General features: G+C 60.9%; 109 protein-coding genes and 2 pseudogenes (1 of these 111 cut by a window edge). 53 read left to right on the top strand and 58 right to left on the bottom strand.

Going from position 1 to position 110,557, the window contains the following annotated elements:
* The 3 genes from ACJ8OK_RS21215 to ACJ8OK_RS21205 all read left to right on the top strand — a co-directional run.
* Window positions 1-1,119, top strand: the 3' portion of a protein-coding gene (locus ACJ8OK_RS21215; protein WP_235363293.1) for an S-type pyocin domain-containing protein. Its footprint begins 1,023 nt before the window's first position; only the last 1,119 of its 2,142 coding nucleotides appear in the window; the start codon falls outside the window, past its left edge; it ends in the stop codon at window positions 1,117-1,119.
* On the top strand, window positions 1,119-1,376 hold the full coding sequence (locus ACJ8OK_RS21210; RefSeq protein WP_015377593.1) for a hypothetical protein: 258 nt from the start codon (window positions 1,119-1,121) through the stop codon (window positions 1,374-1,376). Before ACJ8OK_RS21215 ends, ACJ8OK_RS21210 begins: the two co-directional genes overlap by 1 nt.
* A 262-nt stretch (window positions 1,377-1,638) precedes the next feature.
* Entirely contained in the window at window positions 1,639-2,727 is a 1,089-nt protein-coding gene (locus tag ACJ8OK_RS21205) for a malate/lactate/ureidoglycolate dehydrogenase (RefSeq protein ID WP_082997083.1), read from the top strand.
* Window positions 2,728-2,768: 41 nt separating this feature from the next.
* Here the strand turns inward: ACJ8OK_RS21205 and ACJ8OK_RS21200 are convergent, their stop codons facing one another.
* The 3 genes from ACJ8OK_RS21200 to phoP form a co-directional block, all read right to left on the bottom strand.
* Complete coding sequence (locus ACJ8OK_RS21200; protein ID WP_004941161.1) at window positions 2,769-3,890, bottom strand: ribosomal protein uL16 3-hydroxylase; 1,122 nt, start codon at window positions 3,888-3,890, stop codon at window positions 2,769-2,771.
* A gap of 84 nt (window positions 3,891-3,974) precedes the next feature.
* A complete protein-coding gene (gene phoQ, locus ACJ8OK_RS21195; RefSeq protein WP_135638802.1) occupies window positions 3,975-5,432 on the bottom strand; it encodes a two-component system sensor histidine kinase PhoQ in 1,458 nt (485 codons plus the stop codon).
* 5 nt (window positions 5,433-5,437) lie between these two features.
* Window positions 5,438-6,109 carry a two-component system response regulator PhoP gene (gene phoP / locus ACJ8OK_RS21190; protein WP_004941169.1) on the bottom strand — a complete coding sequence of 224 codons (672 nt, stop codon included), beginning with the start codon at window positions 6,107-6,109 and terminating at the stop codon, window positions 5,438-5,440.
* A 379-nt stretch (window positions 6,110-6,488) separates the two neighbouring features.
* Between phoP and ACJ8OK_RS21185 the strand changes: the two genes are divergently transcribed.
* Window positions 6,489-7,508: an ADP-ribosylglycohydrolase family protein gene (locus ACJ8OK_RS21185; RefSeq protein ID WP_048323023.1), complete on the top strand. Its 1,020-nt coding sequence runs from the start codon at window positions 6,489-6,491 to the stop codon at window positions 7,506-7,508.
* Window positions 7,509-7,512: 4 nt separating this feature from the next.
* Here ACJ8OK_RS21185 and ACJ8OK_RS21180 read toward each other — a convergent pair whose 3' ends face one another.
* Window positions 7,513-8,277, bottom strand: coding sequence for a GntR family transcriptional regulator (locus tag ACJ8OK_RS21180; protein ID WP_442530991.1), 765 nt, complete (start codon window positions 8,275-8,277; stop codon window positions 7,513-7,515).
* Between the two features lie 138 nt (window positions 8,278-8,415).
* Between ACJ8OK_RS21180 and pdxR the strand changes: the two genes are divergently transcribed.
* The 3 genes from pdxR (at window position 8,416) to ACJ8OK_RS21165 (ending at window position 11,219) form a co-directional block, all read left to right on the top strand.
* Window positions 8,416-9,930: a MocR-like pyridoxine biosynthesis transcription factor PdxR gene (pdxR, locus tag ACJ8OK_RS21175; RefSeq protein WP_442530990.1), complete on the top strand. Its 1,515-nt coding sequence runs from the start codon at window positions 8,416-8,418 to the stop codon at window positions 9,928-9,930.
* A 116-nt stretch (window positions 9,931-10,046) separates the two neighbouring features.
* Window positions 10,047-10,499 carry a GNAT family N-acetyltransferase gene (locus tag ACJ8OK_RS21170; RefSeq protein WP_015377605.1) on the top strand — a complete coding sequence of 151 codons (453 nt, stop codon included), beginning with the start codon at window positions 10,047-10,049 and terminating at the stop codon, window positions 10,497-10,499.
* A 15-nt stretch (window positions 10,500-10,514) separates the two neighbouring features.
* The gene (locus tag ACJ8OK_RS21165) at window positions 10,515-11,219 is read left to right on the top strand and encodes a GNAT family N-acetyltransferase (RefSeq protein ID WP_442530988.1); all 705 of its coding nucleotides are present in this window, start codon (window positions 10,515-10,517) and stop codon (window positions 11,217-11,219) included.
* Between the two features lie 48 nt (window positions 11,220-11,267).
* Here ACJ8OK_RS21165 and purB read toward each other — a convergent pair whose 3' ends face one another.
* A complete protein-coding gene (purB, locus tag ACJ8OK_RS21160; protein WP_004941193.1) occupies window positions 11,268-12,638 on the bottom strand; it encodes an adenylosuccinate lyase in 1,371 nt (456 codons plus the stop codon).
* A gap of 22 nt (window positions 12,639-12,660) precedes the next feature.
* A complete protein-coding gene (hflD, locus tag ACJ8OK_RS21155; RefSeq protein WP_442530987.1) occupies window positions 12,661-13,287 on the bottom strand; it encodes a high frequency lysogenization protein HflD in 627 nt (208 codons plus the stop codon).
* A gap of 331 nt (window positions 13,288-13,618) precedes the next feature.
* Here hflD and kup point away from each other — a divergent pair, with 331 nt between their 5' ends.
* Window positions 13,619-15,487 carry a low affinity potassium transporter Kup gene (gene kup, locus ACJ8OK_RS21150; protein ID WP_015377607.1) on the top strand — a complete coding sequence of 623 codons (1,869 nt, stop codon included), beginning with the start codon at window positions 13,619-13,621 and terminating at the stop codon, window positions 15,485-15,487.
* 50 nt (window positions 15,488-15,537) lie between these two features.
* On the opposite strand, the gene mnmA is transcribed toward kup, so the two are convergent.
* The 4 genes from mnmA to rluE all read right to left on the bottom strand — a co-directional run bounded on the left by mnmA (window position 15,538) and on the right by rluE (window position 18,188).
* Window positions 15,538-16,638: a tRNA 2-thiouridine(34) synthase MnmA gene (gene mnmA / locus ACJ8OK_RS21145; protein ID WP_442530986.1), complete on the bottom strand. Its 1,101-nt coding sequence runs from the start codon at window positions 16,636-16,638 to the stop codon at window positions 15,538-15,540.
* A gap of 106 nt (window positions 16,639-16,744) precedes the next feature.
* Entirely contained in the window at window positions 16,745-17,191 is a 447-nt protein-coding gene (locus tag ACJ8OK_RS21140; RefSeq protein WP_004941205.1) for an NUDIX hydrolase, read from the bottom strand.
* 9 nt (window positions 17,192-17,200) lie between these two features.
* Window positions 17,201-17,539, bottom strand: a complete 339-nt coding sequence (locus ACJ8OK_RS21135) for a lysozyme inhibitor LprI family protein (RefSeq protein WP_442530984.1) — start codon at window positions 17,537-17,539, stop codon at window positions 17,201-17,203.
* Window positions 17,540-17,561: 22 nt separating this feature from the next.
* Entirely contained in the window at window positions 17,562-18,188 is a 627-nt protein-coding gene (gene rluE / locus ACJ8OK_RS21130) for a 23S rRNA pseudouridine(2457) synthase RluE (protein ID WP_033633281.1), read from the bottom strand.
* 131 nt (window positions 18,189-18,319) lie between these two features.
* On the opposite strand from rluE, the gene icd reads away from it, so the two are divergent.
* The 3 genes and pseudogenes from icd (at window position 18,320) to tnpA (ending at window position 21,342) form a co-directional block, all read left to right on the top strand.
* A complete protein-coding gene (gene icd / locus ACJ8OK_RS21125) occupies window positions 18,320-19,573 on the top strand; it encodes an NADP-dependent isocitrate dehydrogenase (protein ID WP_015377612.1) in 1,254 nt (417 codons plus the stop codon).
* A 496-nt stretch (window positions 19,574-20,069) separates the two neighbouring features.
* Window positions 20,070-20,567 carry a zinc ribbon domain-containing protein gene (locus ACJ8OK_RS21120; protein ID WP_442530982.1) on the top strand — a complete coding sequence of 166 codons (498 nt, stop codon included), beginning with the start codon at window positions 20,070-20,072 and terminating at the stop codon, window positions 20,565-20,567.
* 369 nt (window positions 20,568-20,936) lie between these two features.
* A pseudogene (gene tnpA, locus ACJ8OK_RS21115) lies at window positions 20,937-21,342 on the top strand (IS200/IS605 family transposase).
* Between the two features lie 110 nt (window positions 21,343-21,452).
* Here tnpA and uspF read toward each other — a convergent pair.
* On the bottom strand, window positions 21,453-21,908 hold the full coding sequence (gene uspF, locus ACJ8OK_RS21110; protein ID WP_033633280.1) for a universal stress protein UspF: 456 nt from the start codon (window positions 21,906-21,908) through the stop codon (window positions 21,453-21,455).
* Between the two features lie 449 nt (window positions 21,909-22,357).
* On the opposite strand from uspF, the gene tolA reads away from it, so the two are divergent.
* Entirely contained in the window at window positions 22,358-22,858 is a 501-nt protein-coding gene (gene tolA / locus ACJ8OK_RS21105; protein ID WP_232733357.1) for a cell envelope integrity protein TolA, read from the top strand.
* A gap of 148 nt (window positions 22,859-23,006) precedes the next feature.
* Window positions 23,007-23,909, top strand: a complete 903-nt coding sequence (locus ACJ8OK_RS21100; protein WP_442530981.1) for an HNH endonuclease — start codon at window positions 23,007-23,009, stop codon at window positions 23,907-23,909.
* Window positions 23,910-23,938: 29 nt separating this feature from the next.
* Here ACJ8OK_RS21100 and ACJ8OK_RS21095 read toward each other — a convergent pair whose 3' ends face one another.
* Complete coding sequence (locus tag ACJ8OK_RS21095) at window positions 23,939-24,229, bottom strand: hypothetical protein (protein WP_015377616.1); 291 nt, start codon at window positions 24,227-24,229, stop codon at window positions 23,939-23,941.
* A 145-nt stretch (window positions 24,230-24,374) separates the two neighbouring features.
* Here ACJ8OK_RS21095 and ACJ8OK_RS21090 point away from each other — a divergent pair.
* Window positions 24,375-24,785: pseudogene (locus ACJ8OK_RS21090) on the top strand (GNAT family N-acetyltransferase); the annotation flags it as partial.
* Window positions 24,786-25,097: 312 nt separating this feature from the next.
* Here ACJ8OK_RS21090 and ACJ8OK_RS21085 read toward each other — a convergent pair.
* Entirely contained in the window at window positions 25,098-26,213 is a 1,116-nt protein-coding gene (locus ACJ8OK_RS21085; RefSeq protein ID WP_016928057.1) for an AI-2E family transporter, read from the bottom strand.
* A gap of 294 nt (window positions 26,214-26,507) precedes the next feature.
* Here ACJ8OK_RS21085 and ACJ8OK_RS21080 point away from each other — a divergent pair, with 294 nt between their 5' ends.
* Window positions 26,508-26,645 carry a hypothetical protein gene (locus ACJ8OK_RS21080; protein WP_004941229.1) on the top strand — a complete coding sequence of 46 codons (138 nt, stop codon included), beginning with the start codon at window positions 26,508-26,510 and terminating at the stop codon, window positions 26,643-26,645.
* An 85-nt stretch (window positions 26,646-26,730) separates the two neighbouring features.
* Here ACJ8OK_RS21080 and ACJ8OK_RS21075 read toward each other — a convergent pair whose 3' ends face one another.
* Together ACJ8OK_RS21075 and ACJ8OK_RS21070 are read right to left on the bottom strand one after the other, a co-directional pair.
* Complete coding sequence (locus ACJ8OK_RS21075) at window positions 26,731-26,940, bottom strand: tautomerase family protein (RefSeq protein ID WP_033633277.1); 210 nt, start codon at window positions 26,938-26,940, stop codon at window positions 26,731-26,733.
* 17 nt (window positions 26,941-26,957) lie between these two features.
* Window positions 26,958-27,698, bottom strand: a complete 741-nt coding sequence (locus ACJ8OK_RS21070; RefSeq protein WP_089184505.1) for an SDR family NAD(P)-dependent oxidoreductase — start codon at window positions 27,696-27,698, stop codon at window positions 26,958-26,960.
* Between the two features lie 122 nt (window positions 27,699-27,820).
* Here ACJ8OK_RS21070 and ACJ8OK_RS21065 point away from each other — a divergent pair, with 122 nt between their 5' ends.
* Window positions 27,821-28,723 (top strand): LysR family transcriptional regulator, encoded by a 903-nt coding sequence (locus tag ACJ8OK_RS21065; protein ID WP_033633275.1) that lies wholly within the window; start codon window positions 27,821-27,823, stop codon window positions 28,721-28,723.
* On the opposite strand, the gene ACJ8OK_RS21060 is transcribed toward ACJ8OK_RS21065, so the two are convergent.
* Complete coding sequence (locus ACJ8OK_RS21060; protein ID WP_442530979.1) at window positions 28,698-29,906, bottom strand: MFS transporter; 1,209 nt, start codon at window positions 29,904-29,906, stop codon at window positions 28,698-28,700. The two genes, ACJ8OK_RS21065 and ACJ8OK_RS21060, sit on opposite strands and share 26 nt — an antisense overlap.
* Before the next feature lie 227 nt (window positions 29,907-30,133).
* Between ACJ8OK_RS21060 and ACJ8OK_RS21055 the strand changes: the two genes are divergently transcribed.
* The 5 genes from ACJ8OK_RS21055 (at window position 30,134) to ACJ8OK_RS21035 (ending at window position 34,508) form a co-directional block, all read left to right on the top strand.
* On the top strand, window positions 30,134-30,592 hold the full coding sequence (locus ACJ8OK_RS21055) for a hypothetical protein (RefSeq protein WP_015377624.1): 459 nt from the start codon (window positions 30,134-30,136) through the stop codon (window positions 30,590-30,592).
* Between the two features lie 98 nt (window positions 30,593-30,690).
* A complete protein-coding gene (locus ACJ8OK_RS21050; protein ID WP_004941246.1) occupies window positions 30,691-31,107 on the top strand; it encodes a DUF2000 domain-containing protein in 417 nt (138 codons plus the stop codon).
* Between the two features lie 72 nt (window positions 31,108-31,179).
* Complete coding sequence (locus tag ACJ8OK_RS21045; protein WP_442530977.1) at window positions 31,180-32,211, top strand: LacI family DNA-binding transcriptional regulator; 1,032 nt, start codon at window positions 31,180-31,182, stop codon at window positions 32,209-32,211.
* 186 nt (window positions 32,212-32,397) lie between these two features.
* On the top strand, window positions 32,398-33,321 hold the full coding sequence (locus tag ACJ8OK_RS21040) for a TIM barrel protein (protein ID WP_442530976.1): 924 nt from the start codon (window positions 32,398-32,400) through the stop codon (window positions 33,319-33,321).
* 14 nt (window positions 33,322-33,335) lie between these two features.
* Window positions 33,336-34,508, top strand: coding sequence for a Gfo/Idh/MocA family protein (locus ACJ8OK_RS21035; RefSeq protein WP_260953738.1), 1,173 nt, complete (start codon window positions 33,336-33,338; stop codon window positions 34,506-34,508).
* Window positions 34,509-34,521: 13 nt separating this feature from the next.
* On the opposite strand, the gene ACJ8OK_RS21030 is transcribed toward ACJ8OK_RS21035, so the two are convergent.
* On the bottom strand, window positions 34,522-34,872 hold the full coding sequence (locus ACJ8OK_RS21030) for a GFA family protein (protein WP_048323056.1): 351 nt from the start codon (window positions 34,870-34,872) through the stop codon (window positions 34,522-34,524).
* A gap of 141 nt (window positions 34,873-35,013) precedes the next feature.
* On the opposite strand from ACJ8OK_RS21030, the gene ACJ8OK_RS21025 reads away from it, so the two are divergent.
* From ACJ8OK_RS21025 to ACJ8OK_RS21015, 3 genes are all read left to right on the top strand, one after another.
* Window positions 35,014-35,223: a hypothetical protein gene (locus ACJ8OK_RS21025; RefSeq protein ID WP_004941260.1), complete on the top strand. Its 210-nt coding sequence runs from the start codon at window positions 35,014-35,016 to the stop codon at window positions 35,221-35,223.
* Window positions 35,224-35,375: 152 nt separating this feature from the next.
* Window positions 35,376-36,449, top strand: coding sequence for an SMP-30/gluconolactonase/LRE family protein (locus ACJ8OK_RS21020; protein ID WP_235363232.1), 1,074 nt, complete (start codon window positions 35,376-35,378; stop codon window positions 36,447-36,449).
* Between the two features lie 74 nt (window positions 36,450-36,523).
* Entirely contained in the window at window positions 36,524-37,168 is a 645-nt protein-coding gene (locus tag ACJ8OK_RS21015; RefSeq protein ID WP_015377630.1) for a Qnr family pentapeptide repeat protein, read from the top strand.
* Here ACJ8OK_RS21015 and ACJ8OK_RS21010 read toward each other — a convergent pair.
* Entirely contained in the window at window positions 37,158-37,775 is a 618-nt protein-coding gene (locus ACJ8OK_RS21010) for a LysE family translocator (protein WP_033633268.1), read from the bottom strand. The two genes, ACJ8OK_RS21015 and ACJ8OK_RS21010, sit on opposite strands and share 11 nt — an antisense overlap.
* Before the next feature lie 279 nt (window positions 37,776-38,054).
* Here ACJ8OK_RS21010 and ACJ8OK_RS21005 point away from each other — a divergent pair, with 279 nt between their 5' ends.
* Both ACJ8OK_RS21005 and ACJ8OK_RS21000 read left to right on the top strand, forming a co-directional pair.
* On the top strand, window positions 38,055-38,483 hold the full coding sequence (locus ACJ8OK_RS21005; protein ID WP_033633267.1) for a universal stress protein: 429 nt from the start codon (window positions 38,055-38,057) through the stop codon (window positions 38,481-38,483).
* A 315-nt stretch (window positions 38,484-38,798) separates the two neighbouring features.
* Complete coding sequence (locus ACJ8OK_RS21000; protein WP_033633266.1) at window positions 38,799-39,554, top strand: SDR family NAD(P)-dependent oxidoreductase; 756 nt, start codon at window positions 38,799-38,801, stop codon at window positions 39,552-39,554.
* Between the two features lie 43 nt (window positions 39,555-39,597).
* On the opposite strand, the gene ACJ8OK_RS20995 is transcribed toward ACJ8OK_RS21000, so the two are convergent.
* Genes ACJ8OK_RS20995 through puuD form a run of 4 tightly spaced genes read right to left on the bottom strand, consistent with a single transcriptional unit; the run spans window position 39,598 to window position 43,717 of the window.
* A complete protein-coding gene (locus ACJ8OK_RS20995; RefSeq protein WP_033633265.1) occupies window positions 39,598-40,878 on the bottom strand; it encodes an NAD(P)/FAD-dependent oxidoreductase in 1,281 nt (426 codons plus the stop codon).
* An 11-nt stretch (window positions 40,879-40,889) separates the two neighbouring features.
* On the bottom strand, window positions 40,890-42,386 hold the full coding sequence (gene puuC, locus ACJ8OK_RS20990; RefSeq protein ID WP_374930325.1) for an aldehyde dehydrogenase PuuC: 1,497 nt from the start codon (window positions 42,384-42,386) through the stop codon (window positions 40,890-40,892).
* A 15-nt stretch (window positions 42,387-42,401) separates the two neighbouring features.
* Entirely contained in the window at window positions 42,402-42,959 is a 558-nt protein-coding gene (gene puuR / locus ACJ8OK_RS20985) for an HTH-type transcriptional regulator PuuR (RefSeq protein ID WP_033638246.1), read from the bottom strand.
* On the bottom strand, window positions 42,956-43,717 hold the full coding sequence (gene puuD, locus ACJ8OK_RS20980) for a gamma-glutamyl-gamma-aminobutyrate hydrolase (protein ID WP_004941285.1): 762 nt from the start codon (window positions 43,715-43,717) through the stop codon (window positions 42,956-42,958). Before puuD ends, puuR begins: the two co-directional genes overlap by 4 nt.
* A gap of 219 nt (window positions 43,718-43,936) precedes the next feature.
* Between puuD and ACJ8OK_RS20975 the strand changes: the two genes are divergently transcribed.
* The 5 genes from ACJ8OK_RS20975 (at window position 43,937) to ACJ8OK_RS20955 (ending at window position 49,609) form a co-directional block, all read left to right on the top strand.
* The gene (locus tag ACJ8OK_RS20975; RefSeq protein WP_015377637.1) at window positions 43,937-45,355 is read left to right on the top strand and encodes a glutamine synthetase family protein; all 1,419 of its coding nucleotides are present in this window, start codon (window positions 43,937-43,939) and stop codon (window positions 45,353-45,355) included.
* A gap of 308 nt (window positions 45,356-45,663) precedes the next feature.
* Window positions 45,664-47,034 (top strand): APC family permease, encoded by a 1,371-nt coding sequence (locus ACJ8OK_RS20970; protein ID WP_442530972.1) that lies wholly within the window; start codon window positions 45,664-45,666, stop codon window positions 47,032-47,034.
* A 91-nt stretch (window positions 47,035-47,125) separates the two neighbouring features.
* A complete protein-coding gene (yddG, locus tag ACJ8OK_RS20965) occupies window positions 47,126-48,019 on the top strand; it encodes an aromatic amino acid DMT transporter YddG (protein WP_135638108.1) in 894 nt (297 codons plus the stop codon).
* Between the two features lie 73 nt (window positions 48,020-48,092).
* Window positions 48,093-48,365 (top strand): hypothetical protein, encoded by a 273-nt coding sequence (locus ACJ8OK_RS20960; protein WP_004941292.1) that lies wholly within the window; start codon window positions 48,093-48,095, stop codon window positions 48,363-48,365.
* A gap of 362 nt (window positions 48,366-48,727) precedes the next feature.
* On the top strand, window positions 48,728-49,609 hold the full coding sequence (locus tag ACJ8OK_RS20955) for a nucleoside-specific channel-forming protein Tsx (protein ID WP_004941293.1): 882 nt from the start codon (window positions 48,728-48,730) through the stop codon (window positions 49,607-49,609).
* A gap of 54 nt (window positions 49,610-49,663) precedes the next feature.
* Here the strand turns inward: ACJ8OK_RS20955 and ACJ8OK_RS20950 are convergent, their stop codons facing one another.
* Window positions 49,664-49,843, bottom strand: coding sequence for a hypothetical protein (locus ACJ8OK_RS20950; RefSeq protein ID WP_031300509.1), 180 nt, complete (start codon window positions 49,841-49,843; stop codon window positions 49,664-49,666).
* A 442-nt stretch (window positions 49,844-50,285) separates the two neighbouring features.
* Between ACJ8OK_RS20950 and ACJ8OK_RS20945 the strand changes: the two genes are divergently transcribed.
* Both ACJ8OK_RS20945 and ACJ8OK_RS20940 read left to right on the top strand, forming a co-directional pair.
* The gene (locus ACJ8OK_RS20945) at window positions 50,286-50,789 is read left to right on the top strand and encodes an anti-virulence regulator CigR family protein (protein ID WP_004941297.1); all 504 of its coding nucleotides are present in this window, start codon (window positions 50,286-50,288) and stop codon (window positions 50,787-50,789) included.
* Window positions 50,790-50,903: 114 nt separating this feature from the next.
* Window positions 50,904-51,434 (top strand): chorismate mutase, encoded by a 531-nt coding sequence (locus ACJ8OK_RS20940; protein WP_442530970.1) that lies wholly within the window; start codon window positions 50,904-50,906, stop codon window positions 51,432-51,434.
* 3 nt (window positions 51,435-51,437) lie between these two features.
* Here the strand turns inward: ACJ8OK_RS20940 and ACJ8OK_RS20935 are convergent, their stop codons facing one another.
* The 4 genes from ACJ8OK_RS20935 to hutC form a co-directional block, all read right to left on the bottom strand.
* Complete coding sequence (locus tag ACJ8OK_RS20935; protein ID WP_103085643.1) at window positions 51,438-52,973, bottom strand: serine hydrolase domain-containing protein; 1,536 nt, start codon at window positions 52,971-52,973, stop codon at window positions 51,438-51,440.
* A 237-nt stretch (window positions 52,974-53,210) separates the two neighbouring features.
* On the bottom strand, window positions 53,211-54,014 hold the full coding sequence (hutG, locus tag ACJ8OK_RS20930) for an N-formylglutamate deformylase (RefSeq protein WP_213929387.1): 804 nt from the start codon (window positions 54,012-54,014) through the stop codon (window positions 53,211-53,213).
* A complete protein-coding gene (hutI, locus tag ACJ8OK_RS20925; protein ID WP_442530968.1) occupies window positions 54,011-55,234 on the bottom strand; it encodes an imidazolonepropionase in 1,224 nt (407 codons plus the stop codon). The genes hutG and hutI overlap by 4 nt, the downstream gene beginning before the upstream one ends.
* A 157-nt stretch (window positions 55,235-55,391) precedes the next feature.
* Window positions 55,392-56,147: a histidine utilization repressor gene (gene hutC, locus ACJ8OK_RS20920; protein WP_033633256.1), complete on the bottom strand. Its 756-nt coding sequence runs from the start codon at window positions 56,145-56,147 to the stop codon at window positions 55,392-55,394.
* Between the two features lie 180 nt (window positions 56,148-56,327).
* Between hutC and ACJ8OK_RS20915 the strand changes: the two genes are divergently transcribed.
* The 3 genes from ACJ8OK_RS20915 to ACJ8OK_RS20905 all read left to right on the top strand — a co-directional run bounded on the left by ACJ8OK_RS20915 (window position 56,328) and on the right by ACJ8OK_RS20905 (window position 59,332).
* Window positions 56,328-57,698, top strand: a complete 1,371-nt coding sequence (locus tag ACJ8OK_RS20915; protein WP_033633255.1) for a formimidoylglutamate deiminase — start codon at window positions 56,328-56,330, stop codon at window positions 57,696-57,698.
* Entirely contained in the window at window positions 57,698-58,261 is a 564-nt protein-coding gene (locus ACJ8OK_RS20910; protein WP_235363230.1) for a HutD/Ves family protein, read from the top strand. Before ACJ8OK_RS20915 ends, ACJ8OK_RS20910 begins: the two co-directional genes overlap by 1 nt.
* A 69-nt stretch (window positions 58,262-58,330) precedes the next feature.
* Window positions 58,331-59,332, top strand: a complete 1,002-nt coding sequence (locus ACJ8OK_RS20905) for a LacI family DNA-binding transcriptional regulator (protein ID WP_033633253.1) — start codon at window positions 58,331-58,333, stop codon at window positions 59,330-59,332.
* Window positions 59,333-59,373: 41 nt separating this feature from the next.
* Here ACJ8OK_RS20905 and ACJ8OK_RS20900 read toward each other — a convergent pair whose 3' ends face one another.
* From ACJ8OK_RS20900 to ACJ8OK_RS20890, 3 genes are all read right to left on the bottom strand, one after another.
* A complete protein-coding gene (locus ACJ8OK_RS20900) occupies window positions 59,374-60,816 on the bottom strand; it encodes a glycoside hydrolase family 32 protein (RefSeq protein ID WP_442530965.1) in 1,443 nt (480 codons plus the stop codon).
* A complete protein-coding gene (locus tag ACJ8OK_RS20895) occupies window positions 60,813-62,072 on the bottom strand; it encodes an MFS transporter (RefSeq protein ID WP_166729898.1) in 1,260 nt (419 codons plus the stop codon). Before ACJ8OK_RS20895 ends, ACJ8OK_RS20900 begins: the two co-directional genes overlap by 4 nt.
* A gap of 161 nt (window positions 62,073-62,233) precedes the next feature.
* On the bottom strand, window positions 62,234-63,175 hold the full coding sequence (locus ACJ8OK_RS20890) for a LysR family transcriptional regulator (RefSeq protein ID WP_261440632.1): 942 nt from the start codon (window positions 63,173-63,175) through the stop codon (window positions 62,234-62,236).
* 107 nt (window positions 63,176-63,282) lie between these two features.
* On the opposite strand from ACJ8OK_RS20890, the gene ACJ8OK_RS20885 reads away from it, so the two are divergent.
* Window positions 63,283-64,494: an MFS transporter gene (locus tag ACJ8OK_RS20885; protein WP_082997697.1), complete on the top strand. Its 1,212-nt coding sequence runs from the start codon at window positions 63,283-63,285 to the stop codon at window positions 64,492-64,494.
* A 28-nt stretch (window positions 64,495-64,522) separates the two neighbouring features.
* Here ACJ8OK_RS20885 and ACJ8OK_RS20880 read toward each other — a convergent pair whose 3' ends face one another.
* The 3 genes from ACJ8OK_RS20880 to ACJ8OK_RS20870 all read right to left on the bottom strand — a co-directional run bounded on the left by ACJ8OK_RS20880 (window position 64,523) and on the right by ACJ8OK_RS20870 (window position 67,086).
* Window positions 64,523-65,827, bottom strand: coding sequence for an MFS transporter (locus ACJ8OK_RS20880; RefSeq protein ID WP_033633248.1), 1,305 nt, complete (start codon window positions 65,825-65,827; stop codon window positions 64,523-64,525).
* Window positions 65,828-65,917: 90 nt separating this feature from the next.
* Window positions 65,918-66,304 (bottom strand): GFA family protein, encoded by a 387-nt coding sequence (locus tag ACJ8OK_RS20875; protein ID WP_082997698.1) that lies wholly within the window; start codon window positions 66,302-66,304, stop codon window positions 65,918-65,920.
* An 83-nt stretch (window positions 66,305-66,387) separates the two neighbouring features.
* The gene (locus tag ACJ8OK_RS20870; protein WP_004941325.1) at window positions 66,388-67,086 is read right to left on the bottom strand and encodes a DAPG hydrolase family protein; all 699 of its coding nucleotides are present in this window, start codon (window positions 67,084-67,086) and stop codon (window positions 66,388-66,390) included.
* A 93-nt stretch (window positions 67,087-67,179) separates the two neighbouring features.
* Here ACJ8OK_RS20870 and ACJ8OK_RS20865 point away from each other — a divergent pair, with 93 nt between their 5' ends.
* The 3 genes from ACJ8OK_RS20865 (at window position 67,180) to ACJ8OK_RS20855 (ending at window position 70,007) form a co-directional block, all read left to right on the top strand.
* Window positions 67,180-67,845, top strand: coding sequence for a TetR/AcrR family transcriptional regulator (locus ACJ8OK_RS20865; protein ID WP_015377653.1), 666 nt, complete (start codon window positions 67,180-67,182; stop codon window positions 67,843-67,845).
* Between the two features lie 60 nt (window positions 67,846-67,905).
* Window positions 67,906-68,817 carry a LysR family transcriptional regulator gene (locus tag ACJ8OK_RS20860; protein WP_004941330.1) on the top strand — a complete coding sequence of 304 codons (912 nt, stop codon included), beginning with the start codon at window positions 67,906-67,908 and terminating at the stop codon, window positions 68,815-68,817.
* A 155-nt stretch (window positions 68,818-68,972) separates the two neighbouring features.
* On the top strand, window positions 68,973-70,007 hold the full coding sequence (locus ACJ8OK_RS20855) for an alcohol dehydrogenase catalytic domain-containing protein (RefSeq protein WP_172575152.1): 1,035 nt from the start codon (window positions 68,973-68,975) through the stop codon (window positions 70,005-70,007).
* Between the two features lie 64 nt (window positions 70,008-70,071).
* Here the strand turns inward: ACJ8OK_RS20855 and pckA are convergent, their stop codons facing one another.
* Window positions 70,072-71,691, bottom strand: coding sequence for a phosphoenolpyruvate carboxykinase (ATP) (gene pckA, locus ACJ8OK_RS20850; protein WP_082997701.1), 1,620 nt, complete (start codon window positions 71,689-71,691; stop codon window positions 70,072-70,074).
* A gap of 432 nt (window positions 71,692-72,123) precedes the next feature.
* Between pckA and ACJ8OK_RS20845 the strand changes: the two genes are divergently transcribed.
* A complete protein-coding gene (locus ACJ8OK_RS20845) occupies window positions 72,124-73,467 on the top strand; it encodes a 2-hydroxycarboxylate transporter family protein (protein WP_442530960.1) in 1,344 nt (447 codons plus the stop codon).
* A gap of 333 nt (window positions 73,468-73,800) precedes the next feature.
* A complete protein-coding gene (locus ACJ8OK_RS20840; protein WP_033633244.1) occupies window positions 73,801-75,219 on the top strand; it encodes a serralysin family metalloprotease in 1,419 nt (472 codons plus the stop codon).
* A gap of 147 nt (window positions 75,220-75,366) precedes the next feature.
* Here ACJ8OK_RS20840 and ACJ8OK_RS20835 read toward each other — a convergent pair whose 3' ends face one another.
* Window positions 75,367-75,576, bottom strand: coding sequence for a hypothetical protein (locus tag ACJ8OK_RS20835; RefSeq protein WP_004931526.1), 210 nt, complete (start codon window positions 75,574-75,576; stop codon window positions 75,367-75,369).
* Between the two features lie 157 nt (window positions 75,577-75,733).
* Here ACJ8OK_RS20835 and ACJ8OK_RS20830 point away from each other — a divergent pair, with 157 nt between their 5' ends.
* Window positions 75,734-75,886 carry a hypothetical protein gene (locus ACJ8OK_RS20830; protein WP_004931524.1) on the top strand — a complete coding sequence of 51 codons (153 nt, stop codon included), beginning with the start codon at window positions 75,734-75,736 and terminating at the stop codon, window positions 75,884-75,886.
* 36 nt (window positions 75,887-75,922) lie between these two features.
* On the opposite strand, the gene yniD is transcribed toward ACJ8OK_RS20830, so the two are convergent.
* Window positions 75,923-76,015, bottom strand: a complete 93-nt coding sequence (yniD, locus tag ACJ8OK_RS20825) for a small membrane protein YniD (RefSeq protein ID WP_021505513.1) — start codon at window positions 76,013-76,015, stop codon at window positions 75,923-75,925.
* 339 nt (window positions 76,016-76,354) lie between these two features.
* Between yniD and ACJ8OK_RS20820 the strand changes: the two genes are divergently transcribed.
* A complete protein-coding gene (locus tag ACJ8OK_RS20820) occupies window positions 76,355-76,747 on the top strand; it encodes an ASCH domain-containing protein (RefSeq protein ID WP_004931522.1) in 393 nt (130 codons plus the stop codon).
* 4 nt (window positions 76,748-76,751) lie between these two features.
* Entirely contained in the window at window positions 76,752-77,351 is a 600-nt protein-coding gene (locus ACJ8OK_RS20815) for a C39 family peptidase (RefSeq protein ID WP_442530958.1), read from the top strand.
* A 55-nt stretch (window positions 77,352-77,406) separates the two neighbouring features.
* Here ACJ8OK_RS20815 and ACJ8OK_RS20810 read toward each other — a convergent pair whose 3' ends face one another.
* From ACJ8OK_RS20810 to yebS, 10 genes are all read right to left on the bottom strand, one after another.
* Complete coding sequence (locus ACJ8OK_RS20810) at window positions 77,407-77,646, bottom strand: DUF1480 family protein (RefSeq protein WP_004931517.1); 240 nt, start codon at window positions 77,644-77,646, stop codon at window positions 77,407-77,409.
* A 135-nt stretch (window positions 77,647-77,781) separates the two neighbouring features.
* Entirely contained in the window at window positions 77,782-78,714 is a 933-nt protein-coding gene (locus ACJ8OK_RS20805; RefSeq protein WP_049300219.1) for a Csu type fimbrial protein, read from the bottom strand.
* Window positions 78,715-78,733: 19 nt separating this feature from the next.
* A complete protein-coding gene (locus ACJ8OK_RS20800; RefSeq protein ID WP_442531017.1) occupies window positions 78,734-81,154 on the bottom strand; it encodes a fimbria/pilus outer membrane usher protein in 2,421 nt (806 codons plus the stop codon).
* Between the two features lie 67 nt (window positions 81,155-81,221).
* Window positions 81,222-81,986: a fimbrial biogenesis chaperone gene (locus ACJ8OK_RS20795; RefSeq protein ID WP_338909989.1), complete on the bottom strand. Its 765-nt coding sequence runs from the start codon at window positions 81,984-81,986 to the stop codon at window positions 81,222-81,224.
* 25 nt (window positions 81,987-82,011) lie between these two features.
* Window positions 82,012-82,560: a Csu type fimbrial protein gene (locus ACJ8OK_RS20790; protein ID WP_166445048.1), complete on the bottom strand. Its 549-nt coding sequence runs from the start codon at window positions 82,558-82,560 to the stop codon at window positions 82,012-82,014.
* 5 nt (window positions 82,561-82,565) lie between these two features.
* A complete protein-coding gene (locus ACJ8OK_RS20785; protein WP_048323104.1) occupies window positions 82,566-83,069 on the bottom strand; it encodes a Csu type fimbrial protein in 504 nt (167 codons plus the stop codon).
* A 2-nt stretch (window positions 83,070-83,071) separates the two neighbouring features.
* Window positions 83,072-83,611, bottom strand: a complete 540-nt coding sequence (locus ACJ8OK_RS20780) for a Csu type fimbrial protein (RefSeq protein WP_015377665.1) — start codon at window positions 83,609-83,611, stop codon at window positions 83,072-83,074.
* Between the two features lie 274 nt (window positions 83,612-83,885).
* Window positions 83,886-85,322 (bottom strand): 16S rRNA (cytosine(1407)-C(5))-methyltransferase RsmF, encoded by a 1,437-nt coding sequence (rsmF, locus tag ACJ8OK_RS20775; RefSeq protein WP_442530954.1) that lies wholly within the window; start codon window positions 85,320-85,322, stop codon window positions 83,886-83,888.
* A 102-nt stretch (window positions 85,323-85,424) separates the two neighbouring features.
* Window positions 85,425-88,055 (bottom strand): PqiB family protein, encoded by a 2,631-nt coding sequence (locus ACJ8OK_RS20770; protein WP_147827430.1) that lies wholly within the window; start codon window positions 88,053-88,055, stop codon window positions 85,425-85,427.
* Entirely contained in the window at window positions 88,024-89,271 is a 1,248-nt protein-coding gene (gene yebS / locus ACJ8OK_RS20765; protein ID WP_033633664.1) for a membrane integrity lipid transport subunit YebS, read from the bottom strand. The genes ACJ8OK_RS20770 and yebS overlap by 32 nt, the downstream gene beginning before the upstream one ends.
* Window positions 89,272-89,526: 255 nt before the next feature.
* On the opposite strand from yebS, the gene ACJ8OK_RS20760 reads away from it, so the two are divergent.
* From ACJ8OK_RS20760 to prc, 3 genes are all read left to right on the top strand, one after another.
* The gene (locus tag ACJ8OK_RS20760) at window positions 89,527-90,024 is read left to right on the top strand and encodes a GAF domain-containing protein (protein ID WP_033633237.1); all 498 of its coding nucleotides are present in this window, start codon (window positions 89,527-89,529) and stop codon (window positions 90,022-90,024) included.
* Between the two features lie 96 nt (window positions 90,025-90,120).
* On the top strand, window positions 90,121-90,831 hold the full coding sequence (proQ, locus tag ACJ8OK_RS20755) for an RNA chaperone ProQ (protein WP_004931497.1): 711 nt from the start codon (window positions 90,121-90,123) through the stop codon (window positions 90,829-90,831).
* Window positions 90,832-90,850: 19 nt separating this feature from the next.
* Window positions 90,851-92,899, top strand: coding sequence for a carboxy terminal-processing peptidase (gene prc / locus ACJ8OK_RS20750; protein ID WP_015377670.1), 2,049 nt, complete (start codon window positions 90,851-90,853; stop codon window positions 92,897-92,899).
* A 70-nt stretch (window positions 92,900-92,969) separates the two neighbouring features.
* Here the strand turns inward: prc and ACJ8OK_RS20745 are convergent, their stop codons facing one another.
* Genes ACJ8OK_RS20745 through ACJ8OK_RS20720 form a run of 6 tightly spaced genes read right to left on the bottom strand, consistent with a single transcriptional unit; the run spans window position 92,970 to window position 98,813 of the window.
* Window positions 92,970-93,815: a DMT family transporter gene (locus ACJ8OK_RS20745; protein ID WP_085058639.1), complete on the bottom strand. Its 846-nt coding sequence runs from the start codon at window positions 93,813-93,815 to the stop codon at window positions 92,970-92,972.
* Window positions 93,812-95,119, bottom strand: coding sequence for an opine metallophore biosynthesis dehydrogenase (locus ACJ8OK_RS20740; RefSeq protein WP_085058640.1), 1,308 nt, complete (start codon window positions 95,117-95,119; stop codon window positions 93,812-93,814). Before ACJ8OK_RS20740 ends, ACJ8OK_RS20745 begins: the two co-directional genes overlap by 4 nt.
* Window positions 95,112-95,909: a nicotianamine synthase family protein gene (locus tag ACJ8OK_RS20735; protein ID WP_033633234.1), complete on the bottom strand. Its 798-nt coding sequence runs from the start codon at window positions 95,907-95,909 to the stop codon at window positions 95,112-95,114. The genes ACJ8OK_RS20740 and ACJ8OK_RS20735 overlap by 8 nt, the downstream gene beginning before the upstream one ends.
* A complete protein-coding gene (locus tag ACJ8OK_RS20730; RefSeq protein WP_060559574.1) occupies window positions 95,897-96,682 on the bottom strand; it encodes an ABC transporter ATP-binding protein in 786 nt (261 codons plus the stop codon). The genes ACJ8OK_RS20735 and ACJ8OK_RS20730 overlap by 13 nt, the downstream gene beginning before the upstream one ends.
* On the bottom strand, window positions 96,679-97,719 hold the full coding sequence (locus ACJ8OK_RS20725) for a FecCD family ABC transporter permease (RefSeq protein WP_085058641.1): 1,041 nt from the start codon (window positions 97,717-97,719) through the stop codon (window positions 96,679-96,681). Before ACJ8OK_RS20725 ends, ACJ8OK_RS20730 begins: the two co-directional genes overlap by 4 nt.
* A 2-nt stretch (window positions 97,720-97,721) precedes the next feature.
* Window positions 97,722-98,813 carry an ABC transporter substrate-binding protein gene (locus ACJ8OK_RS20720; RefSeq protein WP_442530950.1) on the bottom strand — a complete coding sequence of 364 codons (1,092 nt, stop codon included), beginning with the start codon at window positions 98,811-98,813 and terminating at the stop codon, window positions 97,722-97,724.
* Between the two features lie 369 nt (window positions 98,814-99,182).
* Between ACJ8OK_RS20720 and htpX the strand changes: the two genes are divergently transcribed.
* On the top strand, window positions 99,183-100,067 hold the full coding sequence (htpX, locus tag ACJ8OK_RS20715) for a protease HtpX (RefSeq protein WP_004931482.1): 885 nt from the start codon (window positions 99,183-99,185) through the stop codon (window positions 100,065-100,067).
* 284 nt (window positions 100,068-100,351) lie between these two features.
* Window positions 100,352-101,059: a hypothetical protein gene (locus ACJ8OK_RS20710; RefSeq protein WP_442530948.1), complete on the top strand. Its 708-nt coding sequence runs from the start codon at window positions 100,352-100,354 to the stop codon at window positions 101,057-101,059.
* 79 nt (window positions 101,060-101,138) lie between these two features.
* Here the strand turns inward: ACJ8OK_RS20710 and ACJ8OK_RS20705 are convergent, their stop codons facing one another.
* Window positions 101,139-102,533, bottom strand: a complete 1,395-nt coding sequence (locus ACJ8OK_RS20705) for an MFS transporter (RefSeq protein ID WP_442530946.1) — start codon at window positions 102,531-102,533, stop codon at window positions 101,139-101,141.
* Between the two features lie 230 nt (window positions 102,534-102,763).
* Here ACJ8OK_RS20705 and kdgR point away from each other — a divergent pair, with 230 nt between their 5' ends.
* Window positions 102,764-103,555, top strand: coding sequence for a DNA-binding transcriptional regulator KdgR (gene kdgR, locus ACJ8OK_RS20700; RefSeq protein ID WP_261238422.1), 792 nt, complete (start codon window positions 102,764-102,766; stop codon window positions 103,553-103,555).
* A 45-nt stretch (window positions 103,556-103,600) separates the two neighbouring features.
* Here kdgR and ACJ8OK_RS20695 read toward each other — a convergent pair whose 3' ends face one another.
* The 5 genes from ACJ8OK_RS20695 to phnR all read right to left on the bottom strand — a co-directional run bounded on the left by ACJ8OK_RS20695 (window position 103,601) and on the right by phnR (window position 108,312).
* Window positions 103,601-104,404, bottom strand: a complete 804-nt coding sequence (locus ACJ8OK_RS20695) for an ABC transporter permease (RefSeq protein WP_442530944.1) — start codon at window positions 104,402-104,404, stop codon at window positions 103,601-103,603.
* A gap of 2 nt (window positions 104,405-104,406) precedes the next feature.
* Window positions 104,407-105,270 carry a 2-aminoethylphosphonate ABC transporter permease subunit gene (gene phnU, locus ACJ8OK_RS20690; RefSeq protein ID WP_033633226.1) on the bottom strand — a complete coding sequence of 288 codons (864 nt, stop codon included), beginning with the start codon at window positions 105,268-105,270 and terminating at the stop codon, window positions 104,407-104,409.
* 1 nt (window position 105,271) lies between these two features.
* Complete coding sequence (phnT, locus tag ACJ8OK_RS20685) at window positions 105,272-106,402, bottom strand: 2-aminoethylphosphonate ABC transport system ATP-binding subunit PhnT (RefSeq protein WP_442531015.1); 1,131 nt, start codon at window positions 106,400-106,402, stop codon at window positions 105,272-105,274.
* Window positions 106,403-106,404: 2 nt separating this feature from the next.
* On the bottom strand, window positions 106,405-107,415 hold the full coding sequence (locus tag ACJ8OK_RS20680) for a 2-aminoethylphosphonate ABC transporter substrate-binding protein (protein ID WP_033633224.1): 1,011 nt from the start codon (window positions 107,413-107,415) through the stop codon (window positions 106,405-106,407).
* Between the two features lie 177 nt (window positions 107,416-107,592).
* The gene (gene phnR / locus ACJ8OK_RS20675) at window positions 107,593-108,312 is read right to left on the bottom strand and encodes a phosphonate utilization transcriptional regulator PhnR (RefSeq protein WP_261238419.1); all 720 of its coding nucleotides are present in this window, start codon (window positions 108,310-108,312) and stop codon (window positions 107,593-107,595) included.
* 154 nt (window positions 108,313-108,466) lie between these two features.
* Here phnR and phnW point away from each other — a divergent pair, with 154 nt between their 5' ends.
* Both phnW and phnX read left to right on the top strand, forming a co-directional pair.
* Complete coding sequence (gene phnW, locus ACJ8OK_RS20670; protein ID WP_015377681.1) at window positions 108,467-109,570, top strand: 2-aminoethylphosphonate--pyruvate transaminase; 1,104 nt, start codon at window positions 108,467-108,469, stop codon at window positions 109,568-109,570.
* 9 nt (window positions 109,571-109,579) lie between these two features.
* Window positions 109,580-110,389 carry a phosphonoacetaldehyde hydrolase gene (gene phnX / locus ACJ8OK_RS20665; protein WP_442530940.1) on the top strand — a complete coding sequence of 270 codons (810 nt, stop codon included), beginning with the start codon at window positions 109,580-109,582 and terminating at the stop codon, window positions 110,387-110,389.
* Window positions 110,390-110,557: the final 168 nt, after the last annotated feature.

Genomic DNA, 110,557 nt, shown 5'->3' with positions numbered 1-110,557 from the left:
ACGAGCGAACTGGCCGGCTGGGCAGCGAGCGCGTCGTGGCGGGCAGCCTACGAAATTGGCAGTATACGCGCCGGCACTGTGGTCGCTGCCGGATCGGTGCTGGGGGCTTTTGCCCTTGGTTTCTACCCGACGGAGGTCGGTGCAGGGAGCGACCGGGTACCCGGGCGGGATGTCAATTTGTTTGCCCTCCAGGCGAGCCTGGCGGCAGCGGGCCGGGCGACCATCCAGCCCGGCATGACCTCGGTCGATTTGCCGGTGCGCGGGTTTATCACCACCGACGACGACGGGAGACAGAGCGTCAACTTTGTCAGGACGGGCGTGGGCGGCGTATCGCCGAGCGTGCCGGTATTCAGACCCGTTCGCGATGAGCTGACGGGGCTGGACAAAATCACGCTGCCCGCAATGGCGGGGGTACCGGCGAGGACGATACTGATCAACCCGGTGCCGACCGGGCCGGCCGCGCCGGCGCATACCGGCAATGGCTCACCGGGGCCTAAGTCGCCAGTGCATACCGGCACCGGCATCAGGCAGGCGGACAGCATCGTGGTCACCACCTTCCCGGCGGATGTGGTGCAGGATCTGCAAGATTTTATCCTGTGGCAGCCGGATGCGACGGAGATTGGTGTAGAGGCCATCTATGTGATGGTGAGCAAGCCCTATGGTGAAACCAACGCCAGGGGCAAATACAGCGGTCGTGAATACAACACCAATAAAGCTGGGGGCCCCATCCAGAATCTGGATTGGAAAGGGGCCAGCATCGACCGTGCCGGCGTGGATAAGGTGAAGCTGCATACTGGGCGTTTTGAACAGACCCCGGAAAACCAAGTGATGATTGACCGTTTGGATAAAATTTTGAAGGGGGATCTACAACCTACTGACACTGATAGGCGATTTTATACTCATGAAATCAGAGAGTTGGAAAGGTACAGGAATCTTGGTATAAAAGATGGTGAGGTTCCGCACAGTGTTCAAGAACAGAAGGCCGTATGGAATAATACTCATACTGCTACGCTTGAAGACTATAGAATAAATGAAAAGGAACAGGCGCTTTATACAGATGGGGCCCTACAAGCCGCATATGAACAGGAACTGAAAGATGCTATGGGAGGGAAGAAATAATGCCTTTAAAAGATATAGTTAAAAATGAAAGTGTAGAAGATGTGCTAACTTTTTTGGGGCCGACCTCTGATTACCGTAAATTGGATCGTCTATATACCTATAATCGCTTTGATGCAATTTCCAGCGGGGAGCTCTCTTCTACTTACGATGCATTATTCCAAAAAGGGGTGCTTCAAGATCAAAATGGAAAAGTAGTGAAAGGCCCCAACTGGAAAGAGCCGAAATTTGTAACCGAGAAAAAATACGGTATCGAATAGCCATAGTTATGGTCTGATTAGTGCATCTTTAACCCCCAGCAAACGAAATTTTGTTGGGGTTTTCTTTTTTGGCTGGTGGGGGCGCCATAACCTGAGCCTTGTGCCGGGTGGCTAAAGTAGCGGCGCCCGCTCTTTTCGTCGCCTGGGCTAACGTGCGGATACCATAGTTAAAACGGGACGCTTGCGATCGGCATAATCGCTTGCCGTAACAAGGCGTTGCTCATAGTGTGGAAGCCTATTCCCCACGCATAAGGACCGCATGATGAGCACCGAATACCGCATCGCCGGCTCGTATTTGACGCAGTTCGTTCAGGCGATTTGGCGCCAGGCCGGCAGCACGGCGCGCGAAGCCGAGCTGGTGGCCGATCACCTGGTGCAGGCCAATCTGGCCGGGCACGACTCGCACGGCGTCGGCATGATCCCCAGTTACATGGCATCGTTGGCGCAGGGGCAATTGCAGCTCAATCAACATGCCGAGGTGGTGCGCGACGCCGGCGCGGTGCTGACGCTCGACGGCGCGCGCGGCTTCGGCCAGGTGGTGGCCAGCGAAGCGATGGCGCTGGGCATTGAACGCGCCGGCAAGCTGGGCCTGGCGGCGGTGGCGCTGCACAACGCGCACCATATCGGCCGCATCGGCCATTGGGCGGAACAGTGCGCCCGCGCCGGTTTTATCTCGATTCACTTCGTCAACGTGGTGGGCGATCCGATGGTGGCGCCGTTCGGCGGCAGCGATCGCCGCTTCGGCACCAACCCGTTCTGCGCCATTTTCCCGCGGCCGGGCCGCACGCCGCTGCTGTTGGATTTCGCCACCAGCGGCATCGCCTTCGGCAAGACTCGGGTGGCTTATAACAAAGGCTTGTCGGTGGCACCGGGCTATCTGATCGACGAACACGGGCAACCCACCACCGAACCGAAGGTGATGCACGAAGCGCCGTTCGGGTCATTGTTGCCGTTCGGTTTGCACAAAGGCTATGCGCTGGCGGCGATGTGCGAGATCCTCGGCGGCGCGCTCTCCGGCGGCCGCACCACCCACGACGCCACGCTGAAAGCCGACAGCGACGCCATCTTCAACTGCATGACGACCCTGATCCTCGATCCTCAGGCCTTCGACGCCCCGCAAATGCAGGCCGAGGCCGAAGCGTTCATCGGCTGGGTGAAGGCGTCGCCGCCGAGCGGCGAACAGCCGATCGCGGTGCCGGGAGAATGGGAAGAGGCCAACCGCGCGGCGCGGCTGGAGCAGGGCATACCGATAGACGCCAATACCTGGCGGCAGATTTGCGCGGCGGCGGAGCAGGCGGGCATGGCGAATGAAGCGCTGGCCGGTTTTCGCGCGCAGGCGCGGCAAGCATAAAAAAAGCCACCCGATAGGGTGGCTTGTTCGCGTACTCGTAATCAGTCGTTAAAGTACCAATAGCCGCTGTTGACCAGCGCGGTCAGCAGCGCCAGGAACGACGGATCGTCCACCGCGTCGCCGAGCAGGGCGGCGTCAACGCTGAAGTGCTGGCACAGGGCGTCTGCGGCCTGCAGCTGGTCGGTGTCGATCAGCTCACCGTTGACGAAGCAGCGATCGCCGACGCGCAGCACGCGCAATCCGCCCAGGCGCTGCAGCGCTTCACCCTGTTGCAGCAGTTCGTAGATTTCCCCGGCCTGATACGGCGGCTCCGGCGGCGCCAGATCCAGCTCGTGGCGCGACTGGGAGATAAACTCGCCGAACCAGTGCTGGAAGTGTTCCGGCTGTTGCACCAGATCCAGCATCATCTGCCGTAAGGCGTCCACTTCCTGCGGCAGGATCTCCGCCGGGTGTTCGCGCAGTTTAACGTCCGGATCGCCGTAGCGTTTGCTGCCGAGCTCGCGCGCCAGCACGTAATCGGCGAAGCCGCTCACCAGCTCGCGGCCGTTCGGCGCGCGGAAGCCCACCGAGTAGTTGAGCGCGTTTTCCAGCGCGTAGCCTTCATGCGGGAAGCCCGGCGGAATATAGAGAATGTCGCCCGGCTCCATCTCTTCGTCGATGATGGCGTCGAACGGTTCGACCTGCAGCAGATCCGGGTGCGGGCAGTGCTGTTTCAGCGGCGTTTTTTCCCCGACGCGCCAGCGGCGGCGGCCGGTGCCCTGAATGATGAACACGTCGTACTGATCGAGGTGCGGGCCGACGCCGCCGCCCGGCACCGAGAAGGAGATCATCAGGTCATCCATCCGCCAGTCCGGCAGTTGGCGGAACGGGCGCATCAGCGCGGCGGAAGGCTCATGCCAGTGATCTACCGCCTGCACCAGCAGCGACCAGTTGTTTTCGCTCAGGTGGTCGAAGCTCTCGAAGGGGCCGTGCGCAACCTGCCAACGGCCGTCCTGGTGGCTGACCAGACGGCTGTCCACTTCGTTTTCCATCGCCAGCCCGGCCAGCTCATCCGGGGAGATCGGATCGATAAAGTTTTTGAAGCCGCGCTTCAGAATCACCGGACGCTTTTGCCAATAACGTTGCAAAAAATCGTTCCAGTCCAGATCTAATTGATAATCCATGTTCTATTCCAGGATAGGGGAGTGAGCCTGAGTGCGATTATAACGGAAGTTTGGCCCCGTGGATCGGGGCCGCAGCGGCATAATTTACTCGTTGTGGTGGGTGTCGTGCTGGCGGGCGAAGGTGACCTGCATGCGCGCGCCGCCGAGCGGGCTGTCGCTGATGACGATTTCGCCGTCGTATTGCTCGATGATCTCCGCCGCCACCGACAGGCCAAGGCCCTGGCCGGGGCGCAGGGTATCCACCCGCTGGCCGCGCTGGAAAATCAGCTGGCGCTTGCTTTCCGGGATGCCCGGGCCGTCGTCGTCGATAACGATGGTGAGGTTTTTCTCGGAGTGCAGCGAGGTGATCTCCACGAACTCCAGGCAGTATTTGCAGGCGTTTTCCAACACGTTGCCCATCACTTCCATAAAATCGTTCTTCTCGCCCATAAAGGTCACTTCCGGCGAGATGTCCAGCGTGATCGCCACCCCTTTGCGCTGGTAAACCTTGTTCAGCGCCACCACCAGGCTGTCGAGCAGCGCCGGCACCGAGTGGATCTCGCGCGTCAACACCGTCTGGCCGGAGTTGATGCTGGCCCGGTGCAGGTAGTAACCGATCTGCTGCGAGATGCGCCCGATCTGATCCAGCATGATCGGCTCGGCTTCTTCGATGGTGGTTTGCTTGCCGCTGCGCAGCGAGCGCAGGGTGCTTTGCAGCACCGCCAGCGGCGTTTTCAGGCTGTGGGTCAGATCCGACAGGGTGGTGCGATATTTGGTGTAGCGCTGGCGCTCGTTGCGCACCAGAATGTTCAGATTGCGCACCAGCCCGCGCAGCTCGCTGGGCGGATTTTCGTCGAGCTGATCGCGCTCGCCGTTCTCCAGCTCGCCCACCTGATTGACCAGCGCCTTGATCGGCCGCAGGCTCCAGTAGGCCGCCAGCCACAGCAGTGGCACCACCAGCAGCAGGTTGGCCAACAGCACGTAGCTGAACCACTCCCACACCACGTCGGATCGCTGCAGCTCCTGCGGAATGCTGTCGACCACCACGATGGTCAGCGCCGGCAGGCGAGGCGTGGCGGCATAGGTGTTGACCGCCACCGAGTGGGTCAGCGCGTTCTGATCGGTATCGTCATAATTCTTCAGCTGATCCTGCGCTTTGGGGTTGTCCCCCAGCACTTCGCTACTGATGCGGGTATCGGTGTCGATTTCGTAGAAGCCGGACTCCTCCAGCCATTCCTTGTTGATCAGCTTCTCGAGCTCCGGCACCTTGCGCTGGCTCCACAGCAGGTTGCCTTTATCGTCGTAGATAAAGACCAGCGTCGGGAAGTTGAGATCGAGATCGGGGGGAATGGCGATGGTGAGCTTGTTGTCTTTCCACTGCGCCAGGCTGAAGAACAGGTTGCTCTCGCCGCGCAGCAGACGGAAGGCGGTTTTGTCGAAGCTGACGATATAGCCGACGACCGCCACCAAACCGTAAGAGAGCGACAGCGCCAGGATCACCCCGGCGGTCGCCATCAGGAAGCGGGCACGCAGCGAAAACGGTTTTTTATTCTTGTTGAACATCATGTTCACTTCGCGTCAAAACGATAGCCCTGGCCACGTACCGTGGTGATCACTTCATGCGGGTATTCCGCCTGCACTTTCTTGCGCAAACGGCCCATCAGCACGTCGATGGTGTGGCTTTCACGCAGTTCGGCGTCCGGGTAGAGCTGCAGCATCAACGAATCCTTGCTCACCACCTTGCCGGCGTTGCGGATCAGGGTCTCGATGATGGTGTATTCAAAGGCGGTCAGCTTGATCTGTTGATCGTTGACGCTCAGTTCGCGGCGCGACAGATCGATCTGGAACGGCGGCAGCACGATCACTTGCGAAGCCAGGCCGCTGTTGCGGCGCATCAGCGCCTGCATGCGGGCGATCACTTCTTCCAGGTGGAACGGCTTGGTGACATAGTCGTCGGCGCCGGCTTCCAGCACCGCCACTTTGTCCTGCCAGCTTTCGCGGGCGGTCAGCACCAGGATCGGCAGCTTGGTCTGATGGGCGCGCCAGCGGCGGATCAGGCTCAGGCCGTCTTCACCCGGCAGGCCGAGATCGACGATGGCGATATCCGGCGCGTGTTCCTGCAGGAAATAATCGGCTTCCTTGGCGTCTTCGGCCGCGTCGACCTGATGGCCCATCTCGCGCATCTGAACGGAAAGGTGGTGACGCAGCAAACCATTATCTTCAACAACCAGTACTCGCATGGCGAACTCCTGTGACTATGCGGGTGAACGTCCTGTCACCCACGCGATAAAAGGGAACACGCTCTGCGGCGTGTCAGGGAATAACGCGGCCACCTGAACCATTTTGACAAAAAGTGCTGAGGCTATGGTAGGTATAACCCGCCCGGCTCGCAAGAGAGCCGAAGCAATGTATTAAAATAAGCGTTATCAATTTGTTCGCCGACATTATCGACAAGCTCTGATAAACGTCGGATAAACAGCGGCGGGGCAACATTAAACGCAACTTAAACGCCCCGGGCATTGCCCGCGAAAGGGAAGTGTGAGCCGGGGCGCTTGATAAGCTTTAAAGGTACTAATAAGGTATTATTGAGGCAACGGTACATTTTCTCAGGAGCGACGGATGAAGCAGTTAACCCAGGCAGAACGCATAGCGGGCGCACTTTACGGACAGATGCTGGGCGACGCGCTCGGCATGCCTTCCGAGCTGTGGCCGCGCGAGCGGGTTAAGCGCCATTTCGGCTGGATAGACGGCTTTCTCGATGGGCCGGCGGAGAACACCGCCGCCTGTTACTTCAAAGCCGGGCAATATACCGACGATACCGCGATGGCGTTAGCGCTGGCCGATGCGCTGCGGGAAGCGGAAGGCGAGGTGGTGCCGGAACTGATCGCCCGCAACGTGATCCGCTGGGTGGACAGTTTTGACGCCTTCAACAAGAACATTCTCGGCCCCAGTTCCAAACTGGCGTTGAGCGAGCAGAAAGCGGGCACGCCGATCGCCGAGTTGGAAAACAACGGCATCACCAATGGCGCGGCGATGCGCATTTCGCCTTTGGGCTGCGTGCTGCCGTCCGCGCCGCTGGAGGATTTCTGCCAGCAGGTGTGGCTGGCCTCCAGCCCGACGCACAAATCCGACATCGCCGTCGCCGGTGCGGTGGCGATCGCCTGGGCCGTCGCGCGAGCGGTGGAGGGCGCGGACTGGGTCTCGATTCGCCAGGCGCTGCCGGGCGTGGCGGAGTATGCCCAGCGCCGGCAGGAGACGACGTTCAGCCCCTCGCTGGCGGCGCGCATCGAGTTGGCGTTTCAGGTGGTGGATGAGGCCGCCGATCCCGAGCAGGCCTCTGAGCGGATATATCAACTGATCGGCGCCGGGGTGAGCACCATCGAGTCGGTGCCGGCGGCGCTGGCGATGGTGCAGCTGGCGCAAACCGATCCTACCCGTTGCGCGGTGCTGTGCGCCAACCTGGGCGGCGATACTGACACCATCGGCGCGATGGCCACCGCTGTCTGCGGTGCGCTGCACGGTGCAGAAGCGATCGAACCCGGATTGCTGGCGGAGTTAAAACGGGTGAATCCGCTGGACGTTGAGGCGTATGCCCAGGCGTTCGTGCGTTTTCGCCGCCGCCGACAGGGCGAGGCGTAACGGATCAGCTTTCGCTGGTAAACTCATACATGTCGCTGCGGCAGAAGCTTTCGCTGTATTCGACAGGCTTCTTGCGGTGGTCGAACAGCGTCTGGCGCACGATCAGCAGCGGCATCGGTTCTGATAGCTGCAGCGTCCGGCGGATATCGTCGTCGGCCATCGCCGCGCTGACCTGGCTGCGCAGCGAGCCCATCTCCACGCTATTGCGCCGGAAGTAGTCGTAGAGCGAGATGCCAATCTCGTCGATGTTGGCAATCGCCGCCGCCACCACGTAGGACACCGCCACCGACATCGGCCGCCGATCGATAAAGTGAATGCGCTTGAGTTGGTAGATCGGCGCTCCAACCGCCAGCTGGAGCCTTTCCGCCAGTGCGGCGCTGGCCGGCACCCGCTCGCGGCTGATCCATTGCGTGTCCGGCTGACGCCCCTGTTGCGCCGCCTCGCGCGAGAACCCTTTGATGTCCGCTAAGGAATAGCGCAGCTTCGGCGCGGGCCGTTGCGGTTGGATGAAGGTGCCGTAGCCGCGTGAACGGCCAATGATGCCGTCTTGCTCAAGGCAGGCCAGCGCTTTGCGCACCGTGATGCGCGAGATGCCGAGTTGTTCGGTGAACAGGCGCTCGCTGGGCAGGAAATCCCCCGCGCTCAGCAATCCTTGCTCGATAGCCTGGCGCACCGAGGCGTTAAAGCGCAGATACAACGGCATCGCGCCCGCGCTGGCCAGATCCTGCAGCAGTTTTTCCAGCAGACGCTGGTTGATCTCCTTGCTCATAGCTGACGGAAGTCCTGTAGCCGCAATGCGATGGCTTATTTAAGGGGATTTCGCCGGGCAGCGCAACTGCCGCCGCCGCTGGGAGAAATGAGGTAGAGTAGTGTGCTATCGCCCCAGGCTCGGAGAAACAGACTGCCCATGAGTGACACCCCACGACACGCGGACGACGCGGCAATCCTGGCAGCCTTCACCCAGCAGCGTCAGCAGGGGCTGACCCGACGTTCGGCGCTGCACCAGGCCCTGTTGCGGCTCATCACCGCCGGGGAACTGCCGTGGCGGGCGAAGCTGCCGCCGAGCCGCGCGTTGGCGGCCCGGCTGGCGGTGGCGCGTGACACGGTGGAACAGACTTACGCGCGGCTGGAGGCGGAGGGGTTCATCAGCCGAACGGTGGGGCGCGGCAGCTTTGTGCGTTATCGCTGCGATACGCTGCTCGGCCGTGAACTGCTGGCGACGCAGGCAGGCCAGGAGGCGCGGCTGGCGGAACGCGAGTTAAGCGATCGCGGGCGGGCGTTGCTGGCGGTCAGCCATACGCCGCACACCAGCCGCCAGGCGTCGCTGACGCCCTCGCTGGCGGATCTGCGGGCGTTTCCCATCGATTCGTGGCTGCAGTGGGAAAAGCAGGCGCTGCGGCGGCACGGCGAGCGGCTGTTGGGGTATGCCGATCCGCAGGGCTTGCCGGAGCTGCGTGCGGAGATCGCGCACTATTTGCAGCGGGAGCGGGGCGTCAAGGCGACGGCGGAGCAGGTGATCGTGGTCACCAGCTCTCAGCAGGCGCTGGCGCTGTGCACGCAGGTGCTGTTCGATCCCGGCGATGCGGTATTCGTCGAAGAGCCGGGTTACCAGGGGGCGAAAAAGCTGGTGCAGTCGGCGGGGCTGCAGGCGCGGCCGATCGGCATTGATGAGCAGGGGCTGGACGTCGGGCAGCTGATGCAGGCTGCGGGCGGCGGGCGGGGCGTTTACATCACACCGTCCCATCACTACCCGCTGGGGTACTCGCTGAGCCTCGAGCGGCGTCTGGCGCTGTTGCAGTGGGCCCAGCGTCGGCGGGCCTGGATCATCGAAGACGATTATGACGCCGAGTTCAACTACGATCGACAAACCAAGGCGGCGCTGCAGGGGCTGGACAGCGGCGGGCGCACGCTGTACATCGGCACCTTCAGCAAGACGCTGTTTCCGGGGCTGCGCATCGGCTTCATGATTGCGCCGCCGCAGCTGGTGCGGCCATTGGTCGCCGCCAGGCAGTTTCAGGACGGCTACACCTCGGCGCTGGCGCAGATGACGCTGTTCCACTGCCTGCACGAGGGCGGCTACGCCGAGCATCTGCGCAATATGCGTACGCTTTACAAGGCGCGGTTGGATGTGCTGTACGACGCGGTGCAATGCCATCTCGTGCCCTGGACGCGCCCGGCCTTGCCGCAGGGTGGGCTGCAGCTGGTTTGCCCGTTGGCGGATGCGGCGACGGAGCGGCGGCTGGTGGCGGCGGCGGCCGAACGGGGCATCCGGCTGTACGGCCTGGCGGACTTCTACACCGGCGCGCCGCAGCGCGGGGCGCTGGTGCTCGGTTTCTCGGCCTACACGCCGGACGAGATCGTGCGTTTTATCGCCACGCTGGCGCAGGTGTTCAACGCGCTGCCGCGGGAAAACGGCGGTTAAAATTGGTCTGCCCGGCGTTTTGAATTGGTCCGTATTACGCCGTCGCTGCGCGGTGTATTCTGCCGCTATTCGGTTATTTCCCTAATGGAAATAATATCTTAACCCCGTGAGGCGCTATGAACCCATCAAATCGTGAAGTGACCATCCGCAGAATCAATGGCGACGACAGAGCGCAATGGCTGGCGTTGTGGCAGGGCTATCTCGACTTTTACCGCGCCGAGGTGGCGCCGCAGGTGACCGATCGCACCTTCGAACGCTTGGGGCAGGATGAACAGGTGTACGGGCTGGTGGCGGAGGATGCCGACGGCCGGCTGCTGGGGCTGATGAACCTGGTATTCCATCCGTCCACCTGGAGCGCGGTGGGCTATTGTTATATCGAAGATCTCTATGTGTCGCCGCAGGCGCGCGGCCATAAAGTGTCGGAAAAACTGTTCGAACAGGCGTATCGGCTGGCGGAGGCGCGCGGCAGCGATCGGGTCTATTGGATGACCCAGGAGTACAACGCGCCGGCGCGTTCGCTGTACGACAAAATCGGCAGAAGAAGCTCGTTTATCGTGTATACCCGTTAACCGCAGGAGGCGCGTATGGCAATGAATCGTTATGGTCAGCCGATTGGCGAACCGATGCCGGATTGGCAGCCGGCTCGCCGCCCGGGCGGCGCAACGCTCGGCGGGCGTTTCTGTTCACTGGCGCCGCTCGATCCGCAACGGGATTACGCCGCGCTGTATGACGCTTTCCAGCTGGCGCCGGACGGCCGCGACTGGACCTATCTGTCTATCGAACGGCCCGACACACCGGCGGCGATGTTGCAGCACCTGGAGACGCTGCAGGCCAACCCGACGCTGGTCAATCTGACGGTGTTCGACGCCGCCAGCGACGCGCCGGTGGGGACGGTGGCGCTGATGCGCATCAACGAGGCTAACGGCGTGCTGGAGATCGGCCACGTCAGCTGGTCGCCGTTGATGAAACAGCGCTCCAGCGCCACCGAAGCCATCGCGCTGCTGCTGCGTTATGCCTTCGACACGCTGGGCTATCGCCGCTGCGAGTGGAAATGCGACAGCCACAACGCGCCGTCGCGCCAGGCCGCGCTGCGCTTTGGCTTCCGTTACGAGGGCAACTTCCGCTTTGCGGTGATCGTCAAGGGGCGCAGCCGGGATACCGACTGGTTCGCCATCACCATTGACCGTTGGCCGGCGGTGCGGCAGGCGCTGGCGCGTTGGCTGAGTGCGGACAACTTCGATGCGCAGGGGCGGCAGATTGCCCGGCTGCAGGTGTTGCGCGGCGAATAAGCAAAAAGGCGGCCCGTGGGCCGCCTTGTCGTTGTGGGTCTAACGCGCTTACTTCAGCTCGTCGACCATGGTGGTGGCGCGGCCGATATAGTTGGCCGGGGTCATCGCCTTCAAACGGGTTTTCTCTTCTTCCGGCAGCGCCAGGCCATCGATGAACGCCTGCATGCCGGCGGCGTCCACGCGCTTGCCGCGGGTCAGTTCTTTCAGCTTCTCGTAAGGCTTTTCGATGCCGTAGCGGCGCATCACGGTCTGGATCGGCTCGGCCAGCACTTCCCAGTTGTGATCCAGTTCGTCCAGCAGGTGCGCCTGGTTGACTTCCAGCTTGCTGATGCCCTTCAGGGTGGCCTGATAGGCGATCAGCGCGTAACCCAGGCCCACGCCCAGGTTACGCAGCACGGTGGAGTCGGTCAGGTCGCGCTGCCAGCGGGAAACCGGCAGTTTGCCCGCCAGGTGGCCCAGCACGGCGTTGGCCAGCCCCAGGTTGCCTTCGGAGTTTTCGAAGTCGATCGGGTTGACCTTGTGCGGCATGGTGGAAGAACCGATTTCGCCGGCGATGGTCTTCTGCTTGAAGTGGTTCAGGGCGATGTAGCCCCAGATGTCGCGGTCGAAGTCGATCAGAATGGTGTTGAAACGTGCTACGCAGTCGAACAGTTCGGCGATGTAGTCATGCGGTTCGATCTGGGTGGTGTACGGGTTCCAGGTGATGCCGAGCGAGGTGACGAACGCTTCGCTGAACTGATGCCAGTCCACTTCCGGGTAGGCGACGATGTGGGCGTTGTAGTTGCCGACCGCACCGTTGATTTTACCCATGATCTCCACGCGCTCCAGTTGGCGGTACTGGCGCTCCATGCGGTAAGCCACGTTGGCGAACTCTTTGCCGACGGTTGACGGGGTCGCCGGCTGGCCGTGGGTGCGCGACAGCAGCGGGATATCGCGGTATTCCTGCGCCAGCCCTTTCAGCGCGTCGATGATCTTGCGCCAGTAAGGCAGCACCACGTCCTGACGGGCGCTTTGCAGCATCAGCGCGTGCGACAGGTTGTTGATGTCTTCGGAGGTGCAGGCGAAGTGGATGAACTCGGACACCGCGTGCAGCGCAGGCACCGCCGCCACTTTTTCCTTCAGGAAATACTCGACCGCTTTCACGTCGTGGTTGGTGGTGCGCTCGATGGTTTTGATGCGCTGAGCGTCTTCTTCATTGAATTCCGCGACGATTTTGTCGAGGAAAGCGTTTGCGTCGGCGTCAAAAGCGGGAACTTCCTTGATTTCTGCGCAGGCGGCCAGTTTTTGCAGCCAACGTACTTCAACCTGTACGCGGAATTTCAGCAGACCGTATTCGCTGAAAATGGGGCGCAGTGCGCTGACTTTATCACCGTAGCGTCCATCAACGGGGGAAACGGCGGTCAGTGAGGATAATTCCATCGGTAGCAACTCCTGGGATCGATTAACAATGAGCAACGATATTTTGCGCCTGCTTGAACAGACGATTACGGGAAAACATTAACTGCAGGCGGCTGCCGCCGACCTGTTGCCACAGCACGGCGGCGCGAATGCCGGCCAGCAGCGTGGCGCGAACCTTGGCCTGCACCTGCGGATTCTGCAGGATGGCCGGCGAGCCGGTCACCTGGATGCGCGGCCCGAGCGGGCTGACCACGTCGACGTAAATGCCGGCCAGCGCGCTGATGATGGTGTCCGACTCAAGATCGAAGTGCGCCAGCTGGCGTTCGAGCTGGCCGAGGCGTTCGCCGAGCGTGTTCATCGCCTGTTTGTTGGCGTTGAGCTTGCGCTCCAGCACCATCAGGCTGATGGTGTAGCGGGTCAGTTCCGCGCCCGGCCCTTTGTTGTTGGCATTCAGCACGCCCATCAGGGTTTCGAGGCCGACCATCAAATTGCGTTCTTCGCCGCCGAACACCGCCAGCGTGGAGGGCGGATCCATTTGCAGCAGGCTTTTCAGCGAGGTCTGAAACGCTTCGCGGTTGCATTGCCCTTCATGGGCCAACTGCTGAACCAAACGCGCCGACTGGCTGATACCCGCTATGGCCAGCGTGATGTCATAATAATTCTTCGCCACGATGACTCCTGTAAACGCGGTGAACGGTACATGGCTTACTGCATAAGGTTGTGTGTATCGCAGGGGTAACGGCGGCGGCCGCGAACGGTAACGATCGGGCGTGGCTGTAACAACGATGACAACGAATGCCGCGGATCATGCCACAAAATCGAGGGTAAACCCAGCGTCTAATACGTCTGCGGTGAGGCGGAGGCGCCGTGCGGCGCAGAACTGCGCAAATAGGCGACGAAAATCGCCGGCGCGGCGGCGCGAACTTATTGTTGCTGCGGCAAATAAAGTGCGGCGGCTGCATCTATACTGCCAACGTGAACCCTCAAATAAAGACCTTTATATGCACGTAAAAAACAAGCAGCCACTGCCGGCGGTGACGCTGGCGGCCATCGGCGTGGTGTACGGCGATATCGGCACCAGCCCGCTGTATACCCTGCGCGAATGCCTGACGGCGGAGGAGGGCATCACCCTGACGCCGGCCTCGATTTACGGCTTTTTATCGCTGATTTTCTGGCTGCTGACGCTGGTGGTGTCGATTAAATACATTTGTTTCGTGATGCGCGCCGACAACGACGGCGAGGGAGGCATTCTGACGCTGATGTCGCTGGCGATCCGCAAGCTGGATGCGCGCTGGGTGCCGGCGGCGGTGCTGATCGGGCTGGTGGGCGGCAGCTTCTTTTACGGCGATGGGGTGATCACCCCGGCCATTTCGGTGCTCTCGGCCATCGAGGGGCTGCAGATTATCGCCCCCGAGCTGGATAGCTTTATCGTACCGCTGTCGCTGCTGGTGCTGACCGCATTGTTCGCGATCCAAAAACGCGGCACCGGCAGCGTCGGCAAACTGTTCGCCCCGGCGATGGTTATCTGGTTCCTGACGCTGGCGCTGCTGGGCCTCGGCGGCATTTTGCATCACCCCGGCGTGCTGCGGGCGCTGAACCCTTACTGGGCGGTGAATTTCTTCCTCGAATACAAGGCGGTGTCATTCTTTGCGCTGGGCATGGTGGTGCTGTCGGTCACCGGCGCCGAAGCGCTGTACGCCGATATGGGCCACTTCGGTAAAAAACCGATCCGTCTGGCGTGGTTTACGCTGGTGGCGCCGGCGCTGGTGTTGAACTACTTCGGTCAGGGGGCGCTGCTGCTGGCCAACCCGGCGGCGATCAATAACCCGTTCTTCCTGCTGGCGCCGACCTGGGCGCTGATCCCGCTGCTGGTGATCGCTACGCTGGCGACGGTGATCGCCTCGCAGGCGGTGATCTCCGGCGTGTTCTCGCTGACGCGGCAGGCGGTGCGGCTGGGCTACCTGCCGCCGATGCGTATCATCTATACCTCCGATCAGGAGTCCGGGCAGATCTACATTCCGGTGGTGAACTGGCTGCTGTTCGCGGCGGTGCTGATCGTGATCGTCAGCTTCAAACACTCCAGCAACCTGGCCTCGGCCTACGGCATCGTGGTAACCGGCACCATGCTGCTGTCGTCGATTCTGCTGAGCATCGTGGCGGTGAAAAACTGGGGCTGGCCGCGCTATCTGGGCGGGCTGATGCTGCTGGTCATGCTGTGCATCGACGTGCCGCTGTTCGGCGCCAACCTGATCAAGCTGGCGACCGGCGGCTGGTTGCCGGTGGCGCTCGGGCTAATCATTCTGCTGATCATGCTGACCTGGAAGACCGAGCGTTCGCGCCTGATCCGCCGATTGCGCGACAATCAGGAAGGGCTGAGCGCGCTGATCGAGTCGCTGGAGAAGGCGCCGCCGAAGCGGGTGCCGGGCACCGCGGTGTTTATGGAGCGCACGCCGCATGCGGTGCCGCTGGTGCTGTTGCATAACCTGAAACACAACAAGGTGCTGCACGAGCGCGTGGTGCTGTTGACCATCGTCACCACCGACATGCCGTACGTGCACAACGTGCAGCGGGTGGCGATCGAACAGCTGTCGGCGAGTTTCTGGCGGGTGGTGGCGAGCTACGGCTGGCGCGAGACGCCCAACGTGACGGACATTCTTTACCGCTGCGGGCTGGAGGGGATGAGCTTCACCATGAATGAGACCTCGTTCTTCATGTCGCGCGATACGCTGGTGCTGGGCAAACGGCCCTGGTATCTGCGCGTGCGCGGCAAGGTGTTCCAGCTGTTGCAGCGCAACGCGCTGCGGGCGCCGGATCTGTTCGAAATCCCGCCGAACCGGGTGATTGAGCTGGGAGCGCAGGTGGAATTTTGAATAAAAAAACGCTGCGGTAAACGCAGCGTTTTTCTTGGGCGGCAGGCGAATTACGCCAGGCGCTGTTCGATGATGCCGCCGCCGAGGCAGATTTCGCCCTGGTAGAATACCGCCGACTGACCGGGGGTGACGGCGGAGACCGGCTCGTCGAAACGCACTTCGATGCGTTCGTCGTCGAGCGGGGTCACGATGCAAGGGATATCCTGCTGGCGATAGCGGGTCTTCACCGTGCAGCGGAACGGGCCGCTCAGCGGCAGACGATCCACCCAGTGCAGCTGCTGCGCGATCAGGCCTACGGACATCAGGCGCGGGTGATCGTGCCCCTGCGCGACGACCAGCACGTTGTTGGCCACGTCTTTATCCACCACGTACCACGGATCTTCGCTGCTGTCTTTCAGGCCGCCGATGCCCAGCCCTTTGCGCTGGCCCAGGGTGTGATACATCAGGCCCTGGTGTTCGCCGACGGTCTGGCCGTCAACGCTGACGATCGGGCCCGGCTGGGCCGGCAGGTAGCGGCCGAGGAAGTCGCGGAACTTGCGCTCGCCGATAAAGCAGATGCCGGTAGAGTCTTTCTTCTTGGCGGTGACCAGCTCCAGTTGCTCGGCGATGCGGCGCACCTCCGGCTTCTCCAGCTCGCCGACCGGGAACAGGCTCTGCGCCACCTGCTCGTGGCTCAGGGTATAGAGGAAGTAGCTCTGATCTTTGTTGCCGTCGACGCCGCGCAGCAGGCGGCTTTTGCCGCCCACGTCCTGGCGGCGCACGTAGTGGCCGGTGGCGATGAAATCGGCCCCCAGATCTTCGGCGGCGAACTCCAGGAAGGCTTTGAATTTGATCTCTTTATTGCACAGGATGTCCGGGTTCGGCGTGCGGCCGGCCTTGTACTCTTCCAGGAACAGCTCAAACACGTTGTCCCAGTATTCCGCCGCAAAGTTCACCGTGTGCAGTTCGATGCCCAGCTTGTCGCAGACCGCTTGCGCGTCGGCCAGATCGGTCGCGGCGGAGCAGTACTCTTCGTCGTCGTCTTCTTCCCAGTTCTTCATGAACAGCCCAGCGACCTGATAGCCCTGTTGCTGTAACAGATAGGCGGTAACGGAAGAGTCGACGCCGCCGGACATACCGACGATTACTTTTTTCTGGCTGTTGTCTGACATGGGGATCTCACGAACTTGAACACGAACCGTGCTGATAAAAACAAGCGCAGGATTTTACCACGTTGGCCGCGCCGGCGCACTGTTCATCTTGTGCTGCCCGGCGCCCTTAATGCGGCCAGGCGAAGCTGCCGACCAGCGACAGCGGGTAGCGCTCCGGCTGCTGATAGCTGCGAATGCTCTCCGCCACCAGCGCGGAACGCAGGTTGGGCGCCTGCAAAATCTCGTCGGCGCTCAGCCACAGGCAGCGATCGATGTCGCTGTCGTGCGGCTCGGTCGGCAGCGGCTGTTCCAGCTCGATGACGAAGCAGAAGCGCAGAAACGGCGTGCGATCCGGCGCGATCCATTGGTGCAGGCGCAGGAACGCCTGCGGCGTGGCGCGGATGCCGGTCTCTTCCCACAGCTCGCGCTCGGCGGCCTGCACCAGCGTCTCGTCGGCCTCCAGATGGCCGGCCGGCTGATTCCACAGCGCTTTGCCGTTGATGGTTTCTTCGACAATTAAAAATTTGCCGGCGGCGTGCACCACGCAGGCGACGGTGACGTGCGGTTTGAACATGCGGTCTCCTTACAGCGGTTTGTCGATGTGCCGGTAGATATCGTCCAGCTCGGCGATGCGGGTGCGGTAGCTTTTGAGCAGACAGGCGGTGTCACCGCCGCACCGCTGGCGCTTGGTCAGCCAGGCTTGCTGGCTGTCCTGCATCGCGCCGCGCGCGCCCATGGCGAACAGGCCGCGCAGAAATTGATATTTGGTGGCCATTTGCACGTCCAGGTCGTTCAGCGTGCGGTTGGCGCAGATGGCGCGTTCATCGCTGCCTGCCGCCTTGGCGCAGTCGAAGCTGGCGGCAGGGGCGGCGAACGGGGCCGCCAGAGCGGCGAGCAGCAGCGCGATCGGAACGTGTTTCATGGCGCCTCCATCAGTTATCGGTCTACAGGGAATCGATGGTTTTCCATTCACCGGGCTGCAGTGAACCCAGCGAAAGATTACCCATACTGTAGCGAATCAGGCGCAGGGTAGGGAACCCGATATGCGCCGTCATGCGGCGCACCTGGCGGTTTCGCCCTTCGAACAGGGTGATTTTCAGCCAGCTGGTGGGGATGGATTTACGCTCGCGGATCGGCGGATTGCGCGGCCACAGCCACTGCGGCTCGGCCACCAATTCCACCCCGGCGGGCAGCGTGGGCCCGTCTTTCAGCGTGACGCCGCTGCGCAGCGGCGCCAAATCACTCTCCTGCGGCGCCCCCTCGACCTGCACATAGTAAATTTTGCCGGTGCGTTTGCCTGGCTGGGTGAGCTGCGCCTGCAGCTGGCCGTCGTTGGTCAGCACCAGCAGCCCCTCGCTGTCGCGATCCAGGCGCCCGGCGGCGTAAACGTCGGGGAAGGGGATGTACTCTTTCAGCGTGGCGCGGCCGGCTTCGTCGGTGAACTGCGGCAGCACGTCGAAGGGCTTGTTGAATAACACAATGCGGCGCGGCCCCTTCGGCGCGGCGGGTTTGGCGGCATTCGGCTTGCTGAATCGTTTAACGTTGTGATTTCTAACAGAGAATTTTTTCATAACGGTTGAGATTACGGATGATAAGCGCATTATAACCGAATCCGTTTCGGATTGGCGCGGACCGAATATTCAAGTAGTATCTACACGCATCTTACAAAGCATTAACAAAATTGCGCTTGAAGGAGAGGTTGATGGAAAGCAAAGTAGTTGTTCCGGCAGAAGGTAAAAAAATCACGGTTGACGCCCAGGGTAAACTGGTTGTTCCTCATAACCCGATCATTCCGTTCATCGAAGGCGACGGCATCGGCGTTGACGTGACTCCTGCCATGATCCACGTGGTTGATGCGGCCGTTAAAAAGGCTTACCACGGCGAACGTAAAATCTCCTGGATGGAAATCTACACCGGCGAAAAATCTACCCACGTTTACGGTAAAGACGTGTGGCTGCCGGACGAAACTCTGGACCTGATCCGCGACTACCGCGTCGCCATCAAAGGCCCCCTGACCACCCCGGTCGGCGGCGGCATCCGTTCTCTGAACGTGGCCCTGCGCCAGCAGCTGGACCTGTACGTGTGCCTGCGCCCGGTGCGTTACTACCAGGGCACCCCAAGCCCGGTGAAACAGCCTGAGCTGACCGACATGGTGATCTTCCGCGAAAACGCCGAAGACATCTACGCCGGCATCGAGTGGAAAGCCGGTTCCGCCGAAGCGGACAAAGTGATCAAATTCCTGCGCGACGAAATGGGCGTGAAGAAAATCCGCTTCCCGGAGCAGTGCGGTATCGGCGTGAAGCCATGCTCCGAAGAAGGGACCAAGCGTCTGGTGCGTGCGGCGATCGAATACGCCATCACCAACGACCGTGACTCCGTGACCCTGGTTCACAAAGGCAACATCATGAAGTTCACCGAAGGTGCCTTCAAGGATTGGGGCTATGAGCTGGCGCGCGAAGAGTTCGGCGGCGAGCTGATCGACGGCGGCCCATGGCTGAAGATCAAGAACCCGAACACCGGCAAAGAGATCGTGGTTAAAGACGTGATCGCCGACGCCTTCCTGCAGCAGATCCTGCTGCGCCCGGCGGAATACGACGTGATCGCCTGTATGAACCTGAACGGCGATTACATCTCCGACGCCCTGGCGGCCCAGGTCGGCGGCATCGGCATCGCGCCGGGCGCCAACATCGGCTCCGACTGCGCCCTGTTCGAAGCGACTCACGGCACCGCGCCGAAGTACGCCGGCCAGGACAAAGTGAACCCAGGCTCCATCATCCTGTCTGCAGAGATGATGCTGCGCCACATGGGCTGGTTCGAAGCGGCTGACCTGATTGTTAAGGGCATGGAAGGCGCCATCGCCGCCAAGACCGTGACCTATGACTTCGAACGCCTGATGGAAGGCGCTAAACTGCTGAAATGTTCAGAGTTTGGCGACGCTATCGTAAAACACATGTAATGGTGTTAAAGCGTTAAATGAGAACGGGAGCCTTAGGGCTCCCGTTTTTTATTGTTCCAATTGCATGGGTTATTGCGCTGCCGCAATCCGGCGCCGGAGCCAACAGAGCAGGGCTGTTATGCAATTGCGCGAGATTGATATCAGCTCGAACAAGGGGAGAGTTACCTCATTATTCCCGGACAGACGGCTGATGGAATCGTGGTGAAAACCTCTACATGGCACGCTGTGCGGAGGCTGGATTTGTACTGATCTCAGGAAAGTTGCTGATCGGCGACGTCATCATAATGTCAGTGAGAGCGGATGAACTGAACCATGCCGGTGCGCACTCGCTGGGGGCGTGATGCTCCATCACATGTACGGTCAGCTAAGTAATCGTGTCCCTTACGAGTGATATTGGCAGGAACGAACAATCACGATTTTGCGTTTTAACGGGTGAACTTCTTGACTTCAACTGTTAACATTAAAGGGGATTATTATTCTATAGGAAAAGGATTAAATGAGAGAGTTTGGTTTTTTATTGCTGGCAGTAGGTGTCGTTTGGCTGCTGATAGCTTTTAACATGGACACCTATGTTTTTACTGGGTATGGTGAACGTGTCAATAACATTGGTTTGATCGCATCTAAACAGAATCACTTGCTGATATCATCAGTTATTTCTATTTGCGCCATTTTGATGATCATCTTTGGGAAATCGTCGTCTAAGGCAACCAATGTATATGTAAAATGCCCGTTCTGTGCTGAAGAAATAAATCCTGAAGCAATAAAATGCAAGCATTGCGGTAGTGATGTATCGGTTCAGTTGAAAGTACAGAAAGAAAACAAGTTCTCATTTTATGGATTTGATCATAATTTATTGCTATCAGAAGATGATAGTTCAACACTAAATGACAGTGAGGTGATGAAATTAGCTAATAAAATCAAATCAATATCAAATTCAAGTCGTGATTCTTATATTTTTGGTGAGCATCAATCAGATATCACATACATTAAATAAAAACTCCCTAAAGCTGTTCAAGATGAGTTTGTAAAAAGGTTAAAATACTGGCTTGCTAAATAAAACTTATTCGTCAAGAAAGCCGCGCCATGCGCGGTTTTTTTATGGGGCGAGTATGCCTTTTAAGATTCCTGAAATTAAATGAATTTGCCTCTAAGGTGTTCTGAAAACGGGGGCTGGGAGAGTTTACCGTTTATTCTCCGGAAGTCCAATTTAAACATTAAAAGCCCTTGCTGCAATTCTACCTGATTTACAAAAATTTATGCTGGAAAGCTGGGGGGCAATTATTCTTGGGAGGCTATAGTCTGAAGGAAACCCATGCCGGTATATTCCAGCTTACTCACCACTAGTAAGCTGGAAATTACCAATATGGGTTTATACAAGAGTTCATCACATGTGTTCTGTCGTTGCAAATACCACCAAGTCTGGACGCCGAAGTATCGACTTCAAATACTTTGCGACAAGGTGGGGAAAGAGCTCTATTGAACAATTTCCATCCTCTGCAACATGAAGGTCTGTGAGGTTTTGGAGCTAAATATTCACCAACTCACGAGCATTTGTCCCACCGAAGTTATCGACTTATACGTTGATGGACGTCCTAAAAGGATGCAGTGCAATCCGCCTTTACAGTCGTTTTCCGCACATACGCAAGAAGCTGTGAGGCAACCATTTTGGGGCAAGGGAATACGGTAAGGATAAACGAGGAAATTATCAGAGATACGTAAAGCATCAGGATGAAAGAGACCAGGAGATCGAACAGCAGATGGAATTGTAGCAGGATTAACTCGAATATTGCCCCCTTTTAAGGGGCTTCATGTAAAGCCACCTCCTCAGGAGGTGGTCTTTGACTGTCTACTGTCCGAATGCACAAGGTATCGGACAAGATCACCGCGCGGCGTTAGCCGATTCACGCACCACCAGCACCGGGCAATTGGCGTGGCGGACGACGGCGGTGGCATTGGAGCCGAGGAGATAAGTGATGGCAGAAGGGCGGTTGGAACCCATCACGATAATCTCCGCGTTGAGCGCATCGGCGAGCTCCAGGATCTGATCTTTAGGATCGCCGACGGCAACGTGCGTGGTCACTCTATCTTCAGGCACGCTGAATTCTTTGGCCGCTTTTGCCAGCCCCTCGGTTGCTACCGCAATGATTTCGTCTTTGGTTTCTATCGCCGCCGTGGCGGCAAAGCCGAAAGCGGCATAGGTGGCGCGCGACGGGATCACCGCCAGGAAATGGACGTGGGAGTCTTCGAGCCTGGCGAGCGCGTTGACATGCGGGATGACCTGCTGTGTTAATTCCGGCTCGGTAATATCCACGGGAACCAAAATAGTTTTGTACATACTCCCTCCTTATCGTTTTCAAAAAACTCCACTTTTTGGATTATAGCTGCTTGACGCCGAGAAAACGGCGATCGGTATGGCAGAACCAAAGAAATTGACCGCCAACAGGGAAAGTATGCGGAAACCGTTGTTATGGCAATCGATTAGAAGCGGCTGATCTGGCCGTTAAAGGCATGTGACGGCGTAACCAGCTGGGTGTTCGTGAACATGGCATCCAGCGAGCCGGTTTATCTCAGCATTGTGAGCCAAAAGACCGTGTTGAAATTTATGTGTAGTGCTTACAAAGGATGAGTGAAAACGTGTATGCCGCCGCTGTCTATTCATACGTTATTCTGTCAAAAATTGGTGCGTCACTGCTAGTGTAGTGACGGACTTCACAGCCCCTGGAGAAAGTTTTAAGGTCAGTTGCGGTGTATATTGATCCTGTATAACGTATTGGCCGGGGCTCTTTGCGTGGCCCGCGTCAACTGATTTCACTACTGAGAATTATCCATAAGGACAGGGATATGAAAAGAACGCATTCAGGCTATAAAACCGGCGTTGCCACAGTATTGGCGGCGATGACCGCGCTGGCATTAACGGGGTGCGCCAAGAGCACGGCCCCCAGCCAAACCGATCCGGTAAATAAAGAGGTTGACGATCTTTTCACCAACCTTGGCGACCCAAAGAAGCCGGCGCCGGGAAAAGAGAAAGAACACTATATCGCCCAGTTGCAGGCCGCGATTCAAAGCCATTTGAAAGATGCCGAAGCCTACTCAGGCAAGCGTTGCACATTGAGCATCAAGCTGGCGCCGGACGGTATGCTGATCAGCATTCGGGCTGAACAAGGGGAACCGGAACTTTGCCAGGCCGCGATCAAAGCAATCGCCAATGCGCGTCTGCCTAAGCCGCCAACGGCCGCGGTTTACGAAGCGGTCAAAAGCAGCACGTTGGAATTTCGCCCGCAGTGAATAAACAACGCTGTTTCCGTGCAACGCTATCCCGGTCAAGGCCGGGATTTTTTATTGCCGTCACCCTGCGTTAATGGGTGAAAATCACTAAAGCCCTTGATGAATGGTGACGATAACCCTTAAAACTCCTGATTATAAAAGAGTGGCCATGCGTTTTTTCTGGGTCAGCATCGGTGGCAGCGTCGCGGAAGTTTTGAAGGGCGAATTCCTATGGGCGCCGCAATATGGAATAAATAAGACTGGGAACATGTTTAAACCTGCCGGGTGGGAAACGGTCAAAAAAGTCAAAGAGGGTGACCTGATTTTTTGCCACAAAGGTAGGAAGATTATCGGCGTGGCGACAGCGGTACGCGATGCTTACTCTGCACCGCGGCCTGAGCATCGGGTCGCGGGACCGCCGCATATTGCGGGTACCCAAGTCGATTTGGAACTGACGCGTCTTGAACTCCCTATTGATGTTTCCCTTTTTAATCAGGCGTTCATACGCATGCACAACCAGGCTTGCCTTCCGCGCGTTTTTAATAAGAAAGGCGGATGCACCGAAAACTATATGTGCGAGATCCCCGCGCCGGCAGCCGCGTTGATCGCCGGTTTTATCTCGGAAAATCTCTCTATCAACCTCCATGCGGATACCGTCGAAATCACCAGAGAGGTCGGTGGTGAGCAAGAAAGGGTGATTCAGGCGCGGATTGGGCATGGTCCCTATCGCGATAAAATGTTTAAGCGGTGGGGAAATCGGTGCGCCGTCACGGGGATTGCTGAGCCGTCCATTCTCATTGCCTCTCACATCGTTGCCTGGTCGATTGCGACCCCAGAAGAGAAAGTGGATCCGCACAATGGTCTGCCGTTAATCCCCAATCTGGACAAGCTGTTCGATCGCGGCACGATTAGTTTTGCCGATGATGGACGTCTGCTGTATCCACAGACGAAGAGCAGCTTGTTAGATGAGTTAAAGATCCCGCTGGATGCGAACATTAGCGGGTTGTCTGAAAAGAACAGAGCTTACCTGCGGCGGCATCGAGCGAGATGGGGTTTTGAAGTAGAACCCTGATGCAGGTTTGCAAATCAGGACCGGGGCTCTTACCGATACATCATCGCGCTCACGCGCTCGCTTCGGTCTTTAAAACCGTTGCTGCGCATCGTGACCACATAGTAGCGATAGTGATGTTTCTGTGCGTATTCGCGCACCAGATCTTCGGCGAACAGGCCGCTGAAGGTGACGGTGGTGACGAACGTCAGCCCTTTCACTTCGTAGGTGCTGATCTCTTGCGGGGTGCCGATATACGGCGGCGGGAACACGGTTTTGTGGAACTGGCAGCCCGCCAGCAGCAGGGTAAACAGCAGGGCGGCGGGTATTTGCGGTATGCTCATCGGGAAAAGCTTTCCTTCCTTGGCGTGTGTTTTAGTAACTCTATAATAGGATTACAAAATTCGGCGGGGATGTAAAAATTATCCCGCTTCGGTTGCCGTTTCGTTGAAGCGGTGTCGCCGTATCCATCAGCATGAGGATTAAAACATGTTTGTTCGCCAGGCCACTGACAGCGATGTCGCAGCCCTGATCGCCCTCGACAGCGTCGCCGAACACGAACCGCAGCGCGCGGCGCAGATCCGCGCCTGGTGCGGGCAGGGGGATTGCTATCTTGCCGAGGAACAGGGCGTGGTGATGGGCTATGGCGTATTGCACTATCACTTCTTCGGCTGTGGCTTTATCGAGATGCTGATGGTCGGCGAGCGCTATCGCCGCCGGGGCGTCGGGCAGGCGTTGATTACGGCATTGAAGTCCCATTGCCGACACCCGAAGCTGTTCACTTCCACCAATCGTTCCAACCTGCCGATGCAGCGGCGGCTGCTGAACGCCGGATTTGTCGCCAGCGGCCAGATTGACAATCTCGATGACGGCGATCCGGAGCAGGTCTTTTTTTATCCCGCTGCGCTAATACAACCGGACATCGACCGCCTGCTGTTGCAGCCAGGTGCTGACGTAGCCATAAGCGGCATAGAAGGCCAGCAGCGCGAAGATCAGCACCGAAAGCGAGGCCAAAAATTTGACGTCGCCGTGCTTCGAAAGCTGGTAAGCGCAAGAGATAAGGGCCAGCAGGCACAGCAGGGTGAAGGCGAGGGCCAGCGTGGCGTAGAAAATAAGCATAACGAAACCCGTTCTTCCTTGTGAGCCTGGCAAGGATACCACAGACAAAAAAAGGGGCCCAAACGAGCCCCTGCGTGATTCGCTGCGGGAGGTTTACTCCACCGCATCGGGATGGTTTTTGCCTTCCTCGATAAATTCTTCGTCGATCTCTTCGATGTTCTCCTCGCTGTCGCGGCCGGACAGGATGTTCCAGCAGGCGATGAACAGCGCGGCGATCAAGGGGCCGATGACGAAGCCGTTGATGCCGTAGATCTCCATGCCGCCCAGGGTGGAGATCAGGATCAGGTAGTCCGGCATTTTGGTGTCTTTGCCCACCAGCAGCGGGCGCAGGATGTTGTCCACCAGGCCGATCACCACCACGAAGAACACCACCAGGAAGATACCTTTCCACAGCATGCCGGTGGCGAAGAAGTAGATCACCGCCGGCACCCAGATGATGGCGGAGCCCACGGCCGGGATGATCGACAGGAATGCCATCAGCGCGCCCCACAGCAGGCTGCCGTCGATGCCGGTAAAGTAAAACGCCAGCCCGCCGAGCGCGCCTTGCACCACGGCGACCACCACCGTGCCCTTGACGGTGGCGCGGGAAACGGCGGCGAACTTCACGAACAGGTGGTGTTTCACGTGCTGGGAGAGCGGCAGCGCTTCGAGCGCCAGGTTCACCAGATAGGGGCCGTCTTTCAGCAGGAAGAACAGCAGATAGAGCATCACGCCGAAGCCGACGACGAAGTTGAAGGTGCCCTTGCCGATCAGGAACACGCTGCCCGCCAGATATTGCCCGCCTTTGAGCGCCACCTCGGAAAGCTGCTTTTGGATCTCGGCGGCGCTGTTGAGGTTATGCTCCGCCAGGAAGCGCTGCGCCCAGCCGGGCAGGTGGCGCATAAAGTCCGCCAGCATGGTCGGCAATTGGCTGTTGTTGGTCTGCAGCTTGGTGTAGATCACGTTGAATTCCATCGCCAGCGACGAGGCGATGATCGCCAACGGCGTGAACACGATCAGGCAAATCAGCGCCACCGTCAGCAGCGACACCACGCCGTTGCGTTCGCCGACGTACTGCTTCAACTTCTTTTTCACCGGATGGAAAATCACCGCCAGAATAACCGCCCACAGCACCGAGGAGTAATAAGGCCCCAGCACGTCGAGAAAAGCGGCGGTAACGATGAACAGGATCAGAATAAAGAATCCCTTGGAAATGCCTTTAGACATCATAGTCGTCCCTCAAAAGATGAATTTTCAGCATAGATGAATTGAATGAAAACAACACTATCATCACCTTTGCTTAACCGGTAGGGGATTTTTAGTGGCGTATTCCATAGGGTTATTAAGGGCAAGGCGGGCGCCGCACGGTGAACAGGCGGCGGCGTGAGAAAATAAAGAGGGCTAAATAATTAACAAAATTTATCGATTGTGTTTCATTTTGTGAGCCGCGCTTGCCGCCTGCGCCAGGCTTTCCTAGTTTTTAGGAGGGCGGCCGTTCGCCCGATACCACGAAGGAGTATGCAAATGACTGAACACAAACGACTTGCCGTTATCGAAAAGGTGCTGCTGATCGCTTTCGCCGGCGTGCTGGTTTATCTTGCCGCGACCGGCGCCTTGTCATTATCGGGTCTGGACCATCACTGGCCTTATCCTTCGCGCTGAGCGTGATTGATCTCACCACGCAGACCCGATAACGATAACTAGCGGCTGTACCCTACGACACTGGATCCCCAGAATAAATCACCCGTCATTCGCCTCGTTCTTTGGCGCGCAGGGCGGTGACGCTCTCTCCGCCGACGCCCCAGTTGTCGGTGGCTACCTCGTCAATCACCACGAAAGTGGTGTGGCGTGGCTTATTCAGCACCCGCTCCAGCAGCGTGGTGGCTCCTTCGATCAGCATGCGCTTTTGCGCGGCGCTGACCCCTTCGTCGGTCACTTTAATGTTGACGTATGGCATGGCGTTTCTCCCCGGTTTCACCAGACGCCGGCGGTGGCGCCGCCGTCAACCGCGAGCGCCGCGCCGGTAACGAAATTGGCATCGGTCAGATACAGCACCGCATCGACGATGTCCTGCGGCTGGCCGACGCGGCCGGTTGGCGCCAGTTGCCGCATCTGCGTCAGGCTCTGTTCATCATTTTGATGCATCGGCGTGGCGATGATGCCGGGCGCCACGGCGTTGACCATCACGTTGTGCGGCGCTAACTCCAATGCCAGCTCGCGCACGGCGTGGTTAAGGCCGCCTTTAATCAGCACCGGCAGCAAAGCGGGCACTTTGCTGTTGGGCTGCATGGCGATCGACGCGGTGATGGCGACGATGTGGCCGGCGCCGCGTTGCTGCATATGCCGGGCGGCGGCCTGCGCCGGGTAGAAGAAGCCTTTCAGATTGGTTGCCACCATCGCGTCGACCTCCTCCGGCGTATAGTCGGCGATCGGCTTGGCGATAAATATACCGGCGTTATTGATGAGAATATCTACCTGACCAAAAGCCTGTATCGCCAGGCTGAACAACCGTTCGGCGGTTTCCGGCAGCGCAATGTCTCCCGGCGCCAGCAGCAGATTGGCCGGGCGGCCGAGTTTGTCCGCCGCCGCCTGCAGCCGTTCAAGCGAACGGGCGTTTGCGACAACCTGATAGCCGCGCGCCAGGTAGGCTTGCGCGATGGCGAAGCCCAAGCCGCTCGATGCGCCCGTGACGATGACCGTTTTTACTTTGCTCATTTTCTCTCCTCGACAGGATAGGGATTGATCGTACGTGAACGGTAATCCATACCTGATGATTGAAAAATGAGGGGGAAAGAACTTTAATTTATACCTTATGTAATGAATTGGCAGGGAGAGACATGCAACGCCATTTTGACGACGTTCAGGTGGGCAGCATTGAGCTGTTTTGCCTGACGGTAGAAACCGGCAGCTTCACCGCAGCGGCCAATGCCGCCGGGATAACCCCTGCGGCGGTCAGCCGCTCGGTCGCGCGCCTGGAGACGCGATTGCAGGCGAAGCTGTTTATCCGCACCACGCGCCAGATGCGCGTCACGGATGCCGGCCAGCGTTATTACCTGGAATGTCGCCGGGCGCTGAGCCAGCTGATGGAGGCCGAGGCGAGCATTTCCGGCGAACGGGACAAACCGGTGGGCACGCTCAGCATCAGCGCGCCGACGCTGTACGCGCATTTTAGGCTGTTGCCGCGTTTGCCCGAGTTTGCGCAACGCTATCCCGATCTCAAGCTGAATCTGCACGTCAGCAATCAGAATATCGATTTCTCCGAAGATAAATTCGACGTCGCCATTCGCGGCAGCGAGCTGAACGACTCCGGCCTGGTGGCGCGGCGTCTGGAGGAGGCTGAACTGATCGTGGTGGCGACGCCGGGCTATTTGCAACGCCACCCTGCGCCGCTCACGCCGGCGGATCTGGCCCGGCATGATTGCATTCAGTATGCGTTGCCCAGCACCGGCAGAAAAACCGCCTGGACGTTTAAGGTTCAGGGCGAAAACAGCAACGTGGATACTGCCGGGCGCTGGCTTTGCCAGGAAGATTACCTCGCTACGCTGACGCTGGTGAAAAGCGGCGCCGGACTGATGCAGGTGTATCGCTTTACCGTAGAACAAGAGTTGAGCAGCGGGGCGCTGGTCGAGGTATTGAAAGATTACGCCGGCGCCTCGCGTCCCTTCATCCTGCTTTACCCCTATGCGCGCTTTGTCCCGCTGAAGGTGCGGAAATTCATCGATTTCCTGACGCAAGCGTAGCCGCCAGCGCCAATACCGCTCCAGACACCGCCGCCGCCAGCACCAGCCACGCCGGGGCCGCCCAGCCGGCTGCGGCCACGATGGCGCTCAGCGCGACCGGGCCGATCACCTGGCCGAGGTAGTTTCCCTGCATCACCAGCCCGAGGCTCAGCGGCAGCAGCGTCGGTTCCGGCGTCGCCGCCGGCGTGGCGGCCAGAATGGTGGCGGGCAGTATGCCGGCGATGGCGCAGAACAGGAAACACAGCGGGATCAGCAAGCCGTTGGGCGTCATCGGCAGGAAAATGCCGACGCCGAAGACCCCGATCAACAGGCTGGTGGCGGCGAGCAGCGTTTTGGCGGGTAGCCCGCGCGACAGCAGCACGCCGGCGGCGAGGTTGCCGATGATGTTGGCCGCCACCGCCGCCGCGCTGATGCCGCCGGCGGCCGCCAGCGACAGGCCGATGCGCTGCATCAGAAAGATCGGCAAAAAGGTCATTACCGAGAAAAACTGCAGGTTGTAAGCGGTGAACATCAGCGCCAGCAACAGCGGCTGGCGCGCCCGCAGCATCGCGCCCAGCGCTTGTCGCAGCGGCAACGGCGGAACGTGCGCCTTGGCGGCGCGGCGGGACGTGGTCAGCGGCAGCAGCAGGGCGGCCAGCAGCGTCAACGCCGCACCGGCCTGCCAGCTCTGTTGCCAGCCGGCGAGATGCGGGCCGAAAAACAGTGAAATGGCGATGCCCGCCGGCATGAAGGTGCTCCAGATGCCGAACACCAGGTTGCGCTGCGCCGGGGCGACGATGCGGTTCAGCACCGCCGGCGAGGCAACCACTACGATCACGAAGCCGAGGCCTTCGACAAAGCGGCTGACGATCAGCCCGCTGAAGTTGTGCAGCGTGGCGCCGGCGAAGCTGGCGGCGCTGATGATCAGCAGCCCGAACGCCAGCAGGCGCCGGTCGCCCCAGCGGCGCACCAGCAGCCCGGCGGCGATGCCGCCGAACACTCCGACGAAGGGAAAGGCCGAAATGACCCAGCTGAGCGCCTCCAGCGAGCGGCCGAACTCGGCCTGCAGCGCCGGCAGCGCGATGGTGGCCTTGCCCACGTGCAGCGCCGCGGCGATGCCGGCGAACAGCACGTTGATGACGGCCAGCCAGGGCGTGGCGGCGGGGGAAATGCGGTCGATGGCGTCCGGTCTAATCGCAGTCATAACACTCTCCAGTGGCGGTAACGCCCTCACTATGCGTCTGCGCTACGACAGAAGTCGTTCAAATGCTGCGCTGTCACGTGGGGAAATTATTCATTTCGAGCTTTAATTTGCGCGCCTCGTTGTTTGGTGCGCCAGCGTGCCGCCCGGCGTGGACGCTCGCCCCCTGCAGCGGTTTACTGTTCCGGCACGCAGCAGGCGTGTTGAATTCACTTTATAAGGAGCAGTGTATGTCAGAGATGATGAACGAGAGTAGGGCGCCGGCCATTGAATGGAGCTATGGCGGCCGGGGCGATGATATCAGCAGCAGCCTGAGCCTCGACACGGTTGAGGAGCAGCCGCAGGGTTTCTTGATGACGGTCGATCGGCCGGTGCAGATCTTTACAGAGGCGCTGTCGCCGATGATGGCCTTTGTCACGCTGCTGCGCCCGCTGTATGCCAAGACCAGCGCAGGCTTCCAGTATGTGCCGGTTTCCAACCCCTGGACCGACGTGCAGCGCCTGCCGGCCAGCGCGGGCTATCTGGGCGTGCAGGTCAACGCCGGGCTGTTCTTCCACGGCGCCAAGCCGACGCACTATAAAGATCGCGACGGCCAGATGAAACCGATCGACGGCGGCACTATTTTGCAGAACATCACCGTGCTGCATCAGGTGGCCCAGCCGCTGGGGCCTGGCGAAGGCGCGGTCTGAGCCGGCAGTGCTATCACGGGGCCGGACGCGGCCCCTTATCGCGCCTTGAAACCGTGCGCCGGTTGGGTAAAACTGGCTGTCTATTCAAGGAGAAGAGTATGTACAGCGACAACGAGAAAAAGTTTTATATCATCCTCAACCGCAATCACGAACCGGCCACGCTGTTTAACGCCTCCTGCCATCTGACGGCGGGCATCACCGATCTTATCGAGCAGCGCGAGTTTCACCACTATCCGAGCAGCCTCGACGGCGTCAGCGCCAATATGAGCCACTACCCGATCGTGATCCTGCAGGCTAAAAACAGCAGCCAGCTCAGCAACCTGATCCTCAAATGCAAGGAGGAGGGCGTGCTGTCCAACTTCTTCACCACCACCATGCTGTCGCACTCCGCCGAGCAGCAGATCGCCGACACCGCCAATACCCCTTACGAGCAGTTGGATTTCGTGGCGGTGGCGCTCTACGGTGACACCGAGCAGCTTAAGCCGCTGACCAAGAAGTTCTCCGTCTACCGTTAATCGCGAACGGCATCACATCAGGGGCGGCAACGGCTATGATATTTTCCCATCAAATCGTTGATGGAGATGAACATGAGCGGCAAGAAAACCACCATGGCGGCCATCGCCAGAGAGGCGCGGGTCGGCATCGCCACCGTCGATCGGGTGATCAACCAACGCGCGTCGGTGCGGCCCGTCACCCAGCGCCGGGTGATTGAGGCGGCGAAAAAGTTGGGGTTCGCGCTGGAAAAGTCCCACTGCCTGTCGGCGGTGCTGGGCAGGCCGGAACGCCGCCTGAGAATGGGGTTCATCCTGCTGCGGCGCGAGCACTCTTTCTATGCGCAACTGGCTGATGAACTGATGGCGCAAGCGGCGCCGTATCATGAGCCGGGTCAGCCGCCGCAGTTCATTTTCCACTCTCTCAATGCCATCGGCGACACCGCAGCCGCCATTAGCCAATTGAGCCGCCAGGTGGAAGCGATCGGCGTGCTGGCGCTGGATCACCCCCTGATCCACTATGCCGTAGACGAAGCCGCCCAGGCGGGCATCAACGTTTTCGCGCTGCTGTCGGATTTATCGGTGCCCAGCCGCGCCGGCTACATCGGTCTGGATAATCAAAAAGCGGGCCGCACCGCCGGTTGGGCGGTGGATCGTCTGTGCCGGCGGCAGGGCGACGTCGGCGTGATCATCGGCGACAACCGTTTTACGTGTCAGGAGGCCTGTGAGATCGGTTTTCGCTCCTACCTGCGTGAGCAGATGAGCGGCCAGCGTGTGCTGGAACCGGTGCGCAGCCTCGAGGACGCGGAAACGGCGCGACGGGTCACGCGTGAACTGCTGGCGAACCACCCGGAACTGGCGGCGCTGTACGCGCCGAGCGGCGGTGTGGAAGGCATTATTCAGGCGTTGCGAGAGAGCGGCCGGCAGCATGACATTACGCTGGTGTGCCACGGCCCGGTGCAGGGCGGTGAAATGGCGCTGCTCGACGGCACGGTGGATCTGCTGCTGTGCCACCGCATTCCCGAATTGGCCGCCACGATCGTCGAGACGTTACTCGCCGCCGATGAACAACCGGGATTACGCCACATCATTAATCGCTTCGATGTGATCACCAAAGAAAACCTCTGACGGCCGATGAGTGGTGTTTGCCGAGGTCAGAGCGCAGCCAGGCTCCGCCTATATTTGATTAAAAACCATCAAATATTTTATCAAAAATAGCGCGATCTCTATCAAAAAATAAAATTTTCATTATTGATGGTTTTGGAATTTTCGTTTGATACTGCCGGCATTCCCTGCAAAAAAGGAGCCGTCGCCATGACTTTGCCTATCGCCAATGCGCCCTGCAGTTGGGGCGTGGATGATCCGAACAACCCCCATTTGCCGCCCTGCGCCACGGTTCTGCAAGAAGCGTCGGCGGCCGGCTACCGCAGCATCGAGCTGGGGCCGTGGGGCTATCTGCCGACGCAGAGCGAGGCGCTGTGCGCCGCGCTGGAGCAGCATCGCCTGTCGCTGGTGGCCGGCACGATTTTTGACGATCTGGTCAGCGAGGCCAACATGGAGCGCCTGCTGGATCTGACGCATCGGATTTGCCGCAACCTCTCGCGGGCGCCCAGGGCGGTGCCGACCGAGGGCGATCGCGCCGCGCCGCCGTTCCTGGTGATTATCGATTTCGGCAATCCGCAACGCGCCAGATTCGCCGGGCGTTCAGATTTAGCGCCGCGTTTGTCGCAGGCGGAGTGGCAGAGGATGATCGGGCACATTACGCGCATCAGCGAACTGGCCTGGCGGGAATACGGCGTGCGGCCGGTGGTGCATCCGCACGCCGGCGGCTGCATCGAGTTCGCCGACGAAATCGACCGGTTGGCGGCGGATATTCCGCATCACACCGCCGGATTGTGCCTGGATACCGGCCATCTGTATTACGCCGGGCTGGACCCGGCTGCCTGGCTGAGCAAGCACTTTGATCGCCTCGATTATCTGCACTTCAAAGACGTCGATCCGCAGGTGTTCCGCGAGGTGCTGGCGCGCGGTGTCGATTTCTTCACCGCCTGCGCCGAGGGCGTCATGTGCCCGTTGGGCAGCGGGGCGATCGATTATCCGCAGCTGCGTGCGCTGTTGGCCGAGTGCGGATACCGGGGCTGGATCACTATCGAGCAGGAGCGCGATCCGCGCAATGTGCAGGGCAGCCTGCAGGACGTCACCGCCAGCTTGCGCTACTTGCGCGGCCTCGGCTTTTAATCAGGAGAAACACGATGATCAACGGCAGCAAACCTTTGGCGAGATCGTTGCGCTGGGGCATGGTCGGCGGCGGCGGCACCAGCCAGATCGGTTACATCCACCGTTCGGCGGCCTTGCGCGACGGCGCGTTTACTCTGTTGGCCGGCGCGTTCGACATTGACGCCGAACGCGGGCGTGATTTTGGCCGGAGTCTGGGCGTGGCGGCGGAGCGCTGTTATGCGGATTATGCCGAGATGTTCCGCGCCGAAGCCGCGCGGGCGGACGGCATCGAAGCGGTCTCGATCGCCACGCCGAACAACACCCATTACGCCATTTGCCGGGCGGCGCTGGAGGCGGGATTGCACGTGGTGTGCGAGAAGCCGCTGTGTTTCAGCGACGAAGAGGCACAGGCGCTGGCGGCGCTGTGCGAGCGGCAGCGCAAAGTCATCGGCGTGACCTACGGCTATGCCGGGCACCAGATGATTTTGCAGGCGCGGCAGATGATTGCCGATGGCCGGCTGGGGGAAATTCGGCTGGTGAATATGCAGTTCGCCCACGGCTTTCACGCCGCGCCGGTGGAGCAGGATAATCCCAGCACTCGCTGGCGGGTCGATCCGCGCTTTGTCGGCCCCAGCTATGTGCTGGGCGATCTGGCGACCCACACGCTGTTCCTGGCGGAAACCATGGCGCCGCAGCTGAAGATCCGGCGGCTGATCTGCAGCCGACAAAGCTTTGTGCCGTCGCGCGCGCCGTTGGAGGACAACGCCTATGTGCTGATGGAGTATCACAACGGCGCCGTCGGCTCCGTGTGGGCTTCGGCGGTCAACTGCGGTTCGATGCACGGCCAAAAGGTACGCATTGTTGGTGAAAAGGCCAGCCTGGAGTGGTGGGATGAACAACCCAATCAGCTGCGCTTCGAAGTGCAGGGCGAGCCGGTGCGGATCTTGGAGCGCGGCATGCCGTATCTCGCCGCGTCGGCGCTGGCGGACGATCGCATCGGCGGCGGCCATGCGGAGGGGCTGTTTGAAGCCTGGTCGAATCTCTACCGCCGCTTCGCGCTGGCGATGGACGCCACCGATCGGCGCGACGCGGCCTTCCTGGCCGACTTCTGGTACCCGGACGTGCAGGCCGGCGCGCTGGGCGTGAAGTGGGTGGCGCGCTGCGTGCAATCCGCCGAAACCGACGCCGGCTGGGTCGCCTTCGACTGAGCGCGCGATTCGCTCAGACGCTGGCGCCGTCGTAGGCATGGATCTGCAACGCATCCAGCACGACGTCCGGCACGCAGCGCAGATTGACGGCGCACATCGCGGCGCCGTCAGGCGCAGTGCCGTAGGCGAAGGGCTGGGCGCCGCAGGTCCGGCAAAACTGATGGCGGATCTTGTGCTGATTGAAGGTGTAGGTGCTGAGCCGGTCTTGGCCGCTGCTGAGCGTGAACGCGCTGATGGGAAAGAAAGACAGCAGCAGGCCTTTGCGGCGGCAAATCGAACAGTTGCAGCTGAGGGCTTCGGTGGGCAGTTCGGCGTCGACGGTGAAGGTGACGGCGCCGCAGTGGCAGCTTCCCTGGAATGACATGGCGATGATCCTGTAACAGGGGAGAGTGTTTGCCCAGTATAGTGCAATTTATCGTCATTCGGCCGTGCCGGGCCTGGTTTCCTTAGTAAATGCACGGTTTTCTGGTAGGTTAGAGGTTAACGTCATCAAAAGGAGATCGCGATGTTAGAACATTACTATCCGGCCAATATGGGCGCTGAACCGGTCACGGACGAACAGCACAAACGGCTGGTGGCGGTGCAGGCGGCGCTGGAACTGATCAAGGCCACGCTGTCGGATACCAACGACGGCAACGGCGTGGACTTCCAGCTTAAGGCGGCAGAAAAGCACATCGGCCCGATGGCCGACGCCATTCAGGAAGCCCTGAAGTAACGGTTCGCCGTCACGTCAACCGCCCGTCTCGGGCGGTTTTTTTTGCGCCGATTACTGCGATTTTTTTAGTGGCGCATTGCCTTTTTCCCGGCTGGTGCCGTGAACGGCGCGATCCTACTCTAGCGATCCGAGTCCTCATCAGGGTCATGCTCATGTTCCGCTTCAGCTTCTTTTCTTTCTTATTGCCGCGCTGCCGACGCGTCACCCAGTTGGCCGGCGCTGCGCTGTTGCTCTGCGGCGTTATGCAGGCGCAGGCCACGCAACGCATCGAGTTTTCACCGGACCCCGCCGGCGCCTACCCTGAGGGCATCGCCTGGAATGCACGCGCCGGTGCGTTCCTGATCTCCTCCCTGCGCGGCGGGCAGCTTGGCCTGGTCTACCCGGATGGCCGCTATCGGCGGTTTTCCACCGGCAAGGGGCTTATCACCACCTCCGGCATGCTGGTGGACGCCGAACGCAACCGGGTGCTGGTGTGCAACGAAGACGTGGGCGTGTCCCGCAACTCTGCCGCCGGCACGCGCAATCGCGTGGCGCAGGTGCTGGAGTTCAGTCTCGATACCGGCGTGCTGCAGCAGACGTACGACCTCTCATCGCTAAGCCATGGGCCGACGCTGGCCAACGATCTGACGCTCGACGCGCAGGGCAATATCTACGTCACCGACAGCTTCCAGCCGCAGATTTACAAGATTGATCGGGCAACGCGCCAGGTGTCGATTTTGGTGCGTTCAGCGCGCTTGATGCCGGCAGACGCACCCGCCGCTGCGCAGGGCACGCGGCCCTATCTCAATGGCGTCGTGTATCACCCGGACGGCTTCCTGATTGCGGCGGACTACACCCGCGGGCTGCTGTGGAAGGTGACGCTGGATAACGCGCCTGCGGTAAGTGCAATCAGGTTGCCGCAACGCTTAAAAGGGCCGGACGGGTTGCGGCTCAAAAACGCCCATGAATTGGTGATCGTACAGTCTTTTCCGGGTGAAAAGGGGAGCATGTCCGGTGACGTGACGCTGCTCTCCTCGACCGACGGCTGGGCGAGTGCGCGTATCGCCGCGGTCGCCGCACCGCCGGGATTGGATGGGCCGACCGGCGCCGCGCTGCGCGATGGCGAGGTGTGGGTCGTCAACTCCCGTTACCCCCGGCTGTTTGCCGACGTCGCTCAGGCGGAAAGTACCAAGACGTTCAGTATCGTCAAGGTGGCGTTCGAACCGGCCGCAGCGGATGGCCGCTGATCGACGGCGATTGCCAACCGCGCCGGAATAGGATTAAATGCGCACATACTGTATAAATAAACAGGTGTGCTGCGATGAGTCTGATGTTGAAGGGTGAAAAGATTGACCGTAACCGCTTTACCGGCGAAAAAATTGAAAACGGCAGCTTTATGCTGTGCGATTTTTCGGGCGCCGATTTGACCGGCACCGAGTTTATCGGCTGCCAGTTTTACGATCGCGACAGCCGACAGGGCGGTAATTTCAGCCGCGCGATCCTGAAAGACGCCAGCTTCAGAAGCTGCGATTTGTCGATGGCCGATTTCCGCCATGCCAGCGCGCTGGGGGTGGAGATCCGCGAATGCCGCGCGCAGGGCGCCGATTTTCGCGGCGCCAGCTTTATGAACATGATCACCAGCCGCACCTGGTTTTGCAGCGCCTATATCACCAAAAGCAACCTGAGCTATGCCAACTTCGCCAAGGTGGTGCTGGAGAAATGCGAGCTGTGGGAAAACCGCTGGCACGGGGCGCAGGTGCTCGGCGCCAGTTTCAGCGGTTCCGATCTGTCCGGCGGCGAATTCTCCGGTTTCGACTGGCGCGCCGCCGATGTCACCCAATGTGATTTGAGCAACGCGGAACTGGGCGAGTTGGATTTACGCACCACCGATCTGCAGGGCGTTAAAATGGACAGTCACCAGGCCGCTCAACTGCTGGAGCGGCTGGGGATCGCGATCATCGGCTGAGCAACTGCCGCAGTCCCAGTGCGATGATCAAGGTGCCGCAGGCGCGATCGATCCAAGCCTTGCTGCGGCGGTAGGCGCCGGCGACAGGCGCGTGCGACAATACCAGCGCCACCAGCCCGTACCACAAGCTGGCTATCACCGCGACCTCCAGCAGCATGGCGAGGAAAGTCGGTGTAGAAACATGGCTGGGCGCCGCTGATGAGAAGACGGCGGCGTAAAACGCAATGGATTTGGGGTTGGCGATGTTGGTGGCGATACCCTGTAGAAAGGCGGCGCGAAAACCGCTTTTTCCGGTGGCCGCAGGGGTGCCGGAAGAGGGCGCCGCCTGGGCGATAAGCCGATAGCCGAACCACATTAAATAGCCGGCGCCGGCGATTTTAATCGCCATAGCCAACCAGGGGAACAGGGCGAAAACCACGCCGATGCCAAGAAGGGCGCTGCTCGCCCAGAACAGATTGACCAGCACGATGCCGGCCACCAAGGCAAACGCCTCTGTCCGGCGTGCTGAAACGGCTTTGTGAGCGACAGCGACGAAATTGGGGCCGGGGATCACTACGCCGACAATATACACGGTGAAAACGGCGAGTACGGCGGACATATCGATCATGGAAGATTGCCTGTTACAACAAGAGTACCGTTAGTTTTATAACGAATCCCGCACAGAATCCACCCGACCGATCGCGCCGCCGCTCCGATGACGGCCGGGAAGAATTACGCATGCGGCACATTCCGGTGAATGTCTGGGACACCGAGGCGATGGCGCTCGTCGACCGTTTGCCGAGGGGGCAGGCGAGGGAACCGGCGCTGGGCTAAACTTAAGATGCATAAGAAACATGCGGCAAGGAGCGCCATCCTGTTTACGGATCTGACGAGGAGGGCCGCCATCATGGCTTACCGGCATATCGTTGTCGCCACGGATCTCAGCGAAGACGCCGAGTTCCTGCTGGGCAAGGGCGCCAGACTGGCCGCCGCGCTCAATGCCAAACTTTCCCTGATCTATATCGACATCCACCGCGCCGGCTATTACGTCGATCTGGGCGTGGGCGATTACAACTACACCGATCGCACCTTTTCGGAGCGGGTGAAGAATATGCTCAATGCGATCAAAGGGCAGTCGTCGTATCCGGTGGAAGAGGTGATCGTCAGCCGCGGCGCGTTGACGGAAGAGCTGAATCGGGTGGCGAAGGAAAAAGGGTTCGATCTGGTGATTTTCGGCCATCATCATGATGTCTGGAGCCGACTGGTCTCTTCGGCGCGTCAGGCGATCAACGAGCTGAACGTTGATCTGCTGGTTGTTCCCATCGAGAAAAAATAGTCGCGGCCGCCTGCGGGCGGCTGCCGTTTTCCATTCGCATCGCTTATCTCTGGGTGAAGATAACCGCATACCTGCAATAATTTCGCTTGCTGACAATCCGCACGAAAAATAGTGACTGCCTGGAATTTTATTTTCTCCATCAATATGTTGGCCAAAATCCGATAAAGGTTAATCCAGCGCATTGAAATCACTGCCATACCTCTTTTTGGTTAATAAACCGCACGTTTTGACTGGCTCTCCGCGAAGAGGCGTCTTATCCTCGGGGTAATGAGATTTGTATGACTTATATAAATACGTTCACATGGAGGAGGTCTCATGCGTTTTGACAATAAAGTCGTGGTTATCACTGGTGCGGGCAATGGCATGGGGGAAGCGGCGGCGCGGCGTTTCTCCGCCGAGGGCGCCATTGTGGTGCTGGCCGACTGGGCCAAGGAAGCGGTGGACAAGGTCGCCGCTTCGCTGCCGAAGGGCCGGGCGATGGCGGTGCATATCGATGTGTCCGATCACGTCGCGGTTGAAAAAATGATGAACGAGGTGGTGGAAAAACTGGGCCGCATCGACGTCCTGCTGAACAATGCCGGCGTGCACGTGGCGGGCAGCGTGCTGGAAACCAGCGTCGACGACTGGCGTCGCATCGCCGGGGTTGATATTGACGGCGTGGTGTTCTGCTCCAAATTCGCCTTGCCGCACCTGCTGAAGACCAAGGGCTGCATCGTCAATACCGCGTCGGTGTCCGGCCTGGGCGGTGACTGGGGCGCGGCCTATTACTGCGCGGCGAAAGGCGCGGTGGTCAACCTGACGCGCGCCATGGCGCTCGATCACGGCGGTGACGGCGTGCGCATCAACTCAGTCTGCCCGAGCCTGGTCAAAACCAACATGACCAACGGCTGGCCGCAGGAGATCCGCGATAAGTTCAATGAGCGCATCGCGCTGGGGCGCGCGGCGGAGCCGGAAGAAGTGGCGGCGGTGATGGCGTTCCTGGCCAGCGACGACGCCAGCTTTATCAATGGCGCCAATATTCCGGTCGATGGCGGGGCGACCGCCTCGGACGGCCAACCGAAGATCGTCTAAGCGTTAACGCACAGGCCCGGTCAGGATGACCGGGCCTGCTGTTTTAGACGCCGATGCGGTCGCGCAGCGTGTAGTAGGCCGCGCCGATGGCGGTGAACGGGATCTGCAGGTTGCGCCCGCCGAAGAACGGCAGGTGCGGCAGCTTGGCGAAGGCGTCGAAGCGTTCGGCGTCGCCGCGCATCAGCTCGGCGATCAGCTTGCCCGCCAGATGGGTGCAGGTCACGCCGTGGCCGCTGTAGCCCTGCATGTAGTACACGTTATTCTCCAGCCGGCCGAACTGCGGCATGCGCGACAGCGTCAGCAGGAAGTTGCCGGTCCAACGATAGTCGATACGCACCCCTTTCAGCTGCGGGAAGGTCTTCAGCAGCTTTGGCCGGATCAGGTTGTCGATGTCGTCCGGATCGCGCGCGCCGTACACCACGCCGCCGCCGTACAGCAGGCGATGATCGGCGGTGATGCGGTAGTAATCCAGCAGGTAATTGCAGTCTTCCACGCAGTAGTTCTGCGGGATCAGCGCCTGCGCGATCTCCGGCGCCAGCGGTTCGGTGGTCACCACCTGAGTGCCGCACGGCATGCTGCGTTTGGCCAGCCGCGGCTCCAGCTTATCGCCCAGGTAGGCGTTGCCGGCGACGATGACGAAGCGCGCCTTCACCTGGCCGTTGGCGGTGCTGATGAGCGCCGGTTCGCCGTGGCGGATGTTCGTCACCGCCGATTGCTCGAAGATGCGCCCGCCCTGCAGGCGAATCGCCTCGGCCTCGCCCAGCGCCAGATTGAGCGGATGGATGTGGCCGCCGCTGTGATCGAGCAGCGCGCCGACGTAGCGATCGCTGGCGACTTCCTGGCGCACCCGGTCCGCATCGAGCAGCTCGAGCTGGGTATTGCCGTAGCGCTCCCAGTTGCGCTTTTGCTCGATCAGCGCATGAAACTGCTTGTTGTTCAGCGCGGCGAAGATGCCGCCGGGGCGGTAGTCGCAGTCGATGGCGTAGCGGCTGATGCGGCTGCGAATGATCTCCGCGCCTTCAAACATCATGCTGCCGAGCAGGCGGGCGCTTTCCGCGCCGTAACGCTCTTCAATCACATCGATGTCGCGGCTGTAAGAGTTGACCAACTGGCCGCCGTTGCGGCCGCTGGCGCCGAAACCGATGCGCGCCGCTTCCAACACCACCACGTCGTAACCGGCTTCCACCAGGAACAGCGCGGAGGAGAGGCCGGTATAGCCGCCGCCGATCACGCAGACGTCGCATTCGATCGATTCATTCAGTTGCGGATAGGGCTGATGAGCGTTGGCCGTGGCCGCATAATAGCTTTTTACGTGTTCAGTCATGATGTAAGCCCTTATTCCAGCGAGATCCAGGTGGTTTTCAATTCGGTGAATTTGTCCAGCGCATGCAGCGATTTGTCGCGGCCGTTGCCGCTCTGCTTATAGCCGCCGAACGGCACGGTCATGTCGCCGTCGTTGTAGTTGTTGACGAACACTGTGCCGGCTTTCAGCTGGCGCGCCATGCGGTGCGCCCGCGCCAGATCGCGGGTCCAGACCGCGGCGCCGAGGCCGTAGTCGCTGTCGTTGGCCAGTTGCAGCGCCTGTTGCTCGTCGTCGAAGGCGGTCACCGCCAACACCGGGCCGAAGATTTCATCGCGCGCCACGCTCATGGCATTGTCCACCTGGGTGAGGATGGTCGGCCCCAGATAGCCGGCGTGCTCGCCCTGTGGATGGTCGCGCCCGTCGAGGAACAGCGCGGCGCCCTGGCTCAGCCCCCGATCGATATAGCCGGCCACTTTCTCGCAGTGGCCGCTGTCGATCAGCGTGCCCATCACCGTGGCGGGATCGAGTGGGTCGCCGGGGATGAAGGCCGCCGCATGTTTGCGCAGCGCCTGCAGGAACGCTTGCTGAATGCTCGCCTCGACCAGCAGGCGAGTGCCGGCGATGCACACCTGCCCCTGATTATAGAAGATGCCGGCGGCGGCGCTGCGGGCGGCCTGATCCAGATCCGGGCAGTCGGCAAAGACGATGTTGGCGCTCTTGCCGCCGGCCTCCAGCCAGACGCGTTTCATGTTCGATTCGCCGGCGTAAATCATCAGCTGTTTCGCCACCAGGGTGGAGCCGGTAAAGGTGAGGGCATCGACGTCGCGGTGCAGCGCCAGCGCCTTGCCGGCGTCGTGGCCATAGCCGGGCACCACGTTCAGCACGCCGTCCGGCAACCCGGCCTGTTGCGCCAGTTTGCCGAGCAGGATGGCGCTCAGCGGCGATTTTTCGGAGGGTTTGAGCACCACGCTGTTGCCGGCGGCCAGCGCCGGGCCGAGTTTCCAGCAGGCCAGCAGCAGCGGGAAGTTCCAGGGCACGATGGCGCCGACCACGCCGATCGGTTCGCGCTCGATCAGCGCCAGCGCATCGCGGCCGGTGGGGGCGATTTCGCCGTACACCTTATCGATCGCTTCGGCGTACCAGCGGATGCAGCGGATAGCGCCCGGCACGTCGTCGCGCAGGCTGTGGCGAATCGGTTTGCCGGTGTCCAGCGTTTCCAGCAGCGCCAGCTCTTCGTGATGCTGCTCCATCAGATCGGCGAAGCGCAGCAGCGTGGCTTTGCGTTGCGCCGGCGCGGCCTGCGCCCAGTCGCCGCGTTCAAAGGCGGCGCGCGCCGCGCTGACCGCCCGATCGATGTCGGCGGCTTCACCGCGCGCGACCTGGGCCAGCTCACGGCGGCCGGCGGGATCTTCGACGGCGAAACGCTTCCCCGCGGCGGCCGGCTGGTAGCGGCCGTCGATAAACAGCTGGTGCTCAATCTTCAGGGCCTGCGCCCGTTGTTGCCAATACTGCAAATGGTGAAAGTTCATGCCTGGCTCCGTTGATCAGAATGTCGTCGGCGTATGGGCGCTGATAATCCGGCAAATGCGCGCCGACGTGTTGCTGAAGCTGTGGGGAATGCCGGTATTGATGGCGTAGCTCTGCCCGGCCAGCAGGTGATAGCTCTGGCCGTTGACCTGCAGCACCACTTCGCCCTCCAGCAGCGTGCCGATCTCTTCCCCTTGGTGTTTGATGCGCTCGCCAGTGGTGGTGCCCGGTTCGTAGGTCTCGATCATCATTGCCAGCGTGCGGTTCGGATCGCCGTTGTGGATCAGCTTCATCGAAACGCCCTGGCTGCCGATTTCGATCAGATCGTCACTGCCTATCACGATCTGCGGTTCTGCCGGTTTTTCCGGCTCGGCGAAAAACGCCGACAGCGACAGACCGTATACCGTCAGCAGTTTTTGCAGCGTGCTGATGGCCGGGCTGACCTTATCTTGCTCGATAGTACTGATGGCGCTGTGGGTTAACCCAGACAGTTCGGCGACCCGGCGCTGCGACAACCCCAATTGTTGACGGATCTGCGACAGACGTTTTCCCGGTGCCAAGCTGACGTCGCTCATGGGCGTTTTTCCTTTTGATAGTTCCGACAGGCGGTGATGAAACCATCAAACAACAGGCGCGACAGGGCGTACTCGTCGCTGTTCCACTCCGGGTGCCACTGCACGCCGAGCGCGAAGGGCTGATCGCGCACGCTGATTGCCTCCACCAGTCCGTCGGCGGCGTGCGCCTCGATGCGAACGCTCGCGCCCAGGGTTTTGGCGCCCTGGCCGTGCAGCGAGTTCACCCAGAATCTGTTGCAATCCGGTATCAGTTGCGAAAGCAGCCCCCCTTCCTGAACGATGACTTCATGGGCGGGGGCGTATTGCTGTTCCAGCGGCAGGTCGTGATCTTCACGATGCTCCAGCAGCTCGGGCAGTTCGTACAGGCGGCGATGCAGGGTGCCTTGGGTGGCGACCACCATCTCCTGCATGCCGCGGCAAATGGCGAAAAGGGGAATGCGCCTGTCGAACGCCTGGCGGAGCAGCGCCAGGCTCAACGCGTCTCGGCCAGGATCAGCGTCAGGCTCATCGCCGTTTTCACCATAAAGGTGCGGCTGCACATTACTGGGGCTGCCCGGCAGCAAAATGCCGTCGAGGCGCGGCAACAGTTCCGCCAGCATTTCCGGTTCCGCCAGCGCGTGCGGCAGGGCGATCGGTAAGCCGCCGGCGGTGATAACGGCATTCAGGTACTTTTCTTGCAAGGTCTGTGTGAGGTGCCCGTTTAACCTATACCTGCACATGACGACGCCGATGACTGGTCTGTTAAATATATTGTCCATGCTATCCCCTTGGTACGTTCGAAATTATGAACGATAAGCTTCTCCACCGCCGATTTCGTTCAATATTCTATAAATCTAGCAGTCGATTGGGCAATATTCAAACCAAAAGTAACACTTGCAAAACAAATTTGTTTCACCTACGTTTCATTTGTGGGCATTATATTGAACAAGACGGTCAATAAACATCGACGACAGCAAAACACAAACGGCGGGTGAACCATGCAGACCAACATCGTAGAAGTGGAAAACTTTGTTCAGCACAGTGAAGAGAGACGAAGTAGCGCGTTCCAGCGCGAAGTGAAGAAGTACCTGGAACGTTATCCGTTAACCCAACATGTCGACGTACTGCTGACCGATCTGAACGGCAGCTTCCGCGGCAAACGCATCCCGGTCGGCGGCCTGAACAAACTGGAGAAGGGCTGTTATTTCCCCGCGTCGGTATTTGCGATGGATATTCTCGGCAACGTCGTAGAAGAGGCCGGGCTGGGGCAGGAGCTGGGCGAGCCGGATCACGTGTGCGTGCCGGTACCGGGCACGCTGACGCCGTCGGCGGCGGATCCGCAATATATCGCGCAGGTGCTGCTCACCATGCTGGATGAAGATGGCACTCCCTTTGACGTTGAACCGCGCAATGTGCTGAACCGAGTGTGGCAGCGTTTGCGTCAGCGCGGGCTTTCCCCCGTGGTAGCGGTAGAGTTGGAGTTCTATCTCATCGATCGTCAACGCGATGCGGAGGGCTATCTGCAGCCGCCTTGCGCGCCTGGAACTCAGGAGCGCAACACCCAAAGCCAGGTGTACTCCGTCGATAACTTGAACCATTTCGCCGATGTGCTGAGCGAAATCGACGAGCTGGCCCGTTTGCAGGGCATTCCGGCGGACGGCGCGGTGGCGGAGGCGTCGCCGGGGCAGTTCGAAGTCAACCTGCACCATACCGATGATGTGCTGCAGGCCTGCGACCATGCGCTGGCGCTGAAACGGTTGGTGCGCATGGTGGCCGAGAACCACAACATGCAAGCCACCTTTATGGCCAAACCGTATGAAGAGCACGCCGGCAGCGGCATGCACGTGCACATCAGCATGCTGAATGCGCAAGGCGACAATGTGTTCGCCGACGACGACGGCGAAGATTCGGCGCTGCTGAAACAGGCGTTGGCGGGCATGATCGCCCTGATGCCGTCCTCGATGGCGCTGCTGGCGCCGAACGTCAACGCCTATCGCCGTTTCCAGCCCGGCATGTATGTGCCGACCCAGGCTTCCTGGGGGCATAACAACCGCACCGTGGCGCTGCGCATTCCCTGCGGCGATCGCGACAACCACCGCGTGGAGTATCGCGTGGCGGGCGCCGACGCTAACCCTTATCTGGTGATGGCGACCATTCTGGCCGGCATTGTCTACGGCCTGGAAACCGCATTGCCGCTGCCTGAGCCGGTGACCGGCAACGGGCTGGAGCAGGACGGGCTGCCGTTCCCAATCCGCCAGAGCGACGCGCTGTACGAGTTTGAACATCAGCCGGTGCTCAATGCATTGCTGGGCGAACGCTTCAGCCATGTCTACCTGGCCTGCAAAACCGACGAGCTGGTGCAGTTCGAGCGCCTGATCACCGAAACCGAAATCGAGTGGATGCTGAAAAACGCCTGATCCCGCTCACCCTGCGACTACCGCGCGCGTCCGGCGCATTTCATCGGCTCTCCTGTGGCCGGTGAGGCTGCGCGCTGCGGTAAAGAATTTCTTCTATCACGGCGTACAGGACGCCGACGAGGAAATAACCATGACTCAGTCATCCCCATGCGCAGGCGTTTGCCTGTGCCGCAGTGCCTACGGGCCGGTCGCCGGCCGCCCGACAGTGACCCCAAATCGTTTTTCCCGCCGCCTGAACAGCAGTTTCCCCGCGGCCTCTCTGAATGACATTGCACGGTTGACAGCAGAGGACCAAAAGGGGAACTGCCATGACGATTAAAGCCATCGACAGCGGCCCGGCGGGCAAACCACAGCTGCGCAAATCCCTCAAGCTGTGGCAGGTGGTGATGATGGGCCTGGCCTATCTGACCCCGATGACAGTGTTCGACACCTTCGGCATTGTCTCCGGCCTCACCGACGGCCATGTGCCGACCTCCTATTTGCTGGCGCTGGCCGGCGTGCTGTTCACCGCCATCAGCTACGGCAAACTGGTGCGCCAGTTTCCCACCGCCGGTTCCGCCTACACCTATGCGCAGAAGGCGATCAACCCGCACGTCGGTTTTCTGGTGGGGTGGTCGTCGCTGCTGGATTATCTGTTCCTGCCGATGATCAATACGCTGCTGGCGAAGATTTACCTGACCGCGCTGTTCCCGGAAGTGCCGCCCTGGGTGTGGGTGGTGGGCTTCGTTATCCTGATCACCGCCATCAACCTGAAAAGCGTCAATCTGGTGGCCAACTTCAATACCCTGTTCGTGCTGGCGCAGGTGGCGATCATTCTGGTATTTATCTACCTGGTGGTGCGCGGCCTGCACAACGGCGAGGGGATGGGCACGGTGTGGAGCCTGCGGCCGTTCCTCAGCGAGAATGCCCACCTGCTGCCGATCATTACCGGCGCGACTATCCTGTGCTTCTCGTTCCTCGGTTTTGACGCGGTCACCACGCTGTGCGAGGAGACGCCCGACGCCGCCAAGGTTATCCCGCGCGCCATCTTCCTGACTGCGCTGTACGGCGGGGTGATCTTTATTAGCGTTTCGTTCTTTATCCAGCTGTTTTTCCCGACCATTCAACGCTTTCACCAACCCGACGCCGCGCTGCCGGAGATCGCGCTGTACGTCGGCGGCAAGCTGTTCCAGTCGATCTTTCTGTGCGTGACCTTTATCAACACGTTGGCTTCCGGCCTGGCGTCGCACGCCAGCGTGTCGCGCCTGCTGTATGTGATGGGGCGTGACAACGTGTTCCCGGAGAAATTCTTCGGCTATATCCACCCCAAATGGCGTACGCCGGCGCTGAACGTACTGATGGTCGGGCTGGTGGCGTTTTCGGCGCTGTCGTTCGATCTGGTGACCGCTACGGCGCTGATCAACTTTGGCGCGCTGGTAGCCTTTACCTTCGTTAACCTGTCGGTGGTCAGCCACTTCTTTATTCGCGAAGGGCGCAACAAAAGCTGGAAGGATCGCTTCAACTTCCTGTTCCTGCCGCTGGTGGGGGCGTTGACGGTGGGGGTGCTGTGGCTGAACCTGGAGAAGAGCTCGCTGACCATGGGGCTTATCTGGGCGACGCTGGGTTTCGGCTATTTGGCCTGGCTGACCCGACGTTTTCGTCAGCCGCCGCCGCAGTTGGAGCGGCAACCGCAGCAATAAATTCACAGGCGGGAGTTTCCCGCCTTTCTTTTTGGCGCGTGCGGCAGTAGAGTGAAAAAACTGATAAAAAATAACCTATTGGACCTGCCTTATGCCCGCTTTGCCCTTGCGTACCCGCGCCACGTTGCTCGGTTTGTTGGCCATCGTGCTGTGGAGCAGCGTCGTCGGCCTGATCCGCAGCGTCAGCGAAGGGCTGGGGCCGATCGGCGGCGCGGCGATGATCTACAGCGTCAGCGCGGTGTTTTTGCTGGTGGCGCTCGGCATGCCGAAATGGCGCAGCTTTCCGCGGCCTTATCTCATCGTCGGCAGCCTGCTGTTCGTCAGTTACGAGATCTGCCTGTCGCTGTCGCTCGGCTACGCCAATACCCGCCTGCAGGCGATAGAAGTGGGCATGATCAACTACCTGTGGCCCTGTTTCACCGTGCTGATGGCGTTGGTGCTTAACGGCCAAAGAGCGAAATGGTGGCTGCTGCCGGGGCTGCTGCTGTCGCTGTTCGGCATCGGTTGGATCATGAGCGGCGAGGGCGGCTGGTCGCCGGCGCAGATGCTGGCCAACGTGCGCAGCAACCCGCTCAGCTACGCGCTGGCCTTCAGCGGCGCGGTGATCTGGGCGCTGTATTGCAACCTGACCAAGAAGATCGCCCAGGGCAGCAACGGCGTGGTGCTGTTCATCGTGCTGACCGCGCTGGCGCTGTGGCTGAAGTATGCCTTCAGCGCGGAAAGCGGCATGCAGTTCAGCCTCGGCGTGACCGTAACGCTGCTGTGCGCCGGGGTGGCGATGGGGGCGGGGTATGCCGCCTGGAACGTCGGCATCTTGCACGGCAACATGACGCTGTTGGCCACCGTCTCCTATTTTACCCCGGTGCTGTCGGCGGTGTTCGCCGCGTTGGTGTTGCACACCTCGCTGACCGTCAATTTCTGGCAGGGCGTGGCGATGGTCACTCTCGGTTCGCTGATCTGTTGGCGGGCAACTCGCGGAAATTAACGGAAATTATCCGCTGTCGTCGCAATGTTGAACTAGAATTTAACTAGCCATGTTGCCTGAAGGAACGACGACGATGAGAAGCGACATTCAATTTATTCAACAGCCTGAAATCGACGTGCATCACTATGAGCGCGGCGATACCGTTCGCCTGACCACGGCGAATTTGCGACATGAATATCAGCTCGACGTTTATATTTTGCGTCGCGACGACAAGCTGATTTACGGCTCGGTCGTCGCGGCGGCGCCCAAGACCGATATTCCTGTCGCCAGTTGGGAGGTGAAAAACGGCGAAGAGGTGGCGTTCCGCCAGGAAAACATCGCCAAAGCGGTGCCGGCGGTGAACTGATTTCACGTTCCGCACTTTCTCCTGATTCTGATGAAGGCCGACGCTGGCGCGTCGGCTTTTTCTTTTCCAGGGCGTGATCACGCCCTGATGTCATTTGGCTCAAAAACTGCGCTAAAAAACGCGGTGCATGACAAAAATCACAGCGAATGTGAATTTGCATGAAACATAATTTGACAAATGTGAACGCAATCGATTACCTATTCGCGAAATGCGTAACTGGATCACAGATTCTTACAGTCAGTGGTTTCTATAATGCGCGCGTCATCCGAGTTTCTGTGTGAAGACAACGCCAGGTGTCGGCAGACTCATTGTCATCTTTTCTAAACGGGCAGGAAATGGCCCTTTAAGCATGTGGTAATAAAATGAAAAAAATAGCTCTCGCAGCAGGTGTACTGCTCGCAGCGTCTTACAGTGCATCATCAATGGCTGATAGCAAAGACAGTCAATATGTCTCCGACTGGTGGCACCAGAGCGTCAACGTGGTGGGCAGCTACCACACCCGTTTCGGGCCGCAGCTGAATAACGACGTGTATCTCGAATACGAAGCCTTCGCCAAGAAAGACTGGTTCGATTTCTACGGTTACGTTGACGTGCCGAAATTCTTCGGCGTAGGCAATACCCCGGATCGCGGCATCTGGGACAAAGGCTCCCCACTGTTTATGGAGATTGAACCACGTTTCTCCATCGACAAACTGACCGGCACCGATCTGAGCTTCGGTCCGTTCAAAGAGTGGTACTTCGCCAACAACTACATCTATGATCTGGGCCACAACGCCGACGGCCGTCAAAACACCTGGTACATGGGTCTGGGCACCGATATCGACACCGGTCTGCCGATGAGCCTGTCGATGAACATCTATGCCAAATACCAGTGGGAAAACTACCAGGCCGCCAACGAGAACAGCTGGGACGGTTACCGCTTCAAGGTGAAATACTTCGTGCCGCTGACCCAGGTGTGGGGCGGCAACCTGAGCTACATCGGCTTCACCAACTTCGACTTCGGCTCCGATCTGGGCAAGGACAGCCATTGGGTTGACGGCACCGGCAAACAGGTGCGCACCAGCAACTCTATCGCCTCCAGCCACATTTTGGCGCTGAACTACGATCACTGGCACTATTCTTTCGTGGCGCGTTATTTCCATAACGGCGGCCAGTGGCAGGATGGCGCGGATATCGGCACCCCGCAGGGCCCGATCAAGTCTACCGGTTGGGGTTATTACCTCGTGGTCGGCTATAACTTCTGATTTTCCGTGCTATCAGAAACAGAAAACCCCGCCTGGCGGGGTTTTTTTTCGTCATCACTGGGCTTGTTCAACCGGGAGATGCTTCACCGGCATAAACAGTCTGCCTTTGATCACGTGACATTCATTATTTATCCAACTAATGATTTGTTCACGGCTGACGCCTTCCGACTGCGCGTACTGATGAAGATCGCCGTTAAAGTGCCGAGTGATGTATTCCATGAGGGTCATTTGCACGTCTTTTGCTCCTGAACGCCCACCCGTTGCCAGCCTGGCCACCGCGGGAGGTTGAGGTTTCTCAGACAGCGAATGTAAATTATCGGCAACGAAATCTCAACATAAAGCACCAGATTGGGGCGACAGCGGCGGGAAAAAGAATCCCGCACGGAGAGGCGGGAAATGTTCGCTATTATCATTATGGATGATAAGAATAAGATTTGAGGTGCGACGAAAAAGAGCACGCTAACTCTTTTTTGTTACCTTCCCACGCTAGCGTAAGGCTTATTTTTCTTCAAGAAAAATCTGAGACAAGCATCGGCATTTTCGAGGCGTTTTGCGTTAAAACAAGAGAGTGGCGCGAATGCCGTAAAACCGCACTGTCATCTCGGAGTTTTCCTTATAGTTTGTCTGGAAAAGGCCAGCTATAGTCAACAGAGTCACCCACGCAGGAATACACAACATGAACAAACGTCGTACGACTCTCACGGTGTTGGCGCTGATTGCATCGCTGGGGTTGTCATCCGCCCCGGCCTTGGCCGACAAAGGCGGCAATGGTAACGGCAACGGCAACGGCCATGGCAACAGCGGCAATCACGGCAATAACGGTAACCATGGCAACAACGGTAACAACGGCAATCACGGCAACAAAGGCAATAAAGATAAAGGCGGCTATAGGAACGACGATAATCTGGTATCAGTCAGCCTCTCGCGCGACCGCGCCCGTTCGCTGGCGCACAACTATGGCTTGACCGGCTACAGCTCGCTGCCACCGGGCATCGCCAAAAATCTGGCGCGCGGTAAACCGCTGCCGCCGGGCATCGCCAAAAAAGTGGTGCCTTACTCGATGCTGCGTGAGTTGCCGCAGTACCCGGGTTATGAGTGGCGTATCGCCGGCGACGATCTGGTGCTGGTCGCACTCAGCACCGCGATTGTGGCCTCCGTGATCAATGGCGTTTTCGACTAACGTTTGTCGAGCGTTATCGGGCCTCGCTGCGGCGGGGCCTTTTTATTTGCCAGCGCGGGGCGGACGTGGTGAACTTTGGGCCTTACGTTTTCACTGCATCATAAGGGAGGCGCCATGTTCAGGGCGTTATTGATAGCGTGTTGCCTGACCAGTTTTCCCGCGTTGGCGGGCGGCGGCGCCGCTATCGGCGAGCTGGTGAACCAACGGCTGTCGTTGATGAAAGACGTGGCCGGTTACAAGGCGCAGCAGCATTTGCCGATCGAAGATCTGGCGCAGGAGGCGAAGGTGTTGGCCAGCGCGCAGGCGGAGGCGGGGCGTTTGGGGTTGGAGCCGGCGTCGGTGCGGCCTTTTATCGCCGCGCAGATGGACGCCGCCAAGGCGATTCAGTACCGCTATCGCGCCGACTGGCTGGCGAACCCGGGATCCGGCTGGCAGCCGCGCCCGTTGGCGCAGGTGCGCCCGCAGATCGCGCAACTGAGCAGCCAGATATTGCAACGGTTGGCGGAGCGGCTGCGTGCCGGCCCGCTCGGCGAGGCGGATCGGGCGGCGTTTATGGCGTCGGTGGATCAGGTGAATCTCAGCGACGCCGACAAACAGCGGCTGGCGGATGCGCTGCTGGCGGTCAAAACCGGCAGCGCACGCTGAGCGTCAGTCGCGGCCGACGGTGCTGCGGCGGAAGGTCAGCATCCGGCTGCGGTTGGCGATGAGATCCACGTTGTAACCGCGGAAATAGAGGCAAAAGCGTTTTAACCACGGGCCGTCCTGGCACTCCACCAGCATGCGGCCCTGGCCGAGCGGGCTGAGCGTGCCGGTCTGCGCCGCCGGGCCGACGCCGATATGCACCCGATTGCCGCGAATTTCAAAGGCGGTGCGATAGTGCGGGTGATACCACAGCCCCTGCACATGCTTCAGGCAGTCGCCGTTGGCCGTGACCGGCAGGAAACGGCGCGCCACATGCCCGACTTCGCCCTCGATCGCTTCGCCAGTCCATTTCAATTTGATCGGCATATGGGCGGACAGCGACACCGCGTACCCATCCTCGCCCTGATACAGTGGTTCATCGCTGCCCAGATAGGCCAGGTTGCCATCTTTGACCTCCAGCCAGTGCGGCTCCGCCAGGGTGGCGTAGAGGCCGTCGGGGATCGCGGCGCTGCGCTGCGGCAGCGGTTCGCCCAGCAGCGCGGCCATCACCTGCAGGGCCATACCGAAACTGTCGCAGTCTTCTCGGTTGGCCACCAGCGCGACGCCGGCCTGACGGTCGGGCGCCAGCAGGAAATAGGTTTTGTAACCGGCGTGGGAACCGCCGTGGCCGAGCAAGCGGCGGCGGCCCAGCGGGGTTTGCGCCAGACCCAGGCCATAGGCGCTGAGCTGGCCCTGATTAAGGCGGCGCGGTGCGCCGAGTTGCGCCAGCACGCCCTGGCCGGGGCCTTCGTCCGCCAACAGCGTCTGCAGCCAGCGGGTGAGGGCGTTGAGGCTGCCGGTCAGGCTGCCGGAGGCGGAAAGGTGCAGGCCGGCGCTGGCGTGTTGCCAGCCCTGCGGCGCACGCCAGTAACCCGGCACCAACCCCGGCACCACGTCGAACCAGCTTTCCGGCGCCCGCATCTGCACCTGCAGCGGCCGGGCGATGTGCTGTTGCACCAGTTGGTCGAAATCATACCCTTTGCTGCGCAGCGCGGCCTCCAGCAGCCGATAGCCGGTATTGCTGTAGGCGATCTCGCTGCCGGCTTCGTAGTTCAATTTCTCCAGCCCCTCGACAAACTGCATCACCGGCTGCGCCTCGCTGACGGCGTGCAGCGAGATGCCCAGCAGGCCGAGCGTCTCGCGCACGTCGGGCAGGCCGCCGGTCATGTCCAGCGCCTGGCCGACGGTAACGTCCGCCAACGCGGGCTGCAGGGCGGGGAGCAGTTCACCCAGGCGTTGCTCCAGCCGAATGGCGCGCTCGGTGGCGTTCAGCGCCAGCGCGGCGAAGATATGCTTGGTCACTGAGGCATAACGCACCACGCTGTCGGCGGTGAAGGGGGTGTTCTGCGCCAGATCGGCCAGGCCGGCGCAGGCGGTGGCGCGACGTTGTTGGGCGTCAAACAGGGTGATGGCGCCGCCGGGTTCGCCATGCCGTTGCCAGCCGGCCAGCAGTTGTTCGGCCAAGGCGCCGGCAGCGCGCCAGTTTAACGGTGTTACAGACATAGGGCCTCCAGAGAATATTCGAAACGGGCCAGCTCGGCCACACGCCGCCCGGCGCTGAGCGCGGGCTTTTGGGCTGATTGTGGCGCAGTGCGTTTTTCGTCGGCCGCCGTTTTGTGCGCTGTTTAGACCAGCTAGCGGGGAATCACGCGAAACTTTGATATAGCGCGCAGATTGCTGCTGGCGTTGCGGTTAGAGGCAGGAGAAAAACAGGCGCCCGGCGGCGCCTGTAAAGGGTGATCAATTCAGTCTGGCGGCACCGTCCAACAGGCTTTCAATCATCTGCTTGAGCAGGCGCTGCAGCGGGGCGGCGCGCTGGGGCTCGAACGCGAAAGGATACTGTTCGGACATGTAGTTGACCTGCGCCAGTTCGAGCTGGATCGCATGCTGTTGCTGCTGCGGTTGACCATAGGCGCGGGTGATATAACCGCCCTTGAAGCGGCCATTCAGCACGTGGGTGTACTGCTGTTGCTGCTCGCAGCAGGCGACCAGCCGATCGCTCAGCGCCTGGGCGCAGCTTTCACCGCCGTTGGTGCCGAGATTGAGATCCGGCAGCTGGCCGTCGAACAGCCGTGGGATCACCGAGGCGATCGAGTGCGCGTCGAACAGCAGCGCATAGCCGTGGCGCGCTTTGAGGCGCGCCAGTTCGTTCTGCAGCTGCTGATGATAAGGTTGCCAAATTTGCTGCAGGTAGACGGCGCGTTCTTTGTCCGTCGGCGTTTTGCCCGGCAGGAAGCTTGGGCGGCCGTCGAACAGCACGTCGGGATACAGGCCGGTGGTGGCGGTGGTGTACAGCGGCTTGTCGTCCGCCGGGCGGTTCAAATCGATGACGAAGCGCGAATAGTTGCCGACCAGTACGCTGGCGCCCATCGCCCGGGCGAAGTCGTACAGCTGCGGAATGTGCCAGTCGGTATCGGGCAGCGGACGGGCATCGTCGGTCAGCCCGGCCTCGACCGCCGGCGTCAGTTGTGTGCCGGCGTGTGGGATGCTGATCAGCAGCGGCAGGCTGCCGGTCTGGAAGCTAAAAGGATCGCGAATGGTCATTGACGTACTTCTCCTCGGAAAATCACCGTACAGGGCAGCTGGCCGCCCAACCAATAAGCCAGTTCCGCCGGCCGCGACAGCGGCCAGTGAACGAAGTCCGCCACCTTTCCGGTTTCCAGCGTGCCGTGGCTGTGCTGCAGCCCCAGCGCTTTGGCGGCGTGGGTGGTGACGCCCGCGAGCGCCTCTTCCGGCGTCAGGCGGAACAGCGTGCAGGCCATGTTGATCATCAGGCGCAGCGACAGCGCCGGCGACGTGCCGGGGTTGGCGTCGCTGGCGATCGCCATCGCCACGTGGTGTTTGCGGAACAGCGCTACCGGCGGGCATTGGGTTTCACGCAGCAGGTAGTAAGCGCCCGGCAGCAGCACCGCCACGGTGCCGGCGTAGCCCATGGCGCGGGCGTCTTGCTCGGTAGCGTATTCGAGATGGTCGGCGGAGAGCGCGTGATGGCGCGCCGCCAGCGTGCTGCCGCCGAGGGCGGAGAGCTGTTCGGCGTGCAGTTTGACCGGCAGACCGGCGGCTTCGGCGGCGGCGAAGACGCGCTCCACCTGCGCCGGTGAGAACGCCAGATGCTCGCAGAAGGCGTCGACCGCATCCGCCAGACCGGCGGCCGCCGCCTGCGGGATGATGGTGTCGCAGACCAGATCGATGTAGTCGTCGGCGCGGTTGGCGTATTCCGGCGGCAGCGCATGGGCCGCCAGACAGGTGGTTTTCACCTCGACCGGCAGCAGCTCGCCCAACTTGCGCGCCACCCGCAGCATTTTCAGTTCGCTCTCCGGGCTGAGGCCATAGCCGGATTTGATCTCCACGCAGGTGACGCCTTCCGCCAGCAGCGGCCGCAGGCGGAACAGCGCCTGCTCCAGCAGCAACGCTTCGTCGGCCTCGCGGGTGGCTTTCACGGTGGAGATGATGCCGCCGCCCTGTGCGGCGATGTCGGCGTAGCTTACGCCGTTCAGCCGCTGTTCGAACTCGCCGCTGCGGTTGCCGCCGAACACCAGGTGCGTGTGGCAGTCAACAAAGCCGGGGGTGATGATGCCGCCGTCGAATTTCACCGTTTCGTCCGCGATAAGATCGGGCGGCAGCGCCGCATGTTCGCCAATCCAGACAATCTTGCCGTCGCGTACGGCGATCGCGCCGTCGGTCAGGGTGTGATATTTACCGTCGCGCATGGTGACGATATCGGCGCCGTGCCACAGGCTGTCACAGTGGATCTCAGACGTCATTGCTTTCCTCCGCCGGAGCCGCAGCTCCCACATGGTTGTATATACAATTAAAAACAACCTAACGCATTCACCGGGATGTCACAAGAGGCGGGCGAGATTTTGTTATCAGGATGTGATCGACAGCGGAGATGCGGGCGCAGGGCGCGCCCGCCGGGGTTCAGACTTCGCTGGTGAAGCGGCCGAACAGCTGATAGCGGCTGCCGGGGTACAGCAACCGCGCCGAGGTGACCACGGTTTTGCCGGACCAGGTGCGGCGATGGATCAGCAGGCCGGGTTCGTGGTCCTCCAGCTGCAGCAGCTCGCGCTCGCGCCGGGTGGGGATCACCGCTTCGACGATGTGTTCGCCGGCGGTCAGCGGCGCGGCCTGCGTCAGGTAGGTGTAAGGGGTGACGCGGTCGAAATCCTGCTTCAGGTAATCCGGCGCCACCAGCGGGTTGACGCAGCGGTCTTCCACCTGCACCGGCACGTCGTTTTCGTAATGCACGATCTGGGAGTAGAACAGCCGTTGGCCGGGCTGAATGCCCAGCGCCGTCGCTTCTTCCTCGCTGGCCGGGCGGGCCTTCAGCTCGAGGATTTTACTGCCGTGGCGATGACCGCGCGCGGCGATCTCATCGGCGATGTTGTGCACTTCCAGCAGTGCGGTATGCGCCTTGGCTTCGGCGACGAAGGTGCCGACGCCCTGCATGCGGATCAAAAAACCTTCGCTGGTCAGCTCGCGCAGCGCGCGGTTGATGGTCATGCGGCTGACGCCCAGTTCCGCCACCAGTTCACTTTCGGAGGGCACGCGCTGGTGCGGTTGCCAATGCCCCGCACGGATTTGATTCACGATCGCCTGTTTGACCCGTTGGTAGATCGGGGCGGGGGCATCGCTCATTGCAGCCGCCAGTTGTAACACGGTCTGTTGTTCAGCCACGACGTTAACCTCGTCAAATAAAAAAATAATAACACCAGTTTACTGTTGATGTCGGCGTATGTATATGTATATACAACTAGTGGCCGTCGCGCCAGAAACTTGCCGGCGGCCGCCAAAAATTCCTGAATGCGCGCCATCGCCGCGCCTCATTCACCGTTACATCAACCGTGGAATACTGCCATGCCTGCTTATTTTGCCCCACGCGCTTTGCTCCCTGAGGGCTGGGCGCATAACGTCCGGCTGGACGTCGATGCGCAAGGTTATCTGACTCAAGTTACCGCCGACGCTGAACCGCAAGGCTGCACCCGGCTGCACGGCGACGCGGTGCCGGGCATGCCGAACCTGCACTCCCACGCTTTCCAGCGCGCGATGGCGGGGCTGGCGGAAGTGGCGGGCAACCCGCAGGACAGCTTCTGGACCTGGCGCGATCTGATGTACCGCCTGGTGCAGCGTCTGACGCCGGAGCAGGTGGAGGTGGTCGCCCGTCAACTGTATATCGAAATGCTCAAGGGCGGATACACCCAGGTGGCCGAATTCCACTACCTGCATCACGACGCCGACGGCAAGCCCTACGCCGATCGCGGTGAGATGACCGGCCGGCTCAGCGAGGCGGCGCATCAGGCCGGCATCGGCATGACGATGCTGCCGGTGCTGTACAGCTACGCCGGTTTCGGCGCGCAGCCGGCCCAGCCGGGGCAGAAACGTTTTATCCAGGACACCGAAAGCTATCTGCATCAGCAGCAGGTGATTGCCCGCCAGCTGGCGGATCGCCCGTTGCAGAATCAGGGGCTGTGCTTCCACTCGCTGCGTGCGGTGGAGCTGGGGCAGATGCAGCAGATTTTGGCCGCGTCGGATCGCACCTTGCCGGTGCATATTCATATCGCCGAGCAGCAAAAAGAGGTGAACGATTGCCTGGCGTGGAGCGGGCAGCGCCCGGTGGCCTGGCTGTATGACCATCTGCCGGTGGATCAGCGCTGGTGTCTGGTGCACGCCACCCATCTGGATCGCGACGAGCTGGAAGCGCTGGCGCGCAGCCGTGCGGTGGCCGGCCTGTGTTTGACCACCGAAGCCAACCTCGGCGACGGTATTTTCCCCGGCGACGCGTACCTGCAGCAGCAGGGGCGTTGGGGCATCGGTTCCGACAGCCATGTTTCGCTCGACGTGGTGGAAGAGCTGCGCTGGTTTGAATACGGCCAGCGGCTGCGCGATCAGCGTCGCAATCGCCTGACGACGCCGGAACAGTCGGCGGTGGGCGATGTGCTGTACTCGCAGGCGCTGCAGGGCGGCGCGCAGGCGTGCGGCGCGCCGATCGGTCGGCTGCAGAGCGGCTATCGCGCCGACTGGCTGGTGCTGGACGGCGACGATCCGTATCTGGCGGCGGCGCCGGACGCCTCGATCCTTAACCGCTGGCTGTTCGCCGGCGGCAAAGAGCAAATTCGCGACGTATTCGTCGGCGGCCGGCAGGTGATCGAGCAGGGACGGCACGCGCTGCAGCAGCAGAGCAGCGCCGAGTTCCTGCAGGTGCTGAAAACCTTTCAGCAGGAGGCGTAATGAGCCTGACCCGTTTTAACTTCGCCGCGCTGCCGGTCAGCCCGTGGCGCAACGGCGGTGGGGAAACCCGCGAAATCGTCAGCTGGCCGCCGGGCGCGCAGGATTTTGACTGGCGCGCCAGCATCGCCACCATCGCGCAGGACGGGCCGTTTTCCGCCTTTGCGGGCATCGATCGTTCGATCACCCTGCTGGAAGGCGACGGCGTGCGGCTGTTCAGCGCTGGGCATATCGACCATCAGTTGGCGCGCGTCGGGGAGCCGTTCGCGTTTTCCGGCGACGTGGCGCTGGAAGCGACGCTGCTGGGCGGCGCCAGTCAGGATTTCAACATCATGACGCGCCGCGGCCGGCAGGCGGCCGAGGTGCGGCGCAGCACGGCGCCCGTCACCCTGCTACCCAACCGGGCAGGCGTGCTGTATGTGCTGAGCGGGGTCTGGTCGCTGCCGGGGGGCGGCGAACTGAGCGCGCGCGAGGGCGTCTGGTGGGCGGCGCAGGCGGTGAGCGGCGAGGTGAGGCCGCTGACGGCCGACGGCGCTATTCTGTGGGCGGACATCACAGCCTGCTAACGCGGAGTAGAGTCCTGCGCCTGGTTATGGGATTATTCACTTTTCCTCATTAATCATAAAGAAGGGCGCATGGCTTCGCTGAAAGACGTCGCAAAACTTGCCGGAGTCTCGTTGATGACGGTGTCCCGCGCCATCAATGAGCCCGGCAAGCTGCGGCCGGAAACCTATCGGCGCGTCAAACAGGCTATCGACCAGTTGGACTATGTGCCGGATCTGTCGGCGCGGCGTATTCGTGGTGACGGAAATCGCGTACAGACGCTCGGCGTGCTGGCGCTGGACACCGCCACGACGCCGTTCTCGGTGGACATGATCCTGTCGATTGAAAAAACCGCGCGCGAGCACGGCTGGAACAGCTTCGTCGTCAATCTGTTTGCCGACGACAACGCCGAACAGACCGTCGATCTGCTGCTGGCGCATCGCCCGGACGGCGTGATCTTCACCACCATGGGGCTGCGTCAGGTGGATGTGCCGGCCAAACTGTTGGACAAAAGGCTGGTGCTGGCCAACTGCGTCAGCCCGGCGCATGCGATCGCCAGCTACATTCCTGATGACGAGCAAGGCCAGTATGACGCGATGCGCACGCTGATCGCCAAAGGCTATCGTACGCCGCTGTGCATACATTTACCGGCGGATACGCTGGCGGCGGGGCTGCGCCGCCGCGGTCTGGAGCGCGCCTGGCGCGAAGCTGGGCGCGATGTTGAACAGCTGCGGCAGTATCATCTCGATCTGAGCGGCGGCGATCAAGGCTATCGCGGCTGCGTCGCGCTGCTGGCGCGGCATTTCTCTGCCGGCCGGCGCGATTGCGATGTCGTGGTATGCGGGAACGATCGGATAGCCTTTCTGGTGTATCAGGTATTGCTGGCGCAAGGATGGCGGATACCGCAACAGGTGGCGGTGCTGGGCTACGACAACATGGTTGGCATCGGCGAGCTGTTCCTGCCGGCGTTGACGACGGTGCAATTGCCGCACTACGAGCTGGGCCGCCTTGCGGCGCTGCATGTGATCGAGCAGCGGGAACAGCGTGATACGGTGAAAGTGCCTTGCCCGCTGTTGGAGCGTGGTTCGCTGTAACCGCACCGGGTGCGTCGCTGCGCGCCCGGTGCTCATTTCCACTACCCCCAGATGCTAGCCAGCCGCCATCCTGTGATGGGCTCGAACTCAGCCCGTCCGCCCTCGGCAAACAGGCTGAGGCGGCGATCCCCCTCCGTCGGATAAATGCGGCTGGTCAGGCAGGCCAATCCCTGATTAACGAAAATCTCCAGCGATGAACGGTCGATAAAGATCCGCAGCGACAGGATGTCACCCTCCGGCAGCGGCACGCTGCGGCAGGTACTCAGGGCGGGGTTTTCATGAAAACGTTCCAGTACCAGTCGGTGCGCCTGATTATCGACGAACAGCCGCGCCGCACTCCCGATGGCCAGCCCGTAACGCTCGGCGTCGTTGTCGGCCGGTCTCAATGTCAGAGTGAGTTCCTGCACATCGTTCGCCAGCGGCAAATGCTGATTGGTCAGCGTCTGCGCCAAAAACGAGTGCGACGCTCGGCGCAGCGCCGCCAGTTCACGCGCCGGGTTCATGCGGACGCTGCCGTCGGCGGCCAGCGTCAGCTCGCGCGGCAGGGTGAGGGCGCCGGCCCAACGGTGCGCTTTGCTGGGCATCGGTGATTCCCACATATCCATCCAGGCAAACAGCAGCCGACGGCCGTCGGCGGCGGTGAAGGTCTGCGGCGCATAGAAATCGTGGCCGGCATCCAGCTCGCAGAAGGGTTGGGTCACCCTGAAGTCGCCGTCCGGTCGCCAGTGGCCGAGCAGATAGCCGCTCTGGAAGCGATTGCGGTAGCGGTAGCCCTGCGCCGCCAGGCCCTGCGGCGAAAACAGCAGCAGGTGTTGTTCCCCCAGCGGGAAGAAATCCGGGCATTCCCACATATACCCTTGATGCGCCGTTTGCGCGCCGGCCAGCACCCGATCGAAGCGCCAGGCGCGCAGGTCTGCAGAACGGTACAGGCGTACCTGGCCCAGGCCGTTTTCTTTAGCGCCGACCACCAGCCACCATTCGCCGTTCTCGCGCCAGACTTTCGGATCGCGGAAATGCTGAATGCCGTCCGGTGGGGCCAGCACCGGCCCGTGCTTGACGAAGCGTATGCCGTCTTCGCTGGTGGCCAGACATTGCACTTCCCGCACCTGGCTGTCGTCGCCGGGCTCGCCCAGCCACACGTGGCCGGTGTAAATCAGCGTCAGCACGCCGTTGTCATCCACGGCGCAGCCGGAAAAGCAACCGTCTTGGTCATAGGGCGCATCGGGTGGCAGGGCGATGGGCTGGTGCTGCCAGCGGATCAGATCGCGGCTGGTCGCGTGCCCCCAGTGCATGGGCCCCCAGTGTTCGTTATAGGGGTGATGCTGGAAGAACGCATGATAGACGCCGTCAATACAGATCAGGCCGTTGGGATCGTTGATCCAGCCGGCGGGCGGCGCGAGATGGAACTGCGGGTAGTAATCATCTCGGCGCTCTGCGCGCAGGGCCTCGACCGCATGGTCGGCTTGAGCTAAGGCAGTGTTCATTGGACAGACTCACTTGATTTAATGGCGGATGGAAAGGGCGCTGCCGTGGCGGAACGTTCGCCGCGCAGCAGGAAACAGGAAACAAGCGTCGTGGCGGCGACCGCGCAGCCCATCAGCAGATAGGTGTCGGCAAAGCCGATGCGGTCATAACCGTAGCCCGCCAGCGGCGACAGGAAGCTGGCCATCACCTGGGTGATGAACTGAAAGCCCACCAGGTACAGCGTGGAGGAGAGGCGGCTGTCGAAGCGGCTGGCGATGTATTTGAAGATAGCGATCAGCAGGATCGGCAACTCTACGGCGTGCAGCAGTTTCATGGCGGAGATCATCAAGGCGCCGCTGACCAAGCCGGAGCCGAACATGCGCAGCGCCATCACGCTGCCCGCCAGCAACAGCCCCTGCTTGGCGCCGATGCGGTTCACCAACAGCGGAGCCAGAAACATACCGCCGGCTTCGAGGAAGACCTGCAGCGAGTTGAGAAAACCGTACATCTCGTTGCCCTGTTCGCGTGACGCGAACTGTGAGGCGAAGTAGACCGAAAATTGCTGATCGAAAACGTTGTATACGCTGATGCCGAGCACAAACACCACCAACGCCCAGAAGCCCGGCATGCGCAGCAGCGCCAGCGCGTCCTGCAGCCGCAGGTTCTCCGGTTTGCCGAACGCCAGGCCGGCCATGGCGTTCGGCTTCAGCTCGCGCACCTGGCTGAGCAGCACCAGAAACACCACGGCGGCGGCGGAGGCCAGCCAGAAATTGATGTTCGGATCGATATTGAAGATAAAACCGGCCAGAAAGGTGGCGCTGGCCCAGCCGAGCGAGCCCCACATGCGGGCGCGGCCGAATTCGAAACCGCTGATGCGGCTGACGCGCTCGGTATAAGATTCCAGCGCGCCGATGCCGGCGAAGAAAGTGGCACCGATGAACAGCCCGCCGATCAACGCACCCAGCGGCAGGCTGCTCGCCAGCAGCGGGGCGTAAACGTAGATAAAGAACGGGCCGGTCAGCAGCAGCATCACGCCGAGAAACTGCAGCAGGTGCTTGCGCAGCCCAAGTTTGTCCTGAATAAACCCGTACAGCGGCTGTGCGCACAGCGCCACCAGCGAGATAGCGGAGAAGATCAGGCCGGTCTCGGCGCCTTTCAGGCCGATCTTCTGATTCAGCCAGAGTGAGATCAGTGAAAAGCTGGAAGACCAGGTGAAGAAAAAGAAGAACAGCAGGCCGCTGAGCAGCACGTAATATTTTTTCGTTTCGCGGTTCATGGATAAGGTCCCGGTGAGTGAAATCAGCTTTATTGTTAACGTTAACTCGCGAAGGGATGAAGCTGTCCGATATCACACATGCGATGTTAATCACAAAAGTTAACGTTAACATAATTGATTTGTGATGTTTCTCACGCAGAGACGCGGATTAACGAGCGTGGTTACTCATCCTGCGGGGGGACATGAAACGGCGGCGATTGGCTGGCGGCCGCAAAGCGGGCGATCAAGAAATCCAACAGCAGGCGCACGCGCGGCGGCTGATAGGGCGTGCGGCGAAACACGGCGTAGATCCCGGCTTCATGCGGGGTGAAGTCGGGAAGAATGACTTTCAGACGCCCGCGGCGGATATCGTCCGCCGCATCCCAGATGGTTTTACGCGCGATGCCGTGCCCCGCTAAAGCCCACTGGCGCGCCAGCGCGCCGTCATTGGTCTCCCAGGCGCTCTCCAGCGGCACCGTGTGGCTCCAGGCCTGGCCGTCCAGGGAGAAATGGAACGTATTCAGCGGGCCGGCTGCGGTCACCAGTACGATAAAACGATGGCCGGTGAGATCGGCCGGCGTGCGCGGCTCGCCATATTGCGCCAGATACGCCGGAGAGGCGCACAGCACGCGTCGGCTGGCGGCCAGGCGCCGCGCGATGAGCGTTTCTTCGCGCGGCGCGCCGAAACGAATGGCGATATCCAGATCGTCCTGCAGCAGGTTGGATAGGGAGTCCGACAGTGTCAGCGCGATCTGCAGCCGGGGGTGTTCGGCGCAAAATTCTTCAATCCACTGATTGAGAAGGTTGCGCCCGAAATCGGCGGAGGCCGAGAGGCGAAGTTTACCGCACACGCCGCTTTGGCTGGCCTGCAGAGCCGCCTCGCCGTCGGCAATCGCCTGCAACGCGAGGGTGCAGTGTTGCAGATAAATGCGCCCTTCTTCAGTGAGACGCAGGCGGCGAGTGGTGCGATCGAAGAGTTTACTGTGCAGCGCCGCTTCCAGCTTGAACAACCGCGCGCTGGCGGCGGCGGGGGAAAGGCCGAGTTTGCGGCCGGCGGCAGAAAGGCTGCCCGATGCCGCCGCTTCGGCAAATAAACGCATGTCGCCCAGTCTGTCCGTTGCCATTTTTATCAATCTGGATTTGAAAATAATTCAAATGGTAGGCTAATTATCAATCCGTATGCAAGGTGAGACGCTGATGACTCTGCAATTGACCATGGGAGTTGTTGGTAATGAATGTTCACTCTGTTTCCACCGATAGCGATAATGCGCATGGCGCGCTGCCGCCGCTGAAAGCATTGCTGGCGCTGACGATGAGCAGCTTCATCGCGACCGCTAATGAGACTGTGCCGGCCGGCATGCTGCCGCAGATAGCCCGAGGCATGAGCATCAGCGAGGCGTGGGCGGGGCAAATGGTGACGTTGTGCGCGCTGGGCGCCGGGGCGGCGGCGATCCCGCTGACGTTGGCGCTGGGCGGGTGGCCGCGTCGCCGACTGCTGCTGTTGGCGATCGGCATCTTTTTGATCTGCAACGCGGTGACGGCGTTGTCACCCTGTTTTGGCGTGACGCTGGGGGCGCGCTTTTTGGTCGGCATCGCTACCGGGGTGACGTGGAGTCTGCTCGCGGGTTACGCGCGCCGTCTGGCCATCGTCTCATTGCAAGGGCGGGCGATGGCGATCGCCATGCTGGGGATCCCGCTGGCGTTGGCGTTGGGCGTACCGATGAGCGCCTGGCTTGGCGAACTGTTGGATTGGCGCTGGATTTTTGCCGTGCTGGCGAGCTTGAGCGCGTTGCTGCTAGTGTGGATCCGGCTGACGCTGCCCGAATTTTACGGTCGCCGAACGCCAGGCAATGCGCGTTTGCGTGAGGTTTTCTGTCTTCCCGGCGTGCGGCCTATCCTTGCCGTATTGGCGTGTTGGATCCTGGCTCATTACACGCTGTATACCTATCTTGCGCCCTATCTTGCCGCGCGCGGCCTGGCGGCCAGGGTGGATTTGGCGCTGTTGGCGTTCGGCATCGCCGCCGTTGCGGGCATTGCGCTGACCGGCTTATGGGTGGATCGCTGGCTGCGTGCGCTGGTGCTGTTCAGCCTGGCGGCCTTCGCGTTGGTGGCGCTGGCGTTTGGCGTGGACGGTTTGCCCGCCGGGGCGGTTTACGTTGGCATGGCGGCATGGGGATTGAGTTTCGGCGGTGCGCCGACGCTGTTGCAGACATCACTGGCGGATGCAGCGGGTGAGCATGCCGATCTCGCCCAGTCGCTGCTGGTCACTTTCTTTAATCTGGCTTTTGCCGTCAGCGGCGCGTTGGGCGGAATTCTGCTGGCAAACGTCGGCGCTAACGCCATCCCCTGGATGGTTTTTTCCCTGTTGCTGGTGGGGTGGAGCATTGCCTGGGGCAGTGCAAAGCGCGGCTTCAGCGCCGAACGCCGCGCCGCGGCGCGCTGAGGGGGCGGCGTCGCCCCCTGTAGCGAGATTAACGTTCGCTCAGCGAACGCAGGTGATCGTCACGGCGCAGCGTCATCAGCGCAAACAGGCTGACCACCGATGTGGCGACCACGTAGTAGGCGGGAATATCGATATTGCCGGTCTGTTTGATGAGGCCGGTGATAATCAATCCGGCAGAGCCGGAAAACACCGCATTGGAAAGTGAGTAAGCCAGCCCCAAACCGGTATAGCGCACCCGGGTCGGGAACATCTCCGCCAGCATCGCCGGGCCGGGACCGGCCAGCAGGCCGACCACGGCGCCGGCGATCATCACCGCCAGCCCTTTGACCCACAGTGAACTTTGCGCATCCTGCAACAGGTGCAGCAGCGGAAAGGTGAACAGGATCACCGCCGTCACCGCCGTCAGCATCACCGTTTTTCGTCCCAGCCTGTCGCTGATGATGCCCGCCGGCAGAATGGTCAGGGCGAAACCGACGTTGGCCAGCACCGTCGCCACCAGCGCCTGTTGGAAGGTGGCGTGCAGCGAGGTTTGCAAATAGGAAGGCATCACCACCAGGAAGGTATAACCGGCGGCCGACCAACCCATCATGCGGCCGATGCCGATCAGAATGGTTTTCACCACGCCGCCCAGCTTCGCTTCCGGCGGTGGGGCGGCGTGTTCCGCACGTTGCTGCGCCTGGGTGAACGTGGGCGTTTCCTCGAGCTTGAGCCGCAGCCACAGCGCCACGGCGCCCATCGGCAGCGCCAGCAGGAAGGGAATACGCCAGCCCCAGTCATGCAACTGCTGTGCGCTGAGCAGCGCGGCCAGCAGCGCCACCAGTCCAGCCCCGGCCAACAGGCCGAGCGCGACGGTCAGCGATTGCCAGGCGCCGAACAGCCCGCGCTTGCCCTTGGGAGCAAACTCGGTCATCAGCGATACCGCGCCGCCGAATTCGCCGCCGGCGAACAACCCCTGAAACATGCGCAGCAGCGTCAGCAGCAGCGGAGCGGCGACGCCGATCGAGGCGTAGGTCGGCATGACGCCGATCAGCGCGGTGGCCAGCGTCATCAGCAGCAGAACCGCAATCAGCGTCGGCCGGCGGCCGATGCGATCGCCGATGCGGCCGAAGATCACCGCGCCGATCGGTCGGCAGAAAAACGCCAGCGCAAAGGCGGCGTAGGTGAGGATCAGGCTGGTGATTTCATTTTCACCCTGCAGGGTGAAAAAATTGGCGGCGATGACGGTGGCCAGAAAACCGTATACCCCGAACTCATACCATTCGATAAAGTTGCCGACCGAGCCGGCCAGCAACGCCTGACGCGAGCGGCGCGCGTCGAGAGTCTGTTGATTCATCCCCGTTCCCATACATTTGAATTATTGTTCGTCAGTTCTAAATTTATACGACAAAACAATCAATTGATTTCAGCGGGAACTGTGAGGCGCTCAGCGCATGCCGTCGATGCGCCACCATCCGGGGCACACATCGGCGAAAGCGTGCGATACCGGGCTCAGCTCCGGCAGATCGGCGTGGTCGAAGCTGCCGGTGGCCAGCGCCACCGTCGGTTCGTCGTCTACCGCTCCCAGCGTGCTGCCGCAGCGCGGGCAAAAGGCGCGGCTGGAGTAGAGGGAGGAGCGGTACAGCGCGGGCATGCCGCCAGGGCCGTTCCACTCGACGGCCTGACGCGGGAATTCGACCCAACACAGCGTTGGCGCGCCGGAGTGGCGGCGGCAAAAATCGCAGGAACAGCTGTGCGGGTTGCCTGGCAGGCCGTGTGCCTGAAAGCGAATATGCCCGCACAGGCAGCCGCCGCTATAGCGTGGATTTTGCATGATTTCTCCGTCATCAGCGCGGGGGAAACGATGAAAATCACTATAGCCATATCGCGAAAAAATAACAGGCCTCCACAGGGCGATTACCAGAGCAACGGCGCCGGCTCACGGCCATTTTCGGCGTAGTACAGCGACGGCAGGAACTGCGCCAGATAGCTGAACTCGTTGTAGCAGTGGCGCATCAGGTTAAACCCGATGTCGTCCGCCAGTTCGTCGTGGGCGTTGGCGCAGGCTTTACCCAGCAGGAAGCGGCTGCGCAGCACGCACCCATAGGGCGTATCACGTACCAGATGCAGCATCTCGCCGTCACAGGGATCGCCGTTGTCATCCAACGCCACCTGATCGCCGAAGCCGATGCGCGCGCAAACGGCGGCGGAGATTGCCTGCGCGTCGCGCGCCTGGCGCAGCGGCTGCGGCGCGAAGAAGTCCTCGGCGGCGTGAAACTTGAGGCGCGCCGCAACCGGCGGCAGCTCCGCCAGCCATTCGACCGCTTCGATGCTGGCGCCGACGTAGCTTTCCCCTTTTTTCCAGTGGCGATCCCAGCCGCGATGTTCGACGTGATCGTGCGGGTGCCACCAGTTGATGTGCTGGGTGTTCTCGAAGAAGGTGAACCACCAGTCCAGCATGCGCCCTTTACAACCGTGCAGATCGGTTCGAACCGCTACGGTGAGCAGGCCGTCGGCGCTGCGGCTCAGCCCCATTTCCAGCCGCAGCGGCTCGGGCCTGAGCAACTCGTTGATATCGTTGACGCCCCAGGGCGCCAGCAGGGAAGGGTGTGTCATAATGGGGTCCTGTTTTATTTTGGAAACTAAATGTGTTTCCAAAATAAAGCTATGTCGTTATGCTGAGTCTGTCAACGCTTGTGAGGAACAATTATGGCGAACCCGAATGAAGAACCGCTGCGCGCTCGCGGCCGGCCTGCCACGCCGGAAACGGCGCTGCGCGCCGCGCTGACGCAGGCGACGCTGGCGCTGCTGCTCGACGGCGGATACGCCGCGGCAACGGTGGATGCAGTGGCGAAACGCGCCGGGGTAGCTAAAAAAACCCTGTATCGCTTTGCCGCCAATCGCGATGAGCTGGTGGCGCAGGCGGTGAGCGGCTGGACCGAGGCGTTTCAGCCGGCCTTCGCACAGGATGCTGGGCGGCGGGAGGCGGTTGCGCCGCTGTTGGAAACGGGACTGAAGGCGGTGGCGCAGCAGGTGCTGAGCGCCGAAGCGGTGGGCATGTTTCGGCTGCTGCAGAGCGATTTCCCGGGGCGTGAGGCGCTGCTGGACAGCTACCAGCGCAACGGCATTCAGCGCGGGCGAGCGACGGTGGCGGATTGGCTGCGGCGCCAGCAGCAATACGGCTGGTTGCTTGCGCGCGACTGGGCGCAAACCAGCGATCTGCTGCTGGCGATGACCATCGCCGAACCGCTGCGCCAGATGACGTTGGGGCTGCTGCCGCCGGGCAGCGCGATCGACGAACGCATCGCGGCGGCGGTGGCGCTGGTGATGCCGGGATTGCTGCGCGGCGAAAACGCGGATTGCGCCGCATTGTGAGCCGCATTCATCTGTGTCATGTTAATTGTTCAATTTATGTCACTATTTTGCGATGCCCCCATGAATGCTGCTTACCCGTTCAAACAGGGCGATCTGTTCGCCTTGACCGTTTTTCTGGCCGTCGCCACCCATCGCAGCTTTCACGCGGCGGCGGTGGAGCTGGAGGTGACGCCGTCGGCGGTCAGCCACTCGATAAAAAACCTGGAACAGCGGCTTGGGGTGAGGTTGTTCAACCGCACCACGCGCAGCGTGGCGCCGACCGAAGCGGGTGAGCGTTTGGCGGCGCAGCTGCGCCCGGCGCTGTCGTCTATTTCGCAGGCGCTGCATGAAGTGGATGAATGGCGCGCCACGCCGAGCGGCACCGTGCGCATCAACGCCAGCGAAGGGGCAGTCAGGCTGGTATTGCGTCCGTTGCTGGCCGATTTCCTGCGCGAGTACCCCCATATCCATCTGGACATCGTCTGCGACGGCAAGCTGAGCGATATCGTCGCCGAGGGGTTTGATGCCGGCATTCGGCTGGCGGAAGCCGTACCGCAGGACATGATCGCGATGCGCGTCAGCCCGCCCGTACGTTTCGCCGCCATCGCCGCGCCCGGCTATTTCGCCGTCCATGGGCGCCCGGCGACGCCGCAGGATTTGCTGCGTCATAACTGCATCCGCTTTCGCTTCGACAGCGGCACGATTTACCGCTGGGAATTCGAACGTGATGGCGTGAGCGAGTCGATCGGCGTGACCGGCTCGCTGACGCTGACCGATCAGCCTCTGATGGTGGACGCCGCCATCGACGGTATCGGCATCGCTTTCGTTCCTGAGCATTTGGCGCTGGAAGCGCTGCACGACGGGCGTCTGGAGCGCGCGCTGGACGCGTGGTGTCCGGCTTATCCGGGGCTGTGCCTCTACTACTCCGGCCATCGCCACGTGTCGGGCGCGCTGAAGGCGTTGATCGAGTATCTGCGCGCGGCGCAGTCCTGATGCGTTCGCGTTCTGCTTTTGGCTACGCCAATTAGTGAGCCGCCTTCATCTCCACAGTGAGGTTCACCTGCATTGTTGCGGCGTGGAGCCTGCCTTACGCTCATGAGGAGACGCCGGGCAACCGCCGGGCGCCACCCTGCTGCGAGGAGTTGATGATGGAAAAGAAGATGAAAGCGGTGGTTATGACCGGCGCCAATCGGCCCTGGGAAATCAGACAGGTACCGATGCCCCGGGCGGAACCGGGGCAGGTCCTGGTCAAAGTGCACGCCTCGGGCATGTGTTATACCGACGTATGGGCGACGCAAGGATATGGCGGCGATATTTATCCGCAAACGCCCGGCCATGAAGTGGTGGGGGAAGTGGTTGAGGTGGGGGCCGGCGTGCATACGCGGCAGATTGGCGATCGCGTCGGCACCACCTGGGTGCAATCGGCCTGCGGCCGCTGCCCGTACTGCCGCGAGAATCGGCCGCTAACCGGGCAAACGGCGATGAACTGCCCGGCGCCGCGCACCACCGGTTTTGCCGCCCAGGGCGGCCACGCCGAGTATATCGCCATCGCCGCTGAAGGCACGGTGTTGCTGCCGGACGGGCTGTCTTACATCGACGCCGCGCCGATGATGTGTGCGGGGTATACCACCTGGAGCGGCCTGCGCGACGCGGCGCCGCTGCCGCATGAGACGGTGGCGGTGTTAGGCATTGGCGGGCTGGGGCACGTCGCGTTGCAACTGTCGAAAGCCTGCGGTTTCGATACCGTTGCCATCACCCATTCGCCGGACAAGCACGCGCTGGCGAAGCAACTGGGCGCCGATCGCATCGTCGCCTCCGGCCAGGCGCTGCGGGAGAACGGCGGCGCGGACATTCTGCTGGTGACCACCAATGACTTCGACGCCGCGCAGGAGGCGATGAGCGGCTTGCGGGTCGATGGCCGCGTGGTGCTGTGCGGGCTGGACTTCAGTAAACCGTTCGCGATCTCTTCCGAAGGTGTGCCGTTCCATATGATGCGTCAGCGGGTGATCGGATCGACCCACGGCGGGCAGCGCTACCTGAGTGAGGTGCTGAACCTGGCGGCGAAAGGCAAAGTGAAGCCGATGGTCGAGACTTTCACGCTGGATCAAGCCACGGAGGCTTATGAGCGGCTTGCCTCTGGCAACATGCGTTTTCGCGGCGTTTTCGTGCCGTCGGCGGCGTGAGAAAAGGGCCGAGGGTTCGGCCCTTGCAGACAGGTATGAAGGGCGCTGCGGCGCCCTGGTTGCTTTACAGCTTAGGCCCGGCCTTCACCAACTTTTCGCCCGCCGGGGTGACGGTATATTTGGCGAAGTTGTCGATAAAGCGCTGCGCCAGATCCTGCGCCTTCTCCTGCCACAGCGATTCGTCGGCGTAGGTTTTGCGCGGATCGAGGATCGACGGATCGACGCCCGGCAGTGCGGTCGGCACGTTCAGCCCGAAGATGGGCAGCGTGAAGGTCTCGGCCTGCTCAATGTCGCCATTCAAGATGGCGTCGATGATGCCGCGCGTATCTTTGATCGAGATGCGTTTGCCGCTGCCGTTCCAGCCGGTGTTCACCAGGTAAGCCTGGGCGCCGGCGGCCTCCATGCGTTTCACCAGCACTTCGGCGTACTGCGTCGGGTGCAGCGTCAGGAACGCGGCGCCGAAGCAGGCGGAGAAGGTCGGCGTCGGTGCGGTGATGCCGCGTTCGGTGCCGGCCAGCTTGGCGGTGAAGCCGGACAGGAAGTGGTATTGGGTCTGCTCCGGCGTCAGGCGCGATACCGGCGGCAGCACGCCGAAGGCGTCGGCGGTCAGGAAGATGATTTTGCGCGCGTGGCCGGCTTTGGACACCGGCTTGACGATGTTCTCGATGTGATAAATCGGGTAAGAGACGCGGGTGTTCTCGGTTTTGCTGGCGTCGTCGAAGTCGATGCTGCCGTCGGCCAGCACTGTGACGTTTTCGAGCAGCGCATCGCGGCGGATCGCCTGATAGATTTCCGGCTCCGCCTGCGGCGACAGCTTGATGGTTTTGGCGTAGCAGCCGCCTTCGAAGTTGAACACGCCGTCGTCGTCCCAGCCGTGCTCGTCATCGCCGATCAGCTGACGCTTAGGATCGGTGGAGAGGGTGGTTTTGCCGGTGCCGGACAGGCCGAAGAATACCGCCACGTCGCCTTGCTCGCCGACGTTGGCCGAGCAGTGCATCGACGCGATGCCCTGCAGCGGCAGCAGATAGTTCATGATCGAGAACAGGCCTTTCTTCATTTCGCCGCCGTACCAGGTGCCGCCGATCAGCTGCATGCGCTCGGTCAGGTTGAAAGCGACGAAGTTTTCTGAGTGCAGCCCTTGCTGCTGCCAGTCCGGGTTGGTGCATTTGGCGCCGTTCATCACCACGAAGTCCGGCTCGAAGTCAGCCAGCTCTTCGTCGCTCGGGCGGATAAACATGTTTTTCACGAAGTGCGCCTGCCAGGCCACCTCGGTGATGAAGCGCACTTTCAGACGCGTGTCGGCGTTGGCGCCGCAGAACGCGTCCACCACGAACAGACGCTTGCCGGAGAGCTGATTGCCCACCAGCGTCTTCAGATGCTGCCAGACTTCCGGCGAGAGCGGCTGGTTGTCGTTCTTGCCGGTGCCGTTGTCCGACCACCAGACGGTATCGCGCGTGGTGTCGTCGCGCACGATGTATTTGTCCTTCGGCGAACGGCCGGTAAATTCGCCGGTCGCGACGTTGACCGCGCCCAGTTGGGTGAGGGTGCCGCGCTCCAGCGGCGGCAGGTCGGCGCGGGTCTCTTCGGCGAACAGCAATTCATAACTGGGGTTATAGACGATGTCGGCGGCCTGATGGATGCCGTAGCGAGCGAGGGTTTGTGGGGTAACAGCGCGTGAAGACATATTCTACTTCCTTATGAGTCATATTATGCCTCTTTCCCGTGCGGTGCCGCGCGCAGGATTGAGATTCGGATCAAGCTGACCGGATTCAGCTAATGCGTTTCCGGTTCTTTATTAATAAAACAGGGGGCTTTTTCGCCCTCCTATAGCATAGCAGCGAATTTAAGCCTGCTTACTTTAATTACAAAATGCTGACGATAATTAATTAAAACCAACCTTGGCGGAGGGTCACAATATTGAATTTCGCCGGCGTAATTTAGTTTTGCATTTTTATTTTTTATCATATTGTCAGGGCTGTCTACTGTTTTATTTCTTATTAGAAAAAGCGAAATCCACAATAGGATTTTTCGTAATCATTTGTTTTTGCTTGGCTATGGCAGAGTTTTTGCGCCAGGTGAATCTAACCGTACTGTACGCTTGTCAGCAGGGTGAATAATGAAACAGATAAATGCAGAACTGGCCTGTGATAAAAATACGGCATCGTCCGAATCCTCAGGGTTAATTAATCAATTTCGTCAAATGGATATCGGCGCGGTACCGATCGCCTTGTTTATCACGATTTGCGCGATCGTAGCGATTTCCGCCTACGCCAACTTCCTGCCGAAGAATATGATCGGCGGCCTGGCGGTGATAATGACGCTGGGCTTCGCGCTGGCGCAGTTGGGAAAAAGTATTCCCGTGCTGCGCGATATCGGCGGGCCGGCCATTCTGTGTTTGATGGTGCCGTCGGTGCTGGTCTATTTCAATGTCTTCCAGCCTAACGTCATGGGCACCGTCCATCTGCTGATGAAAGACGCCAACCTGCTTTATTTCGTCATCGCCAGTCTGGTGGTCGGCAGCATTCTCGGCATGAACCGGGTGATCCTGATCCAGGGGATGATTCGCATGTTCGTGCCGCTGGTGGTGGGCACGATCACGGCGGTGATCACCGGGCTGCTGGTGGGCAAGCTGTTCGGCTTTACCTTCTATCACACCTTCTTCTTTATCATCGTGCCGATCATCGGCGGCGGCATCGGCGAGGGGATTTTACCGCTGTCGCTGGCCTATTCGGCGATCCTGGGCTCGACGCCGGACGTCTATGTCGCGCAGCTGGCGCCGGCGGCGGTGCTGGGCAACATCTTCGCCATCGTGACCGCCGGGGTGCTGGCGCGCATCGGCATGCAGCGCAAGGCGCTGAGCGGCGACGGCATGCTGATCCGTTCGGCGCAGGAGAACGCGATGTTCGCCATCAAGGAGCAAGGCGGCAACGTCGATTTCCAACTGATGGGCGGCGGGCTGCTGGTGATCTGCGCCTTCTTTATCGTCGGCGGCCTGTTCGAACACATCGTGCATATTCCCGGCCCGGTGCTGATGATCCTGTTCGCGGTGCTGTGCAAGTACTGCCGGGTGATCCCGGCTTCGATGGAAACCGGCGCGCACAGTTTCTACAAGTTCGTCTCCACCGCGCTGGTGTGGCCGCTGATGATCGGTCTGGGTATGCTGTACGTGCCGCTGGAAAGCGTGGTGGCGGTGTTCTCGGTCGGTTATGTGGTGGTCTGCGGCTCGGTAGTGCTGTCGATGGGGCTGGTCAGTTTTCTGATTGCGCCTTACCTGAAGATGTTTCCGGTGGAAGCGGCGATCGTCACCTGTTGTCACAGTGGCCTGGGCGGCACCGGTGACGTGGCGATCCTGTCGGCGTCGAACCGCATGGGGCTGATGCCGTTCGCCCAAATCGCCACGCGCATCGGCGGCGCTTCCACGGTCATCGGCGCGACGCTGCTGCTTGGTTGGTTAGTCTGAGTCCAGAGTATCTTATGGATAACCGGGGTTGGATTGCCCCGGTTTTTTTATGCGTTTTTTTTCGCTTATCGTGATAGTGCTGATTATTGCCTTGAAAATCATTCGTGTGGCGCAAATGCATAGCCGTACTTTATCTAAGAAAATTCTGTAATCGGTGAAAATGTGTCTATTCTTTTCTCTTAAGGGATTATCGTTCTCATTCAGAGTGCCGAGGGAAGGCGCCATCGCATTACCGATATCCCCGTATTGATTCAACACCGGGCCGCTGCCGTTCAGGCAATCCGCCAGTTGGGGCATCCCCCCGATTGAATTGACGAATATGGAGATAAGGTTATGTCATCAAGCAATGCTTCCGTTAAGGCCGAAGGCGTATTAGCCCTGCTGGGCGCTTATAAACCCGATGAAGACGACACCATTACCGTGCTTCATCCGTCGAAAACGTTCGAAAACGCCGGCCTGGAGCTGGTGCGCGGCGATCGCAGTTGGCACGACAAGAGCGTGACCGACACGCCGGTCTCTTTGACCTACAGCTTCTGGGAAAAGGCGCCGGGCAACATGTCGAGCATGGGCATTAGCGGCTTCAGCAGCTTTAACGCCGAACAGCGCGAGCAGGCTAAACTGTCGCTGCAGTCATGGTCAGACGTGGCTAACATCACCTTCACCGAAACCAGCAACACCGCCGCCGCCAACATCAAATTCGGCCTGTTCGACTACAGCTCGCGCGGCTCCTATGCCTTCGCGTATAACCCGGACACCTCGCCTTCGGTCGCCGGGCAGACCTGGTATAACGCCAAGAACCACACCTTCGTCAACAACCAGATCCATGAGAACGAGTACGGCCGCCAGACCTTCACCCATGAAATCGGCCATGCGTTGGGGCTGCAGCACCCGGGCGACTATAACGCCGCACCGGGCGTCAGCATCACCTACGCTAAAGACGCGACCTACTTTGAGGACAGCCGCGCGCACAGCCTGATGAGCTATTTCAGCGAAAGCAACACCGGGCAGGACTTTAAAGGCGCGTACTCTTCCGGGCCGTTGCTCAACGACATCACGGCGATCCAGCATTTCTACGGCGCCAACATGACCACCCGCACCGGCGATACGGTTTACGGTTTCAATTCCAACACCGATCGCGACTTCCTCACCGCCACCGGCGCGCAGGACAAAATAATCTTCACCGCCTGGGACGCCGGCGGCAACGACACCTTCGATTTCTCCGGCTTTGGCCAGAATCAGCGCATCAACCTGAATGAAAAGGCGTTCTCGGACGTCGGCGGCCTGAAAGGCAACGTGTCTATCGCTGCCGGCGTAACGATTGAAAACGCCATCGGCGGGTCGGGTAACGATGTGCTGGTGGGCAACGCCGCCGATAACGTGCTCAAGGGCGGCGCGGGCGATGACGTGCTGTACGGCGGTAAGGGGGCGGATCAGCTGTGGGGCGGCGCCGGCAAGGACACCTTCGTCTATTTCGCGGCGGAAGAGTCAACGGCGGCGGCGCCGGATTGGATCCGCGACTTCGTGCGCGGCGAGGACAAGATCGATCTGACGCTGTTCAACACCGGCAGCGCCGACGGCATTCGCTTCGTCGATCAGTTCAGCGGCAAGGCGGGCGAGGCGACGCTGAGCTACGATGCGCAAAATCACGTCAGTGACGTGGCGATCAACCTGGGCGGCGCCTTTGACGGCAGCGATTTCCTGGTGAAAGTGGTGGGACAGCCGCTGGATGCGGGTGATTTCGTGCTGGCCTGATGCAGGCAACAAAAATAGGGCACTTTGGGCAAAAACCCGACAATTCCTATTAATTACGTCATATTAGCGTGACATAGTAGCGCGCAGAAGGCCGGGCTTGCATACCTCGGGCTTCTGTCGGATCGCCAACCTTCTTCGGTTGGCGATTCATTTTCCGCCTTTCAGCATGTTGATGGCGGCGCCGAGCAGGATGCGCCGTTCGATATCGTTGCTGTCCGCCAGTTGCCGCGCCAGATGTTTTTCCAGCGTTTCCACCGACAGCGCTTCGCCGCGATGACGCAGCTGCATCACGCCGTCGCCGATCAGGCGTGCGACCTCATCCCATACGGGTTTAATCTCCTGTTCCGAGAACGTCATGGTCTACCTCGGCTGGTTGATTTTTGCCCAATGTAGCAGCTGAGCTGCGGCTTCGCTACCCGCCACATAAAACAGGAAATATAAAAAACAAGCCATCAGTATTTCTTCTGGTTTTTACGCTCAATACTTGCGGTGTCGAAAAGCAGGAGAAAACATCATGAACTGGGTCGAAACCTTGGCGGAGTACTACCGCCTGAGCCGCACGGGTGAAACGCAGCATTGGCTGTGTCGCCGCTGGTTGCTTCAGGGGGAGGCGCGTTTGGCCTATTTGCGGGAGTTGCTGGAGCCGACCGCGCCACGGCGGCGGTGAACAGGGCGCCGGCGTTGCCGGCGTCATTTCGCGGGATCAACCGAAGGCGATCGCCGCCCAACGCAACAGCAGCAGCGCCAGGCAGATCAGCAGCAGCACCACCACCATTTTACCGAGCTTGTTGCCCATGCGTTTTGTTGCCACGCTGTCCTCCCTTTTAGCTGAAATACCACCCGCCGGCGAGGAGGATGAGGAAAAGCGTCACTAACGCGACGCCGTTGAGTAAGTCGCTGAACGTATCGTCAGCATCGATGTCATTTTGCCGCATGTTACCGCCAGGCGGACGCCATTGGGTGAATAATGTTCACAGTATGCCCCCCGCAGCGCGACAGGCACAGCGAAGAACGGTAAAAACGCGTAAAGGTGGCGGTGGCGGAACGCGCAGTCGCGCCTGCGACGGATGCAGACGGCCGGCAATACGTTGTACTATCCTGTCTGCATTGAGGCATTTTTCCAAAAGGTATAATCATGGCGACGGCAATTCCACAGAAATACGAACACCTTGAGCGTTGGGCATTCGGCGATACCGAGCAGCAGGCCGATGAAGTGGTGCAATTGATCCTCAATGGCACCAAAACGGCCACCTGTTCCAACCTGGACGGCGAGGGGATCCCGCAGGCCGGCGATCTGTTCCTGGTGGTGGACGGCAAGGGGGAGCCGGTCTGCGCGGTCGAGCTGACCGCGGTGGAAATGAAAACTTACGATCAGGTCGATGAAGCGCACGCCTTTGCCGAAGGCGAGGGCGATCGCTCGCTGGCGCATTGGCGCAAAGAGCTGCAGCGCTTCTTCGAAGAGTACGATCTGTTCTCGCCGGACATGACGCTGGTGTTGATGAATTTCAAAGTCGTCGACAAATTCTAATCTTATGCGCGCCGTTCCCTACGAGTGCCAGTGGGCGAGCCCGGAGTTGGCCGCCGATCTGATAGCCGGCCGCGCGACGCTGGCGCAAGACGAAAATTGGGCGCGCAGCGGCGCCCGCGATCGGGCAGAGTACATCGAGTGGGCCAATCACGTGTGCGGCATGGCCTGCCTGAAAATGGTGCTGGGCCATCGCGACGGAGAAACGCCGCCGCTGCTGGAACTGGCGCGCCGCAGCCTGCCCTACGGCGCCTATGTGCGCGAGGGTGAACGGATAAAGGGCCTGATTTACGCGCCGTTCGTCGAGTACGTGCGCGAGCAGTTCGCGCTGCAAGCGGAGGTGAAGGTGGGGCTGGAAGCTGCCGATGTGCCGGCGCTGCTTAGCGAATGCCGCTACTTTATCGCTTCGGTGCATCCCGCCATTCGCCGGCCGGAGAGCACGCCGCCGCACAGGGGCGGGCATCTGGTGCTGATCACCTCCGCCGATGCGCAAAGCGTGACCTTCCACAACCCTTCGGGCGACAGCCCGGCGACGCGCGAGCGGGTATGCCTGCCGCTCAGCCGCTTCGCCCCTTTCTTTGCCGGCCGCGGCATCGCTATCGCATAAAAAAACGCGCTGTTTCCGATGAAAACAGCGCGTCGTCAGCCGTTCTGATGCACTATCATGCCAGCCGCATCACCCAGGCGTCCGCCTGCCGATCGTAGTGTTGCTTGTACAGCAGCGACTGTTTGCCGTCGAGGATCGCCGGGATGCTGGTGTGTTCATCCCAGCCGTCCAGCTGCATGCACAGATCCGGATCGGACTTGCAGGGAATGCTCAGGGTGCCGGCACGGTCGGCGCCGGCGTGAAGATGCGCGTCATCGACCTCGAAGCTGCCAATTTTTACGACGGTTTTGCTCATGGGAACTCCTTGCTCAATGGTGTGGTAGGAGGTTAGACCAGTTCGGTCATCGGTAAGAGCATAGCCAAATGAGCAAAAAATGCCACATAAAAATTACATTTTGGAAACAATTTCCACGCCGGCAAAACACAACGCCTAGTACTCCACCACAAAACTGAGGTTGTCTTGATAGCTGCCGACCGCCACTTCCGTCTGCGCCGCATTGACCGCCGCCTTATACGGGATGCTTTGCGCCAGCCCGGTGCCGGCGCCGCTCTGTTTGTTGGTGCTATCCCAAACGGTCGTCGTGTTAGGCAAGTAAATCTGGTACTGCATGAAGTTGCTGGTGCCGCTTTTCATGCGCCGCCAACCGGTGACCGGGTTATTGCCGTTGGTGAAATAGGTGTTGTATCCCTCGGTTTTGGTGCAGGTCAGGGTGATGCTCTGATTGACAGGATTGAACTGCCCGACCAACGCCATGCTGCCGAAGTTGACGTTGGGCGCGGTGCCGATCAGGCAATCTTTGGTGATGGTGACGCTGACGCTGACCGTGCTGGGCTTATCGACGCCGTCCCACCAAACGCACAGGCCGAGCACGCCCAGACCGCAAATATGGTAATTCCAGATCAGGTTGATGCTGTCGGTATAGGTTCCTGCGCGCACGTTGGCGCCGGCGGTGGTTTTGATATACAGCGGAAAGTTGACGTTGGAGGAAATCAGGATCAGTGACAGCAGGTTGAGCGAGCTGTAGTCGATGGTTTGGCCGATGCTGTAAGGATATTGGTAGTTGGCGTCGGGGTAGATCAGGTAAGCGATTTTATCGCCGGAACCGTCGGTGTTGGCAACCGCCATATTGTTGGTGGTGGAGGCGATTTTGACCGTGACGGTGTTTTGCGACAGCAAACTGAGCCCGAGCCCGGTGCAGTTGAGGCCGGCAGTGCCCTGGGCGCTAATCTGCCCGTTGTAGACCACGAAAGAGCTGCTCCCCGGTAAGGTGACGGTGCCGTTGGTGGTGGCGCAGTCGGCGAATGCGCGCTGACAGAGCAGCAGCGAGAGGGTTAGCAATAAGGCTTTCAATCCCCGAAACATAGTGACTCTCCGTCGTTAATTAGCGGCAGACAACCGGGCCGACGCGCTGGATGCCCTCAGGCTTCGCCAGACTGAATTCCGCCTGACACGGCGGGCCGCCGTCGGCCGGGATCACGCTCAGACGATTGTGTTGTTGCACCGGGTCGATATAGGTCATGCCATCCCAACCGACATAGCTTTGCTGATTGCCGCCAACCACCGCCACCTGGCTGCCGTTGGCCAGCGGTTTGCCTTGCTCGTCAACCAGTTCGACGTCGGCGGCGGAGATGGGGTGGATGGGGAACTCAACCAGAAAACCGCTGTGATCGCGAATGGCGACGGTTTTTTCCACCGTCGGCAGCGCGACGTCGGCGGGCAGGCTAAGCGGATCAATCTGGAATTTCGCATGGTAGTAAGAGGTGACGGTAGGCACCAGTAAATAGCCCTGGGCATCGGTCTTGCCGATCGGCTGGTTCTCATAGCTCACCGGAATGTCGGCGTATCCTTGCGTGGACACCAGCGCAAAGGCATCGTTGATGGTGTTGGTGGCGTATACGCCGCCGTTCATCGCCACCAGCGAACCGCTGATTTCGCCCCAGTGGTTGGTTTCATCGCGGGTGCCGTATACGCCCGCTCGGGCTTCGAGTCTGCGGGTTCGCCAGGTCAGATCCGCCTGGCGGTAATTGCCGCCGCTCGGGTTATTGGCGTAGGCCAGATTCCAGCCGAAACCGCCATCGGTCGGCGCGGCGCGGCTGTAGCTGACGCGTTCGCTCCAGCGGTTGTTGTTGTCGCGCGCGGCGCTGAGGCTGGCCGTGCCCCAGCTGTCAAACGGAATGGAGAGCTGCAGTTGGGCGCTGTAACCGCTGCTGCCGATTTCCCGGTTGAGGGAGGCGTACAGGCTACTGTTGCGCCAAAGCGACACACTGTAGGACAGGTTCACCAGGCGGGTCCGTTGAGCGATGGCGTCGCGAACGTCAAAATAACCGGCGCCGAGGCTGCCTAGCCGGCCCAGGCTGACGCTGCCGGTCAACTGATCGGTGCGACGGCTCAGGCGGTAGTCGCTTTTATACACGGAAATGTCGCCAAAATCGGCGCTGCGCAGGATGCGTTGCGCGTTGAGGCTGAAACGAGAGTTGCTGTAGGTGTAGCCAAAGCTGCTCTGATCGCCGTGGTTGCCGGTGTAGCGATAGACGGGCTGAGGATCTGGCTGCTGCAACGGCCTGCCGGTCAGCGGGTCATAATAGGCGGGGGATGGTATCGGCCGGCCGCCGTTAAACGCGTCGTCGCCGGCCTGGCTGACACTGTAAGACGCGTTGAGAACCCCCCATTGTCCGACGCGAATGTCGGCGCCGCCGCCGCCGACCGCCAACTCGGCTGCGCCTTCGGCGCGCCCTTCCAGGGTTAACCAATCAGTGACGCCGTAACGTAAACTGGCGCTGCCTACCCATTGCCCGTAATCGGCAGAATTCAACCCGTAGTTGCGTCGCAGCAAGCCGGTGGAAATGCTGAAATCGCTCATGCCGGTCTGCAGCAGGTTGCTGGCCACGTAGAACGGTACCGTGGTGCTGACCTGGCGGCCGAGGGCGTCGGTGGTGACGACGGTGGCCTGACCCGCGCCGTTAATGTAGGGCACGCTGTTGAGGGTAAACGGCCCGGGATTAATGTTGGTGGTGCTGTTTTTATAGCTGTTGATGTATAAATCGACGCTGCTGGGCAATGCCGCCTGGCCGGAAAACTGCGGCAACGGGTAGGTGATAAGATCCGGGCGCACCGCGAAATTGCGCGCCAATTGCAAGCCGCCGATGCGCACGGCGCTGCTCCAGGGGAGCGAGCCGGTGGTAAGGTCACCGGCGATCACACTCAGCATCCGTTGATCATCGTTGAAACGCCAGTAGCTGTCGTACCGAATATAGCGACCGCCATCGTCGTTTGGCCCGCCGTTAAATCCGCTGCGGTAGATGCCGGTGTTGGCGACGACGCCGAACCCGTCGAACAGGCGCTGTTCGCTCCACGCCGACAGGTAGCCCGGCCGGCCATTGCCGTTGCTTTGGCTGGCGTAGATGTCGTAGTTGAACAGCAAACCGAGGCTGCTTTGCGCCGGCAAGCGCTGCAACGGTGAACGGGCGCCGATGGTTTGCTGCGGCAACCAGTCGTTGGGCACGTTGATCAGCAACTGCTGGCTCTCGCCGCTGTAGCTGACATCCACCTTCTCCAGCCGATCGACGGCGATTTCTTTCGCCTGTTTATCCGCTACCGGCAGCCCGGCGTCGAGCAGTTGTTGGGGTGTCATGTAGTAATGGCCGCCGCGGTAGTTGACCGGCACGACGTTGCCGGTTTGGCGCCCGTTGACGACCGGCTCCAGATACAGCGTGGTGTCCGGCATGCTGACGGCGCTGGGCGGCGGCGGCAGATCGTCGCCGAGCGCAAACGGCAGCCAGCCGCCGGCCGCCATGCTCAGCATGGCAAACGCCAGCGGCTTAAGGCTGAAGCGCCGCGTCGATAGCCTCCCTGTCGGCTGCACCTGGGCCTCAATAAGACGGAATGACTACGGGCTGTTTGTTGTCATTGACCGTGGCCATCAGCTTGCCGCTGCTGAAAGCGCCTGCGTGCGGCAAGGCGAAGCGCATCTGTGAACCGGGCAGCACGTATCCCATCAGGCCGGGATTCAGGCTGCGGCCTTGCAGCGTCACTTTCGAGATACGGGCATGCACTGCGCCTTGGTTTCGCACCTCCAGCCAGCGTTCGCTGCTTTGCTGCTGTAGACGATAGCTGAGCTGGGGTTGGCTGGCGGTCGCGTAATCGCGCGGTTTTTCGCTGTCCTGTTTGGTCCAAATGCCTTTGCCGCTGACGAACAGCGGCACCGAGTAGCGCATCTGGAATTTCAGCCCCATCTCCGCGCCGCCGGGAGCGGCGCTCGACGCGGGTTCTTTCACCGGCACTTCATCGACCAAAATGCGGTAGGCGCGCTCCTGTCCCGCCGCCGGGGCCGACTGTTTGATCAGGCGTATCAGTTGGCGTTTGCCTGGCGCGATCGACGCCACCGGCGGGCTGGCGATCACGTCGCTTTGGTTGCTGTAATCGTCTTTGCCGGCGGTTTGCTGCCAACCCAGCACGCGAATTTGCATATAGACCGGTTTGCTGTCGCGATTTTCCAGCCACAGCGCGGTGGCCTGCTGTTGATCTTCAATCACCGGATCGATCGGCCAAATGAGAATGGAAGCCGCGGCCAGGGCGTGCTGTTGGCTTGCCAGGAGCAAGGCTGCCGTTAACGGCAGTCGGAAGGGTATGCGCATAACTCAATCCTTATTGCAAAAAAACTTAATAAGTGACCGTCAACAAGACCGTATCGCTGTAAACGCCACTGGTGGGCAGGGTACTGGTCGAAAACAGACGGGCGTAAACCTTGATTTCTTGCGTGCTGCCGGTGGCGGCGACGGTCTGCGCCGCGCCGCCGTTGGCGCCATCTCCCCAAAGGGTGGCGTAGTTGCTGTCTTGATAAAGTTGATACAGCAGCGTTTCCGCCGTGACGGCATTTTGTAATTTTCTGCCGCCGGCGATGGATCCGGTCACGTGATTGCCGACGCCGAGGGCCAGCGTAACGCTCAGCCCCGGGTTGCAGCGAAACAGCACCGAACCGGCACCGCTGCTGGAGACGATGCTGACTGCGTTGCTCAGCGAGGACAACTGGCCGAAGTTCAGGGTGCCGAAGGTGGTCACGTCACTGACGCCGCTGCCCAATACGCAGCCTTTTACCACGGTTGCATTGACGGTGAACGGCTGGCTTTTGGTCAAATCGTTGACGCCGGTATCGCTTTGGGCCGGGAAAAGCGGCAGGCAGAACAGCAAACCGCAAATGGAAGCGCGCATCGTCATTACCAATTGATCGTGACCTGTACCGTATCGGTGTAGCTGCCTGTCGGGGGTGTGGCCTGCGCCGGGATCATGCCATAGACCGGCAGCCAGTTGTCCGTACCGTTGGCGGTTTGTGACACGCCCGTCAGATTATCCCAAATGGTGCTGTGGGCGGCGTTGGTGTACAGGTTGTAATTCACCCGTTGGCCTGCCGCGCTTTGCAGGTAGCGGGCAGCGGTATTGCCGCTTTGCCCGCCGCCAAGCAGAACGCTGTAGCTGGTGCCGTTGGTGCATTTCACCCGAATGGCGCCGGCGTTTTGCTGCCCGGCGACGCTGGTTGCGGTGCTGAGAAAATACAGCGTGCCGAAATTCAGCGTGCCGAAGCTGACGTTGCCACCTGAGCTGCTGCCGGCCTCACAGGCGCTGAGCAAGGTCGCACTGACGCCGAGGGTCGCGGTTTTACTGTCGGCCTGCGCCAACAGGCTGCACGCCCATAATCCGCAGCAGCAAAGCGCGCGCCGCACCGTTACCAGGTGACCGTCATCGTGACGGTGTCGTTATAGGTGTCCGCCGCCGGGGTAGATCCGGCCGCCGGTACGCGGCCATAGACGATCAGCGGAACAGCGGCGCCGGTGCCGGTGCCGGTCCGCGCGTTGGCGCCGCTGCCCCAGGCGGTGGTGCGTGCGGCATCCTGATACAGGTTATAACTGATGAATGCGCCTGCCGTGCTGGCCATGCGGCGTTGGGTGCCTGAAGTGACGTGGAGCCCGTTGTCCAGCGCCACCGTGTAGTCTGTGCCGGTGGTGCAGGTCAATGACAGCGTTCCGGCCCCCCCTGCGCCGGTGGCGCTGGCGTCGATGATGTTGGCCAGTGAAGAGTAAGTGCCGAAGCTGATGGAGCCGAAGTCGTTGACGGAACCGCTGCTGTTGCCGCCTCCCACGACGCAACCGGCGCCGATGGTCAGCGTCACGCCTAACGTGCCTTGAATGGTGCCTGCTGCGTTAGCCGCGCCGTTGGCGCACAGCAGGGTTGCTACCGAGGTCAATGCCATCAGAGTTTTTTTCATCTTATATTCCTTGCCGTATGAGAGAAAGCCCGCAAAGACGCCACCCAGAGGTGGGTTGAACGTATTCATTTAGCTGCACTTTAATTAATAGAATAAGAATCGGGAATTGTCTTGATGAAAACGAGAAACTTTTTATTCTCATTCCCCGGCTGGCGGGGCTTGCAGGCGAGGTATACCGATAAAGTGAAATGATTAGAATAATAACGAACGGCGATGGGAATATTATTAGCGTTATTTTATCGCCGGGGAGTTTCATTCCCCGGCGCGGTATTGTTTACAGGTGGAAATCCAGTGCGCCATCCCGCACCAGCTCGCGCGGCAGGTTATTCTTGATACGGCTGCCAATGCGCTTGGCGATGCCCAGAGGTTGCCCCTGATAGGTGACGATGCACTCGTCGCCCGCCGGTGGCTGCTGCGGATAGAGATCGCGGCCGTGATACCACTCCTGGGCCAGCGCGGCGTCCAGCTCGAAATGCTGTTTGCCGCCGGCGCCCGCGAGGGCGATCGCCGCTTCGTGCTGCCAACGGAAACCTTTCGGGAAACGCTCCGCCAGCTTGAGACCGATGCGCGAGAAGCGCACCTTGCCGAACAGCGGCTCCAGCTCGGCCGGGAACAGCCAGATTTCCTTATCGCGCTCCCACAGCCGGCTGTCATCGCCCCAGGTTAAGCCGGATGCGGCGGCGGCTTGGGCGACCAGCGCCGCCTCTTTGCCGGACAGTGGGCTGAACGGAAACTTACCGATTTTATAGGTCGGTTTCGGCAACGGTGCCACGGCGTGCTGTTTGCGCAGACGGGCGACGAAAAACCCTTCGCTGTCGTAAATCTGCGGGAAGACGTGCAGAAAACCTTCGGCGGTCAATGCCTTGTCAGCGCCGGGAAACAGCTTGCCCAGCGGTTCGACGCTGACCGCGTCGCCGTAGGTGTCCAGCAACCAACGCACCACCTGCTGATTTTCCTGCGCATTGAGGGTACAGGTGGAGTAAACCATCACGCCGCCTGGCGCCAGCGCATGGAACGCGCTGTCGATCAGCTCGCGTTGGGTGGCGGCGATTTCGGTCACGCTTTCCGGCGACCAGTTGCTCATGGCGTCCGGATCCTTGCGTACCACGCCTTCGCCGGAGCAGGGGGCATCGAGCAGAATGGCGTCGAAGCTCTCCGGCAGCGCGGCGCCGAACACCCGGCCATCGAAGTGGGTCAGCGCGGTGTTCTTCACGCCGCAGCGGCTGATATTGGCGTGCAGCACTTTCACCCGGCTGGCGGAGTATTCGTTGGCGACGATGCCGCCCTGGTTGCCCATCAACGCGGCGATCTGGGTGGTTTTGGATCCCGGCGCCGCCGCCACGTCCAGCACGCGATTCGGCGCCGCGTCGCCGGCGAACAGCGCGCTGACCGGCAACATCGAACTGGCCTCCTGAATGTAGAACAGGCCGCTCAAATGTTCGGCGGCGCTGCCTAATCGCAGCTCTTCATCGTCGCGTTCGATCCAGAACCCTTCCGCGCACCAGGGAATGGGCTCCAGTCGCCAGTCGTAATCCTGCACCAGCACCAGGAAGTCGGCGACGCTGATTTTCAGCGTGTTGACGCGCAGGCTGCGGCGCAGCGGGCGCTGACAGGCGGCGATAAAATCTTCCATCGCCAGCTCGGCGGGCATGATGGCGCGGGTGGCGTCGAGGAAAGCGGGGGGCAGAAAAACGGCGGTGGATTTGGCCACGGGGCGAACTCTCAGGGTGCAATAAAGACAAGGGCGAGAGTTTATCACAAAGCGGAAAAAAACAGGGCCCGGCATTGCCGGGCCCTGAGGGAAACGCGAAAGTTAATCGCGCGGAATGGCGGTGCCCCAGGTTTTCCAGTCCTTCGGCTCTTCCGGATTCAGCAGGAAGTGCTTGTTCGGCGTCGCTTTCGGCGCCAGCGGAATAGTCGGCGGGGTGGCGAAGGCGATACCACCGCGGATGAACTGCTGGAAGGTGCCGCTCTTGATCACGCCGCCGGTCAGGCCGAACTGCAGGTTGTAACCCGACGCCAGCCAGAACACGCTGTTGTTGCGCACCAGATGCTGGTACTTCTTGCTGATGCGCAGCGCGACGTGCACCCGGTCGGACATGGCGCCGAGGTAGAAACCGGTGATGGTGCCGACCTCCACGCCGCGGAACAGCACCGGCGTGCCGATCTGCAGCGAGCCGGTTTCGGCGGCGTCGAGCACCACGCTCAGGCCGTCCAGATAGCGCGAGTCGGTGATGCTGGCCTGCTGCAGCTCGAAGGTGCGCAGCTCGCGGCCGCGCCCCGGCTCCACGTTGATATAAGGCTGGAGCAGGGTATCGAGGTTGCTGACGCCGGCGGCGGAGATCTCCGGCGAGACGATCGAGAAGCGGCTGCCGAGGCGCGCGAAGGTCTGCACGTATTCCGGATACAGCACCGCCTTGGCCAACACTTCGTTGCGCTCCGGCGCCAGCTGCAGCGACTCCACCTGGCCGACGTCGATGCCGAGGTAGCGCAGCGGCATACCCGCCGACAGCTTGCTGGCGTCGTAGGTTTTCAGCGTGATTTGGCTGCCCACCGCGCGGGCGGCGGTTTCGCTGGCGTACAGCACGCGGTTGGCCCCCTTGTTCAGCGTCACGCCCTGTAGATTATCGAAGCTGATGGCACCTTTCAGCGCGCGGTTGAGCGGCGAAGCCTGCACCGTCAGGCCGCTGCCGTTGAGCTGCACCTTGGCGCCGCCTTCGGCCCAGAAGATGCTTTCGCGCGTCAGCAGCTTGCGGTATTCCGGGCTGATGTAGACGTCCACCTCAAACTCGTTGGCCTTCGGCCGAACATTGACGATCTCGCCCACCTGGAATTTGCGATACAGCACTACCGAGCCGGCCTGCACGTCCGGCAGGCTGGTGGCGCTGAGGGTCAGGGTGGTAGCGGGGGCGTTGCCGACGATGCCTTCCTCGGCTTTTTCGCTGTTGGCGTACAGCGGGTACTGGCCGCCAGGCTCCCCTTTGCTGCCGGGGATAATGCGCACGCCGCCGTCTACCCACTCCTGCGCGCTGGCGCCGAGCACTTCCATGCCGTCGATGCCCAGCTTGACGTCGAGGCGGCTGTTGACCACGAATTTACTGTCTTTGTGCAGCAGGCCGCGGTACTGCGCGTCGATGGCGGCGGTGAATACCACGCCGCCGGCGGTCAGCGTGCGGCTCAGGATTTGGCCGACTTTCACGCCGTGCACCACCAGCGGCTGCCCGACGTCGATGCCGTAGCTTTGCGGCGCATTCAGCGTAACGGTCAGCACGCCAGGCTGTTGCAACAGCGTTTCGCTGCTGTCCAGCACGTTGAAGCGCTGCTGCGGTTCGCCTTCACCCGGCACCAGTTCCAGCGTGGTGCCGGTCAGCAGTTGGCTGAGCTTGGCGTCGTTGAGGCTGATGCGCGGGCTGCGCATTACGATGCGGGTGCCGCTGCGCATCAGATCGACCACCGAAGGATCGATGGTCAGTTCACCGACCACTTTGCTGTCCTGTTGCAACGTCAGCTTGGTCAGGGTGCCGACCTGCAGCCCCTGGTACATCAGCGGCGTGCGGTTTTCACTCAAATTGTTGCCGCTCGGCAGATCCAGCAGGATATTGACGCCGCGCTGGCTGTGGGCCAGATCAGGATACAGGGTATAGCTCTGATCGCCCTTGGCCTGCTGGCCATCGGCCGGAGAATCGAAGGCAATGGCACCGTTGACCAGCGCCGCCAGGCTCTCCATCTGCACCGTGGCACCAGACAGGCTGAAATCGCCCTTGAAGCCGGAAACGTTCCAGAAGCGGCTGTTGCTCTTCACCAGGTTGGCGAAGCGGCGGTCGATCAGCACGTCGATGGTCACGCCCTTGTTGCCTTCGCTGATGGTGTAGTCATACACCTTGCCGACCGGGATTTTACGGTAATAGACCAGCGAGCCGCTGTTGAGCGAGCCGAGATCGTCGGCGTGCAGGTGAATCATCAGCTCGCCGGTATTCAGGCGGTACTTCGGCTGGGTATCGAGCGCGGTGAAGTGGGTTTGCTCCTTGCCGCTGCCGGGCATCATGCCGATATAGTTGCCGCCGACCAGCGCATCGAGCCCGGATACCCCGGCCAGCGAGGCCTTGGGCGTCACCAGCCAGAACTGGGTACCTTCGCGCAGCGAGTCTTCCAGATCGCTTTTGATACTGGCCTCCACCACGATGCTGCGCAGATCTTTGCTCAGACTGATTTTTTGCACCGTGCCGACCTCAACGCCCTGGTAGCGCACTGGCGTGCGGCCGGCGACGATGCCCGCCGCCGATTGGAAATCGATGGTGACGGTGGTGCCGCGTTCCTGGACATTGTTATAGACCAGCCACCCGGCGATCAGCAGGGCGATGAACGGCAGTAACCAGAACGGTGAAATGCGGCGTTTGTTCTTGACCCGCGCTTCAGTCGGTGTAGTCGGCGTTTCCTGTTGCATGTGCATCCCAAATCAATCGGCTATCGAGCCACTCAACGGCAAGAATAGTCAAAATGACCGCCGAGCCAAAGTAAAACGCGGCCGGTCCCATAGTAAAAGATAACAGCTGGTCGCGGTTTACCAGCGACATCATCAAGGCGATAACGAACAGATCGAGCATCGACCAGCGGCCGATCCAGGTGACCAGACGCAGCAGACGAATGCGTGTCTTCAGGCTGTGCGAGGTTTTGAGGTGGATGCTCAGCAACAGCGTGATCAGCACGATCACCTTGGTAAAAGGCACCAGCACGCTGGCGATGAACACGATGGCGGCGATCGGCACATTGCCGGAGGTGGCCAGTGAGACCACGCCGGAGAAGATGGTGTCTTCCATCCGCACGCCGTTGGCGTAAATGATGGAAATCGGCAGCAGGTTGGCCGGTATCAGCAGGATCATCGCCGCGATCAGCGCCGCCCAGGTTTTCTGCAGGCTGTAGGGCTGGCGGTGGCACATCGGCACATGGCAGCGCGGGCAGCGGCCGCGCGCGTCAGGGTAACCGGTATAGTGGCAGGACAGGCAAATATGCAGCGCCGCCGGCGGGCCTTCCGGCTGTTCCTGCGGATAGTAACGCTCCCACAGCTGCTCCAGGTTAGCGTGGATCAGCGTCAGGATGCTGAGCAGGGTGAGCGACAGGTAGGCGATCAGCGCGCTGCCCGCCTGGATGTCGGCGTAATCCTGCACCTTGATCGCCGCCACCGCCATGCCGATCAGATAAATGTCCAGCATCACCCACTCTTTGAGCCGCTCCAGCATCAGCAGCACCGGGCGCAGGTTCATGCCGAGCGCGTGGCCGAAGCGCAGATACAGCAGCGACAGCGCCAGCGTCAGCGGGGCGCCGATGGTGCAAAACGCCACCATGCTGGCGGTGAGCGGATCGCCCTGGCGGCTCATCTGCCAGATGCCCTCCAGCAAACTGGCGTCGATGCGCGTGCCGAGCAGGCGGATGCTGATCAGCGGTTCGGTGAAGGCGAACGGCATCAGCAGCAGCATGGTGATCGCCATGGCGGTCAGACGCGTCATCGACCAGTCGCGGCCGTGCACCACCTTGGCGTTGCAGCGCGGGCAATAAGCGGCCTGATTGCCGCTGAGCGGCGGCAGCATGAACAGCAGGTCGCACTCGCAGCAGCGTTGGTGGCGCGCTTTGGAAAGGGGGGCGGTGATCGCGTGTATTTTCATTTTTGACAAGTAGCTGCCCTTGAGCCCGCCGGAACTGTCAGCGTAGCTGAAAAATAAACCGGCCGCGTCACCGGCGATCGGGCGCCGGACGGTAAAACGAGGTAAACCGGGATTCTGAGCGGCAAACATACCCCGAGCGACGGGGTTTTGTGAAGCAACAGATGATTAACCTTGTGGCTATACGCATTTAATGCTTATTTTATAGGGCCTAAGCTTTGGGCTTCTGGCCATCTTCACTGTTTCAATGGTTATCACATGACAAAAGAACAATTCTACGCGGAATTAAAACGTGATCTGAGCGCGTTGCTCGGCGGGGAGACCAACTTTATCGCGGCGCTGTCCAACGCCAGCGCCTTGCTCAACGAGCGTCTGGATGACGTGAACTGGGTCGGTTTCTATCTGATGGATGGCGCTCAGCTGGTGCTGGGGCCGTTCCAGGGCAAGATCGCCTGCGTGCGCATCCCGGTGGGCAAGGGCGTGTGCGGCACGGCGGTGGCGGAAAATCGCGTGCAGCGCGTCGGCGACGTGCATGCGTTCCCGGGCCATATCGCCTGCGATGCGGCCAGCAACGCGGAAATCGTGCTGCCGCTGGCGGTTGGCGGCCGAGCGATCGGCGTTTTGGACATCGATAGCACGGTTTATCAACGCTTCGACGAACGGGACGAAGCGGGCCTGAAAGCAGTGGTGGCGGGGCTTTGTGAGCAACTGGAGCAGTGCGACAGTGCGAAATATGTGACTGTGGCGGCAAGTTGATCGACGGTTAACGTGGCAATTACCGATGGCGTCATTATAATGACGCCTGTTCATGCCTGTGGCTTGTTGGCAATACCGTTGTAATCAGGAAATTTCATGGAAAATCAACCTAAGTTGAACTCTAGTAAAGAAGTCATTGCTTTTCTTGCCGAGCGTTTTCCGCTCTGCTTTAGCGCCGAAGGCGAAGCTCGTCCGCTGAAAATCGGTATTTTTCAGGATTTGGTAGAGCGCGTGCAGGGGGAAGAGAATCTCAGCAAAACGCAATTGCGTTCTGCCCTGCGCCTGTACACCTCAAGCTGGCGTTATCTGTACGGCGTTAAAGTCGGCGCGCAGCGCGTCGATCTGGACGGCAATCCGTGCGGTGAACTGGAGCAGCAGCATGTCGATCATGCTCGCCAGCAGCTTGAAGAAGCCAAAGCGCGCGTTCAGGCACAGCGTGCCGAACAAAACGCCAAAAAACGTGAAGCCGCCGGTGAATCCGCCGATGCTGCGCCACGCCGTCCGCGTCCAGCCGGTAAAAAGCCCGCTGCACGTCGCGAAGGCGGAGCCGCGCCGGAAAACCGCAAGCCGCGCCCACAAACTCGCCCACAGCCCGCTCGCCAACCTCGTGCAGCTAAAGAGGAAAGCCAGCCGCGTTATGCGCCAGTCACGGATATCTCTAAACTGCAAATTGGCCAGGAAATCAAAGTCAGAGCAGGCAAGAGCGCGATGGATGCTACCGTACTCGAAATCGCTAAAGATGGCGTACGTGTGCAGCTCTCTTCCGGTCTGGCGATGATTGTGCGCGCAGAACACTTGCAGTTCTGATACGGAGGCCAACCCAGGCATGAACAAATTCGTCAGATTAACAGCGATTGCAGGGCTGCTGTGGGCGGGTGTCAGTTACGGCGCGGAAACAGCCAACATCCGCATCGGCCAACTGCCCCAACTGCAACAGGAACCCCAGCACGCTACGGTGAGTGAGCGCGTTACCTCGCGCTTCACTCGCTCTCATTACCGCCAGTTCGCCCTTGACGCGGAGTTTTCAGGCAAGATCTTCGATCGCTACCTGAACATGCTGGACTACAACCATAACGTATTGCTGGCTGCCGACGTGGCGCAGTTCGCCGGCAAACGCAATCAGGTTGGCGAAGAGCTGAAAACCGGTAAGCTGGACACCTTCTACGCGCTGTTCAATCTGGCGCAGAAACGTCGTTTCGAGCGTTACACCTATGCGTTGTCGCTGCTGGACAAGCCGATGAACTTTACCGGCAACGGCACTATCGATCTCGACCGCAGCAAAGCGCCGTGGCCGAAAGACAAGGCTGAGCTGGATAGCCTGTGGGATGCGAAAGTCACCTATGACGAGCTGAACCTCAAGTTGACCGGCAAGACCGACAAAGAAATCCACGACACGCTGACCAAACGCTATCAGTTCGCCATCAAGCGCCTGACGCAAAGCAACAGCGAAGACGTCTTCCAGCTGGCGATGAATGCCTTTGCGCATGAAATCGATCCGCACACCAACTATCTGTCTCCGCGCAATACCGAGCAGTTCAACACCGAGATGAGCCTGTCGCTGGAAGGCATCGGCGCGGTGCTGCAGATGGATGATGACTACACCCTGATCAACTCGATGGTGCCGGGCGGCCCGGCGGCGAAGAGCAAGGCGATCACCGTAGGCGATCGCATCGTCGGCGTCGGCCAGGCCGGCAAACCGATGGTGGACGTGATCGGCTGGCGTCTGGACGACGTGGTGTCGCTGATCAAAGGGCCGAAGGGCAGCAAGGTGCGCCTGGAGATCCTGCCGGCCGGCAAGGGCACCAAAACCCGCGTGGTCACCTTGACCCGCGAGCGCATCCGCCTGGAAGACCGCGCGGTGAAAATGACCATCAAGACCGTCGGTAAAGAGAAGGTGGCGGTGTTCGACATCCCTGGCTTCTACGTCGGCCTGACCGATGACGTGAAAGTGCAGCTGCAAAAGATGGCCAAGCAGAACGTCAAGAGCGTGATCATCGATCTGCGCACTAACGGCGGCGGCGCGCTGACTGAAGCGGTCTCGCTGTCCGGCCTGTTCATTCCGAGCGGCCCGGTGGTGCAGGTGCGCGACAACAACGGCAAAGTGCGTGAAGACGCCGACACCGACGGCGTGACCTACTACAAAGGCCCGCTGGTGGTGCTGGTCGATCGCTTCAGCGCCTCCGCCTCCGAGATCTTCGCGGCGGCGATGCAGGATTACGGCCGCGCGCTGATCGTCGGCGAACCGACCTTCGGTAAAGGCACCGTGCAGCAGTACCGTTCGTTGAACCGCATCTACGACCAGATGCTGCGCCCTGAGTGGCCGGCGCTCGGTTCGGTGCAGTACACCATTCAGAAGTTCTACCGCGTCAACGGCGGCAGCACCCAGCGCAAGGGCGTGACGCCGGATATTCTGATGCCGACCGGCGTTGATCCGGCGGAAACCGGCGAAGCGTTTGAAGACAACGCCATGCCGTGGGACAGCATCAATGCGGCGACCTACAGCAAGACCGGCGATATGGCGCCGTTCGAGCCGGAACTGCTGAAAGATCACCAACAGCGCATCGCGCAGAATCCGGAGTTCCAGTACATCGCGCAGGATATCGCGCATTACAAGGCGCTGAAGGATAAACGCAACATCGTGTCCCTCAATCTGGCGGTGCGCGAGAAAGAGAACCACGATGACGATGCGACCCGTCTGAAACGCATCAACGAGCGTCTGGAGCGCGCGGGTAAGAAGCCGCTGAAATCGCTCGACGATCTGCCGAAGGATTACCAGGAACCGGATCCGTACCTGGATGAAACCGTGCATATCGCGCTGGACCTGGCTCATCTGGAAAAGGATCAGCCCGCTCAGCAGCCAACGCCGGCTAAGTAAGGCCGCGTCTGGCAGGATGAAAAACGCACCCTCGGGTGCGTTTTTTTTTGGGGGTTGCGGCAAGCCCGGCTTAAGCCGGTTTCTTGCGGTGACGCAGCCCGAGCTGAATGCAGGAAATCACCACCAGCAGACAGCCGAACAGCGACAGCAGCAGCGGGATCTCATGCCAGAACAGCCAACCCCAGGCGATGTTGAACACGATGCCGATATAGCGCACCACCGAGACCACGATCAGGTTATCGGAAGAAAAGGCCTGGGTTAAGACGACCTGCCCCAACAGCGACACCAGGGCGATGGCGAGCAGAATGGCGAACTGATAGGCGTTGGGCCAAACGAACGCGTTCCACATCAGCGGCAGCGAGATCAGCGTTGCGATGAACAGGAAGTAGAACACGATCTCGTAGTTATGGTGGCGCTTGCTGAGTTTGTTGACCGACAGATAGGCGATCGAGGCGAACACCGCGCTCATCACGCCGACCAGCGACGCCAGGGTATAGGCCGAGAAGTGCCACGGCCGCACCAGCAGCACCGCGCCGATGATGACCATCGCCAGCCAAAATGCGGTATTGGCGTTGACCCGTTCACGCAGCACCAGCAAGGAGAGCAAAATGGAGAAAAACGGCGACAGATAGGCCAGCATGCTGGCGTCGGCCAGCGTCAGATGGGCAATGCTGTAAAAATAACAAATGAGATACAGCCCGCCCATGGTGCCGCGCAATACCAGCAGCGGCCGGTCTGCGCGGCTGAAGGCGATGCGGTGGCGGTACATCAGCAGCAGAACCAGCAGACAGCCGATGCTGCTGCGAAAAAACACGATTTCACCGGTGGGAATAGCGTCGGAGATGGTTTTAACCAGCGCGTTCATGACGCTGAAAATCAACGAGGCAAAAATGGCCAGTAACGCACCCTGATTCATGCTTGCCTCCGCCATTGTCGGTAAATGATGTCCGCCTGCTCGTCGCAGGTATCGTCCAGCAACGAAGGATGGCAATGCTCGGCGCCGATCCGGGTGACGAAGCGCTGCAGCGCCTGCTGAAAGCGCGCCAACAGACGCTGGGCGGCGGGCATCTCGACGTCAAGCCGCTGCGCCAGCAAGACCAGGACGCGCAGTTTGCACACGTCCTCTTGCGGCACGCGCGGCAGGCGCCAGCGCCCCTGGGCATCCTGGAAGACGCGGGCGACCCTGACGGCGGAAAAATCATAGTAGCGGCCCTGCGCGTCCGGCTCGGAATAGGGATCGACCAGCAGCGCGGTATAACGCGTAAACAGCGCATAGCATTGCTCTGTCGGCGCGAGCTGCGGGAATTGGTCAATCCAGCGGCGGCTCACCATGCGGGGCGGAACCGGGTAGTTGTCGTCATTCAAAAAGCGCAGCAGGTTAATGGCCTCGATGCCGAGCCGGTTGAGCAACTGCTGGTAATCCTGCGAAAGCGCCAGCATGTCGGCGATCGCCTCGGGACAGATGGGGCCCTCGGGGTGGGTTTTATACAGGTACTGGATCGGCCCCTGCGGCTGGAATATCGCCTGCAGCGTGGTATCGGCCAGCGCCAGCGGAGGATGAACATAATTGGTGATGCTGAAGCGCTCGGCGGCGAGCAGGCTGTCGCAGCGTTGGGCGTCAATGCCGTGACGCGCCAGCAGCGAGCAAAGCCAGTCGAGTTCGGCGCAGTCTGACCTTGCGCCTGCGCCGGCCAGATAAATCCGCTGCTTGAACGCCTTGGTGTAGGCGCGGTAAGGCTGCTCGGCGTTCTGGTACTTGGTATCGGCATAGTAGCTCGACAGGCTGATGACCTCGACGTGGGATTGTCCGGCGTCCTGCAGCAGGCTTTGCGCCATCAGGCCGGAACCGATGGAAGGAGAGAGCAGGATCAGTGAGCGCAGTTGGGGCAACGCCGCCCATGGCACCTGTCGCAGCACGTCATGGTATTGATCGGCGGGGACGGCAAGGATCAGTCGGTGCCAGTCGCCGCCGACCAGTGACACATCATCGCAATAGCGGTCAATCGTCACCTGCGCATCGTCTTGGGTGCGCTGCGCCTTGCCGGCGCCCGTCAGCCACAGGCTGGGCGTGTGTGCCAGATGTTGCTTCAGGCGGCGCCCTTTTTCGCTGGGGCGGTTGTACAGGCCGATGCGCGCATTGGCCGCGGCCTTGATGTCCGCAGCCAGTTGGATCGCCGCCGGGCCGGCGCCGAGGATCAGGGTGGGAAAGGCATTATTCATGGCGGTGGGGCTCCAAAATCAACAGATCGTACAGCGGGGTGGCGAGCGGTTTACCGCTGACGCGCCAGGGCGAGCCGGCGGCCTGGTGGTGGTAAGGGCAGTTGAAGATCGACTTGAGGCCGTTGCCATAGCGCACCAGCAATTTGCCGCACTGGGGCAGCAAAGGCCGCAGCGCCTTCAGCAAACCCTGCTTGTCCGCCACCAGGGAGGCGATGATGATGTGATCGATATCGTTTCGCGTCAGGCCGTTCAGCTTGTCGATGCAGGGCATCTGCTGCACCAGCCCCAGGTGGCGCGTGAGCCGGCGGGCAAAACGCTGGGCCCCCGGATCGCAATCGTAGCAAATGACGGTGGCGGAGAGCCTGGCGACCAGCGCCAGCGCCGTGGTGGGCAATGCGCCGCTGCCCACCAGCAGCACCCGTTCGCCGGGTTTAATGTCGGCGGCCGCGATCTCCAACTGCAGCGCGCGGTCGAAACTGTTCAGGTAGGCGTTGGTTTGCGCCGGTTCCCGGCACAGCGCCGAGACGCGATGTTTCTCGTAGTCGCACAACGCGGCGTTGGCTGTCGCCCGCAGTTGGGCGATCTGCGCCGTGATCAAACGGTCGTTTTCCAGTTTTCGACGGTAGGCCTGCAGCTGTGGTTCGTCGTTAAAGGCTTGCAGGCGGCTGAAGCGGCGTTCCAGCAGGGAAAAATGACGCCGATCTTGCCGGGCGGAGCGGTGTAGCTGGTGAATTTCCTGTTGCAAGCCGGCGAGTTGCGCCAGCATGTCCGCCTTGGTCAGAGTGTACATGGGGATTCTCCGTGTGCGTGTAACAGCTGTGTCGGCAGCAGATAGGGGTAGCCCTGCGGGCTGACGCCGTTTTCGATGCCGACGCCAAATACGCGAGACACCATCGGATGTCCCATCATCTGATGGGTATCGCCGTGGCAAACGACGCGTCCGTGCGCGAGCAGCGTGAGTGAGTGGCAATAGCGCAGCGCCAATCCCAGATCGTGGATCACCAACAGCGTGATGCAGCGGTGGCGCCGGCCGTAGTCGGCGATCTGATTGAGCACGCGCAGCTGGTGGTGGATATCCAGCGCGCTGGTGGGTTCGTCGAGCAAAATGATCTGCGGCTGAGAGACGAAGGCCTGAGCCAGCATCACCAACTGTCGCTGGCCGCCGCTGAGACGGTTGAAGGGGCGATCGGCGAGCGCGGAAATGCCGCATTCCATAAGCGCCTGCTCGACCGCATCGGCCTGGGCGGCGCTGACGCGCCAGCTCAACTGGCGTACCTTGCCCAGCAGCACCATGTCAAAAGCGGTCAATGCCGAATCGCAGCGATTAAGCTGCGGCACATAGGCGATACGGCTGGTTTTCGGATCGAAAGGGCGTTCGCGGTAAGCGATCTCGCCGCTGCATGGCACCATGCGGTTAATCGCTTTGAGCAGCGTCGATTTGCCGGCGCCGTTGGGGCCGATGATGCCGCCGAGCTGCGCCTCCGGCCAGCTCAATGAAACGTCTGCCAATAGCGAGCGGCGATGCAGCGAGACGCCGACGCGGGTGAGGGTCAGTTGAGTCATGGGCGTTTAACCTGTCGAGTGACGAAGTAAAACAGCACCGGTACGCCGATCAGGGCGATAACGATGCCGATGGGCACCACGCCGTTCGGCATCACCAGCTTGGCGACGATCGAGGCGCACAGCAGCAGCAGGCTGCCGCAGAGGGCGGAAATGCAGATCAGGTAGCGCTGATCCTCACCCACCAGAAAGCGGGCGAAATGCGGGGCGATCAGCCCGACGAACCCGATGGTGCCGACAAACGAGACCGAGGCGGCTGTCAGCAAGGTCGCCAGCAGAAAGGCCAGCTTGCGCAAGGCGCTGACATTGATGCCCAGCCCCTGGGCCTGCTCTTCGCCGGCGGACAGCGCCGTCAGCCGCCAGGCGAGCCGCAGACTGACGAACAGCGCGCACAGCAACACGACGCCGGTGATCGCCACGCCGTGCATATTGGCTTTGAGCAGGCTGCCAAACAGCCAAAAGACAATTTGCTGCATGGCTTCCGGCGAGGCCAGAAACAGCAGCAGCGATTGCAGCGACTGAAAGAAAAACAGCACCACGATGCCGCTCAACACCAATATTTGCGGCGTCATGCCGCGGCGTTGTCCCAGCAGATAGACAGGCACGCAGGCGAGCAACGCCATCAGCGAAGCCAGCAGCGGCGTGCCCAGCGCCAACGCGCCGCCCAGGCTGAAGCCGGTGAGGATCGCCAGCGCCGCGCCGAACCCCGCCGCGGCAGAGATCCCCAGCGTATAGGGGCTGGCGAGGGGATTGGCCAGCACGGTCTGCATCAGCAGGCCCGCCAGCGCCAGGCTGGCGCCGACCACCAGGGCGGTGAGCGTCATCGGCAAGCGAATCGACCAGAAAACCGCCTGATGCAGCTCGTTGCCGGGCGCAGAGCCGGGCCAAAGCATCCGCACGATATCCGTGAGGCCAAGTTGCGCGGCGCCGACGGTGAGGTCGATGGCGGTCGCCGCCAGCAGCGCGCCGAGCAGCGCCAGCGTCAATAGCCCGCGGCGCAGCCTGCGCCGTCGCAAAAACGCACGTCCTGTGTGGGCCACGGTTATTCTCCTTGCCAGCGTTGCAAGAAGACGCCGTCCGCCTCTATCGGCAAATATTGATGGTAGAACTGCGCCAGATTGCGCGCGGGATCAACATCGGCAAACGCGGCGGGATAGAGCGCTTTCGCCAGATACTGGACAAAGATAAAGTCGTATATCGTGCGCGCGCCGCCATGGTAAAGCGCATAAAGACGCTGATTTTTTACCGCCGGCAGCTGCGGCCATCCCGCCCGCCGGGCGTATTGCGTCAGGCGCGTCTGTAGGGGGGCTGCCTGCGTGCCGTAGCCCATCGGCACGGCGTTCGGCATGTTTTCCCAGTCGCCACCGGCGAGAAAAATCACCTCGGGCCGTTGGGTCAGGACATAGTCGGCGCGCAAGGGGGAAGGGCTGCCGACGACGCCGGCGGCGATATTGTCGGCGCCGGCCAGCTGCAGCAGCGGCCCCCAGATCGATGCGCCATAGCTGCTGCCGTACTCGCCGGGGCCCTTGTCCCCCAGCTCAATGTAGGTGACCGGCGGCTGCTGCTGCGCCTGGCGGATGCGCCGCCGGGTATCCTCGAGGCTTTGGCGATATTCGTCGGCCAGCCGTTCCGCTCGCTCGGCGTGGCCCATCGCCTGGCCCATCAACCGGATGCTGGCGAGCTTGACTTCAACGCCCTGATTGAAGTCGACGACGATGTAAGGAATGTTGAGCTGTTGCAGCACCGGCAGGAAGTTGGCGAAGCCGTCGAGCTGCCACTTCGCCAGGATCAGCAGGTCTGGTCGCGTGGTCAGCAGGCGTTCAAAATCGAAGCTCTGGTTATAGAGCGAACCGACATCGACCAGTTGAGCGAGCAGTGGCAGCGCCGCCTGATAGCGCGCCCATTGGCTGGCGCGCAACGCCCAGTCGCTTTTGGAGAAGGCGACGACCTGTTGATAACTCTCCGGGCCGTTCACCGCCAGAAAATCTTCGTAGTAAAAGCCGATATAGGCGCGCTGTGCGGGGGCGGTCAGGGTAACCTGGCGTCCTTCAACGTCGGTGAGGTGAATTTCCGCGTGCGCGACCTGGCAGAAAAGCAGCCACGTCGCCAGCATCCAGACGATACGCGATAACATGATTGACATCCCTTTACGATTAATTGTGATGTTATAATGTAACAATTAATCGCGAGATTCAAACTTTCATCGCCGCTGAATCCGGCGGGGCATGATGAAGCGCGCCGAGCGGATATTGGCCTATAAAGCGTGAGGATAACGTTTCTCGTTGTCATGGCGTGCGGGCAAAGAAATTTTTCTGCAAAATCCCTCCGCCTTGCGCAACAATCGTTTACAATTTGCCAAATCCCGGACGCGCGTCGTTTTTGTAAAGTTTCGTATTTTTAGTAGGTTAATGGCGCGCGACTCTTGAAACTGTGACGAATGCCCATACGATCTAGGGTATCTTGGACAGCGTTTTGTTAACATTTATGAGGAAGTAAACATTTTATGATGCGTATAGCTCTGTTCCTGCTCACCAACCTGGCGGTGATGTTGGTTTTCGGGCTGGTGCTCAGCCTGACAGGAATCCAATCCAGTAGCGTTCAGGGCCTGATGATCATGGCCGGTCTGTTCGGCTTCGGCGGCGCTTTCGTGTCGTTGCTGATGTCCAAGTGGATGGCGCTGCGCTCCGTCGGCGGGGAAGTGATTGAACAACCGCGTAACGAAACCGAAAACTGGCTGCTGGAAACGGTGCGCCGTCAGTCGCAGCAGGCGGGCATCGCCATGCCGCAGGTCGCTATCTACCACGCGCCGGACATCAACGCCTTCGCCACCGGCGCCCGCCGCGACGCCTCGCTGGTCGCCGTCAGCACCGGCCTGTTGCAGAGCATGAGCCGCGACGAAGCGGAAGCGGTCATTGCGCACGAAATCAGCCACGTCGCCAACGGCGATATGGTGACCATGACCCTGATTCAGGGCATCGTGAACACCTTCGTGATCTTCATTTCGCGCCTTATCGCGCAGGTCGCCGCCGGTTTCCTCGGCAACCGCGACGGTGATGGCGAAGGGGAAGGCAACGGCAACCCGATGATTTACTTCGCCGTGTCGATGGTGCTGGAACTGGTGTTCGGCATCCTGGCGAGCATCATCACCATGTGGTTCTCGCGTCACCGCGAGTTCTACGCCGACGCCGGCTCCGCCAAACTGGTGGGCCGCGAGAAGATGATCGCCGCCTTGCAGCGTCTGAAAACCAGCTATGAACCGCAGGAAGCGGGCAGCATGATGGCGTTCTGCATTAATGGTAAATCCAAGTCGTTCAGCGAGCTGTTCATGTCGCACCCGCCGCTAGACAAGCGTATCGAAGCGCTGCGTACCGGCCAGTACCTGAAGTAATCGGCTGAATGAAATGAAAAACCCCGGCTTGCCGGGGTTTTTTTATGGCATGCCTGAACAGCTTTTTCAGCGTCGACGGGGGTTAACGCGGTGCAAGAGCCCCCCGAAGTCCATAAAGCCCGCCTTCGAATAACGCCTGTCGGCCTCTCTGTGTGTTTACCGCCGCGGAGCGAGACGACCATGAAAGAGGGTAAGCCGCATCCTGGCTGAGTGACGACCGGCTGTTTGGCTTTGGAAGCGCATGTTATATGCTTTGGCGCAATGACACTTGTCCCTGAGGCCCTATGAAAATCAACCACCTTCCCTTGCTCAACGGTGATGAGCTACCGGCGCGCCTGGCGGAATTGACAGGCGGTATCGCCGATGCGGTTGCGGAACTGTTCAACCGGCATGATGACGATGCTGAACGGCCAGCTATTCGCTGGCATTCAGGCGATCTTCACCTCCCGGTATTTTTCCCCGACGAACACGACAGCCACGATTACGATTACCTGATCGTGGATGGCGATATGATCGTGGAAGGATGCCTGGCGGTATCGCCGCAGCGCGAGGACGGCGGCATTGTTGTGCTGGGGCGGCTGCAGGCGGATACGCTGATTTGCTGGGGCGGACTGGTCGTGCGTGATGATGTCCGCATACGCCATGCCTATTGCAGCTCAGGAAACGACGGTGCGTTCGTGGTGGGGGGAGATCTGACCGCGCTCACCCTGGTAGAGACGGGGGAGTTTATCCATGTCCATGGCGATCTCGATGCGCGGTGTCTCGCTTCGTTGCAGAACTTCGTTCAGGTTGACGGAAACACGCGCTGCGATTGCCGCATCGACAGCGCTCAGGCCGAAGATCTGATCAAGCGCATGTTCGCCCCCGGCTTACTGAAGGGCTTCGAGGGGGTGGATAACGACGGCCAACGCCTTGTTGGCTGGTATCCGGATGACGACGCCTATTTAGCGTGTCTACGACAAGGCCGCAGCCCTTTGAGGAGCGGCGACTGACGCCAGGCCTGCATCGCACTCGACGTGGCCCGGCTCAGGCAGGCCACATCGGATTGGGGCCCGGCTCTTTCTATGCCCGCTATTTCACCTCGCGGCTGGGCTGCGCCGTTTGTGTCGTCGGTTGAGTGATGCGCAGGCTGCTGACCGCCGCCGCCAGGGTAGCGAACACGCCTGCCAGGATCAGTGAAGCGTGGGTGCCGGAGGTAGGGAACAGGTTGAACATCAGCGCCACCAGCGCGGCCCCCGAGGTTTGCCCCAGCAGGCGGGCGGTGCCCAGCATGCCGCTGGCGCCGCCGCTGCGGTTGCGCGGCGCGGCGGAGATGATGGTGTGGTTGTTGGGCGACTGGAACAGGCCGAAGCCGGCGCCGCACAGCACCATGCGCCAGATGATGTCCATATTCGACGGCGCCGCCGGCAGCAGCGCCAGCGAAAACAGCCCGAGCGCGAACACCGCCAGCCCAATGCAGCCCAGCAGGCCGGCGTGCACGCGCTCCACCAGCCGGCCGGCGATCGGCGCCATCACCACGATCGCCAGCGGCCACGGCGTCAGCAGCAGCCCGGTCGCCACCTCGTCGCGTCCCAACGCGGTTTGCAGGAAGAACGGCAGCGACACCATCGCCAGCATTTGCGCGGCGAACGAGCAGATTGAGGTGCCCATCGACAGGGCGAAGATCGGGATGCGCAGCAGATCGACCGGCAGCAACGGAAATTCCTGGCGCAACTGGCGGCGCACGAACACCGCGCCAATCGCCAGCAGCGCGGCAATCTCGCTGAAGATCAGCGTCAGGCTCTGGCCCTGGGCGAAGCCGCTGATGGCGGTGATCAGCAGGCCGAAAGTCAGCGCGTTCAGCACCGCGCTGGCGGGATCGAAACGGCGATTATCGCTTTTCTGGCCGTTGGCCGGCAGGAATTTCATCCCCAGCAGCAGCGCGACGATGCCGATCGGCAGGTTGATGGCGAACAGCCACTGCCAGGACGCGACCGACAGGATAGCGGCCGCCACCGTCGGCCCGGCCGCCGAGGAGCAGGCGACGATCAGCGAGTTGATGCCCATGCCGCGGCCGAGAAAACGCTGCGGGTAGATGATGCGGATCAGCGCGGTGTTGACGCTCATAATGGCGGCGGCGCCAAAGCCTTGCAATACGCGGGCGATGGTCAGCGTGAGCAGCGAGTCGGACAGGGCGCAAAACAGCGAGGTGATGCTGAACACCAGCAATCCGGCCTGATAGATGCGGCGATAGCCGACCAGATCGCCGAGCGAGGCCAGCGACAGCAGAGAGACGGTGATCGCCAACTGATAGGCGTTGACCACCCAAATGGAGCTGGCCGGGCTGGCGTTGAGATCGCGCGCGATGGTGGGCAGCGCCACGTTGGCTATCGCGCCGTCGAGCACCGATACGGTAACGCCGAGGGCGATGGCGAGGATCGCCCCATAGCGTTGCGGGACGGGGAGGCCGTCGGAACAAGGACGCATGTTGGTCTCAGCGGTATTTATTCAGGGGAGTATTATCATGCTAATCATATTCGCCCGTGATTGCATGCCCGTTGCCCGCTTAATTGTAAATAGCGGTGAGCGGGCCGGGGTTATCCATTTGGCTTCAATCGCTTAGCGTTCAGCCGCGTTGCGCGCCGCGATCTGTTCCGATTATACTGAAACCCTTGTTTAAATTTCCTGAAACAAAACCGTTAAGTAGGGCATTCACCATGGCTAACGCAGATTCAGACAAGCAACCGGATGCCGTCTCATCCGTGATGAAGGTGTTCGGCATTTTGCAGGCGCTTGGCGATGAGCGCGAGATTGGCATTACCGAACTGTCCCAGCGGGTGATGATGTCCAAAAGCACCGTCTACCGTTTTCTGCAAACCATGAAAGCGCTGGGCTACGTCTCGCAGGAAGGCGAGACGGAAAAGTATGCGCTGACGCTCAAGCTGTTCGAACTGGGCGCCAAATCGTTGCAGAACGTCGATCTGATCCGCAGCGCCGACGTGCAGATGCGCGAACTGTCGAACCGCACCCGCGAAACCATCCACCTCGGCGCCCTGGATGAGGACGGCATTGTCTATATCCACAAGATCGACGCGATGTACAACCTGCGCATGTATTCGCGCATCGGTCGTCGCAACCCGCTGCACAGCACCGCCATCGGTAAAGTGCTGCTGGCCTGGCGCGATCGGGAGGAGGTAGCGCAGATCCTGTCGCAGATTGAATTTATCCGCAGCACCGAGCATACCCTGACCAGCGCCGCCGAACTGTTGCCGGTGCTGGAGCGGGTGCGTGAGCAGGGATTCGGCGAAGATGTCGAAGAGCAGGAGGCGGGGATCCGCTGCATCGCGGTGCCGGTCTTTGACAGGTTCGGGGTGGCGATCGCCGGGCTGAGCATCTCTTTCCCGACGCTGCGCTTTTCCGACGCGGCGCGGGAGGAGTATGTGGCGTTGCTGCACGTCGCCGCCCGGCGCATTTCCGAGCAGCAGGGCTATCACGACTACCCGTTCTGACCGTCATTTCGATGAGCGAGGCGCTGCCATGGCAGCGCCTTGTTGTTATTTCGCGCCGGGCGTCAGCCGCTGAGAAATCCGCTCCAGCATCAGCATCAGCAACAGCGTGGCCGCCACCAGGATCATGGTCAGCGTCGCGCCGTTGGCGATGCTGCCGCGATCGGTCAGGCTGAAGATCGTGACCGGCAGCGTCGCCCAGCTCGGCGGGTAGATCATCATGGTCGCGCCCAGCTCCCCCATCGACAGCGACAGGCTGAGTGCGAAGGCGGAGATCATGTAGGGGGCGATCATCGGCAGGGTGACGTGACGCAGGCGGAACAGCGGCGAAGCGCCCAGGCTGGCGGCGACGTTCTCGTAGTCGCCAGGCAGCCGGGTCAGCCCGGCCATCACGTTGCCGAAGGTAAAGGCGGAAATCAGCACGAAGTGGGCGGCGGGCACGATCAGGAAGGTGCCGTTCATCTGCAGCGGCCCCTGGCTGAACGCCACCAGCATCCCCAAACCGATAGAGACCGAAGGCACCGCGCTGGGAATGAAAAACAGCGTGTCCAGCAGCCGCTGGCCGCGCCCCTGATGGTGGCGCAGCGCCAGCGCCGCCCAGGTGCCGCACAGCAGCGCGAACAGGCTGGCGCTGAAACCGATAGCCAGACTGGCGACCAGCGCGTCCCAGGAGGCGCCGCTGAACGCCTGGCGGAAGTGGTTGAGGGTGAAGCCGCTCGGCAGCACGCCGTTCCACTGTTCACTGAGGCTGGACATCAGGATCACCGCCAGCGGCAGGCAGAAGAACAGGGCGAACAGCGTGACCGTCAGCGTGCAGGTCAGGGTGCGGCCGGTGCGAGACCAAATCAACATCGTCAGTTCCTCAGCCCGGCGCGCGCCGCGGCGTAGCGGTAAAGGGAGAACAGCCCGAGCGACAGCGCGATATTCACCACGGCGATGGTGCAGGCGACGGCGTAATCCGCCTCCAGAATCGCTTTGGCGTAGACCATCATCGGCAGCGTGGTGACGCCCTTGGCGCCGATAAACAGCACGATGCCGAACTCATTGGTGGTCAACAGCAGGCACAGGCTGCCGCCGGCCAGCAAGGCCGGCAGCGCGGCCGGTAAAATCACCTGGCGCACCACGCGCCCCGGCCGGGCGCCGAGGATGCTGGCGGCCTCGAGCTGGCTGCGGTCGATCTGTGACAGCGCCGCCATCAGCGGGCGCATCACCAGCGGCGTAAACACGGTGATTTCCGCCAGGATCACGCCCCAGATGGAGTAAAGAAAGTCCACCGGCGGCAGGGTGAAACCAAAGGTCGCCATCAGCGTGCCGTTCAGCAGGCCGGCGGAGCCGTAGATAAAGGTGAAGGCCAGCGTGATGAGGAAGGTCGGCATGGCGATAAAGGTATCGATCACCCGGGCGATCAGTCGGCTGCCGGGGAACGGCGTGAACACCAGCAGCAGCGACAGCAGGGTGCCGAGCACCAGGCAGCCCAGCGTCGCCAGCAGCGCAATCTGCAGCGTGTTGAGCAGAGCGCCGACAAAGCGGCGGGATTCGAACACCTGTTGCAGCGCGGCGGCGCTGAATAGCCCTTGATCGTCGGTAAACGCCTGTTTGACGATCAGCGCCAACGGGTAGAAAAACAGCGTCGCCAGCACCAGCAGCGGCAACAGGATCCACAGGCGGCGCGGCAAACGCAGCCGCAGGGCCGGGCGAATAAGCGTAGAGTCGGTCATGTCAGTCCTCGATCAGTACCGCATCGTCGGGGGCGAAGTAGAGCGGCACGCGCTCGCCGATCTGCGGCATCCGGCTGCGATGAGTGGTGACCACGCGCAGCGGATGGCCTTCCGCGTCGAACTGCAGGTGCGTCAACTCTCCCTGCCAATGAATATCATGCAGCGTGCCGATGATGCAGTTGCTGCGCTGGGCATCGGCATCGAGCGCAATGTGCTGTGGCCGGATGCACAGCAGCTTGTCGAAGCCGCGTTGTGCGCCGTAAGTGAAACAGCCGATCACTTTGCCGGCGCAGCTGACGGTGGTCATGCCTTGCTGCGCGGTAGTTTCCAGGGCGGTAGCCGGCAGCAGGTTGGCGCGGCCGAGGAACTCGGCGGCGAAGCGGTTCGTCGGATGATGGTACAGCGCGCGGATTTCGCCGTGGGCGATGAGATGGCCGTCGCGCATGATGCCAATCTTGTCCGCCAGCGTCAGCGCTTCGCCCTGATCGTGGGTGACGTACAGGATGGTCAGATCCGGCAGCTCGCGGTGCAGGCGGGCGATCTCTTCCACCATGCTGTGGCGGATTTGCGCGTCCAGCGCCGACAGCGGCTCATCCAGCAGCAATACTTTGGGGCGCACCGCGATGGCGCGAGCGATCGCCACCCGCTGTTGCTGGCCGCCGGAGAGCTGGTTGGGATAGCGCTTGGCGTAGGCGGACATGCCGACGATGGCCAACGCCTCTTCGACGCGCTCGGCGGTCAGGCCGCGCGGCTTGCCCTGCGCGCGCAGGCCGAACGCCACATTGTCCTCGACGCGCATATGCGGAAACAGCGCGTAGTTCTGTACCACCATGCCCAGGCCGCGCTCATAGGGCGGCACGTCGGTGACATCGACGTCACCGATGGCAATACGCCCGGCGGAGGGCTGCACGAAGCCGGCGATCGCTCGCAGCACGGTGGTTTTACCCGAGCCGGAGGGGCCGATCAGCGCCAGCACTTCGCCGGGGGCGATGGTGAGCGTCAGGGGTTTCAGCACCTCGGTGCCGCGATACGACACGCTGACGCGGTCGAGCTGAATGCCCGACGGCCCGGCGATGTCGAGGCTGCTATCCCGCGCCTCGGCGCGGGAAGTGAGGGTAGAAGGCATGGTCAGCGTCATTCTGTCACCTTGTGCCAGCGGGAGATATCGGCGGACAGGCTGCTCACCACCTGGTTCCAGTCCGGCGCCCAGATCTCTACACCCTGCAGCGCGGCCTGCGACTGCCTGAAGTTATCGTCGGTCGGGGTGACATCCTTACGCACCGGCATGCCGTAGGAAATGGCGCTGACGCTGCTCTGCGCTTCTTTGCTCAGCAGGAAATCGATCAGCTTTTTGCCGTTGGCGCTTTGCGGCGCGCCTTGCACCAGGCCGATGTAGTAAGGCAGCACCAGCGTGCTGCGTTTGCCGTCCGGCCCGGCCGGCCAGAACACCTTCACGTTCGGGTTGCTGCGCATCTGCGCCAGGTTCATCTGCAGATCGCCGTTGGCCACCAGCAGCTCCCCCTTATTGACCAGCGCGGTCAGCTTGCCGGTGGAGGCCGAAGGGCCGACGTTGTTGCTTTGCAGCTTGCCGAGGTAGTCGAAACCGGCGTCTTTGCTGCCGAAGCTGTGAAACGCCTGCAGCATCACCGCGGTGCCGTCACCCGCCTGGCCCGGCGTGGAGTACTGCAGCTTATTGCGGAACTGCGCGTCCAGCAGCTGTTGATAGCTGGCAGGCGCCTGCGGCAGCAGTTTGGCGTTATAGATGAAGCTCAGGTAGTTGTTCACCAGTGGCACGAACTGCGGATGGGCGTCGGCGATCTGCGCCGCATCCTGCGGGGTGAAGTCCTGCAGCAGTTTTTCCGCGGCGGCGCGCTGGATGAACGGCGGCAGCGTCACCAGCACGTCGGCCTGCGGGTTGCTGCGCTCCTTCGACAGGCGCTCCACGATGGCGCCGGAGCCGCCTTCGACGTACTGCACCTTGACGCCGGTCGCCTGGGTGAAGGCGTCGAACTGGGTTTGATACCAGCTGTGATCGCCGTCGTGCAGACCATCGGCGGAGTAGACGGTCACCACCGCATCGGCGGCCCAGGCCGGCGCGGCGCCGAGTGCGATGGCGGTCATCACGACCAGACGAGAAAATTTCATAGCTTCAGCCTCACTGTTGCGGGTTAATGCGAAACTGGTATACACCAGATATGCGGCCAAGCTAATCGGCAAATATGACAAACAAATGAAAGCGGCAAAATATATTTGCCTTAAAAGGGGGATCGAGCGTGGGTGAGGAAGGCGGGGCGGCGGGCGCCGGCCCCGTGATAATCGAGGTTAGAGCGTATCGACTTCGATGCGCAGGCTGTCGTGGCGCCAGTATTCAATATCGAAATCGAGGATGCGGCCGTGCTGATCGTAATTCAGTCGACGCAGCAGCAACGCGGGCAGGCCGACCATGGCGCCGAGCGCGTTGGCGGCGCGGTAAGGCAGGGCGGTCGGGTAGAACGACAGGTGCATGTTGCTGTAAATCAAATCGTAATGCTGTTGATAAACCTCGGTCAGGCTGCCGTTGAGATCGTGCCTGAGCAGTTCCGGCACCCGCTGCGGCAGGCAGTGGTTCTCGCAATAGCAGATGGCGCGGCCGTCGGCATAGCGCACGCGGCGCAGCAGATACACCTGATCGAACGGTTCGAGCGCCAGCGGCTGCATGACGTCGAGCGGCACCGTGGTTTTTTCGCTGGACAGCAGCGCGGTGCGCGGTGTGCGCCCTTGCTCCTGACAGAGACGGTGGAAGTTGGTGTTCTGCGTCGGATCCAGCCACAGCCGTTCCGGCGTGACGAACCAGCCGCGGCGATCGGCGCGGTAGATGGCGCCGGTGGCTTCCAATTGCGCCAGGCTTTCGCGAATGGTGACGCGGGTGGTGGAGAAGATGGCGCACAGCTCGCGCTCCGAAGGCAGCTTATCGCCGGCCTGCAGCGCGCCGCGGGTGATGCGCGCCTGGAGCTGATCCTTGATCTGCAGGTAGTGAGGCATATCGCCCTGATGTTCTTTCATTTCATCTCGCTATGGCATCGGCCCGACATTCCGGCACGCGCTTATTATACATAGCCAGATGAATTTTTTGTTTCACCGCGCTTTGTCGTTTGACCGGGGCAGGAATTTGCCGCCACAATGATCGCAATCTGGTATAGACCAATAGGTGAATAACATGTCCGATCGTAACTACCTGCTGTTGACCCCCGGCCCGTTGACCACGTCGAAAACGGTGAAAGAGGCGATGCTGTATGACAGCTGCACCTGGGATGAAGATTACAACCTCGGCGTGGTGCAGCGCATTCGCCAACGGTTGGTGGCGCTGGCGACGCCGTCTGCCGGTTATACCTCGGTGCTGCTGCAAGGCAGCGGCAGCTTCGCGGTAGAGGGCGTGCTGGGCACGGTCATCGGCCCGCACGACAAGCTGCTGATCGTCAACAACGGCGCCTACGGGGCGCGGATGATCGAAATGGCGCGGCTGATGGATATCGACCACCACGCCTTTGACTGCGGTGAGGTGAATGAACCGGACGTGGCGGCGATGGAGGCGGTGCTGAAAAGCGATGCGCGCATCAGCCATATCGCCATGGTGCACTGTGAAACCACCACCGGCATGCTCAACCCGCTGCAGAAGGTCGCTGGTCTGGCGGCGCGCAATGGCAAGACCTTTATCGTCGACGCCATGAGCAGCTTTGGCGGCATCCCGTTGGATGTGGACGCGCTGGGCATCGATTTTCTGATCAGCTCCGCCAACAAATGCATTCAGGGCGTGCCGGGCTTCGCGTTCGTCATCGCCCGCCGCAGCGAGCTGGAGAAATGTGCCGGCCGTTCACGCTCGCTGTCGCTGGATCTGTATGCTCAGTGGCGCTGTATGGAGGATCAGGCCGGCAAATGGCGCTTTACGTCGCCGACCCACACCGTGCTGGCCTTCGCGCAGGCGCTGAAAGAGCTGGAACAAGAGGGCGGCATTGCCGCGCGCCACCACCGCTATCAGGCCAATCAGCGGCGGCTGGTGGCGGGTATGCGCGAGCTGGGTTTTGAGACCCTGCTGGACGATGCGCTGCACTCGCCGATCATCACCGCGTTCTATTCGCCAAAGGCTGATACATACCGCTTCGCCGAGTTTTATCAGCGTCTCAAGCAACAAGGCTTCGTGATTTATCCCGGTAAAGTGTCGCAGAGCGACTGCTTCCGTATCGGCAACATCGGTGAAATCTATCCGCAAGATATCGAACGTTTGCTGGCGGCCGTCGGGCAGGCGATGTACTGGAATCAATAAGGATTGACCATGAAACAGATCAACGCAGTGATCCTCGACTGGGCGGGCACCACGGTGGACTTCGGCTCCTTTGCGCCAACGCAGATTTTCGTCGAGGCGTTCAAGCAAACCTTCGATATCGACATCAGCCTGGCGGAGGCGCGCATTCCGATGGGGCTGGGCAAATGGCAGCACATCGAGGCGCTGGGCAAGCTGCCGGCGGTCGACGCGCGCTGGCGGCAGAAGCTGGGACGCTCGATGAGCCATCAGGACATTGACGCGCTGTATCAGGCGTTTATGCCGCTGCAAATCGCCAAAGTGGTCGACTTCGCCGATCCCATCGAGGGCGTGCCGCAGGTGATTGCCGCTTTGCGCGAGCAGGGGATTAAAATCGGTTCCTGCTCCGGCTATCCGCGCGCGGTGATGGAGGTGCTGGTGCCCGCCGCCGCGCAGCGCGGCTACGCGCCGGATTACTGGGTCGCCACCGACGATCTTGCAGCCGGCGGCCGACCGGGGCCGTGGATGGCGTTGCAGAACGCGATCGCGCTGGGCATCAATGCGGTGGCGCATTGCGTGAAGGTGGATGACGCGGTGCCGGGCATTGCCGAAGGGCTGAACGCCGGGATGTGGAGCGTCGGGCTGGCGCTGTCCGGCAACGAGTTCGGCGCCACCTGGCAGGAGTATCGCCGGATGACGGCAGGCGAGATAGAGCGCCGCCGCGCGGCGGCCGCCGATAAGCTGTACGCGGCGGGCGCGCACTATGTGATAGACACGCTGGCGCAATTGCCGGCAGCGATCGCCGACATCAACCGGCGGTTGGCCAACGGCGAGCGACCGTAACGACCGAACGCGGGGCATAAAAAAACCGGGGATTATCCCCGGTTTTTTCGTTGTAAGCCTTAAACCACCTCCTAAGGAGGTGGTGATTGAACCTGTGAGGCTCTAGCCTGAAGGAAACCCATGCCGGAATATTCCAGCTTACTCACCACAAGTAAGAAGGAAATCACC

Source organism: Serratia sp. CY71090, from assembly GCF_052166845.1.
Lineage (GTDB): Bacteria > Pseudomonadota > Gammaproteobacteria > Enterobacterales > Enterobacteriaceae > Serratia > Serratia nematodiphila.
This window is presented reverse-complemented; position numbering and strand designations above follow the sequence as displayed.

Excerpts from the sequence above, each read along its gene's own strand:
- ACJ8OK_RS21210 (WP_015377593.1), top strand. The coding sequence starts at position 1,119 with ATGCCTTTAAAAGATATAGTTAAAAATGAAAGTGTAGAAGATGTGCTA.
- ACJ8OK_RS21205 (WP_082997083.1), top strand. The coding sequence starts at position 1,639 with ATGAGCACCGAATACCGCATCGCCGGCTCGTATTTGACGCAGTTCGTT.
- ACJ8OK_RS21200 (WP_004941161.1), bottom strand. The coding sequence starts at position 3,890 with ATGGATTATCAATTAGATCTGGACTGGAACGATTTTTTGCAACGTTAT.
- phoQ (WP_135638802.1), bottom strand. The coding sequence starts at position 5,432 with ATGTTCAACAAGAATAAAAAACCGTTTTCGCTGCGTGCCCGCTTCCTG.
- phoP (WP_004941169.1), bottom strand. The coding sequence starts at position 6,109 with ATGCGAGTACTGGTTGTTGAAGATAATGGTTTGCTGCGTCACCACCTT.
- ACJ8OK_RS21185 (WP_048323023.1), top strand. The coding sequence starts at position 6,489 with ATGAAGCAGTTAACCCAGGCAGAACGCATAGCGGGCGCACTTTACGGA.
- ACJ8OK_RS21180 (WP_442530991.1), bottom strand. The coding sequence starts at position 8,277 with ATGAGCAAGGAGATCAACCAGCGTCTGCTGGAAAAACTGCTGCAGGAT.
- pdxR (WP_442530990.1), top strand. The coding sequence starts at position 8,416 with ATGAGTGACACCCCACGACACGCGGACGACGCGGCAATCCTGGCAGCC.
- ACJ8OK_RS21170 (WP_015377605.1), top strand. The coding sequence starts at position 10,047 with ATGAACCCATCAAATCGTGAAGTGACCATCCGCAGAATCAATGGCGAC.
- ACJ8OK_RS21165 (WP_442530988.1), top strand. The coding sequence starts at position 10,515 with ATGGCAATGAATCGTTATGGTCAGCCGATTGGCGAACCGATGCCGGAT.
- purB (WP_004941193.1), bottom strand. The coding sequence starts at position 12,638 with ATGGAATTATCCTCACTGACCGCCGTTTCCCCCGTTGATGGACGCTAC.
- kup (WP_015377607.1), top strand. The coding sequence starts at position 13,619 with ATGCACGTAAAAAACAAGCAGCCACTGCCGGCGGTGACGCTGGCGGCC.
- mnmA (WP_442530986.1), bottom strand. The coding sequence starts at position 16,638 with ATGTCAGACAACAGCCAGAAAAAAGTAATCGTCGGTATGTCCGGCGGC.
- ACJ8OK_RS21140 (WP_004941205.1), bottom strand. The coding sequence starts at position 17,191 with ATGTTCAAACCGCACGTCACCGTCGCCTGCGTGGTGCACGCCGCCGGC.
- ACJ8OK_RS21135 (WP_442530984.1), bottom strand. The coding sequence starts at position 17,539 with ATGAAACACGTTCCGATCGCGCTGCTGCTCGCCGCTCTGGCGGCCCCG.
- rluE (WP_033633281.1), bottom strand. The coding sequence starts at position 18,188 with ATGAAAAAATTCTCTGTTAGAAATCACAACGTTAAACGATTCAGCAAG.
- icd (WP_015377612.1), top strand. The coding sequence starts at position 18,320 with ATGGAAAGCAAAGTAGTTGTTCCGGCAGAAGGTAAAAAAATCACGGTT.
- ACJ8OK_RS21120 (WP_442530982.1), top strand. The coding sequence starts at position 20,070 with ATGAGAGAGTTTGGTTTTTTATTGCTGGCAGTAGGTGTCGTTTGGCTG.
- uspF (WP_033633280.1), bottom strand. The coding sequence starts at position 21,908 with ATGTACAAAACTATTTTGGTTCCCGTGGATATTACCGAGCCGGAATTA.
- ACJ8OK_RS21100 (WP_442530981.1), top strand. The coding sequence starts at position 23,007 with ATGCGTTTTTTCTGGGTCAGCATCGGTGGCAGCGTCGCGGAAGTTTTG.
- ACJ8OK_RS21095 (WP_015377616.1), bottom strand. The coding sequence starts at position 24,229 with ATGAGCATACCGCAAATACCCGCCGCCCTGCTGTTTACCCTGCTGCTG.
- ACJ8OK_RS21085 (WP_016928057.1), bottom strand. The coding sequence starts at position 26,213 with ATGATGTCTAAAGGCATTTCCAAGGGATTCTTTATTCTGATCCTGTTC.
- ACJ8OK_RS21080 (WP_004941229.1), top strand. The coding sequence starts at position 26,508 with ATGACTGAACACAAACGACTTGCCGTTATCGAAAAGGTGCTGCTGATC.
- ACJ8OK_RS21075 (WP_033633277.1), bottom strand. The coding sequence starts at position 26,940 with ATGCCATACGTCAACATTAAAGTGACCGACGAAGGGGTCAGCGCCGCG.
- ACJ8OK_RS21070 (WP_089184505.1), bottom strand. The coding sequence starts at position 27,698 with ATGAGCAAAGTAAAAACGGTCATCGTCACGGGCGCATCGAGCGGCTTG.
- ACJ8OK_RS21065 (WP_033633275.1), top strand. The coding sequence starts at position 27,821 with ATGCAACGCCATTTTGACGACGTTCAGGTGGGCAGCATTGAGCTGTTT.
- ACJ8OK_RS21060 (WP_442530979.1), bottom strand. The coding sequence starts at position 29,906 with ATGACTGCGATTAGACCGGACGCCATCGACCGCATTTCCCCCGCCGCC.
- ACJ8OK_RS21055 (WP_015377624.1), top strand. The coding sequence starts at position 30,134 with ATGTCAGAGATGATGAACGAGAGTAGGGCGCCGGCCATTGAATGGAGC.
- ACJ8OK_RS21050 (WP_004941246.1), top strand. The coding sequence starts at position 30,691 with ATGTACAGCGACAACGAGAAAAAGTTTTATATCATCCTCAACCGCAAT.
- ACJ8OK_RS21045 (WP_442530977.1), top strand. The coding sequence starts at position 31,180 with ATGAGCGGCAAGAAAACCACCATGGCGGCCATCGCCAGAGAGGCGCGG.
- ACJ8OK_RS21040 (WP_442530976.1), top strand. The coding sequence starts at position 32,398 with ATGACTTTGCCTATCGCCAATGCGCCCTGCAGTTGGGGCGTGGATGAT.
- ACJ8OK_RS21035 (WP_260953738.1), top strand. The coding sequence starts at position 33,336 with ATGATCAACGGCAGCAAACCTTTGGCGAGATCGTTGCGCTGGGGCATG.
- ACJ8OK_RS21030 (WP_048323056.1), bottom strand. The coding sequence starts at position 34,872 with ATGTCATTCCAGGGAAGCTGCCACTGCGGCGCCGTCACCTTCACCGTC.
- ACJ8OK_RS21025 (WP_004941260.1), top strand. The coding sequence starts at position 35,014 with ATGTTAGAACATTACTATCCGGCCAATATGGGCGCTGAACCGGTCACG.
- ACJ8OK_RS21020 (WP_235363232.1), top strand. The coding sequence starts at position 35,376 with ATGTTCCGCTTCAGCTTCTTTTCTTTCTTATTGCCGCGCTGCCGACGC.
- ACJ8OK_RS21015 (WP_015377630.1), top strand. The coding sequence starts at position 36,524 with ATGAGTCTGATGTTGAAGGGTGAAAAGATTGACCGTAACCGCTTTACC.
- ACJ8OK_RS21010 (WP_033633268.1), bottom strand. The coding sequence starts at position 37,775 with ATGATCGATATGTCCGCCGTACTCGCCGTTTTCACCGTGTATATTGTC.
- ACJ8OK_RS21005 (WP_033633267.1), top strand. The coding sequence starts at position 38,055 with ATGGCTTACCGGCATATCGTTGTCGCCACGGATCTCAGCGAAGACGCC.
- ACJ8OK_RS21000 (WP_033633266.1), top strand. The coding sequence starts at position 38,799 with ATGCGTTTTGACAATAAAGTCGTGGTTATCACTGGTGCGGGCAATGGC.
- ACJ8OK_RS20995 (WP_033633265.1), bottom strand. The coding sequence starts at position 40,878 with ATGACTGAACACGTAAAAAGCTATTATGCGGCCACGGCCAACGCTCAT.
- puuC (WP_374930325.1), bottom strand. The coding sequence starts at position 42,386 with ATGAACTTTCACCATTTGCAGTATTGGCAACAACGGGCGCAGGCCCTG.
- puuR (WP_033638246.1), bottom strand. The coding sequence starts at position 42,959 with ATGAGCGACGTCAGCTTGGCACCGGGAAAACGTCTGTCGCAGATCCGT.
- puuD (WP_004941285.1), bottom strand. The coding sequence starts at position 43,717 with ATGGACAATATATTTAACAGACCAGTCATCGGCGTCGTCATGTGCAGG.
- ACJ8OK_RS20975 (WP_015377637.1), top strand. The coding sequence starts at position 43,937 with ATGCAGACCAACATCGTAGAAGTGGAAAACTTTGTTCAGCACAGTGAA.
- ACJ8OK_RS20970 (WP_442530972.1), top strand. The coding sequence starts at position 45,664 with ATGACGATTAAAGCCATCGACAGCGGCCCGGCGGGCAAACCACAGCTG.
- yddG (WP_135638108.1), top strand. The coding sequence starts at position 47,126 with ATGCCCGCTTTGCCCTTGCGTACCCGCGCCACGTTGCTCGGTTTGTTG.
- ACJ8OK_RS20960 (WP_004941292.1), top strand. The coding sequence starts at position 48,093 with ATGAGAAGCGACATTCAATTTATTCAACAGCCTGAAATCGACGTGCAT.
- ACJ8OK_RS20955 (WP_004941293.1), top strand. The coding sequence starts at position 48,728 with ATGAAAAAAATAGCTCTCGCAGCAGGTGTACTGCTCGCAGCGTCTTAC.
- ACJ8OK_RS20945 (WP_004941297.1), top strand. The coding sequence starts at position 50,286 with ATGAACAAACGTCGTACGACTCTCACGGTGTTGGCGCTGATTGCATCG.
- ACJ8OK_RS20940 (WP_442530970.1), top strand. The coding sequence starts at position 50,904 with ATGTTCAGGGCGTTATTGATAGCGTGTTGCCTGACCAGTTTTCCCGCG.
- ACJ8OK_RS20935 (WP_103085643.1), bottom strand. The coding sequence starts at position 52,973 with ATGTCTGTAACACCGTTAAACTGGCGCGCTGCCGGCGCCTTGGCCGAA.
- hutG (WP_213929387.1), bottom strand. The coding sequence starts at position 54,014 with ATGACCATTCGCGATCCTTTTAGCTTCCAGACCGGCAGCCTGCCGCTG.
- hutI (WP_442530968.1), bottom strand. The coding sequence starts at position 55,234 with ATGACGTCTGAGATCCACTGTGACAGCCTGTGGCACGGCGCCGATATC.
- ACJ8OK_RS20915 (WP_033633255.1), top strand. The coding sequence starts at position 56,328 with ATGCCTGCTTATTTTGCCCCACGCGCTTTGCTCCCTGAGGGCTGGGCG.
- ACJ8OK_RS20910 (WP_235363230.1), top strand. The coding sequence starts at position 57,698 with ATGAGCCTGACCCGTTTTAACTTCGCCGCGCTGCCGGTCAGCCCGTGG.
- ACJ8OK_RS20905 (WP_033633253.1), top strand. The coding sequence starts at position 58,331 with ATGGCTTCGCTGAAAGACGTCGCAAAACTTGCCGGAGTCTCGTTGATG.
- ACJ8OK_RS20900 (WP_442530965.1), bottom strand. The coding sequence starts at position 60,816 with ATGAACACTGCCTTAGCTCAAGCCGACCATGCGGTCGAGGCCCTGCGC.
- ACJ8OK_RS20895 (WP_166729898.1), bottom strand. The coding sequence starts at position 62,072 with ATGAACCGCGAAACGAAAAAATATTACGTGCTGCTCAGCGGCCTGCTG.
- ACJ8OK_RS20890 (WP_261440632.1), bottom strand. The coding sequence starts at position 63,175 with ATGGCAACGGACAGACTGGGCGACATGCGTTTATTTGCCGAAGCGGCG.
- ACJ8OK_RS20885 (WP_082997697.1), top strand. The coding sequence starts at position 63,283 with ATGAATGTTCACTCTGTTTCCACCGATAGCGATAATGCGCATGGCGCG.
- ACJ8OK_RS20880 (WP_033633248.1), bottom strand. The coding sequence starts at position 65,827 with ATGAATCAACAGACTCTCGACGCGCGCCGCTCGCGTCAGGCGTTGCTG.
- ACJ8OK_RS20875 (WP_082997698.1), bottom strand. The coding sequence starts at position 66,304 with ATGCAAAATCCACGCTATAGCGGCGGCTGCCTGTGCGGGCATATTCGC.
- ACJ8OK_RS20870 (WP_004941325.1), bottom strand. The coding sequence starts at position 67,086 with ATGACACACCCTTCCCTGCTGGCGCCCTGGGGCGTCAACGATATCAAC.
- ACJ8OK_RS20865 (WP_015377653.1), top strand. The coding sequence starts at position 67,180 with ATGGCGAACCCGAATGAAGAACCGCTGCGCGCTCGCGGCCGGCCTGCC.
- ACJ8OK_RS20860 (WP_004941330.1), top strand. The coding sequence starts at position 67,906 with ATGAATGCTGCTTACCCGTTCAAACAGGGCGATCTGTTCGCCTTGACC.
- ACJ8OK_RS20855 (WP_172575152.1), top strand. The coding sequence starts at position 68,973 with ATGGAAAAGAAGATGAAAGCGGTGGTTATGACCGGCGCCAATCGGCCC.
- pckA (WP_082997701.1), bottom strand. The coding sequence starts at position 71,691 with ATGTCTTCACGCGCTGTTACCCCACAAACCCTCGCTCGCTACGGCATC.
- ACJ8OK_RS20845 (WP_442530960.1), top strand. The coding sequence starts at position 72,124 with ATGAAACAGATAAATGCAGAACTGGCCTGTGATAAAAATACGGCATCG.
- ACJ8OK_RS20840 (WP_033633244.1), top strand. The coding sequence starts at position 73,801 with ATGTCATCAAGCAATGCTTCCGTTAAGGCCGAAGGCGTATTAGCCCTG.
- ACJ8OK_RS20835 (WP_004931526.1), bottom strand. The coding sequence starts at position 75,576 with ATGACGTTCTCGGAACAGGAGATTAAACCCGTATGGGATGAGGTCGCA.
- ACJ8OK_RS20830 (WP_004931524.1), top strand. The coding sequence starts at position 75,734 with ATGAACTGGGTCGAAACCTTGGCGGAGTACTACCGCCTGAGCCGCACG.
- yniD (WP_021505513.1), bottom strand. The coding sequence starts at position 76,015 with ATGGGCAACAAGCTCGGTAAAATGGTGGTGGTGCTGCTGCTGATCTGC.
- ACJ8OK_RS20820 (WP_004931522.1), top strand. The coding sequence starts at position 76,355 with ATGGCGACGGCAATTCCACAGAAATACGAACACCTTGAGCGTTGGGCA.
- ACJ8OK_RS20815 (WP_442530958.1), top strand. The coding sequence starts at position 76,752 with ATGCGCGCCGTTCCCTACGAGTGCCAGTGGGCGAGCCCGGAGTTGGCC.
- ACJ8OK_RS20810 (WP_004931517.1), bottom strand. The coding sequence starts at position 77,646 with ATGAGCAAAACCGTCGTAAAAATTGGCAGCTTCGAGGTCGATGACGCG.
- ACJ8OK_RS20805 (WP_049300219.1), bottom strand. The coding sequence starts at position 78,714 with ATGTTTCGGGGATTGAAAGCCTTATTGCTAACCCTCTCGCTGCTGCTC.
- ACJ8OK_RS20800 (WP_442531017.1), bottom strand. The coding sequence starts at position 81,154 with ATGCTGAGCATGGCGGCCGGCGGCTGGCTGCCGTTTGCGCTCGGCGAC.
- ACJ8OK_RS20795 (WP_338909989.1), bottom strand. The coding sequence starts at position 81,986 with ATGCGCATACCCTTCCGACTGCCGTTAACGGCAGCCTTGCTCCTGGCA.
- ACJ8OK_RS20790 (WP_166445048.1), bottom strand. The coding sequence starts at position 82,560 with ATGCGCGCTTCCATTTGCGGTTTGCTGTTCTGCCTGCCGCTTTTCCCG.
- ACJ8OK_RS20780 (WP_015377665.1), bottom strand. The coding sequence starts at position 83,611 with ATGAAAAAAACTCTGATGGCATTGACCTCGGTAGCAACCCTGCTGTGC.
- ACJ8OK_RS20770 (WP_147827430.1), bottom strand. The coding sequence starts at position 88,055 with ATGCAACAGGAAACGCCGACTACACCGACTGAAGCGCGGGTCAAGAAC.
- yebS (WP_033633664.1), bottom strand. The coding sequence starts at position 89,271 with ATGAAAATACACGCGATCACCGCCCCCCTTTCCAAAGCGCGCCACCAA.
- ACJ8OK_RS20760 (WP_033633237.1), top strand. The coding sequence starts at position 89,527 with ATGACAAAAGAACAATTCTACGCGGAATTAAAACGTGATCTGAGCGCG.
- proQ (WP_004931497.1), top strand. The coding sequence starts at position 90,121 with ATGGAAAATCAACCTAAGTTGAACTCTAGTAAAGAAGTCATTGCTTTT.
- prc (WP_015377670.1), top strand. The coding sequence starts at position 90,851 with ATGAACAAATTCGTCAGATTAACAGCGATTGCAGGGCTGCTGTGGGCG.
- ACJ8OK_RS20745 (WP_085058639.1), bottom strand. The coding sequence starts at position 93,815 with ATGAATCAGGGTGCGTTACTGGCCATTTTTGCCTCGTTGATTTTCAGC.
- ACJ8OK_RS20740 (WP_085058640.1), bottom strand. The coding sequence starts at position 95,119 with ATGAATAATGCCTTTCCCACCCTGATCCTCGGCGCCGGCCCGGCGGCG.
- ACJ8OK_RS20735 (WP_033633234.1), bottom strand. The coding sequence starts at position 95,909 with ATGTACACTCTGACCAAGGCGGACATGCTGGCGCAACTCGCCGGCTTG.
- ACJ8OK_RS20730 (WP_060559574.1), bottom strand. The coding sequence starts at position 96,682 with ATGACTCAACTGACCCTCACCCGCGTCGGCGTCTCGCTGCATCGCCGC.
- ACJ8OK_RS20720 (WP_442530950.1), bottom strand. The coding sequence starts at position 98,813 with ATGTTATCGCGTATCGTCTGGATGCTGGCGACGTGGCTGCTTTTCTGC.
- htpX (WP_004931482.1), top strand. The coding sequence starts at position 99,183 with ATGATGCGTATAGCTCTGTTCCTGCTCACCAACCTGGCGGTGATGTTG.
- ACJ8OK_RS20710 (WP_442530948.1), top strand. The coding sequence starts at position 100,352 with ATGAAAATCAACCACCTTCCCTTGCTCAACGGTGATGAGCTACCGGCG.
- ACJ8OK_RS20705 (WP_442530946.1), bottom strand. The coding sequence starts at position 102,533 with ATGCGTCCTTGTTCCGACGGCCTCCCCGTCCCGCAACGCTATGGGGCG.
- kdgR (WP_261238422.1), top strand. The coding sequence starts at position 102,764 with ATGGCTAACGCAGATTCAGACAAGCAACCGGATGCCGTCTCATCCGTG.
- ACJ8OK_RS20695 (WP_442530944.1), bottom strand. The coding sequence starts at position 104,404 with ATGTTGATTTGGTCTCGCACCGGCCGCACCCTGACCTGCACGCTGACG.
- phnU (WP_033633226.1), bottom strand. The coding sequence starts at position 105,270 with ATGACCGACTCTACGCTTATTCGCCCGGCCCTGCGGCTGCGTTTGCCG.
- ACJ8OK_RS20680 (WP_033633224.1), bottom strand. The coding sequence starts at position 107,415 with ATGAAATTTTCTCGTCTGGTCGTGATGACCGCCATCGCACTCGGCGCC.
- phnR (WP_261238419.1), bottom strand. The coding sequence starts at position 108,312 with ATGAAAGAACATCAGGGCGATATGCCTCACTACCTGCAGATCAAGGAT.
- phnW (WP_015377681.1), top strand. The coding sequence starts at position 108,467 with ATGTCCGATCGTAACTACCTGCTGTTGACCCCCGGCCCGTTGACCACG.
- phnX (WP_442530940.1), top strand. The coding sequence starts at position 109,580 with ATGAAACAGATCAACGCAGTGATCCTCGACTGGGCGGGCACCACGGTG.